Source organism: Microbacterium sp. F2E (assembly GCF_020905435.1).
Taxonomy (GTDB): domain Bacteria; phylum Actinomycetota; class Actinomycetes; order Actinomycetales; family Microbacteriaceae; genus Microbacterium; species Microbacterium lacticum.
On sequence record NZ_JAJJIB010000007.1, the window covers coordinates 56,594 to 149,599 of the forward strand.

Annotated in this window: 79 protein-coding genes, 3 pseudogenes and 1 riboswitch; of the genes and pseudogenes, 44 read left to right on the plus strand and 38 right to left on the minus strand. The window is 71.4% G+C overall.

Going from position 1 to position 93,006, the window contains the following annotated elements; translation table 11 throughout:
• Positions 1-25: 25 nt before the first annotated feature.
• Positions 26-1,057: a class II fructose-bisphosphate aldolase gene (gene fbaA, locus LOK55_RS07240; RefSeq protein ID WP_229934838.1), complete on the minus strand. Its 1,032-nt coding sequence runs from the start codon at positions 1,055-1,057 to the stop codon at positions 26-28.
• Positions 1,058-1,264: 207 nt separating this feature from the next.
• Between fbaA and glpX the strand changes: the two genes are divergently transcribed.
• Together glpX and LOK55_RS07250 are read left to right on the plus strand one after the other, a co-directional pair.
• Complete coding sequence (glpX, locus tag LOK55_RS07245) at positions 1,265-2,254, plus strand: class II fructose-bisphosphatase (protein WP_141379633.1); 990 nt, start codon at positions 1,265-1,267, stop codon at positions 2,252-2,254.
• 120 nt (positions 2,255-2,374) lie between these two features.
• A complete protein-coding gene (locus tag LOK55_RS07250) occupies positions 2,375-2,566 on the plus strand; it encodes a UDP-N-acetylmuramyl pentapeptide phosphotransferase (protein WP_141379634.1) in 192 nt (63 codons plus the stop codon).
• Positions 2,567-2,606: 40 nt separating this feature from the next.
• On the opposite strand, the gene rmuC is transcribed toward LOK55_RS07250, so the two are convergent.
• From rmuC to adhP, 3 genes are all read right to left on the minus strand, one after another.
• Positions 2,607-3,896, minus strand: coding sequence for a DNA recombination protein RmuC (rmuC, locus tag LOK55_RS07255; protein WP_229934839.1), 1,290 nt, complete (start codon positions 3,894-3,896; stop codon positions 2,607-2,609).
• Positions 3,897-3,992: 96 nt separating this feature from the next.
• Positions 3,993-4,625 (minus strand): exonuclease domain-containing protein, encoded by a 633-nt coding sequence (locus LOK55_RS07260; RefSeq protein WP_141379636.1) that lies wholly within the window; start codon positions 4,623-4,625, stop codon positions 3,993-3,995.
• A gap of 476 nt (positions 4,626-5,101) precedes the next feature.
• Positions 5,102-6,169 carry an alcohol dehydrogenase AdhP gene (adhP, locus tag LOK55_RS07265; RefSeq protein WP_229934840.1) on the minus strand — a complete coding sequence of 356 codons (1,068 nt, stop codon included), beginning with the start codon at positions 6,167-6,169 and terminating at the stop codon, positions 5,102-5,104.
• 104 nt (positions 6,170-6,273) lie between these two features.
• On the opposite strand from adhP, the gene LOK55_RS07270 reads away from it, so the two are divergent.
• From LOK55_RS07270 to LOK55_RS07290, 5 genes are all read left to right on the plus strand, one after another.
• On the plus strand, positions 6,274-7,047 hold the full coding sequence (locus LOK55_RS07270; protein WP_229934841.1) for a class I SAM-dependent methyltransferase: 774 nt from the start codon (positions 6,274-6,276) through the stop codon (positions 7,045-7,047).
• Between the two features lie 27 nt (positions 7,048-7,074).
• A complete protein-coding gene (ychF, locus tag LOK55_RS07275; protein WP_229934842.1) occupies positions 7,075-8,145 on the plus strand; it encodes a redox-regulated ATPase YchF in 1,071 nt (356 codons plus the stop codon).
• Between the two features lie 31 nt (positions 8,146-8,176).
• Entirely contained in the window at positions 8,177-8,473 is a 297-nt protein-coding gene (locus tag LOK55_RS07280) for a hypothetical protein (RefSeq protein ID WP_229934843.1), read from the plus strand.
• An 84-nt stretch (positions 8,474-8,557) separates the two neighbouring features.
• Positions 8,558-9,037 (plus strand): hypothetical protein, encoded by a 480-nt coding sequence (locus LOK55_RS07285; RefSeq protein ID WP_229934844.1) that lies wholly within the window; start codon positions 8,558-8,560, stop codon positions 9,035-9,037.
• A gap of 220 nt (positions 9,038-9,257) precedes the next feature.
• Entirely contained in the window at positions 9,258-9,467 is a 210-nt protein-coding gene (locus LOK55_RS07290; RefSeq protein ID WP_229934845.1) for a hypothetical protein, read from the plus strand.
• A 61-nt stretch (positions 9,468-9,528) separates the two neighbouring features.
• Here LOK55_RS07290 and LOK55_RS07295 read toward each other — a convergent pair whose 3' ends face one another.
• The 3 genes and pseudogenes from LOK55_RS07295 to LOK55_RS07305 all read right to left on the minus strand — a co-directional run bounded on the left by LOK55_RS07295 (position 9,529) and on the right by LOK55_RS07305 (position 13,347).
• Positions 9,529-11,151, minus strand: coding sequence for a catalase (locus LOK55_RS07295; protein ID WP_229934846.1), 1,623 nt, complete (start codon positions 11,149-11,151; stop codon positions 9,529-9,531).
• Between the two features lie 292 nt (positions 11,152-11,443).
• Positions 11,444-11,746, minus strand: a pseudogene (locus LOK55_RS07300) (DJ-1/PfpI family protein); the annotation flags it as partial.
• Positions 11,747-11,862: 116 nt separating this feature from the next.
• A complete protein-coding gene (locus tag LOK55_RS07305; protein WP_229934847.1) occupies positions 11,863-13,347 on the minus strand; it encodes a DHA2 family efflux MFS transporter permease subunit in 1,485 nt (494 codons plus the stop codon).
• A 153-nt stretch (positions 13,348-13,500) separates the two neighbouring features.
• On the opposite strand from LOK55_RS07305, the gene LOK55_RS07310 reads away from it, so the two are divergent.
• Together LOK55_RS07310 and LOK55_RS07315 are read left to right on the plus strand one after the other, a co-directional pair.
• Positions 13,501-14,151, plus strand: a complete 651-nt coding sequence (locus LOK55_RS07310) for a DUF1345 domain-containing protein (RefSeq protein ID WP_229934848.1) — start codon at positions 13,501-13,503, stop codon at positions 14,149-14,151.
• 62 nt (positions 14,152-14,213) lie between these two features.
• The gene (locus LOK55_RS07315) at positions 14,214-16,241 is read left to right on the plus strand and encodes an ABC transporter ATP-binding protein (protein WP_229934899.1); all 2,028 of its coding nucleotides are present in this window, start codon (positions 14,214-14,216) and stop codon (positions 16,239-16,241) included.
• A 95-nt stretch (positions 16,242-16,336) separates the two neighbouring features.
• On the opposite strand, the gene LOK55_RS07320 is transcribed toward LOK55_RS07315, so the two are convergent.
• From LOK55_RS07320 to LOK55_RS07350, 7 genes and pseudogenes are all read right to left on the minus strand, one after another.
• Positions 16,337-16,543, minus strand: coding sequence for a hypothetical protein (locus tag LOK55_RS07320; protein WP_229934849.1), 207 nt, complete (start codon positions 16,541-16,543; stop codon positions 16,337-16,339).
• A gap of 42 nt (positions 16,544-16,585) precedes the next feature.
• Complete coding sequence (locus LOK55_RS07325) at positions 16,586-17,587, minus strand: glycosyltransferase family 2 protein (protein ID WP_374107629.1); 1,002 nt, start codon at positions 17,585-17,587, stop codon at positions 16,586-16,588.
• Positions 17,584-18,783: a cysteine desulfurase family protein gene (locus tag LOK55_RS07330; protein WP_229934850.1), complete on the minus strand. Its 1,200-nt coding sequence runs from the start codon at positions 18,781-18,783 to the stop codon at positions 17,584-17,586. The genes LOK55_RS07325 and LOK55_RS07330 overlap by 4 nt, the downstream gene beginning before the upstream one ends.
• A 5-nt stretch (positions 18,784-18,788) precedes the next feature.
• On the minus strand, positions 18,789-19,658 hold the full coding sequence (nadC, locus tag LOK55_RS07335; RefSeq protein WP_141380367.1) for a carboxylating nicotinate-nucleotide diphosphorylase: 870 nt from the start codon (positions 19,656-19,658) through the stop codon (positions 18,789-18,791).
• A 365-nt stretch (positions 19,659-20,023) separates the two neighbouring features.
• Positions 20,024-21,541, minus strand: a pseudogene (nadB, locus tag LOK55_RS07340) (L-aspartate oxidase); the annotation flags it as partial.
• A gap of 62 nt (positions 21,542-21,603) precedes the next feature.
• A complete protein-coding gene (gene nadA, locus LOK55_RS07345; RefSeq protein WP_229934851.1) occupies positions 21,604-22,911 on the minus strand; it encodes a quinolinate synthase NadA in 1,308 nt (435 codons plus the stop codon).
• A gap of 23 nt (positions 22,912-22,934) precedes the next feature.
• Positions 22,935-23,636, minus strand: a complete 702-nt coding sequence (locus tag LOK55_RS07350; protein WP_229934852.1) for an NUDIX domain-containing protein — start codon at positions 23,634-23,636, stop codon at positions 22,935-22,937.
• Positions 23,637-23,806: 170 nt separating this feature from the next.
• Positions 23,807-23,913: riboswitch (glycine riboswitch) on the plus strand.
• A 153-nt stretch (positions 23,914-24,066) separates the two neighbouring features.
• Between LOK55_RS07350 and gcvT the strand changes: the two genes are divergently transcribed.
• From gcvT to gcvP, 3 genes are read left to right on the plus strand one after another with little or no spacing between them, the layout of a single operon-like run.
• A complete protein-coding gene (gene gcvT, locus LOK55_RS07355; RefSeq protein WP_229934853.1) occupies positions 24,067-25,170 on the plus strand; it encodes a glycine cleavage system aminomethyltransferase GcvT in 1,104 nt (367 codons plus the stop codon).
• Complete coding sequence (gene gcvH / locus LOK55_RS07360; RefSeq protein WP_229934854.1) at positions 25,167-25,562, plus strand: glycine cleavage system protein GcvH; 396 nt, start codon at positions 25,167-25,169, stop codon at positions 25,560-25,562. Before gcvT ends, gcvH begins: the two co-directional genes overlap by 4 nt.
• A 56-nt stretch (positions 25,563-25,618) precedes the next feature.
• Positions 25,619-28,465, plus strand: a complete 2,847-nt coding sequence (gene gcvP / locus LOK55_RS07365) for an aminomethyl-transferring glycine dehydrogenase (protein ID WP_229934901.1) — start codon at positions 25,619-25,621, stop codon at positions 28,463-28,465.
• A gap of 113 nt (positions 28,466-28,578) precedes the next feature.
• On the opposite strand, the gene LOK55_RS07370 is transcribed toward gcvP, so the two are convergent.
• Positions 28,579-29,529 (minus strand): hypothetical protein, encoded by a 951-nt coding sequence (locus LOK55_RS07370; RefSeq protein WP_229934855.1) that lies wholly within the window; start codon positions 29,527-29,529, stop codon positions 28,579-28,581.
• A 222-nt stretch (positions 29,530-29,751) separates the two neighbouring features.
• Positions 29,752-30,570, minus strand: a complete 819-nt coding sequence (locus tag LOK55_RS07375; protein ID WP_229934856.1) for a CPBP family intramembrane glutamic endopeptidase — start codon at positions 30,568-30,570, stop codon at positions 29,752-29,754.
• 143 nt (positions 30,571-30,713) lie between these two features.
• On the opposite strand from LOK55_RS07375, the gene LOK55_RS07380 reads away from it, so the two are divergent.
• The 10 genes from LOK55_RS07380 to typA all read left to right on the plus strand — a co-directional run bounded on the left by LOK55_RS07380 (position 30,714) and on the right by typA (position 44,727).
• A complete protein-coding gene (locus LOK55_RS07380; protein WP_229934857.1) occupies positions 30,714-32,333 on the plus strand; it encodes an ABC transporter substrate-binding protein in 1,620 nt (539 codons plus the stop codon).
• Between the two features lie 161 nt (positions 32,334-32,494).
• Entirely contained in the window at positions 32,495-33,424 is a 930-nt protein-coding gene (locus LOK55_RS07385; RefSeq protein WP_229934858.1) for an ABC transporter permease, read from the plus strand.
• Positions 33,414-34,370, plus strand: a complete 957-nt coding sequence (locus LOK55_RS07390) for an ABC transporter permease (protein ID WP_196383755.1) — start codon at positions 33,414-33,416, stop codon at positions 34,368-34,370. Before LOK55_RS07385 ends, LOK55_RS07390 begins: the two co-directional genes overlap by 11 nt.
• The gene (locus LOK55_RS07395) at positions 34,367-36,049 is read left to right on the plus strand and encodes an ABC transporter ATP-binding protein (protein WP_229934859.1); all 1,683 of its coding nucleotides are present in this window, start codon (positions 34,367-34,369) and stop codon (positions 36,047-36,049) included. Before LOK55_RS07390 ends, LOK55_RS07395 begins: the two co-directional genes overlap by 4 nt.
• 101 nt (positions 36,050-36,150) lie before the next feature.
• Positions 36,151-36,705, plus strand: a complete 555-nt coding sequence (locus LOK55_RS07400) for a PH domain-containing protein (RefSeq protein ID WP_229934860.1) — start codon at positions 36,151-36,153, stop codon at positions 36,703-36,705.
• Between the two features lie 238 nt (positions 36,706-36,943).
• Positions 36,944-37,927 carry an ABC transporter permease gene (locus tag LOK55_RS07405; RefSeq protein ID WP_229934861.1) on the plus strand — a complete coding sequence of 328 codons (984 nt, stop codon included), beginning with the start codon at positions 36,944-36,946 and terminating at the stop codon, positions 37,925-37,927.
• A 10-nt stretch (positions 37,928-37,937) separates the two neighbouring features.
• Complete coding sequence (locus LOK55_RS07410) at positions 37,938-38,855, plus strand: ABC transporter permease (protein ID WP_229934902.1); 918 nt, start codon at positions 37,938-37,940, stop codon at positions 38,853-38,855.
• The gene (locus LOK55_RS07415; RefSeq protein ID WP_229934862.1) at positions 38,848-40,983 is read left to right on the plus strand and encodes an ABC transporter ATP-binding protein; all 2,136 of its coding nucleotides are present in this window, start codon (positions 38,848-38,850) and stop codon (positions 40,981-40,983) included. Before LOK55_RS07410 ends, LOK55_RS07415 begins: the two co-directional genes overlap by 8 nt.
• A gap of 63 nt (positions 40,984-41,046) precedes the next feature.
• Positions 41,047-42,729, plus strand: coding sequence for an ABC transporter family substrate-binding protein (locus tag LOK55_RS07420; protein ID WP_229934863.1), 1,683 nt, complete (start codon positions 41,047-41,049; stop codon positions 42,727-42,729).
• Positions 42,730-42,813: 84 nt separating this feature from the next.
• Positions 42,814-44,727: a translational GTPase TypA gene (gene typA, locus LOK55_RS07425; protein WP_229934864.1), complete on the plus strand. Its 1,914-nt coding sequence runs from the start codon at positions 42,814-42,816 to the stop codon at positions 44,725-44,727.
• A gap of 14 nt (positions 44,728-44,741) precedes the next feature.
• On the opposite strand, the gene LOK55_RS07430 is transcribed toward typA, so the two are convergent.
• Positions 44,742-45,092 carry a DUF2200 domain-containing protein gene (locus LOK55_RS07430; RefSeq protein ID WP_229934865.1) on the minus strand — a complete coding sequence of 117 codons (351 nt, stop codon included), beginning with the start codon at positions 45,090-45,092 and terminating at the stop codon, positions 44,742-44,744.
• A 169-nt stretch (positions 45,093-45,261) separates the two neighbouring features.
• Here LOK55_RS07430 and LOK55_RS07435 point away from each other — a divergent pair, with 169 nt between their 5' ends.
• The 8 genes from LOK55_RS07435 (at position 45,262) to LOK55_RS07470 (ending at position 52,511) form a co-directional block, all read left to right on the plus strand.
• Positions 45,262-46,029 (plus strand): AzlC family ABC transporter permease, encoded by a 768-nt coding sequence (locus LOK55_RS07435; RefSeq protein ID WP_229934866.1) that lies wholly within the window; start codon positions 45,262-45,264, stop codon positions 46,027-46,029.
• The gene (locus LOK55_RS07440) at positions 46,026-46,340 is read left to right on the plus strand and encodes an AzlD domain-containing protein (RefSeq protein ID WP_196323678.1); all 315 of its coding nucleotides are present in this window, start codon (positions 46,026-46,028) and stop codon (positions 46,338-46,340) included. The genes LOK55_RS07435 and LOK55_RS07440 overlap by 4 nt, the downstream gene beginning before the upstream one ends.
• Positions 46,341-46,398: 58 nt before the next feature.
• The gene (locus LOK55_RS07445) at positions 46,399-46,797 is read left to right on the plus strand and encodes a histidinol dehydrogenase (RefSeq protein ID WP_229934867.1); all 399 of its coding nucleotides are present in this window, start codon (positions 46,399-46,401) and stop codon (positions 46,795-46,797) included.
• A gap of 55 nt (positions 46,798-46,852) precedes the next feature.
• Positions 46,853-47,173, plus strand: coding sequence for a ferredoxin (gene fdxA, locus LOK55_RS07450; RefSeq protein WP_229934868.1), 321 nt, complete (start codon positions 46,853-46,855; stop codon positions 47,171-47,173).
• Positions 47,174-47,179: 6 nt separating this feature from the next.
• Complete coding sequence (gene dapC, locus LOK55_RS07455) at positions 47,180-48,304, plus strand: succinyldiaminopimelate transaminase (protein WP_229934869.1); 1,125 nt, start codon at positions 47,180-47,182, stop codon at positions 48,302-48,304.
• A gap of 100 nt (positions 48,305-48,404) precedes the next feature.
• A complete protein-coding gene (locus tag LOK55_RS07460; protein WP_229934870.1) occupies positions 48,405-49,697 on the plus strand; it encodes a citrate synthase in 1,293 nt (430 codons plus the stop codon).
• A 95-nt stretch (positions 49,698-49,792) separates the two neighbouring features.
• Positions 49,793-51,397, plus strand: coding sequence for an L-lactate permease (locus LOK55_RS07465; RefSeq protein WP_141380390.1), 1,605 nt, complete (start codon positions 49,793-49,795; stop codon positions 51,395-51,397).
• Positions 51,398-51,410: 13 nt separating this feature from the next.
• A complete protein-coding gene (locus LOK55_RS07470) occupies positions 51,411-52,511 on the plus strand; it encodes a hypothetical protein (protein WP_229934871.1) in 1,101 nt (366 codons plus the stop codon).
• Here LOK55_RS07470 and ppk2 read toward each other — a convergent pair.
• Positions 52,489-53,286: a polyphosphate kinase 2 gene (ppk2, locus tag LOK55_RS07475; protein WP_374107631.1), complete on the minus strand. Its 798-nt coding sequence runs from the start codon at positions 53,284-53,286 to the stop codon at positions 52,489-52,491. The two genes, LOK55_RS07470 and ppk2, sit on opposite strands and share 23 nt — an antisense overlap.
• Before the next feature lie 31 nt (positions 53,287-53,317).
• A complete protein-coding gene (gene dapD, locus LOK55_RS07480; RefSeq protein ID WP_229934873.1) occupies positions 53,318-54,262 on the minus strand; it encodes a 2,3,4,5-tetrahydropyridine-2,6-dicarboxylate N-succinyltransferase in 945 nt (314 codons plus the stop codon).
• Positions 54,263-54,307: 45 nt separating this feature from the next.
• On the opposite strand from dapD, the gene dapE reads away from it, so the two are divergent.
• The 3 genes from dapE (at position 54,308) to LOK55_RS07495 (ending at position 56,869) form a co-directional block, all read left to right on the plus strand.
• The gene (gene dapE, locus LOK55_RS07485; RefSeq protein WP_229934874.1) at positions 54,308-55,384 is read left to right on the plus strand and encodes a succinyl-diaminopimelate desuccinylase; all 1,077 of its coding nucleotides are present in this window, start codon (positions 54,308-54,310) and stop codon (positions 55,382-55,384) included.
• On the plus strand, positions 55,366-56,589 hold the full coding sequence (locus LOK55_RS07490) for a hypothetical protein (RefSeq protein ID WP_374107632.1): 1,224 nt from the start codon (positions 55,366-55,368) through the stop codon (positions 56,587-56,589). The genes dapE and LOK55_RS07490 overlap by 19 nt, the downstream gene beginning before the upstream one ends.
• Positions 56,590-56,695: 106 nt before the next feature.
• On the plus strand, positions 56,696-56,869 hold the full coding sequence (locus LOK55_RS07495; protein WP_141379163.1) for a DUF3117 domain-containing protein: 174 nt from the start codon (positions 56,696-56,698) through the stop codon (positions 56,867-56,869).
• Between the two features lie 86 nt (positions 56,870-56,955).
• Here the strand turns inward: LOK55_RS07495 and LOK55_RS07500 are convergent, their stop codons facing one another.
• The gene (locus LOK55_RS07500; RefSeq protein WP_141379165.1) at positions 56,956-57,594 is read right to left on the minus strand and encodes an O-methyltransferase; all 639 of its coding nucleotides are present in this window, start codon (positions 57,592-57,594) and stop codon (positions 56,956-56,958) included.
• A gap of 75 nt (positions 57,595-57,669) precedes the next feature.
• On the opposite strand from LOK55_RS07500, the gene LOK55_RS07505 reads away from it, so the two are divergent.
• Positions 57,670-58,056, plus strand: a complete 387-nt coding sequence (locus LOK55_RS07505; RefSeq protein WP_141379167.1) for a Sec-independent protein translocase TatB — start codon at positions 57,670-57,672, stop codon at positions 58,054-58,056.
• Between the two features lie 48 nt (positions 58,057-58,104).
• On the opposite strand, the gene LOK55_RS07510 is transcribed toward LOK55_RS07505, so the two are convergent.
• From LOK55_RS07510 to LOK55_RS07520, 3 genes are read right to left on the minus strand one after another with little or no spacing between them, the layout of a single operon-like run.
• Entirely contained in the window at positions 58,105-59,265 is a 1,161-nt protein-coding gene (locus tag LOK55_RS07510) for a P-loop NTPase (RefSeq protein ID WP_229934876.1), read from the minus strand.
• Positions 59,262-59,834 (minus strand): DUF1003 domain-containing protein, encoded by a 573-nt coding sequence (locus LOK55_RS07515; RefSeq protein ID WP_141379171.1) that lies wholly within the window; start codon positions 59,832-59,834, stop codon positions 59,262-59,264. The genes LOK55_RS07510 and LOK55_RS07515 overlap by 4 nt, the downstream gene beginning before the upstream one ends.
• Positions 59,834-61,108: a magnesium transporter MgtE N-terminal domain-containing protein gene (locus LOK55_RS07520; RefSeq protein ID WP_229934877.1), complete on the minus strand. Its 1,275-nt coding sequence runs from the start codon at positions 61,106-61,108 to the stop codon at positions 59,834-59,836. Before LOK55_RS07520 ends, LOK55_RS07515 begins: the two co-directional genes overlap by 1 nt.
• 94 nt (positions 61,109-61,202) lie before the next feature.
• Here LOK55_RS07520 and LOK55_RS07525 point away from each other — a divergent pair, with 94 nt between their 5' ends.
• On the plus strand, positions 61,203-61,979 hold the full coding sequence (locus LOK55_RS07525) for a general stress protein (RefSeq protein WP_229934903.1): 777 nt from the start codon (positions 61,203-61,205) through the stop codon (positions 61,977-61,979).
• The gene (locus LOK55_RS07530) at positions 61,976-62,647 is read left to right on the plus strand and encodes an alpha/beta family hydrolase (RefSeq protein ID WP_229934878.1); all 672 of its coding nucleotides are present in this window, start codon (positions 61,976-61,978) and stop codon (positions 62,645-62,647) included. The genes LOK55_RS07525 and LOK55_RS07530 overlap by 4 nt, the downstream gene beginning before the upstream one ends.
• Before the next feature lie 115 nt (positions 62,648-62,762).
• On the opposite strand, the gene LOK55_RS07535 is transcribed toward LOK55_RS07530, so the two are convergent.
• The gene (locus LOK55_RS07535; RefSeq protein ID WP_141379175.1) at positions 62,763-64,178 is read right to left on the minus strand and encodes an aminopeptidase P family protein; all 1,416 of its coding nucleotides are present in this window, start codon (positions 64,176-64,178) and stop codon (positions 62,763-62,765) included.
• Between the two features lie 68 nt (positions 64,179-64,246).
• Complete coding sequence (locus LOK55_RS07540; RefSeq protein WP_229934879.1) at positions 64,247-65,263, minus strand: endonuclease/exonuclease/phosphatase family protein; 1,017 nt, start codon at positions 65,261-65,263, stop codon at positions 64,247-64,249.
• Between the two features lie 100 nt (positions 65,264-65,363).
• Here LOK55_RS07540 and LOK55_RS07545 point away from each other — a divergent pair, with 100 nt between their 5' ends.
• Positions 65,364-66,221: a PHP domain-containing protein gene (locus LOK55_RS07545; protein ID WP_229934880.1), complete on the plus strand. Its 858-nt coding sequence runs from the start codon at positions 65,364-65,366 to the stop codon at positions 66,219-66,221.
• Between the two features lie 224 nt (positions 66,222-66,445).
• Here the strand turns inward: LOK55_RS07545 and LOK55_RS07550 are convergent, their stop codons facing one another.
• Positions 66,446-67,972: a DEAD/DEAH box helicase gene (locus tag LOK55_RS07550; RefSeq protein WP_229934881.1), complete on the minus strand. Its 1,527-nt coding sequence runs from the start codon at positions 67,970-67,972 to the stop codon at positions 66,446-66,448.
• A gap of 191 nt (positions 67,973-68,163) precedes the next feature.
• Here LOK55_RS07550 and LOK55_RS07555 point away from each other — a divergent pair, with 191 nt between their 5' ends.
• The gene (locus LOK55_RS07555; RefSeq protein ID WP_141379185.1) at positions 68,164-68,880 is read left to right on the plus strand and encodes a ferritin-like fold-containing protein; all 717 of its coding nucleotides are present in this window, start codon (positions 68,164-68,166) and stop codon (positions 68,878-68,880) included.
• 31 nt (positions 68,881-68,911) lie between these two features.
• Here the strand turns inward: LOK55_RS07555 and LOK55_RS07560 are convergent, their stop codons facing one another.
• Complete coding sequence (locus LOK55_RS07560; RefSeq protein ID WP_141379187.1) at positions 68,912-69,202, minus strand: hypothetical protein; 291 nt, start codon at positions 69,200-69,202, stop codon at positions 68,912-68,914.
• A gap of 17 nt (positions 69,203-69,219) precedes the next feature.
• The gene (locus tag LOK55_RS07565; RefSeq protein WP_141379188.1) at positions 69,220-69,444 is read right to left on the minus strand and encodes a DUF3107 domain-containing protein; all 225 of its coding nucleotides are present in this window, start codon (positions 69,442-69,444) and stop codon (positions 69,220-69,222) included.
• Positions 69,445-69,606: 162 nt separating this feature from the next.
• On the opposite strand from LOK55_RS07565, the gene LOK55_RS07570 reads away from it, so the two are divergent.
• Entirely contained in the window at positions 69,607-72,732 is a 3,126-nt protein-coding gene (locus tag LOK55_RS07570) for an ATP-dependent DNA helicase (protein ID WP_229934882.1), read from the plus strand.
• On the plus strand, positions 72,729-76,208 hold the full coding sequence (locus LOK55_RS07575) for an ATP-dependent DNA helicase (RefSeq protein ID WP_229934883.1): 3,480 nt from the start codon (positions 72,729-72,731) through the stop codon (positions 76,206-76,208). The genes LOK55_RS07570 and LOK55_RS07575 overlap by 4 nt, the downstream gene beginning before the upstream one ends.
• Positions 76,209-76,238: 30 nt before the next feature.
• On the opposite strand, the gene LOK55_RS07580 is transcribed toward LOK55_RS07575, so the two are convergent.
• Complete coding sequence (locus tag LOK55_RS07580; RefSeq protein ID WP_229934884.1) at positions 76,239-77,654, minus strand: phosphotransferase; 1,416 nt, start codon at positions 77,652-77,654, stop codon at positions 76,239-76,241.
• Between the two features lie 65 nt (positions 77,655-77,719).
• Here LOK55_RS07580 and nudC point away from each other — a divergent pair, with 65 nt between their 5' ends.
• On the plus strand, positions 77,720-78,742 hold the full coding sequence (gene nudC / locus LOK55_RS07585) for an NAD(+) diphosphatase (protein WP_229934885.1): 1,023 nt from the start codon (positions 77,720-77,722) through the stop codon (positions 78,740-78,742).
• The gene (locus LOK55_RS07590) at positions 78,739-80,484 is read left to right on the plus strand and encodes an ATP-dependent helicase (protein WP_229934886.1); all 1,746 of its coding nucleotides are present in this window, start codon (positions 78,739-78,741) and stop codon (positions 80,482-80,484) included. The genes nudC and LOK55_RS07590 overlap by 4 nt, the downstream gene beginning before the upstream one ends.
• On the opposite strand, the pseudogene LOK55_RS14245 reads toward LOK55_RS07590, so the two are convergent.
• Positions 80,447-81,199: pseudogene (locus LOK55_RS14245) on the minus strand (hypothetical protein); the annotation flags it as partial. The gene LOK55_RS07590 and the pseudogene LOK55_RS14245 sit on opposite strands and share 38 nt — an antisense overlap.
• 114 nt (positions 81,200-81,313) lie before the next feature.
• Positions 81,314-82,810 (minus strand): zinc-dependent metalloprotease, encoded by a 1,497-nt coding sequence (locus LOK55_RS07600; RefSeq protein WP_229934887.1) that lies wholly within the window; start codon positions 82,808-82,810, stop codon positions 81,314-81,316.
• A 135-nt stretch (positions 82,811-82,945) separates the two neighbouring features.
• Between LOK55_RS07600 and LOK55_RS07605 the strand changes: the two genes are divergently transcribed.
• Complete coding sequence (locus LOK55_RS07605; RefSeq protein WP_229934888.1) at positions 82,946-84,064, plus strand: S16 family serine protease; 1,119 nt, start codon at positions 82,946-82,948, stop codon at positions 84,062-84,064.
• A 150-nt stretch (positions 84,065-84,214) separates the two neighbouring features.
• A complete protein-coding gene (locus tag LOK55_RS07610) occupies positions 84,215-87,121 on the plus strand; it encodes a UPF0182 family protein (RefSeq protein WP_229934889.1) in 2,907 nt (968 codons plus the stop codon).
• Between the two features lie 126 nt (positions 87,122-87,247).
• Here the strand turns inward: LOK55_RS07610 and LOK55_RS07615 are convergent, their stop codons facing one another.
• From LOK55_RS07615 to idi, 7 genes are read right to left on the minus strand one after another with little or no spacing between them, the layout of a single operon-like run.
• Entirely contained in the window at positions 87,248-88,117 is an 870-nt protein-coding gene (locus tag LOK55_RS07615) for a prenyltransferase (protein ID WP_141379205.1), read from the minus strand.
• Entirely contained in the window at positions 88,114-88,425 is a 312-nt protein-coding gene (locus LOK55_RS07620; RefSeq protein ID WP_206694260.1) for a lycopene cyclase domain-containing protein, read from the minus strand. Before LOK55_RS07620 ends, LOK55_RS07615 begins: the two co-directional genes overlap by 4 nt.
• Entirely contained in the window at positions 88,425-88,775 is a 351-nt protein-coding gene (locus LOK55_RS07625; protein ID WP_141379209.1) for a lycopene cyclase domain-containing protein, read from the minus strand. The genes LOK55_RS07620 and LOK55_RS07625 overlap by 1 nt, the downstream gene beginning before the upstream one ends.
• A 2-nt stretch (positions 88,776-88,777) precedes the next feature.
• Positions 88,778-90,340, minus strand: a complete 1,563-nt coding sequence (crtI, locus tag LOK55_RS07630; protein WP_229934890.1) for a phytoene desaturase family protein — start codon at positions 90,338-90,340, stop codon at positions 88,778-88,780.
• Entirely contained in the window at positions 90,337-91,188 is an 852-nt protein-coding gene (locus LOK55_RS07635) for a squalene/phytoene synthase family protein (protein WP_141379212.1), read from the minus strand. Before LOK55_RS07635 ends, crtI begins: the two co-directional genes overlap by 4 nt.
• Positions 91,185-92,327 carry a polyprenyl synthetase family protein gene (locus tag LOK55_RS07640; RefSeq protein ID WP_229934891.1) on the minus strand — a complete coding sequence of 381 codons (1,143 nt, stop codon included), beginning with the start codon at positions 92,325-92,327 and terminating at the stop codon, positions 91,185-91,187. The genes LOK55_RS07635 and LOK55_RS07640 overlap by 4 nt, the downstream gene beginning before the upstream one ends.
• Positions 92,327-92,896, minus strand: a complete 570-nt coding sequence (gene idi / locus LOK55_RS07645) for an isopentenyl-diphosphate Delta-isomerase (RefSeq protein WP_229934892.1) — start codon at positions 92,894-92,896, stop codon at positions 92,327-92,329. Before idi ends, LOK55_RS07640 begins: the two co-directional genes overlap by 1 nt.
• Positions 92,897-93,006: the final 110 nt, after the last annotated feature.

Here is a 93,006-nt window from a genome sequence, read left to right on the forward strand (position 1 = left end):
GCGGGGCGTGTCGCAGACGCGGTGATCAGGCGCTGATCGAGTGACCCGCAGAGCCCAGCTGCTGCGTGGCCCCGACGACGCGGGCGGCCATCCCCGATTCGGCGACCTTGCCCCACGCGCGCGGGTCGTAGAGCTTCTTGTTGCCGACCTCGCCGTCGATCTTCAGGACGCCGTCGTAGTTGCGGAACATGAAGCCCGCGACCGAGCGGGTGAAGGCGTACTGCGTGTCGGTGTCGATGTTCATCTTCACGACGCCGTTCGCGACGGCCGTCGCGATCTCCTCGGGGGTCGAGCCGCTGCCGCCGTGGAAGACGAGGTCGAGGGGCTTGGGGCCCGTGCCGAACTTCTCCGCGATACCGGCCTGGATCTCACCGAGCAGCTCGGGGCGCAGCTTCACGTTGCCCGGCTTGTAGACGCCGTGCACGTTGCCGAAAGTCAGCGCCGCGAGGTAGCGGCCGTTCTCGCCCAGACCCAGAGCCTCGACGAACTTCGACACGTCGGCGACCGTCGTGTAGAGCGCCTCGTTGGAGCCCTCGTGCTTGACACCGTCCTCCTCGCCGCCGACGACACCGATCTCGACCTCGAGGATCGCGTTGATGTTCTTCGTGCGGGGGAGCAGTTGCTTCGCGATCTCGATGTTCTCGTCCAGCGGCAGGGCCGAGCCGTCCCACATGTGCGACTGGAAGATCGGGTTGCGACCGGCCTTGACCTCTTCTTCGGATGCCGCGATCAACGGAAGCAGGAAGTCCTCGAGTGCCGGCTTGGGGCAGTGGTCGGTGTGCAGCGCGACCGTGATCGGGTAGTTCTTGGCGACCTCGGTGGCGAACTTGGCGAAGGCGATGGCGCCGGTCGCGCGGCCCTTGACGGTGTGGCCGGCGAAGTAGTCGGCGCCACCGGTGGTCACCTGGATGATGCCGTCGGAGCCGGCCTCGGTGAGTCCCTGCAGGATGGCGTTGATCGACTGCGAGCTGGAGGCGTTGATCGCGGGGAAGGCGTACCCGCCCGCCTTCGCCTTGTCCAGCATCTCTGCATACTGCTCGGGGGTTGCGACGGGCATTTCCACTCCTCAGGTCTGCGGATATCTCCACCGGTCACTCTAGCGAAGGGAGCGTTCGCGGCGCGGGGTGCTCACCGGGCAAAAGCGGCCCGCCGCCGCAGCGGTCGGCGGCGGCGAAACCGCGCGGCGCGAAAGAACCGCGATTCCTTCGTGCGGCGCAGCACCGAATCGGGCCCGCGCGGCGATCGATCGCCGTAGTCTCAGAGCATGGTGAGCCTGACCGCAGACATGAGTCCCCTCCACCCCGACCGGAACCTCGCGCTGGAGCTCGTGCGCGCGACCGAGGCTGCCGCGATCCGGTCCGTCCCGTTCATCGGACGCGGGCAGAAGGAGCTCGCCGACGGTGCCGCCGTCGACGCGATGCGCGCCTTCCTCACCACCGTGAACTTCGACGGGGTGATCGTCATCGGCGAGGGCGAGAAGGACAACGCGCCCATGCTCTTCAACGGGGAGCACGTCGGGACGGGCCGCGGCCCGCAGTGCGACATCGCCGTCGACCCGATCGATGGCACGTCTCTGACCGCCGAGGGGCGCAACAACGCGCTGTCGGTGCTGGCGGTCTCCGATCGCGGCACGATGCTGGATGCCTCGAGCGTGTTCTACATGGACAAGATCGTCACGGGCCCGGCAGGCGTCGGCGTCGTCGACATCCGGCTCCCTGTCGCGGAGAACATCCGACTGCTCGCCAAGGCGCTCGGAAAGCCCGTCGACGAGCTCGTGGTGTCGGTGCTGAACCGGCCGCGCCACGCGCGGCTCATCCAAGAGATCCGCGACGCGGGCGCCGGCACGCGCCTGATGAGCGACGGCGACGTGGCCGGCGGCATCAATGCCGCGCGCTACAACGCGCGCACCGACATGTGCATCGGCATCGGCGGCAGCCCGGAGGGCGTGGCGACGGCGTGCGCGATCAAGGCGCTCGGCGGGCACATCCAGGGCCGGCTGTGGCCGCGGGACGACGACGAGAAGCAGCGCGGCATCGACGCGGGGCTCAAGGTCGACGACACGGTATACGAGGCCGATGACCTGGTGAAGGGCAAGAACACGATCTTCGTCGCCACCGGCGTCACCAACGGTGAGCTCGTCGCGGGGGTCCGCCGTGATGGCGACTTCGTGCTGACCGAGAGCGTCGTGCTGCGCGGCGCGTCGGGCACCCTCCGCCGGATCAGCTCGGAGCATCTGACGTCGAAGTGGCTGTGACCTTCGCCGCTCGCGGCGAAAGTCCCGGCCCGCTTCCACCCATCGAGCGGTGCACTCTGGCAGAATGAGGGCGGGTCACCGGAGACCTGCACGTCGTCCACGTCATCACCGGGGGTTCACATGTCCACCGCAGCCAGTAGTCCGAGGACCGGGCAGATCCCGATCCCCGTCGACACGGCCCGTCGACCCGATGTCCTCCTCCGCAAGCGCATGCCCGAGGGGCACCAGGTCAGCGCCTGGTGGATGATCGGCGCCTTCGTCGGCGTCTCGGTCGGCGTCGTCGCGCTGCTCGGATTCTTCCCTGGCGGCTGACCCCGCGCCCGCGCGAACGGGGGGCCTCCCCGGTTGGGGCTCACAGTCGTCCCCTGAGGTCGCCCACGTCGGCGCCCACCCGCCCGGCGTCGGGCTCTTCGTCACCCAGATGCTCGATGAGCTCCGGCGCCGTCAGCTTGCGGGGGCTCTTCTCGATTGCCATCGGCGTCGCCGTCGCATCGAGCCGCGTGTCGTCGATGCCGGGGAAACGCCGTGCGCTCACGAGCACCCGCGACTCGAGCGAGCCGACGAACCGGTTGTAGCTGTCGACGGTGCGCTCGATCGCACGCCGCAGCTCGTCGGTGTGCGTGGCGAGACCGCCGAGGCGCTGGTACAGCTCGTTGCCGAGGTCGAAGAGCCGCCGCGCCTCCGTCGAGACGTCCTGCTGCGTCCACGTGTACGCGACGGTCTTGAGCACCGCCCAGAGGTTCACCGGAGAGGCCAGCGCAACGCGCCGCGAGAACGCGTAGTCGAGCAGGGCCGGGTCTTCTTCGAGCGCAGCCGCGAGCAGCGATTCGGTCGGCAGGAAGCACACGACGAACTCGGGGCTCGACTGCAGGCCGGTCCAATACCGCTTGCCCGCGAGCGCGTCGACGTGCGCACGCACCGCCTTGACGTGCTTCTGCAGCAGTCGGGCCCGCTGCGCGGCCTGCTCGCCCTGCGCGGTCAGCGGGATCGCGGATGCCTCGAGGTAGGCGTCGAGCGGCACTTTCGCATCGATCGCGAGCGCCTTCTCGCCGGGCAGCCGCACGATCATGTCGGGCCGCCCGGCGCCGACATCGGCGGTGACCGAGGACTGCGTATCGAAGTCGACATAACGAGTGAGGCCCGCCGACTCGACCACCCGGCGCAGCTGCGTCTCGCCCCACACGCCGCGCGTCGCGTTGGAGCGGAGCGCGCCCGCGAGCGACTCGGTCGTGGCGCGGAGCGCCTCGTCGGACTCATGCGCGCGGCGCAGCTGCTCGGCGATCGAGCCGTACTGCGCCTGCCGCTCGCGCTCGAGCTCGTCGACCTTGTGCTGCATCGTCTGGAGCGTCTCCTGCACGGGCGCGAGGGCCCGCAGCACCACCTGCTCGCGGCGTTCGCGCTCGTGCTGCGCCGCCTGGTCGGCGCGCGTCTGCGCGCCGAGATCGCGGGTGAGCGATCGCTGCTGCTCGAGCTGGTCGGTGAGGGAGCGCTGCGCGCCTTCGGCGGCGACCGCGCGAGCGGTCAGGCCGGCCAGGGCCTCCGAGGAGCGCTCCGCGGCCCGCGCCGTGGCGGCGAACCAGCCCGCCAGCAGACCGGCGAGCAGACTGACCAGCACGAGGGCGGTGACGAGGGTGGCATCCATGATCACAGCGTGGCGCAGGCCTCCGACATCGCCGGATCGACGCGCAGACAACGGCCCGCGGCGGGCCGCCCGGGTGCCCGGGTGCAGTCGACGGTGTTACCGCGCGGGGGAGGCCATCCGGCGTGCCGAACCAGCGGCCACCTCGGGCGGCTCGACGGATGCGCCCGGAATCTGCGGCACGCGCAGTCCGAGGAGCATCGCGAGCTCGACGATGTCGTCGGCGCCGACGCGGCGTGCGGCATCGATCATGATGTGCGCGCAGGCGAGGGCGTCGGCGGTGGCGTCGTGGTGCGCAAAGTCGAGGAATCCCGCGGCGGCGGCGACGTTCGGCAGCCGATACGAGTCGAGCCGGTACGTCTTGCGCGACGCCTGCAGGCTGCACACGTACCGGTACGGCGGGCACGGGGCATCCGTCGCCTCGCAGGCGGTGCGGAGCACCCGCACGTCGAATCCGGCGTTGTGCGCGACGAGCACGTCGTCGCCGACGAAGTCGGTCAGGGCGCCGAGCTGATCGGTCCAGGTCGGTGCGGCGGCGACGTGGTCGGGCCGGATCCCGTGGATGCCGATGTTCACCTCGAAGAACTGATCGTGCCCGGCGGGCGGTTTGATGAGCCAGCCCGCAGTCTCGATCACGTGCCCGTCCCGCACCCGGGCGAGGCCCACGGCACAGGCCGATGCGCTCGAGGAGTTCGCGGTCTCGAAGTCGATCGCGGTGAAATCCAAGGGCACCTCCCCACCCTCGCCCCGCCGACCGCCGCCGCCGCGGAGGCGCCCCGGCGCGCCGTCAGGCCGGCGCCCGCGTCGTCACCCCGACAGGATGCGCGCGCCGCTCGGTGACGATTGCAGGAGATTCGTGTGCGACCCACCGCGACACGCCGGATCTCCCGCCGCATCGCGCGCCATCCCCTGCAATCGTCACGGCGCCGCCCCCGAACGGCATCGGGAGGGACGGCCATACTGCGGCCACCTCACACCCCCGCACTCTGGCGCCCCCGCCGCCCGGACGCGGTCCTGCGCGCGCCGCGCGGTGACGATCGCAGGAGTTCGGTGCGCTCCACACCCCGCTAGGCCGGATTTCCCGCCGCATCGCGCGCCATCTCCTGCAATCGTCACGGTGCCGCGCCGCGCGGCGCCGCCACCGCCCCCGGAACACACCGGGAGGGGCGACCCTGCTGCGGCCGCCCCTCCCGGATCCTCTCGCTTCGTCAGTACTTCATCACGATGCGGCCCTCGATCGCGCCGCGCTGCATGCGGTCGAAGATGTCGTTGATGTCGTCGAGAGTCTCGACCTGCACTCTCGGGTGGATCTGGCCGCGGGCATAGAAGTCGAGCGCCTCGATCATGTCCTGCCGGGTGCCGACGATCGAGCCGCGTACCGTGATCGCGCGCAGCACGATGTCGAAGATGTCGGCGTCGAAGGTGCCCGGCGGCAGCCCGTTGAAGACGACCGTGCCGCCGCGGCGCACCGCGCCGAGCGCCTGGCCGAACGCGCGCGGGTGCACGGCCGTGACGAGCACGCCGTGCGCGCCGCCGATCGCCTCCTGCACGGCGGCGCCGGGATCGTCGTGCGCGGCGTTCACGACGACCTCCGCGCCGTGCGTGCGCGCGAGCGCGAGCTTGGCGTCGTCGACGTCGACCGCGACCACGCGCATGCCCATCGCACGTGCGTACTGCACGGCGATGTGGCCGAGCCCGCCGATGCCCGAGATCACGACCCACTGGCCGGGGCGCACCCCGGTCATCTTGAGTCCCTTGTAGACGGTGACCCCGGCGCACAGGATCGGCGCGACCTCGACCGGGTCGGCGCCTTCGGGAATGCGGGCGGCGAAGCGCTCGTCGACGAGCATGTACTCGCCGAAGCTGCCGTCGACGGAGTATCCGCCGTTCTGCTGCTCGGGGCACAGGGTCTCCCAGCCGGTGCGGCAGTACTCGCACACGCCGCACGCCGACCAGAGCCACGCGTTGCCGACCTTCTGGCCGACCTCGAGCGTCGTCACCTGGTCGCCGATCGCGACGACCTCGCCGTAGCCCTCGTGGCCCGGGATGAGGTCGGCTTTCGGAGCGACCGGCCAGTCGCCGTGGGCGGCGTGCAGGTCGGTGTGGCAGACGCCGGTCGTGATCACCTTCACGAGCGCCTGGCGCGGGCCCGGCGTGGGCAGGGGGACTTCCGCCACCACGAGGGGTTCGCCCGAGGTCTTCACGACCGCGGCGCGCATCGTGGTGGGCGTCGCCGAGGCGGCGGCGCGGGTGGGGGTGTCGGTCAGAGTCGTCATTGACATCACTTCCTCTCGGCGGAGCCGTTCCGCCCGATGGCGACGACGGTAGAACGCGCAACGTTGCATGATGTTGCGTCGGTGGCGGGCGGTATGGTCGCACCATGGCGACACGCGACGAGATGGCGAACAGTTTCGGAGCCGAAGCGGCGGCGTATGAGGAGGGTCGGCCGGGCTACCCGGCGGAGGCCGTCGCGTGGCTGCTCGAACCGGCCGGCGCCCACCCGCGGGTCGTCGACATCGGCGCCGGAACCGGCAAGCTCACCCGCGTCGTCGCGGAGATCACCGCCGAGCACGGCACGGATGTGATCGCGGTGGAACCCGACGCGGCGATGCTCGATGCGCTGCGGAACGCGCTCCAGGGCATCCAGACGCTCGTGGGCACCGCGGAGCACCTCACGCTGCCCGACGAGAGCGCGGACGCGGCCGTGCTCGGGCAGGCCTGGCACTGGGTCGACCCGGTCGCGGCGTCGGCGGAGATCGGTCGTGTGCTCCGCCCGGGCGGAGTGCTCGGCCTCGTCTGGAACATCCGCGACGAGTCCGTGCCGTGGGTCGCGCGGCTGACCGAGATCACGAAGGGCAGCCACGCCGAGCAGCTGCTGGCGGACGGCGGGCCCGAGGTGGCGGCGCCCTTCGGCGAGCTCGCATCCCGCACCTGGCACTGGGCGCGCCCGATCACGCGCGCCGCGCTCATGGCGATGGTGCACTCGCGCAGCTACGTCATCACGGCGACGCCGGAGGAGCGCGCGCGGATCGACCGTGAGCTGGAGGTGCTGTTCGACGAGATCGGTGCGACGGGGGATGCCACGGTGTCGCTGCCGTACGTGACGTACGCGTTCCGCGCTGTGAAGCCCGAGGCCGGCGGCGCCGCGCGCTGACGGGTCCGGCATCTAGACTGGTCTCCCGTGGCTCTTACCATCGGAATCGTCGGTCTCCCCAACGTCGGCAAGTCGACCCTGTTCAACGCTCTGACCAAGAACGACGTGCTCGCCGCGAACTATCCGTTCGCGACGATCGAGCCGAACGTCGGCGTGGTGAACCTGCCCGATCCGCGGCTCGAGAAGCTCGCCGAGGTGTTCGGTTCGGAGCGGATCCTTCCCGCCGCGGTCTCGTTCGTCGACATCGCCGGCATCGTGCGCGGCGCCAGCGAGGGTGAGGGGCTCGGCAACAAGTTCCTCGCGAACATCCGCGAGGCCGACGCGATCGCCCAGGTCGTCCGTGGCTTCGCCGACGACGACGTCGTGCACGTCGACGGTGCGGTGAATCCGCGCGGCGACATGGAGACGATCAACGCCGAGCTGCAGCTGGCCGACCTCGAGACGCTCGAGAAGGCGATCACGCGCTACGAGAAGGAGGTGCGTGGGAAGAAGCTCGACCCGTCCGTGCTCGAGGCGGCGATCGCCGCGCGCGACGCTCTGCAGCGCGGGGAACTTCTGTCCGCGTCGAACCTCGACCTCGCACCCATCCGCGAGCTGGGCCTGCTCACCGCGAAGCCGTTCATCTTCGTCTTCAACGTCGACGAGCAGGTGCTGACGGATGCCGCGCGCAAGGCCGAGCTCGAAGCGCTCGTCGCCCCCGCGAAGGCCGTCTTCCTCGACGCGAAGATCGAGTCGGAGCTGATCGACCTCGACCCCGCGGACGCGGCGGAGCTGCTGGCATCCACCGGTCAGGAGGAGTCGGGACTCGACCAGCTCGCCCGCATCGGCTTCGACACCCTGGGGCTGCAGACTTACCTCACCGCCGGCCCGAAGGAAGCCCGCGCGTGGACGATCGGCAAGGGCTGGAAGGCGCCGCAGGCGGCGGGGGTCATCCACACCGACTTCGAGAAGGGCTTCATCAAGGCCGAGGTGATCTCGTTCGACGACCTCGTCGCGCTCGGCTCGGTCGCCGAGGCTCGCGCCAAGGGCAAGGCGCGCCTCGAGGGCAAGGACTACGTCATGCAGGACGGCGACGTGGTGGAGTTCCGTCACAGTTAGGCATCTGGTTCGTGAAAGGAAGGGAGGGACGATGAGCGGTAAGGCTCGCGCGCGTCGCGTGATCCGTCTCTTCCCCGAGTACGGCCGAAACTGGCCTCTGTGGGAGAACTCGACTCCCGCGTGGGACGTCGGCTACACGACCACACCGGAGATGTACGGACTGTCAGAGGACCTGACACGAGATATGGCCGACTGGAATGCGCTGTGGGAGGCGAACTTCGACCCGTTCGACGGTTGGAAGAGCGATGCGGCGCGCGAACGGTGGCGCGAGAGGGCGTGCGTGTTGCGACACGCCTTCGTGCTGAAGTCGCTGACTTCGCTGATGTGAAGTACGATCCGTGGCCGCTCGGTCGCAGGGACGAGTAGTGGTGGAGTTCCGCTTCAGTTAGCGGTATGGATTGGGATTGAGCGCGTGAGCATGATCTGGCGGCGTTATCGGTCAACCCTCGGGTTGGCGATTGTTGCATCAGCGATGCTCGGGCTCTTTTGCGGGCTTGCACTGTACCTCACCGGGAACGCGGACTACCGCGCACAGGCTGGCTGGGGAGGCTTATTTTATTGGATCGCTCTGGGCGCGGGTTTCGGTATCGGGACGGGCCTGACAGCATGCGCGGGCGGGGTGACCGCGATCTGGTTGCGTGACCGGCAACTCGGACGACCGAGCGCGTCGCGCGTCCTCATCGGGACCGTCGGCGCAAGTGTCGGGGCGGCGGTGCTGTGGCTCGCCTTCGGAGTTGTGGCTGCCGTGACCGGTGGTGCTGGCTACTTGTACATGTTCATCGGCATCGCGGTGATGGCGGGCTTGACCGGTGCTGTTCTTGCGCGGACGATGCTCAGCCGTGCTGAACGGCGGCGGGACGGCGACGTGGTGGAGTTCCGTTTCAACGTCTAGCGATATCGACGCGTCGAGCGGTGACCACGTGGAGCGACGCTGCGATCGCCGCCGCGAGGCGCGCCGGATCGTTGGTATAGGCGGACCACCCGACGGAGGCTTCGAGCCCGACGAGCTCCTCGCGGCGGTGATGCCGGAACCGCCGCGCGGTGTCAACCCCTTCGCGCGCTGACGTCGCCCGGTCTAGCGTGGAGACACGATTATCGAAGGGTGGACATCCATGTCCGGATTCAAGTTCTGGCTCACTGTCGGAGTCGTCGGGGTCGGCGCGTACATCCTCGGCGCACGCGCCGGTCGCGCTCGCTACCGCGAGATCAGCAAGGCCGCCAAGCACCTCTGGGACGACCCGTCGCTGCGGAAGGCGCGCGCGCAGTCGCGGAAGGTCGTAGACAAGGCTGCCAAGAAGGCCGCGAAGAAGCTCGGCGTCTGAGCGCCGGCATCCGTCAGAGGATGCCCGGCGCTCAGACGCGACGCGCGAACGCCGTCACCGCTCAGGTGGCGGCGTTCGTGTTCGGCTCGACGATCGGGTCCGAAGCATTCTCTTTGGCCGCGTCGTCTTGCGCGCCCGGCGCACCGAGGTCCGCGTCGGCGCGGACGAGCCGCTCGATCTCGGCCCCCGTCGCCTCGTCGACGTGCCGCCAGTACGAGAAGGCGCGCTCGAGGACGTCGCCCGTCACGCCGCCCAGCAGGTGCCCCGCGACCGTCTTCACGAAGGCGGCGCGCTGCTCGTCGTTCCAGACGTCGCGCACGAGCGCCCCGGCCTGCGAGAAGTCGTCGTCGTCCGGGCGCAGCGTGTAGGCCTCGCGCACCATCGGTCCGTCGGTCTCCCACCCCGGGTCGACCTCGCCGACGTTGTCGGCGTACCCGCGGCCGAACGAGTTCGGCGCGTACACGGGGGCGTCTCCCGTGTGCTCATACGCCATCGGGCCGTCCTTGGTGTAGGTGTTCACCTCGACGTGCGGGCGGTTGACGGGCAGCTGCAGATAGTTCGCGCCGATGCGGTGCCGGTGCGTGTCGGCGTAGGCGAACGCCCTCCCGAGCAACATCTTGTCGGGCGAGAACCCGATGCCGGGCACGAGCGCCGACGGCTCGAACGCCGCCTGCTCGATCTCGGCGAAGAAGTTCTCGGGATTGCGGTCGAGCGTCATCGTGCCGACCTTGCGCAACGGAATATCCGCGTGCGGCCACACCTTGGTGAGGTCGAACGGGTTCAGGTGATAGTCGCGGGCCTGCTCGTACGGCATGACCTGCACCGACAGGGTCCACGAGGGGAACTCGCCCCGGTCGATCGCCTCGTACAGGTCTCGGCGGTGGAAGTCGGCGTCCTCTCCCGCGATGCGCGTCGCGTCCTCATCCGTAAGGCCTTCCACCCCCTGATCGCTGTGGAAGTGGTACTTGACCCAGAACCGATCGCCGGCCGCGTTGACCCACATGTACGTGTGCGACCCGTAGCCGTTCATGGTGCGATAGGAGCGCGGGATGCCGCGGTCGCCCATGAGATACGTGACCTGATGAGCGGACTCCGGGTTCAGCGTCCAGAAATCCCACTGCATGTTGTTGTCGCGAAGGCCGTTGCCGCCGCGGCGCTTCTGCGAGCGGATGAAGTGCGGGAACTTCATCGCATCGCGGATGAAGAAGATTGGCGTGTTGTTGCCGACGAGGTCGTAGTTGCCCTCATCGGTGTAGAACTTCAGCGCGAACCCGCGCGGGTCGCGCCAGGTGTCGGGAGAGCCCTGCTCGCCGGCGACGGTCGAGAAGCGCGCCAGCATGTCGGTGACGGCGCCGGGCTGGAACAGGCCCGCCTTCGTGAACGCGCTCACGTCCTCGGTGGTCTCGAAGTGACCGAACGCACCCGAGCCCTTGGCGTGGACGTTCCGCTCGGGCACGCGCTCACGGTTGAAGTGAGCCATCTGGTTCACGAAGTGCACGTCGTGCAGCAGGATCGGCCCGTCCGCGCCGACGGTGAGGGCATTGCGGTCGCTGGGAGCGGGTGCGCCCGTGTCGGTGGTGGAGCCGAGGGATGCCTCGGCGGAGGGGGCGGTGCGGATGGACTCGCCGACGGGCGAACCCTCGGACGTGGCGACGCCGGAATCGGCGACGGGAAGATCAGGCATGGGGTCCTCGCTCTCGACTCGCGTCGACGGCCGTCGACGGCTTCGTAGACCCAGGCTAATCCGATCCGCCGCCGACCTACACGGGGGTTGACAGGTTCTTCGCCTCCGCCGTCCGGCGCGGCGTTAGAATCGTGCCATGGCCACGTCGAACCTCCCCACTCCCACGCTTCAGCCCGTGCCCGAGGAGCTGAACCTGCTCGCCGGCGCCGACGAGGGCGCCTCGTGCTGCGGCGGCGGGTGCTGCAGCACGAACTGACGCCCCCGTCGAGGGCTCAGCCGGCGCGGAGCGCGGTCAGGCCGTCTGGCCGGCGTGCTCGCCCTCGGCACACTCTTCGATGAGCTTCGCGTTGAAGGCGGGCAGGTCATCCGGAGTGCGGCTCGTGACGAGCCCGTCGTCGACCGCCACCTCTTCATCCACCCACGTCGCGCCGGCGTTGCGCAGATCGGTCTGCAGACTCGGATAGCTCGTCAGCGTCCGGCCTCGCACGACGTCGCCCTCGACAAGGGTCCACGCGGCGTGGCAGATCGCGCCGACGGGCTTGTGCGCCGCGAAGAACGCCGTGGCGAAGGCCACGGAGTCCTCGTCCACGCGCATAGCCGTCGGTCGCGATGAACACGATCTTCTTTCCGTTGAGCGTGTCCATGCCGCAACGCTACGGCGCCGCCCGTCGCCGGGCGCCGGGGGTTGACACGCGACCGGCCGAATCCCGCTCAGTGCGCTGCTCGCGCGCCTTCGCCGATCGAGTCGGCGGGCTTGCGGATGAGGACGGCGCTGACCAGCAACGGCGTCGCGATGATCGCCGCCAGCAGGAACGCCGCCCGCGCCCCCGCGGCGCCGGAGGCGGCAGCGGACGCGCCCGGTGCGGTGGCGCCCGCCGACACCGACGACATGACGGTGATGAGCAGGGCGATCCCGGCGGCCCCGGCGACCTGCTGCACGGTGGAGACGGTGGCGCTTCCGTAGGAGTAGTACCTCGGCTCGAGGGAGCCGAGCGACGCCGTGAACAGCGGTGTGAACGACATCGCGAGGCCCACCGAGAGCACTGTCTGGGTCACGACGAGCAGCCACACCGGAGTCGTCTCGGTGAGCAGGGTGAAGCTCCACAGGATCGCGAGCACGACGATCGTGCCCGGCACGAGCAGCACCGTGGTGCCCCAGCGGTCGTAGATGCGCCCGATCACCGGGCCGAGCAGGCCCATCGCGACGGCGCCCGGCAGCACGACGAGGCCGGACTCGGTCGCCGACAGCCCGAGCGTCCCCTGCAGGTACAGGGGCAGCGCCGTGATCGTGCCGAAGAAGGCGAGCGACATCACCGCGAAGTGCGCGACCGACAGCGAGAAGTTGCGCGAGCGGAAGATCCGGAGGTCGAGCAGCGCGTCGTCGACCTTCTGCAGCGAGATCTGGCGCCAGATGAAGAGAGCGAGCGCGACGACGCCGACGGCGAGCGAGACGACGAGCGTCGTCGTGGCGCCCGCGGCCGTCGCCCCGCCGTGGCCGGCGCCGCCGATCTGGCTGAGTCCGAAGACCAGCCCGCCGAAGCCGAACGCGGAGAGGATGACCGACACGACATCGAGCGGCGCGTGGGTGCGCTCACCGATGTTGGGGATCCAGCGCACGCCCACGACCAGCGCGATGAGCGCGATCGGCAGCACGATCGCGAAGATCCACCGCCAGCTGAGCGTGTCGAGGATGACGCCGGCCATCGTCGGGCCGATCGCGGGGGCGAGCGACATCACGATGCTGACGCGGCCCATCATCCGTCCGCGCAGGTGCGGCGGGACGACCGTCATGAGGGTCGTCATGAGCAGCGGCATCATGATGGCGGTGCCGGATGCCTGGATGACCCGCGCCACGAGCAGCACCTCGTACCCGGGCGCGACGAGCGCGACGAACGTGCCCGCCGAGAAGAGGCCCATCGCCGTCGCGAACATCGCCCGCGTCGAGAAGCGGTTGAGCAGGAACCCGGTCGTCGGGATCACGACCGCCATGGTCAGCATGAACGCGGTGGTCAGCCACTGGGCATCCACGGCCGTGATGCCGAGGTCGCCGATCAGGTGCGGGATCGCGACGCCCATCGTGGTCTCATTGAGGATCGCGACGAACGCGGCCGCCAGCAGCAGCCAGATGACGCGGTTCTCCTTCGCGCCCACCGTCGCCGGCGCGGTGTGGGCGGTGTCGGTGTCGACGTGTGCCATGGGAACTCCTGAAGGTCATCGGGGGCGGGGAGGCGCTGACGCGATGCCTGCGGCAGGGGCTGCGACCGCGCGAGACGGCGTGGCCGGTGGAAACCTCAAAGCTAACCGGGGGGCCTGACATCGTATTCCCGTGCGGGGTGAGACGATTCGCCCATGGCATCCCACCACCTGAATTCGCGCCTCGCCGTCCGCGGCCCCGTCTCCGTCGCGGTGGGCGTCGCCGCCGCCGCGATCGCGATCCCCCTCCTCGACTGGGTGGCGGGCCTCCTCGTCGGCTGGACGGCGGTCGCCTTCGTCAACGTGGTGTGGCTGCTGGTGGCGCTGTGGCCGATGGATGCCGAGAGCACGCGCTCGCACGCGACGGCGGAGGATCCGGGGCGCACCGTCGCGCGGGCGATCTCGCTGATCGGGAGCGTCGCGAGCCTCGGCGCGGTCATCGCCGTGCTCGTGCGCAGCCATAGCGACCCGGCGACGGCGTTCGCGATCGCCGCGGTCGCGATCGCCGCGGTCACCTTCTCGTGGGCGCTGATCCAGGTCGATTACATGCTGCGCTACGCGCACCGCTACTACTCGCGGGTCGAGGACGGCGCGCGCGGCGGCATCGACTTCAATCAGGACGAACCGCCCATGTACTCCGACTTCGGCTACTTCTCGGTCGGGCTCGGGATGACCTATCAGGTCGCCGACACCGATGTCACGACGAACGAGATCCGCCGGATCGTCATCGCGCAGACACTCATCGCCTACCTGTTCGGCGCGGTCATCCTCGCCACCGTGATCAACCTGGTCTCCGGCCTCGGCTGAGCCGGCTTCTGCCCGGCATCCGCCCCGGTGTCCCCGCCGCTGGCTAAAGTTGCCGGATGAGCATGGCGGGCGGTCCGGGCGGCCGCGGAGGCGGTTTCCGCGGGGTGGATGCGGAGGCGCAGCGCAAACTCAACGCGCAGGCGCCGAAGATCCCGAACCTGGGCGCGCGGGTGCGGGAGATGTTCCGCCCCTACCGCGGACGGCTGCTCCTGACTGCGCTGCTGGTGATCGCCGGTGCCGCGATCGGGGTCATCCCGCCGCTGATCGTGCAGCAGATCTTCGACCAGGCGCTCTTCCCCACCGACGGCTCCGGGGTCGACATCGCGCTGCTGTGGCGTCTGGTCGCGGCGATGATCGGGCTGTTCCTCCTCTCCGCGGCACTCGGCATCGCGCAGACCTGGCTCACCTCGACGGTCGGCAACGCGGTCACCGGCGACCTGCGGGTGCGCCTGTTCGACCATCTGCAGGCGATGGAGCTGGGGTTCTTCACGCGCACGAAGACAGGCGTGATCCAGTCGCGTCTGCAGAACGACGTCGGCGGCGTGTCGGGAGTGCTCACGAATACCGTCACGAGCATCCTCGGCAACGTCGTGACCGTGATCTCGGCGCTCGTCGCGATGATCCTGATCGACTGGCGCCTCACCCTCATCGCCGTCTTCCTCATGCCGATCCTGATCTTCGTGCAGCGGCGCGTCGGTCAGGTGCGCGCCCGGATCGCCGGGCAGACGCAGGAATCGCTGTCGGAGCTCACGACGATCACGCAGGAGACACTGTCCGTGTCGGGCATCCTGCTGTCGAAGTCGTTCAACCGCCAGCGCACCGAGTCGACGCGCTACCGCGAGGAGAACGCCAACCAGGTGCGCCTGCAGGTGCAGCGGGCGATGAGCGGGCAGGGGTTCTTGGCGGTCGTGCAGGTGCTCATGGCATCCGTCCCCGCGGTGATCTACCTCGTCGCAGGCTATCTGCTGACGGGCAGCGCGGGCGGCGCGACGATCACGGCCGGCACCGTCGTCGCGTTCACGACGGTGCAGGCGCGGCTGCTGCAGCCGCTCATGGGCCTCATGCGGGTCGCGCTCGACCTGCAGACCTCCCGCGCGCTGTTCGCGCGCATCTTCGAGTACCTCGACCTCGTGCCCGCCATCCAGGACGCGCCCGGCGCGATCACGGTCGCAGACGCGCCCGGGCCGGTCGGCCGGATCGAGTTCCGCGACGTGGTGTTCCGCTACCCCGACGCGGCGCCGGACGCCCGCCCGACCCTCGGCGGTGTCTCGTTCGTCGCCGAGCACGGTCAGCATGTAGCCTTCGTCGGGCCGTCGGGCGCCGGCAAGACCACGGTGCTCTACCTCGCGCCGCGGTTCTACGAGGCGAGCGCGGGGGAGGTGCTCTTCTCCGGGGCGGACGTGCGCGGCCTCATGCAGGAGTCGATCATCGACCACATCGGCATCGTCACGCAGGAGACCTACCTCTTCCACGCGACGATCCGCGAGAACCTGCGCTACGCGAAGCCTGACGCGACCGACGCCGAGATCGAGGCCGCGTGCCGTGCCGCCAACATCCACCACATCATCGAGAGCTTCGAGGACGGCTACGACACCATCGTCGGCGAGCGCGGCTACCGCCTGTCCGGCGGCGAGAAGCAGCGCATCGCGATCGCCCGGGTGCTGCTGAAGGACCCACCGGTGCTGCTGCTCGATGAGGCGACGAGCGCGCTCGATACCGTCTCGGAGCGGGTCGTGCAGGAGGCGCTCGAGGCGGCCTCATCCGGGCGCACCACCCTGTCGATCGCACACCGGCTGTCGACGGTGGTCGGCGCCGATGTCATCCACGTCGTCGACGCCGGTCGGATCGTCGAGTCGGGCACGCACGCCGAGCTGCTCGCCCGCGGCGGTCTCTACGCCGAGCTCGCGGCGGAGCAGATGGCCGCCGCGACGATCGCCGGGATGGATGCCGCGGCGCCGGGCCGCGCCGCGCTGCCTGAGCGCCGGGCCGACAAGGCACCCGACGGTGCGGCGGGCACCGATGCGGCACGACTGCTGGCCGATCCGCCCGCGCAGAGCGCTCCGGAACCGGCCTGGCAGTTCGTGGAGTGAGGCGCGGCGGGGCCGTCCGTCAGCGAGCGGGGTCGCGGTCAGTGCGCGGCTTTGGGTCGGTGCGCGCGGCCGTGGTCAGTGCGCGGGGGTCGTGGTCAGTGCGCGGGCTTCGCGTCGTCCTCGTCGGCCGAGCCGATGGCGTCGGTCGGTACCGGCGTGGGCTCGTCCTCTTCGACGGCGGTCGGAACGGGGCTGATGAGCTCCTCGGCGGGCGTCTTCTTCAGCTCGTCGATCTCGTCGCGCAGCGCGCCCAGGTCGGGGCCGTCGGGCGTCTCGGGGAGGTTCTCGGGGGTGCCGGTCATGCCGTTCACCCTAGCCGCAACGGGCGACCCCGCGGGAGCGGGTCACCACAGCACGGCGGCCGAGCGCAGCGCCGCCGTCTGCGGATCGAGCTCGAGCGCCTCGAGGTCGGCGCGTGCGGTGAGCTCGCGCACGAACTCCCCGAGGAGTCGGCGGTACGTGGCATCCGGGTGCCCCTCGGCGATGCGCACGAGCGGCGGCGTGTCCATCTCGAGGATCAGGCGCACGCGGGCGCGCGCCGCCGCGCGGTGGCCCGCGCTGTCGAGGATCGCGATGCCGTCGCGCATGCCCGTGAGGTAGTCGCTGAGCACGGCGACGGCCGCCTTGCGCTGGGTGAGCGAGGAGCCGTCGGCGCGCTCGCGCCAGTGCACGACGACGTCGGGGATGACATCGATCGCGCGCGCGTGCACGTAGAGCAGCTGCACGACGACCTGGTCCTCGTAGAGGGCGCCCTCGGGGAAGCGGAGGGTGTTCCGGCGCCACAGCTCCACGCGGCTGAGCTTCGACCAGGCGACGACGTTCCCCGAGATCTCCGGATGCTCGGCGAGGGTCGTGCCGCGGCGCTCCGGGTCGTTCGCGGCGCGCACCCACGGCTGCACCTCGCCCGTGACGTACCCGCCGTCGACGTCCGGCCGCAGCCGCACGTACGCGCCGACGGCGACGTCGCTGCCGGAGGCCGAGAGGGTCGCGACCAGACGCTCGAGCGCGGTCGGGGTCATGACGTCGTCGGCGTCGAGGAACGCGACGTACGGCGTCTCGACGAGGTCGAGCCCGACGTTGCGCGCCGCGCCGAGTCCGCGCGGGCGCTCCAGACGCACGAGCCGGAACCGCGGGTCGGATGCGGCGGCGCGCGCGAACAGCTCGGCCGTCGCGTCGCGCGATGCGTCGTCGACGAGGATCGCCCGCCAGCGGGTGAGGGTCTGTGCGCGGAGCGAGGAGAGGGCCTCGGCGACGTAGTCGGCGACGTCGCGACCGGGCATGATCACGGTCACCAGGGCGTCCGGCGCGGCGGGGGCGTCCGGAGTTGGATCTGCGGCGATGCTCACGCGCCCGATCGTACCGCCGCGACGGCCGCCGCGACCGCGTCCGCGACCGGATCGAGGTCGGCGGTGTGCCCGTGCGCGAAGGTGAAGCGCACGGCGGTCTGCGCCGTGGCGGGATCGATCCCGCACGCGAGCAGCACGTGCGAGGGCTCGTCGCTGCCCGCCGCGCACGCCGAGCCGCTCGAGGTGACGACCCCGCGCCGCTCGAGTTCGAGCAGCACGGCCTCGCCGCTCGTGCCCGCGAAGGTGAAGCTCGCCGTGCCGGGCAGGCGTCGGGTCGGATGCCCGGTGAGCCGGGCGGTCGGCACGAGCGAGAGCACCCGCCGGGCGAACCGGTCGCGGAGCGCGCCGACCCGGGCGGATGCCTCGGCGCGCTCGGCCTCGGCACGCTCGAGCGCCACGGCGAGGCCGACGGCGCCGGCGACGTTCTCGGTGCCGCTGCGGCGGTCGCGTTCCTGACCGCCGCCGTGGAGCACCGGTTCGAGGGGGAGCCGCGACCCCACCGCGAGCACGCCGATCCCGGCGGGCGCGCCGAGCTTGTGGCCCGCGATCGAGAGAGCGTCGGCGCCGGTGCCGCGCAGCGGCAGCCAGCCCGCCGCCTGCACCGCGTCGAGGTGCAGCGGCACGCGCGCGGCGGCGGTGACCGCCGACAGTGCCGCCACGTCCTGCACCGTGCCGACCTCGTTGTTGGCGTAGCCGATGCTCACGACCGCCGTCTCGGGGCGGATCGCCGCGGCGAGATTGTCCGGTGACACGGTGCCCGTGGCATCCACCGCCAGTCGTGTCACGGCCATGCCGTGCACGCGCTCGAGGTAGTCGCACGAGGCGAGGACCGCCTCGTGCTCGATCGCGGTCGTGATCACGTGCACCGGCGGTTCGGCCATGCCGGCCGTGCTGGATGTGTTCAGCGTGCCGAGCGCGCGGCGCGGATCGCGGCGGCGGAGCAGCGCCCCGATCGCGAGACCTTTGATCGCGAGGTTGTCGGCCTCGGTGCCCCCCGAGGTGAACACGACGTCGGACGCCCGCACGCCGAGCACGTCCGCCACCCGCGCTCGCGCGTCGGCGAGGGCGGAGGCGGCGGCCTCGCCGACCGTGTGATGGCTGGAGGGGTTGCCGAACCGGTCCGTGAGGTAGGGGAGCATCGCCTCGAGCACCTCGGGGCGCACCGGCGTAGTGGCGGCGTGGTCGAGGTAGAGCACCGGCGTCAGCCTTCGACGCGCGCGTCGAGCCCGAGGTCGAGCGCGCGGGCGGAGTGCGTGAGCGCGCCGACCGAGATGACGTCGACGCCGGTTTCCGCGATCGCGGCGACGGTGTCGAGCGCGACGCCGCCGGATGCCTCCACGATCGTCCGCCCGCCGATGCGGGCGACGCCGGTGCGGAGGTCGTCGATGCTGAAGTTGTCGAGCATGATCGTGCCGACGCCCGCGGGGCCCGTGCCGGCGGCGAGCACGGCGTCGAGCTGGTCGAGGCGGTCGATCTCGACCTCGAGGTGGGCGGTGTGCGGGAGCGCCGCGCGCGCGGCGCGGAGCGCCTCGGTCACCGACCCGTGCCGGGCGGTGAGCACGGCGAGGTGGTTGTCCTTGGCCATCACCGCGTCGGAGAGGCTGAAGCGGTGATTCCGGCCGCCGCCGCTGCGCACCGCGTGCCGCTCGAACCGTCGGAGCCCCGGCGTCGTCTTGCGGGTGTCGACGATGCGCGCGGTCGTATGCGCGACGGCGGCGACGTACGCGGCGGTCAGGGTCGCGATGCCCGACATGCGCTGCGCGAAGTTCAGCCCGATCCGCTCCGCCGTGAGCACGCCGCGGGCGGGACCGGTGACCCGGGCGAGCACGTCGCCGGCGCCGAACGCGTCGCCGTCGCGGCGCAGCAGATCGACCTCGATGCGCGGATCGGTCAGGGCGAACGCGGCGGCGAACACCTCCCCGCCGCTGAAGACGCCGTCCTCCCGCGCCCGCAGGTCGGCCGTCGCCGTCGCATCCGCGGGGATCAGGGTCTCGCTCGTGAGGTCGCCCCACGGGGCATCTTCGTCGAGCGTGGCGCGCACGACGGCCTCGATGTGGCTCCGCGTCAGCATGCCGTGACCTCCGCCCGGTCGCCCCGAACCCGATCAGGCGTCGCCCCGTCGGGGTCGCGTGACGATTGCAGGAGAACTGACTCCGGAGGGGCGGTTTCGGGGCCGAAATCGGCGGTTCCGGCGGGAATCTCCTGCATACCTCCCGCCGGCGCGTCGCGCCCGGCCGGTTCGGGCGCCGCCACCAGTGGCTCGGGCGCCGCCACCAGCGGCTCGGGCGCCGTCGGCACCAGCTCGGCGGCGGGAGGCGCTGCGGCGTCATCTCGGGCGGGGCCGTGTGACGATTGCAGGAGAACTGACCCTGATGGGGCGGTTTCGGGGCCGAGATCGGCGGCTCCGGTGCGGATCTCCTGCATACGTCCCGCCAGCGCGTCGCGCCGCGTGTGCGCGCCGACCGATTCGGGGCGGGCGAGCGCGGCCGCGACGAGGGCGGCGGCCACCTGCAGCAGGTTCGCGTCCTCGTGGTCGGCCTCGGTGACCGGCGTCGCGAGAGCCCGCCCGCGCCAGCCGGCGATGACGGATGCCGCGTGCGCGAGCCCGGGCGCATCGCGCACGAGTCCGGCGTCGCGCCACATCAGCTCCTGCAGGGCGGCCCGGCTGAACGGGACCCCCACGGCACCCGATTCGGCCGGCGGCGGGGGAGCGGCGGCGCCCCGGGCGAAGCCCGCGGGGTCCGGCCACGCTCCCGAGCGGACGTCGGCGGCCACCGCGTCGCCGGCGCGCGCGCCGAACACGGCGCCCTCGAGCAGCGAGTTCGACGCGAGCCGGTTGGCGCCGTGCACGCCCGTGCGGGCGACCTCGCCCACGGCGTAGAGGTCCGGCACGCTCGTGCGTCCGGACAGGTCGGTCGTCACCCCGCCCATCAGGTAGTGCGCCGCGGGCGTCACCGCGATCGGCTCGCGCGCCCAGTCGTCGCCGCGCTCCCGCACCGCCGCATCGATCGTCGGAAAGCGCGCCGCGAGGAACGCCGTCGTCTGCTTGCGCGTGGGGCGGAGCCCGGTCGCGTCGAGCAGCACGGGCCGGCCGTCCTGCGCCGCCATCACCTCGGCGATCGTCCGCGCCACGACATCGCGCGGGGCGAGCTCCGCATCGGGGTGCACCTCGAGCATGAACCGGCGCCCCTGCTCGTCGCGGAGAACCGCGCCCTCGCCACGGACCGCCTCCGACACGAGGAACGGCGCCTCCGCCGCGCTCCCTGGAAGCACCGTCGGGTGGAACTGGACGAACTCCAGATCGACCACCGCGGCGCCCGCGCGGAGGGCCGCGGCGATGCCGTCGCCGGTCGCCACGGGCGGGTTCGTCGTGTGCGCGTAGAGCTGCCCAGCCCCGCCGGTCGCGAGGATCACCGCGTCGGCCGCGATCCGCTCGCGCACCGGCGCCGACCCGTCGCCCACGAGCAGATCGACCCCGACGATGCGACCTGCCTCGACGACGAGGTCGCGCAGGAACGCCTGCTCGACGATCCGCACCGCGGCGGCCCGCACGCGCGCGACGAGCGCCCGCTCGATCGCGCTCCCCGTGGCATCCCCGCCGGCGTGCAGCACCCGCGGGTAGGAGTGGGCCGCCTCGAGGCCCTTCACGAACCCGCCGGCGGGCTCGCGGTCGAACGCGACGCCCCACGCGATCAGCTCGCGGATGCGCGCCGGGCCCTCGTCGACCAGCACGCGCGCCGCCTCGGGGTCGGACAGCCCCGCGCCGGCGACGAGGGTGTCGCGCAGGTGCGCCGCCGCGCTGTCGTCGTCGAACATCACGCCGGCGATCCCGCCCTGCGCGAAGCGGGTGTTCGCGTGCTCGAGCGCGTCTTTCGTCACGAGGGTGACGCGGCATCCGGATGCCACGGCGTGCAGCGCCGCCGTCAGTCCGGCGATGCCCGAGCCGACGACCACGACCGCGGCGCCGTCGGCGGCCCGGTCGCCGGCACCAGCCGGCGCCCCACCGGAGAAGCCGCTCACGGCTTCGCCGCCAGCATGCGATCGAGCGCGACGCGCGCGGGGTCGGCGACGTCGCCCGGCACCGTGATGCGGTTGACGACCCGCCCCGCGACGAGCTCCTCGAGCACCCAGGCGAGGTAGCCGGGGTGGATGCGGTACATCGTCGAGCAGGGACAGACGACGGGGTCGAGGCAGAAGATCTCGTGCTGCGGATACTGTGCGGCGAGGCGCTGCACGAGGTTGATCTCGGTGCCGATCGCGAACGTCGTCGGTTCGGTCGCGGCGGCGATGGCCTTCCGGATGTAGTCCGTCGAACCGGCCTCGTCCGCGGCATCCACGACCGCCATCGGGCACTCGGGGTGCACGATCACCCGCACGCCGGGGTGCTCCGCGCGCGCCGCCGCGATCTGGTCGACCGTGAAGCGTCGGTGCACCGAGCAGAACCCGTGCCAGAGGATGACCCGGGCATCGCCGAGCTCGGCCTCGGCGGAGCCGCCGAGGGGGCGGCGCGGGTTCCACATCGGCATCTGCTCGAGCGGCACCCCCATGGCCTTCGCGGTGTTGCGACCGAGGTGCTGGTCGGGGAAGAACAGCACCCTGCGCCCGCGCGCGAACGCCCACTCGAGCACCGTGCGGGCGTTCGACGAGGTGCAGACGATGCCGCCGTGCCGGCCCACGAAGCCCTTGAGCGCCGCCGACGAGTTCATGTAGGTGACCGGGATGACCGGCACGAGGCCGTCCGCATCCGCGGCATCCAGCGGCCCGTAGATCTCGGCGAGCTGCTCCCAGCAGTCCTCGACCTCGTCGATCGAGGCCATGTCGGCCATCGAGCAGCCGGCGGCGAGGTTCGGCAGGATCACCGCCTGGTCGGGCCGGGAGAGCAGGTCGGCGGTCTCGGCCATGAAGTGCACGCCGCAGAAGACGATCGCCTCGGCCTGCGGCTGAGTGAGCGCGGCGTTCGCGAGCTGGAACGAGTCGCCCACGTAGTCGGCGTGGGTCACCACCTCTTCGCGCTGGTAGAAGTGCCCGAGCACGACCACGCGGTCGCCGAGCGTCGTCTTCGCCGCGGTGATGCGGGCGTGGAGCTCCGTCTCGGATGCCTCGCGGTACCCCGCGGGCAGCTCGCCCTGCCGGGGCGCGCCGGTCGGGATCACGTCCCCCATCGATGAGCCCGGACCGTAGCCAGGGCGCGCGTCGAAGTCCCAGGGTCCGGCGGCGAGGTCGGTGTTGCACGTCTCAGTGGTCGAGATGCCCGCCACGATCGCCTGGATGCCGTGGTCGACGCTCGCGTCCGGCTGACGCGGGTGGATCTGCAGGAGGGTCATGTCGATGCCTTTCGGGAGGGCGATCACTCGGGGAGCGGTCCGCGCTCGGCGAGTTCCACGTCGTGGTCGTAGCGGTACAGCCGCGCCGGGCGGTGGCTGCCGGTGCGGAATCCATCGGTGGGGATGAGGGTGCCGGACGTGTCGACCTGTCGGCGGAAGTTCGCCGGGTCGAGGCGGCGGTCGAGGATCGCCTCGTAGACCTCGCGGAGGTCGGCGAGGGTGAACAGCTCCGGCAGCAGACCGTGCGCGATGCGGCTGTAGCCGACCTTGTTGCGCAGGCGCCACAGCGCGTACTCGACGATCTGGTTGTGGTCGAAGGCGAGCGCGGGCAGCGACGTCGCGTCGAACCAGGCGACGTTCTCGGGTGCGGGGCGTGCGGACACGTCTTCGCGCACGAGCGCCCAGTAGACGATCGAGACGACGCGGGTGGGGGAGCGGTCGACCGCGCCGAACGCGTAGAGCTGCTCGAGGAAGCTCGGCGCGAGCCCCGTCGTCTCGCGGAGCGTGCGCGACGCCGCCATCTCGAGATCCTCGTCGGCTCCGAGCCAGCCGCCGGGGAGGGCCCATTGACCTTCGTGCGGTGCGCGCGTGCGGCGGACGAGGGGGATGACGACGCTCGGTCGCTCCCGGCCGGGCTCGCGGCGCAGGCTGAAGATCACCGTCGACACGGCGACGCGGATGTCGGCGTGGGCGGTAGCGGGTGACGTGGAGGTGGTTGTGGTCATAGTGACTCTAACTCGGTGGTCCGATCTTAGAGTCATCCGCACCTGAACGCAAACGATCGACGCGACGGCCGCCCGCTGAGCTCCCACCCGCGCGACGCACCCGATCTCGCGCGGGCGGTGACAGAACACCCGCACCGGCTATGCTGGGCGCACAACAGAACATCGGCCGCATGACGTGTGCGGGAGAGCCCCGGCATCCTCTTCTCGAAGGGGCGCCGGGCACCGAAGGAGCAAGCCTCCCCGCCAATCTCTCAGGTCCGCGTACCGCTCTCGTCCGGCCGCTCTGGAAAGAGATCCCCGCAGTGAGGGGGATCCGCCGACGGTGAAAGCCCCGCGCACGGCGCCGGGGCGAAACTCTCAGGCCCATGACAGAGGGGGAGTTCACGTCTGCCGAACACGGCAGGCGCCCGCCCGCCATCCGGGAGAACTCGTGCCAGACCTCCGTACCACTCCGCTCCACGATCGCCACGCCGCACTGGGTGCCTCGTTCACCGACTTCGGCGGCTGGTCGATGCCGGTCCGCTACACCTCCGACCTCGCCGAGCATCACGCCGTGCGCCAGGCCGCGGGCCTGTTCGACATCTCGCACATGGCCGAGTTCACGGTGCGCGGCGTCGGCGCCGGGGCCGTGCTCGACCACCTGCTGGCCGGCCGCATCTCGACCATGCGCGTCGGCAAGGCGAAGTACTCCCTGCTGCTCGACGAGAACGGCGGCGTCATCGACGACGTCATCGTGTACCGCCGGGGCGAGGATGACTTCCTCGTCATCTCGAACGCCGGGAACCGCGCGCTGGTGGCGGCCGAGTTCGACCGGCTCGTCGGCGACATCGAGATCGCCGACATCTCCGACGACCACGCGCTCATCGCCGTGCAGGGCCCGCGCGCCCGGGAGATCGTCGAGGCGACGGCCGGGATCGACGACGTCACGCCGTCGCTCGCGGACCTCGGCTACTACGCGTGGTCGGGCGGGACGTTCCGCGGCGACGACCTCTTCATCGCCCGCACGGGCTACACCGGCGAGGACGGATTCGAGCTGCTCGTCGCCAATGCGCTCGCGCCCGCGCTGTGGGACGCGCTGCTCGCGTCGGGGGAGCCGCTCGGCCTCGTCCCCGCGGGACTCGCGGCGCGCGACACGCTGCGCCTCGAGGCCGGCATGCCGCTGCACGGGCACGAGCTGTCGACCGACATCCTGCCCGCGCAGGCCGGGCTCGGCCGCGTCGTCGCCATGGACAAGGACGACTTCGTCGGCAAGGACGCGCTCGCCGCGGCCTCCGACGACCTGCCCGTGCTCGTGGGGCTCACCGCAGAGGGGCGCCGCGCGGGCCGCGCCGGCTACGCCGTGCTGGATGCCGAGGGCGCGCCCGTCGGCGAGATCACGAGCGGCGCGCTCAGCCCGACGCTCGGGCACACCATCGCGCTCGCCTTCGTCGCCCCGGCCTCCGCCGCCGTCGGCACCGACCTGCTCATCGACGTGCGGGGCACCCGCATTCCCGCCACCGTGACCGCCCTGCCCTTCTACCGGAGGAACGCATGACCGAAGACAACACGGCCGACCTGGCCGCTCTCAAGTACACCGAGGAGCACGAGTGGATCGCCCTGTCGGGCGACGTCGCCACCGTCGGGATCACCGACTACGCCGCCGACCAGCTCGGCGACATCGTCTACGTCGACCTGCCCGCCGTCGGCGCGACCGTCACGGCCGGCGAGGTCTGCGGCGAGATCGAGTCCACGAAGTCGGTCGGCGAGCTCTACGCGCCGCTGACCGGTGAGGTCGTCGAGGTCAACGCCGACGTCGTCGACGACCCCGCCCTGGTCAACGGCGACGCGTTCGGTGCGTGGCTCGTGAAGATCCAGGTCGACCCGGCCGACGCCGACGCGCTGCTCGACCGCGACGCCTACGTCGCGCTCACGGGCGGCGAGGAGTGAGCTCCGCCGCCTTCCGGGACCGCCACATCGGCACGGATGCCGAGGCGCAGGCGATCATGCTCGGCGCGCTCGGCTACGAGAGCGTCGATGCGCTCGTGGAACGCGCGGTCCCGGCATCCATCCACGCCGCGCCGATCGCCGACAGCGCGATCCCGTTCGCCGCGACCGAGGCCGAGGCTCTCGCCGAGCTGCGCTCGCTCGCCGCGATGAACCGCCCCGCACGATCGATGATCGGGCTCGGCTATTACGACACGCTCACGCCGTCGGTGATCGCCCGGAACGTCTTCGAGAACCCGTCCTGGTACACGGCGTACACGCCCTACCAGCCCGAGATCTCGCAGGGGCGCCTCGAGGCCCTCATCAACTTCCAGACGATGGTCACCGACCTCACGGGGCTCGCGACGGCCAACGCCTCGATGCTCGACGAGTCGACCGCCGTCGTCGAGGGCATGCTCGTCGCGCGGCGCGCCTCGAAGTCGACCTCGAACGTGTTCCTGGTCGACGCCGACGCGCTGCCCCAGACGAAGGCGCTGCTCGCGCACCGCGCGGCGGCGCTCGGCATCGAGATCGTCGAGGTGCCAGTCGGCCCGTGGGAGGGCTCCGGCGCGGGCTTCGAGGCGGACGTCGCCACCGAAGCAGCCGGGATCGACGCGTTCGGCGCCTTCTTCCAGTACCCGGGCGCGAGTGGTCGCGTGTGGGATCCGTCGGGTCCGATCGCCGCCGTCCAGGCCCAGGGCGGCCTCGCGGTCGTCGCCGCCGACCTGCTCGCCCTCACCCTGCTGCGCTCGCCCGGATCACTCGGCGCCGACATCGCCGTCGGCACGACGCAGCGTTTCGGTGTGCCGCTCGGCTTCGGGGGACCGCATGCCGGCTACATGGCGGTGCGCGCGGGGCTCGAGCGGCAGCTCCCCGGGCGTCTCGTCGGTGTGTCGGTGGATGCCTCGGGCGCGCCCGCGTACCGGCTGTCGCTGCAGACCCGCGAACAGCACATCCGGCGCGAGAAGGCCACGTCGAACATCTGCACCGCCCAGGTGCTGCTGGCCGTCATGGCATCCATGTACGCCGTCTACCACGGGCCGAACGGGCTGCGCGCGATCGCCGCGGAGGTCGCCGCCAAGGCCCTGACGCTGCGCGACTGGATCGTGGATGCCGGGAGCGAGGTGCTCCACGAGCACTTCTTCGACACGATCGTCGTGTTGGTGCCCGGACGCGCGGGCGAGATCGTCGAGGCGGCGCGCGAGCGCGGGTTCCAGCTGTGGTTCCGCGACACCGACTCGGTGGGCATCTCGGTGGACGAGACCACGACGGTCGCCGAACTCCACGCCCTCGCCCAGGTGTTCGGCGGCCCGGAGCAGCGCGCCTTCGGGTTCGTGATCGGTCCGGTGCCGGCCTCTCTGCCCGAGTCGCTGCGCCGCGAGGACGAGTTCCTGACGCACCCCGTCTTCCACGTGCACCACTCCGAGACGGCGATGATGCGCTACCTGAAGCAGCTCGCAGACCGCGACTACGCGCTCGATCGCGGCATGATCCCGCTCGGCTCGTGCACGATGAAGCTCAACGCGGCGACCGAGATGGCGGCCGTGTCGTGGCCGGAGTTCTCCCGGGTGCACCCGTTCGCACCGGCGGAGGACGTCGCGGGCTACCTCGTGCTCATCGAGCAGCTCGAGTCGTGGCTCGCGGAGATCACCGGGTACGACGCGGTCTCGCTGCAGCCGAACGCCGGTTCGCAGGGCGAGCTCGCGGGACTTCTCGCGATCCGCGGATACCACCACGACCGCGGCGAGGTGCAGCGCGATGTGTGCCTCATCCCGTCGTCGGCGCACGGCACGAATGCAGCGTCGGCCGTGCTCGCGGGCATGCGCGTCGTCGTCGTGGCCTGCGACGAGGCGGGGAACGTCGACCTCGGCGACCTGCGCGCCAAGATCGCGGCCCACGCCGACACGCTCGCGGCGCTCATGATCACCTACCCGTCGACGCACGGCGTCTACGAGCAGGACGTCGTCGACCTGTGCGCGGCCGTGCACGAGGCCGGCGGCCAGGTCTACGTAGACGGCGCCAACATGAACGCGCTCGTCGGGTTCGCCCGCTTCGGCGACTTCGGCGGCGACGTGTCGCACCTGAACCTGCACAAGACGTTCGCGATCCCGCACGGCGGCGGCGGACCGGGCGTCGGCCCGGTCGCGGCGAAGGCGCACCTCGCCCCCTACCTGCCCTCGCACCCGCTCGCGCAGCGGGCCGAGCACGCGGGCGGCTTCGTCTTCGACGGGGGTCCGATCTCGGCGGCGCCCTACGGCTCGGCATCCATTCTGCCGATCTCGTGGGCGTACATCAGGATGATGGGGGCCGCGGGCCTCCGAAAGGCGACCGGTGCCGCGGTGCTGTCGGCGAACTACATCGCCGCGCGCCTCGGTGAGCACTATCCCGTGCTCTACGCCGGGGAGGGCGGGCTCGTCGCGCACGAGTGCATCCTCGACCTGCGCCCGCTCAAGGAGGAGACCGGAGTCACCGTCGACGATGTGGCCAAGCGCCTGATCGACTACGGGTTCCACGCGCCGACGATGTCGTTCCCCGTCGCGGGCACGCTCATGGTCGAGCCGACCGAGTCGGAGGATCTCGGCGAGATCGAGCGCTTCATCGCGGCGATGATCGCGATCCGCGCCGAGGCTGCGCGGCTGCAGGCGGGGGAGTGGGAGGCATCCGACAACCCGCTCGTGAACGCCCCGCACACCGCGTCGTCGGTGATCGAGGGCTCGTGGGAGCACCCGTATTCGCGAGAGCTCGCGGTGTACCCCGTGCACACGCTGGTGCGCACGAAGTACTGGCCGCCCGTCCGCCGCATCGACAACGCCTACGGCGACCGCAACCTCGTGTGCGCCTGCCCTCCCGTCGAGGCCTTCGCGTAGCCGCCCGCCCTCGCGCTGCGCTTCTCCTCGACGAGACACCGCCTGTGCGCCGAGACACCACCGATGGACCGGTGTCTCGGCGCACGAGCGGTGTCTCGTCGCCGCGCGCCCGGTCAATGGCCGCGTACGGCGGTCGGGAGCGTCGCGAGGAAGGTCGGCTGGGGCGCCCGGACGATGGGGATGCCCGCACTGAGAAGAGCCGTCCGCAGCGGAGCGGCGTCGATCGCATCGGCCCATGACCAGTGCGGTACGGCGGCGACGCCGCGGGCGATCAGTCGACCGTCGCGTGTGCGTCGTGCGCGCAGCGCCTCACGGGCATCGCCCATGGCCCCGCTGTACTTGACGTCGCCGTCGGCTTCGCCGGCGACGTTCCACCGCCGCCAGAACAGATCGATGCGGTCATCACCGATCCACACTTGCGATTCTGCAGCCGGGAAACCGAGCCACTCGATCACGGCGATGCTCACGCTCTCGAGCGGTGATTCCGGTGTTCCGGTCGCCCTCGCGCACACCCACCGCGCGCGCGACCGACCTCGTGACGAGGGGTGGGTCTCCGCGAGGTCACCGATGTCGGCGACCGTGAGAGTCCCGTCGGCTCGGAGTGCACTGTCAGCGATCGCGAGCGCGACCGCCGGGTGCGACAGGCGCGCCGCGTCGGCCGCGACTTCACCCGCCGTGGCGACGTTGAAGCTGCCGAGCCGCTCGAACCGCGGCATCCGTTCTGCGGCGTGAAAGCGCGTCGTGCCTCTGATGCGGGTGCGTCCCGCGTCCTGCGCGACGGCGTGGACGTCGCGCGGCTCGCCGAAGACCGCGATGCCCCGGAGCGCGGCTGCGGACTCGCGCACGAAGATGGCGTCCGGATGCCTGAGCGCGACAGCGTGCACGCGCGCGAGGTAACGGTCCCACGGGGCGAGCGCGTCCCACAGCGTCTTCGGCGCGTACACCCCGCGGTCGACGCGCGCGAGATCGCCGCGGGCGACGTCTCGGTCGATGTGCGTCGCAGCGGCGCGGGTGACGAACGGAACCGGACAGGCACGCGCATCGGACAGGAGTGGAAGCGACATCCACGCATCACACCGCATGTCGCCCACCACCGGGAGCGCCTCACCCCGGATTGTGCACAACTCCGTCGATCCCGCCCCTGTGGACAACGCGGCGCGCGCGAACGCGCCCCCGGACGAGACACCGTCTCCGCGCCGAGACACCGGTCCATCGGCGGTGTCTCGGCGCACCAACGGTGTCTCGCGGGCGGAGGGGCCGGACCGGGGCCACGCGCCGCGCTGGGGTCAGAACAGGGCGGGCCACCAGGCGGCGGCGACGGGGTAGCCGACGAAGGCGATCACGTCGATCAGGGTGTGGGCGATCACGAGGGGCATCACCCGGCCCCAGCGCTGGTAGACCCAGCCGAAGACGATGCCCATCGCCATGTTGCCGATGATCGAGCCGAAGCCCTGGTAGGCGTGGTACGCACCGCGGAGCGCCGCCGTCGAGAGGATGATCGTCCACGGGCCCCACCCGAGCCGGCGGAGCCGGTCGAACAGGTACCCGATGAAGATGACCTCCTCGGTGAGCCCCGCGCGCAGCGCCGCGATCAGCAGCAGGGGGACCGTCCACCACGAGCCGTCGAGCGGCGCGGCATCCACCTGCACGGTCAGACCGAGCGCGCGTCCGGCCGCGTAGAGCCCGAGCCCCGGCACGCCGATGACGAGCACGAGCAGGATGCCTGCGCCGAGATCCCGTCCGAAGACGCGGAAGTCGAGGCCGATGCGGCGGAACGCGGAGCGCCCTGGCTCCCACAGCAGGTAGATCGCAAGCGCCACCGGCGCGAAACCGAAGAACGCCCCGACGAACTGGTAGAGCACGTCCCAGAACTGTTCGGCGTCCGCCCCCGGGTTGAGCGCGGTGGACTGGTCGCCGAGCGCCTGCTCCCTCGTGAGCGCCTGGATGAGCGCCAGCACCGAGTACACCGCCGACCGACCCACCGACAGGGCGAGCACGATCGCGATCTCCCACCAGAGCGAGGTGCGCAGTGAACGGGGGTGTGCCGGGGGTGCGGCAGGGCCGAATGGGCCACGATCGGCGATCACCTTGTCAGATTGCCACATCGCGGGTCGCTTGAGTTAAGGGTCTGTAACGTTTTCCCGGGTTGATTTGTCGAAGTCTGCTGCGTTACTTACAGTTTCCCTATTCCCGCCCCTGCGTTCACACAGCACGCCGTGGGCGATTCACCCTTGCACAGGAGGACAAGTTGAAGCGCAACAAGATCGCCCTCGCGGGCATCGCGCTGCTCGTCGCCGGAGGACTCGCCCTCACGGGCTGCTCCGGCAGCGGCGGCGGCACGCCGAGCGCATCGGGCGGCGGCGACAGCACCGCCATCATCAAGACCAATGGGTCTGAGCCCGAGAACCCGCTGATCCCGACCAACACCAACGAGGTCGGTGGCGGCAAGATCCTCGACGAGATCTTCGCCGGCCTGGTCTACTACGACGCCAAGGGCGCGCCGCAGAACGACATGGCCGAGTCGATCACCGTCGACGACGCGCAGAACCTCACGGTCAAGCTCAAGAAGGGCCAGAAGTTCACGGACGGCACCGAGGTGCAGGCCCACAACTTCATCGAGGCCTGGAACTACGGCGCGAAGCTGTCGAACAAGCAGCTCAACAGCTACTTCTTCGAGGACATCGAGGGCTTCAGCTACGACGCCGACACCGAGCTCACCGGTCTGAAGGAGGTCGACGACTACACCTTCACGATCGCGCTGAACAAGCCGGCGTCCGACTTCGCGCTGCGCCTCGGCTACTCCGCGTTCTACCCGCTGCCCGACGCGGCGTTCGAGGACATGGATGCCTTCGGTCAGAACCCGATCGGCAACGGCCCCTACAAGGTCGCCTCTGACGACGCGTGGCAGCACAACGTGCAGATCTCGCTCGTGAAGAACGACGACTACCAGGGTGGCCGTGCCGCGCATAACGCCGGCCTCGACATCGTCTTCTACGCGACGCAGGACGCGGCATACGCCGACCTGCTCTCGGGCGAGGTCGACGTCATCGACGGCGTTCCCTCGTCGGCGCTCGCGACCTTCGAGTCGGAGCTCGGCGACCGCGCGGTCAACCAGCCCGCCGCCGTGTTCCAGTCGTTCACCATCCCGGGCCGCCTCGCGCACTTCTCGGGTGAAGAGGGACAGCTCCGCCGCCAGGCGATCTCGATGTCGATCGACCGCGAAGAGATCACAAAGGTTGTCTTCAACGGCACGCGCACCCCCGCGAGCGACTTCACCTCGCCCGTCATCGACGGTTGGTCGGACAAGCTCGAAGGCTCCGAGGTGCTCGCGTACAACCCCGACGAGGCGAAGAAGCTGTGGGCCCAGGCCGACGCCATCGCGCCGTGGTCGGGCACGTTCCAGATCTCGTACAACGCTGACGGCGGCCACCAGACGTGGGTCGACGCGGTCGCGAACTCGATCAAGAACACCCTCGGCATCGAGGCGTCGGGCAACCCGTTCGCCGACTTCGCGTCGCTGCGCAAGGAGGTCACGGGTCGCACGATCCAGACGGCGTTCCGCACCGGCTGGCAGGCCGACTACCCGGGTCTGTACAACTTCCTCGGCCCGCTGTACGCGACCAACGCCGGCTCGAACGACGGTGACTACTCGAACCCCGAGTTCGACAAGCTCCTCTCCGACGGCATCTCGGCGACCGACTCGGCCACGGCCAACGAGGACTTCCAGAAGGCGCAGTCGATCCTGCTGAAGGACCTCCCGGCGACCCCGCTGTGGTACTCGAACGTCACCGGCGGTTTCGCCGAGGGCGTGCAGAACGTCGAGTTCGGTTGGAACTCGGTGCCGCTGTACTACCTCATCACCAAGTAATCAGATCATCCCGGATCGTCCCGTGGGGCGGTGACACCTCGTCACCGCCCCGCGGTATGTCCATCTGGCTCTCGCGTCCGCGCTCCCCGCGCGGCACGATGTTTCTCGCGGGTGACTCAGGCCGTGCCCGACGCGCCGCACCCCACATCTGAAGGAGAGGGATGTTCGGTTACATCCTCAGACGCCTGTTGCAGGTGATCCCCGTATTCTTCGGGGCCACACTGCTCATCTATTTCATGGTCTTCGCGCTGCCCGGAGACCCGATCATCGCCCTGTTCGGCGACAAGACGCCGAACCCGGCCGTCGTCGAGCAGCTGCGCGCGGAGTACCACCTCGATCAGCCGTTCATCGTGCAGTACTTCTACTACATCACCGGCATCTTCCAGGGGGACCTCGGCTCGACCTTCTCGGGCCAGTCGGTCAACGACGTGCTCGCCCGCACCCTCCCGGTCACGGCGCGCCTCGCCGTCATGGCCATCGCGATCGAGTTCACGCTGGCGATCATCATCGGCACGATCTCGGCGCTGCGCAAGGGCAAGTTTTTCGACAACACGATGCTCGTGATCGCGCTGATCTTCGTCGCGCTGCCGATCTTCGTGCTGAGCTTTCTCGCCCAGTACTTCCTCGCGATCCAATGGGGCTGGTTCAAACCTACCGTCGGCGCCCAGAACGACTGGGGCGACCTGTGGTTGCCGGCCATCGTGCTCGGCCTGAGCCTCTACGCGACGAGCATGCGCCTCATGCGGTCGTCGGTCATCGACACGCTCAACCAGGACTGGGTGCGCACCGCGTACAGCAAGGGGCTCACTCGCTCGCGCGTCGTGCCGGTGCACGTGCTGCGCAACTCGCTCATCCCTGTCATCACCAACTCCGCCACGAACTTCGGCGTGCTGCTGGTGGGTGCGACCGTGACCGAGGGCATCTTCAACGTGCCCGGCGTCGGCAACACCCTCTTCCACGCCGTGCAGAAGCACGAGGGGCCCACGGTCGTCTCGTTCGTCACGGTGTTCGTGATCATCTATGTGCTCGTCAACCTGGTCGTAGACCTGCTCTACGGCCTGCTCGATCCGAGGATCCGCTATGTCAAGTGATCTCAACGACCCCACGGGGGTGAACCACTACGTCGCTCCCGCCCCGACCACGACCCTCGTCGTCGATGCCGTCCGCGTCGACGAGAAGCCGAGCAACCTCTGGAGCGACGCGTGGCGCGACCTGCGCCGCCGCCCCGTGTTCTGGCTGAGCCTGCTGGTGGTGGCCATCGTCCTGCTCATGGCCATCTGGCCGACCCTGTTCACGCAGGTGCCGCCGAACAACGACTGCCAGCTGGCAAACAGCAACGGCGGCCCGACCGACGGGCATCCGCTCGGCTTCACGTTCCTCGGCTGCGACGTGTGGGCGCGCATGGTCTGGGGTGCGCGCACCTCGCTGACCGTCGGCCTGCTCGCGACGATCATCGGCACGGTCATCGGCCTCATCATGGGCGCGTTCGCCGGCTTCTACGGCGGCTGGCTCGACTCGCTGCTCTCGCGCATCGGCGACATCTTCTTCTCGATCCCGTACATCCTCGCGGCGATCGTCGTCATGAGCGTCTTCTCCACGAACCGCAACGTGTTCACGCTGGCGTTCGCGATCGGTGGCTTCGCCTGGGCATCCACGGCCCGTGTCGTGCGCGCCGAAGTGCTGCGCGTGCGTCAGGCCGACTTCGTCACCGCCTCCCGGGCGCTCGGCAAGTCGCGCTTCGGCACGCTCGTCAGCCACGTCGTGCCGAACGCGATCGCGCCGCTGCTGGTCATCACGACGATCTCGCTGGCCGCGGCGATCGTCGCCGAGGCGACGCTCGCGTTCCTCGGTGTCGGCCTCGGCAGCAACGTCATGTCCTGGGGCAACGACATCAGTGCCGCACAGCAGTCGCTGCGCGTCGCGCCGATGGCGCTCATCTACCCGTCGATCATCCTGACGGTGACGGTGCTGGCCTTCATCCTTCTGGGCGAGCTCATCCGCGACGCCCTCGACCCGAGAGCGAGGGCCCGCCGATGAACGCGACCTCACGCGAGCCGCTGCTGAGCGTGCGCGACCTGCACGTCGCGTTCGAGTCGCAGTCGGGCAGCCGCGAAGTGCTGCACAGCGTCACGTTCGACATCTTCCCGGGCGAGACCATCGCCATCGTGGGCGAGTCGGGGTCGGGCAAGTCGACGACCGCGTCGGCGATCATCCAGCTGCTTCCGGGCACCGGGCACGTGACGTCGGGCAGCATCATGCTCGGCGACGACGACCTGACGCTGTACAACCAGGCGCAGATGGCGAACATCCGGGGCCGTGAGATCGGCTACGTGCCGCAGGACCCGATGTCGAACCTCAACCCGGTGTGGTCGATCGGCTTCCAGGTGAAGGAGGCGGTGCGCGCCAACGGCATCGCGAGCGGCAAGAAGGAGATCGAGGCCCGCGCGGTAGAGGTGCTGAAGCAGGCGGGTCTGGCGGATGCCGAGAAGCGCATGCACCAGTACCCGCACCAGTTCTCGGGCGGCATGCGTCAGCGTGCGCTCATCGGCATCGGCCTCGCGGCCGACCCGAAGCTGCTGATCGCCGACGAGCCGACCTCGGCGCTCGACGTCACCGTGCAGCGCGTGATCCTCGACCACATGGCGAAGCTGACGCGCGAGAAGGGCACGTCGGTGCTCCTCATCACGCACGACCTGGGACTCGCCGCAGAGCGCGCCGAGCGGATCATCGTCATGAAGGACGGTGAGATCGTCGAGTCCGGCCCGAGTCGGCTCATCCTCGAGAACCCGCAGCACCCCTACACGCAGCGGCTCGTCGCGGCGGCACCCTCGATCGCCTCGCAGCGCATTCAAGCGGTCGTGGAGGATCGCGGCGTCACGACGGCCGCCGACATCGTCGACGCGACGCCGACCCTCCGCGTGCGCGAGCTGACCAAGGACTACAAGATCCGTCAGGGCAGCTTCCGCAGCGAGCCGTTCCGTGCCGTGGATGCCGTGTCGTTCGACATCCCGCGCGGCAAGACCCTCGCCCTCGTGGGCGAGTCGGGGTCGGGCAAGTCCACGGTCGCGAAGATGGTGCTGAAGCTCGAGGAGCCGACGTCGGGTGCGATCGAGATAGATGGCGTCGACGTTGCGGGGCTCTCGCGCAAAGAGACCTTCGCCCTGCGCCGTCGCATGCAGCCGGTGTTCCAGGACCCGTACGGCTCGCTCGACCCGATGCGCAACATCGGCAACACGATCGCCGAGCCGCTCGAGATCCACAAGGTCGGCGACGCCGCGTCGCGCCGCGCACGGGTGAAGGAGCTGCTCGACCAGGTGTCGCTGCCGCAGTCGCTCGCCGCGCGGTATGCGAACGAGCTGTCCGGTGGTCAGCGTCAGCGCGTCGCCATCGCGCGTGCGCTCGCGCTGAAGCCCGACATCGTCGTGCTCGACGAAGCCGTCTCGGCGCTCGACGTGCTGGTGCAGGACCAGATCCTGAAGCTGCTCGCCGACCTGCAGTCGGAGCTCGGGCTCACCTACCTGTTCATCACCCACGACCTCGCGGTCGTGCGGGTGGCGGCGGACCTCGTGTGCGTCATGGAGCGCGGCAAGATCGTCGAGCAGGGCACGGTCGACGAGATCTTCGCGAACCCGACCGAGGAGTACACCAAGCGCCTCCTCGACGCAATCCCCGGGGCATCCATCCCGCTCGGCGGGGGAGCGGCGGCCGGGCTCTGAGCGGGCGACGCTTCTCCGGCGCGGCGGGTGTCACCCCGCCGCGCCGGACCCTCCGCGCGACGTCGGGCACCATCGCACTGATCTTCGCGGGCGCCGTCGCGGTGCTGCTGCTCGGCGACGCGCTCGTGCGGGCGGGTGTCGTCGAGATGCTGCGCCTGGTGCCCTGGGTGCTGCTCGCCGTATGGGCGGTGTACGTGCTGCTCTACGCCTCGCACATCACCTTCGACCGCGAGGGCGCCACCGTGCAGAACTATCTGCGTATCACCCGGGTGCCCTGGCCGCGCGTGCGCGACATCGCGATGCGCTGGCAGGTCGTGTTCGGCCTCGACGACGGCTCGTCGCTGCCCGCCTACGGCGGCCCGGTGGCGGGTCGGCCGGGGCGCGCACCCCGCACCGACCGGACGCGGTCGGCCGGCACGGGCCCCGCCGACCCGTCACCGGGGCGCGCGGTGCCCGCCGCGCTGCGCGACGTCGCCGAACTGCGTGACGCCTGGCAGGGCGTGGATGCCTGGCAGTCGGGCGACGCCGCCGGGGCCCCCGCCGGTCGGGATGCCGGCGACCTCGGCATCCAGCGATCGTGGGATGTTCCCGCCCTCGCGGCTCTCGCCGTCATCGTGGTCGGCGCAGTGATCTCTGCGCTCAGCACGACCGCCTGAAAGTATCAGGATTGCCTATGAACGCCACCACGCACTGGTCATTTTGCGAAGGCGTGACCCAATGTTACGGTCGTGCAAAGACTCCACAGCACCGACGGTCGCAGCGTCGCGCCGGGGTTAGGGTCGAAGGATCGGGAGCCTCCATGCGTTCCCCGCACACGCTGCATCCCCTGATCTGATTCGACGAAAGAACGACGATGTGCACGTCTGACCCCCGGCAGGCCGCGAGGCCGGCTCAATGACCATCTACATCTTTCGGCGGTTCCTGAACTACGCCATCCTGAGCCTCATCGCGACGTGCATGGCGTACATCCTCGCGAGCATCGCGCTCGACCCCGCCGCGCGCTTCTACGGAATGAACCCGAGGCCGCCGCAGTCCTCGATCGACGCGTCGCTGGATGCCATGGGCGTGAACCCCGACGTGCCGATCCTCGTGCGGCTGTGGCACTGGCTGACGAACCTGTTCACCCAGTTCTCGCTCGGCACGACCGTGGGCGGCGCTCAGGTCACGAGCGAGATCGCCGCCCGATCGGGTGCGAGCCTGCGCCTGCTGCTGATCGGCTCGATCATCGGGGCGATCCTCGGCGTGGTCCTGGGCGTCTGGGGGGCGGTGCGCCAGTACCGCACGAGCGACCAGATCGTCACCTACGCGTCGTACCTCGTGTTCGCGACGCCGACCTTCGTCATCGGCGTGCTGCTCATGATCCTCGCGACCCAGTTCAACAACATCGTCGGGTCGCAAGTCATCACCTTCACCGGCGAATACACCGCCGGCATCAGCGGCAGCTGGTGGGATCTCGCCTGGGACAGGGCTGTGCATCTGCTCCTGCCGACCCTCGCGCTCGTGTTGATCGGGGCGGCGTCCTTCTCGCGCTACCAGCGCAGCGTGATGCTCGACGTGCTCGGCGCCGACTACATCCGCACGGCGCGGTCGAAGGGCCTGCCGCGCACGAAGGCGCTCATCCGTCACGGCGTGCGTCTGGCCCTCATCCCGATGTCGACGTTCTTCGCATACAGCTTCGGCACGCTCATCGCGGGATCCGCGATGCTCGAGATCGTCTTCAGTTGGCGCGGCATGGGCCAGTTCCAGATCGAGGCGATCCAGAAGAACGACATCAACGCGGTCGCCGGCGCGGCCCTGTTCGTCGCGGTGCTCTACCTGATCGCATCGACGCTGTCCGAAGTGCTCTACGCCGCACTCGACCCGAGGGTGAGGAGCTGACGTGTCCGTGATGCAGGAGAAGGCGATCGAGGAACCGCTCGAGACCGTCAGCGAGGTCACGATGACTCGCAAGCCGCTCTCGCGGTCGGGCCTCGTCTGGTTGCGCCTGAAAAAGATGCCGCGCTTCTGGATCGGCATCGTGGTCGTCGTCGCGATCATCCTCTGGGCGTTCGTGGGGCCCCTCGTCTACCCGTGGTCGATCACCGACCGGGACCCGCTCAACATGGGCATGGGTCCGACGATGATCCACTGGTTCGGCACCAACTCGATCGGCCAGGACATCTACGCCCAGACCCTCGCGGGCCTGCAGAAGTCGCTCGTCATCGGTCTGGTCGCCGGACCGACGGCCACGATCATCGCGGCGCTCGTGGGTTCGACGGCCGGATACATCGGCGGCTGGGTCGACCGGGTGATCCAGTGGATCATCCTGCTGCTGCTCGTCATCCCCGCCTTCTTCCTGTTCATCTTGCTGAGCCCCCTCATCAAGGGCCTGTCGTGGGTCGTGCTGATGTTCTACATCGCCCTGTTCAGCTGGATGATCATGGCGCAGGTCGTGCGATCTCAGACGAGGTCCCTGCGAAACCGCGACTTCGTGCGTGCGGCCCGGTACATGGGCGAGCCGACGCGCACGATCCTCACGCGGCACATCATCCCGAACATGGCATCGATCTTGATCATCGACGCGACGCTCGGCGTCGTCTCGGCGATCATGGCCGAGACGTCCCTCAGCTACTTCGGCTTCGGCATCCAGAAGCCCGACGTCTCCCTCGGCACGCTCCTGTCCGACGGCACCGCCGCGGCGGTGACGCGCCCGTGGCTGTTCGTCTTCCCCGCCTTCGTCCTCATCATCCTGCTGTTCGCCATCAGCCTCGTCGGCGATGCGCTGCGCGACGCGATCGACCCCACCTCTGGAATGAACCGTGACTGAGCCCGCCACCTTCGCCACCGCAACGCGCGAGCGGACGGGGACACCGCTCCTGTCGGTGCGCGACCTCAGCGTGACCTTCCCGCAGCGCGACGGCGCGCCCGTGCATGCCGTGCGTGGCATCTCGTACGACGTCCACCCGGGGGAGTTCCTCGGCATCGTCGGCGAATCCGGATCGGGCAAGTCGGTCTCGTCGCTCGCGATCATGGGTCTGCTGCCCTCGACGGCCGAGATCACCGGATCGATCGAGTTCGAGGGGCGCCCGCTGATCGGCCTCGACGACGCCAAGCTCTCTCGCATCCGCGGCAAAGAGCTCGCCATGGTCTTCCAGGACCCGCTGTCGGCATTGACGCCGGTCTACACGGTGGGCGACCAGATCAGCGAGGCGCTGCGCCTGCACGACTCGAAGCTGTCGGCGCAGGCCGCGGCGGCCCGTTCGGTCGAGCTGCTCAAGATCGTGGGCATCCCCGATGCCGAGCGGCGCGCGCGTGCCTTCCCGCACGAGTACTCCGGCGGCATGCGCCAGCGCGCGATGATCGCGATGGCGATCGCCAACGATCCGAAGGTCATCCTCGCCGACGAACCGACGACCGCGCTCGATGTCACCATCCAGGCGCAGATCCTCGACGTCCTCGAGAAGGCGAAGGAGATCACCGGGGCATCCGTGGTGCTCATCACCCACGACCTCGGCGTCGTCGCCGGGCATGCCGATCGTGTCGGTGTGATGTACGCGGGCAAGATGGTCGAGCTCGGCACGACCGCCGAGGTGTTCGCGGCGCCGCAGATGCCGTACACGATCGGTCTGCTGCGATCGGTGCCCAACATGCTCACCGCCGGCACCCAGCGGCTCGTCCCGCTCGAGGGGCGCCCGCCGTCCCTCGCGAACCTGCCGAAGGGATGCCCCTTCGCCGCCCGCTGCCCGATCGCGGTCGACGCGTGCCGAGAGGTCGAGCCCTCGCTCGTCGCGCACGATCCGGCCTCGCCGACCCATGTCTCCGCGTGCATCCGCGCCGGAGAGATCGTGGACGGCGAGCTGGTGCGGGCGGAGGTGTTCCCCCGCCCCGAGCCGCTTCCGGCCGAAGAGCGCGCCGAGACCGATCAGCAGCCGGTGCTTGAGGTGTCCGACCTCACACGGCACTTCCCGTTGATGCGCGGTTCGGTGTTCCCGCGACGCGTCGGCACGGTGCGCGCCGTCGACGGGGTGTCGTTCACGCTTCGCCCCGGGCGCACGCTCGGCCTCGTGGGAGAGTCGGGGTGCGGCAAGACGACGACGATCCTCGAGGTGATGGAGATGACCGCCCCGCAGTCGGGGTCGATCCGCATCGAGGGCGTCGATGTCTCCGAGGCGTCGAAGAAGGAGATCAAGAACCTCCGGCGCGACGTGCAGATCGTCTTCCAGGACCCGATGGGCGCGATCGACCCGCGCCTCCCGGTCGGCGAGGTGATCACGGAGCCGCTGCGCGTGCAGGGCGTTTCGAAGTCCGAACGCGACGAGCGCGTCGCGGAGCTGCTCGACCTCGTGGGGCTCGACCCCGCGATGGCCGACCGGTATCCGCACGAGTTCTCCGGCGGCCAGCGCCAGCGCATCGGCATCGCCCGCGCCCTCTCGACCAACCCCGCCGTGCTGATCCTCGACGAACCCGTCTCGGCGCTCGACGTGTCGATCCAGGCGGGCGTCATCAACCTGCTCGAAGACCTGGGGGAGCGCCTCGGCCTGTCCTACCTCTTCGTCGCGCACGACCTCGCGGTCGTCCGGCAGATCGCCGACGACGTCGCCGTGATGTACCTCGGCGTGATCGTCGAGCAGGGGCCCGTCGCCGAGGTGTTCACGAATCCGCGACATCCCTACACGAAGGCGCTCATCTCGGCGGCGCCCATTCCCGATCCCGAGATCGAGCGTGGACGCACCCGGATCCTCCTCAACGGCGACCTGCCGAGCCCGACGCAGGAGATCAGCGGATGCCGATTCCGCACCCGCTGCCCGCTATACGCGCTGCTCGACGAGCCCGCGCAGGAGCTGTGCCGCGCATCCGACCCCCAGCTCACCCCGCACGGCCGATCGAAGGTGGCCTGCCACCACGCCGACCGGTCCGAGCTGGTGCGTGACGAGGCCCTGGCCGCCGCGTCGTGACAGACCCCCGGCGCGTGCACCACGTCGCCCGGGCCCCCAGAAGGTAACGAGAGGAAAGATCACATGAGGACACGGAGTGCAAAGGCACTCGGCGCCGTCGCGATGCTCAGCGCAGCCGCGATGCTGTTCGCCGGGTGTGCCGCAGGCAACACCGCGCCCAGCACGACCGACAGCCCGGCAGCGGCGCTGCCGACGGTCGACTGGGATGCCGCCGACGCCGGTGACGTCCAGGACGGGGGCGCGCTGAACCTCGCCGTCGGTTCCCTGCCCGTCAACTACAACAACTCGCAGATCGACGGCAACGACGTCGACACCAACACGCTGCTCTCGCCCACGCAGGGCGGCCCGCTGCGCATCACCACCGACGGTTCGAGCGAGGTCAACCCCGACTACGCGTCGTCGGTGGAGCTCGTGAGCGATGACCCCCAGGTCGTCGAGATCAAGCTGAACCCCAAGGCGGTCTGGGAAGACGGCACGCCGATCACCGTCGCCGACTACGAGGCCACCTGGAAGGCGCTCAACGGCAGCAACGAGGCCTACCAGGTCGTCTCGACGACCGGGTGGGACCAGATCGGCTCGGTCGAGCAGGGCTCGGACGAGTTCGACGTGAAGGTCACCTTCAGCTCGGTGTTCGCCGACTGGCAGAGCCTGTTCGGCGGCACGGTGCTGCCCGCTGCCATCGCGAACGACCCGACGGCCTTCAACACGGGGTACACCGCGAAGGCGATGCCGTCGTACGGCCCGTACGTGATCTCGAACATCGATCAGACCGGCCAGGTCGTCACCCTGACGCCCAACCCGGTGTGGTGGGGCGAGAAGCCGAAGCTCGACACGATCCTCTTCAAGGTGGTCAGCCAGGCCCAGCAGGGCTCGTCGTTCGCCAACAAGGAGATCGACGCGCTGTACATCTCGGCCAACGCCGACCTGTACGCCACCGCGCAGTCGCGTGAGGACGCCGAGATCCAGGCCACGAACGGCCTCACCTGGACCCACGTGACGATGAACGCCAAGGAGGGCCCGCTGTCGGACGTCAACGTCCGCAAGGCCGTGGCATCCGTCGTCAACCGCGAGCAGATCTCGTCGGCGGCGAACACCCCCGTCGGCGTTCCCGCCGTCACGCAGGGCGACTACATCTTCATGAACGGCCAGAAGGGCTACCAGGACAAGGCGCTGCCGCACGACACCGCCGCGGCCGAGGGCTTCATGAAGGACGCCGGCTACACGAAGGACGGCGACAGCTGGACGAAGGACGGCGAGGCGCTCAAGCTCACGATCACGGTTCCCGCCGACACCGCGACGAACATCCAGCGCTCCGAGCAGGTGCAGGCCGACCTCGGCGAGTTCGGCATCCCGGTCGAGCTGACGACGGTTCCGGCCGCGCAGTACTTCAGCGACTACGTGATCCCGGGCAACTTCGAGATGGTCTCCTTCTCGTGGCAGGGCACGCCCTTCCCGATCTCGTCCAAAGAGGCGTTGTTCTACCCGCTCGACTCGGGCCAGAACTTCACCGGCACGACCGACGAGAAGCTCGGCGACCTGTGGACGAAGGCGAACGCCGAACTCGACCCCGACAAGCGCATCGAGATCGCGAACGAGATCAACGACACCATCTGGTCGTACGTGCCGATGTTCCCGATCGCGCCGCTGCCGAACGTCTGGGCGGTCAAGCAGGGCCTCGTCAACTACGGTGCGGCGATGTTCGGCTACTTGCCGGTCGACTGGACGATCGTCGGCTGGAAGAAGTGAGGCCTGACCGTCATTGACGGTCACGCCTTGTAGAATGGGATGCGCTCCGCTCGGGGCGCATCCCATTCTTTCGTTAGGTCACCCATGGCGCACGCCCTCCGTCCGGATCTCCGCAACGTCGCGATCGTCGCGCACGTCGATCACGGCAAGACGACGCTCGTCGACGCCATGCTCCGTCAGACCGGCTCGTTCGGCTCGCACGAGCACATGGAAGAGCGTGCCATGGACTCGAACGACCTCGAGCGCGAAAAGGGCATCACGATCCTCGCCAAGAACACGGCGATCACCTACAACGGCGTCCACACCGACACCCCCGTGACGATCAACGTGATCGACACCCCCGGTCACGCCGACTTCGGCGGCGAGGTCGAGCGCGGCCTGTCGATGGTCGACGGCGTGGTGCTGCTCGTGGATGCCTCGGAGGGCCCGCTTCCGCAGACCCGCTTCGTGCTGCGCAAGGCGCTCGAGGCGAAGCTCCCGGTCATCCTGCTGGTCAACAAGACCGACCGCCCCGACGCGCGCATCGCCGAGGTCGAGGAGGAGGCGCACGACCTGCTGCTGGGCCTCGCCGGCGACCTCGTCGACGATGTGCCCGACCTCGACGTCGACGCGCTCCTCGACGTGCCGGTCGTCTACGCCTCCGGGCGCGCCGGCGCGGCATCCCGCACCCGTCCGGAGAACGGCACGCTGCCCGACAACGACGACCTCGAGCCGCTGTTCGAGGCGATCCTCGAGCACGTGCCCGCCCCGGCCTACGACGACGAGGCGCCGCTGCAGGCGTGGGTGACGAACCTCGACTCGTCGCCGTTCCTCGGGCGCCTGGCGCTGCTGCGCGTGTTCAACGGCACGCTGAAGAAGGGCCAGACCGTCGCCTGGGTGCGCCACGACGGCTCGCACTCCAACGCCCGCATCACCGAACTGCTGAAGACCCGCGCCCTCGACCGCTACCCGGCCGAGTCGGCGGGCCCCGGCGACATCGTCGCCATCGCCGGCATCGAAGACATCACGATCGGCGAGACCATCGCCGACCCCGAAGACGTGCGGGCGCTTCCCGCGATCACGGTCGACGACCCCGCGATCTCGATGACGATCGGCACGAACACCTCGCCCCTCATGGGCAAGGTGAAGGGACACAAGCTGACCGCGCGCATGGTGAAGGACCGCCTCGACCGCGAGCTCATCGGCAATGTGTCGCTCAAGGTCGTCGACATCGGACGTCCGGATGCCTGGGAGGTGCAGGGCCGCGGCGAGCTCGCGCTCGCGATCCTCGTCGAGAACATGCGCCGCGAAGGCTTCGAGCTGACCGTCGGCAAGCCCCAGGTGGTCACTCGCAAGGGTGAGGACGGCAAGGTCAAGGAGCCGTTCGAGCACCTGACGATCGACGCGCCCGAAGAGCACCTCGGTGCGATCACGCAGCTGATGGCGGCGCGCAAGGGCCGGATGGACACGATGACCAACCACGGCACCGGCTGGGTGCGCATGGAGTTCGTCGTCCCCTCGCGCGGCCTCATCGGCTTCCGCAGCGAGTTCCTCACGATCACGCGCGGAACCGGTATCGCCAACGCGATCTCGCACGGCTACGACGACTGGGCCGGTCAGATCACGACTCGCCAGAACGGCTCGATCGTCGCCGACCGCTCGGGTGTCGTGACGCCGTTCGCGATGATCGCGCTGCAGGAACGCATGTCGTTCTTCGTGCAGCCGACCGAAGAGGTCTACGAGGGCATGGTCATCGGCGAGAACTCGCGCGCCGACGACATGGACGTGAACATCACCAAGGAGAAGAAGCTCACGAACATGCGTTCGTCGACGTCCGACTCCTTCGAGTCGATGACGCCGCCGCGCGTGCTGACCCTCGAGGAGTCGCTCGAGTTCGCGCGCGACGACGAATGCGTCGAGGTCACGCCCGAGAAGGTGCGCATCCGCAAGGTCGTGCTGGATGCCACGGAGCGCGGCCGCGCCACGGCGCGCGCGAAGCGCCAGGACGCGAACGCCTGAGCGCGGGGCGCGCGTCAGGCGCGGAGGACCTCGTCCATCGCCTTGCCGCGCGCGACCTCGTCGACGAGCTTGTCGAGGTAGCGGATCCGCTGCATCAGGGGATCCTCGATCTCCTCGACGCGCACGCCGCAGATCCCACCCGTGATGAGGCGCGCGTTCGGGTTCAGATCGGCGTCCGCGAAGAAGTCGCGGAAGGTCGTGTCGGATGCCACGTGAGCGTCGATCTCGTCCTGCGTGAAGCCGGTCAGCCAGCGGATCGCGCCGTCGACCTCGGCCTTCGAGCGCCCCTTCCGCTCCACCTTCTGGATGTACAGCGGGTACACCTTCGCGAAAGGCATCCCGTAGAGGCGCTCGTTCCGGTCCATGCCCACCAGCGTACGCGCCGACGCCGTCTGGCCCCGGGCCCCGCGCCCCGGCGCAACTGCAAGGCCTCGACGCCGACACGCCGTGGTCCGAGCGCCCCGCGCGGCGTGTCGCGCCGAATCCCTTGCAGTTCGGGCGGGCGGGCTCTGCCAGGTCGGTAGGCTCAGGCAGGTGACCACTGACGCCGCCTCCCGCCGCGCGCGGCGGGAGGGGCTCGGGGTCGCGCTCGCCACGAGCGCCTACGGCATCTCGTTCGGTGCGTTGGCCGTGGTATCCGGGCTCGACATCTGGCAGACCTGCGTGCTCAGTCTCGTGATGTTCACCGGGGGGTCGCAGTTCGCCTTCATCGGCGTGATCGGCGCCGGGGGAGTGGCGGCCGCCCCCGCCGCGATCGCCTCGTCGGGCCTCCTGGGCGTGCGGAACGTCGCGTACGGCCTGCGGATGGCACCGGTGGTCGGCACGTCGCCGTGGCGCCGGATCGTCGCCCCGCACTTCACGATCGACGAGTCGACGGCGGTCGCGCTCGCACACGAAGAGCCGAAGGCGCGCCGGCTCGGATTCTGGGTGACCGGCGTCGGCATCTATCTCGGCTGGAACCTCACGACCCTCCTTGGCGCGCTCCTCGGCGACGTGCTCGGCGACCCGAAGCAGTACGGACTGGATGCCGCGGCGGCCGCGGCCTTCCTCGCGCTGCTGTGGCCGCGCCTGCGGCAGCGGCAGGCCATCGCCGTCGGCGTGGCGGCGGCTGTCGTCGCGACCGTGCTGACGCCGGTGCTCCTCCCCGGCATCCCCGTGCTGATCGCCGCGCTCGTCGCCGTCGTCGTCGGGTGGACGAACTGGTTCGCCCCGCGGCGCCCGCCGAGGCCGGCGGGTCAGCCGCGCACCGACGCGGGCGGTGACCCGCAGGGTCCCGGGGGAGAGCTGGAGGGACTGCCGTGACCCTCTGGACGGCCGTGCTCGTGGCATCCCTGCTCTGCTTCGCGCTCAAGGCGCTCGGGTATCTGATCCCGCCGCGGTGGTTCGCCGCGCCCGCACCGTCGCGCATCATCGACCTGCTGACCGTGGCGCTTCTCGCCGCCCTGGTCGCCGTGCAGACGCTCGGCGTCGGCCAGCAGATCGTCGTGGATGCCCGGGTGCCGGCGCTGCTCGTCGCCGCCGGGCTGCTCATGGTGCGGGCGCCGTTCCTCGTGGTCGTGGTCGCCGCGGCGGTCGTCGCCGCGTTGCTGCGGCTGTGGGGGCTCGCCGCGTAGCGCCGGGGGCCGCGCCGCGCGCGGGGCGGCGCGGATGCCTGTCGCCTAAGCTGGCCGCGTGGGATTCTCCTGGGCGCGCGTGGGCACGTGGATCGTCGCCGGCGTGATCGGCATCGTCTACGGCGTCGCCGGCACGATCGGTCAGGCCGCGACGTGGGGACCGGTGCCGCTCGGGCTCGTCATCGCCGTGATCGGCGTCGGCGCGCTGATGCTCGCCGTCCGCACCCTCACCGACGACCGCTGGGCGGCGCTCGCCTGCGGACTGGGCGTCATGCTCGCTACGCTCGTGTTCTCCGGCCGCGGGCCGGGCGGGTCGATCGTCGTGCCCGCGCCCGCTGAGGGGCAGTTCTCCACCGGCGTCGTCTGGACGATCGCCGTGCCGCTGCTCGCCGCGATCATCGTCGGCTGGCCGTCGCGCTCCGGCCGGCGGGACACGCCCGCGCCCCCCAGCGCGTAGACGCGCGACGCCGGACGCGGAACCCGCCGAGCGGACGACGAACTAGACTCGAGGGGTGACGTACGTGATCGCCCTGCCCTGCGTGGATGTGAAGGACCGTGCCTGCATCGACGAATGCCCTGTCGACTGCATCTACGAGGGCGAGCGCTCCCTTTACATCCACCCGGATGAGTGCGTCGACTGCGGCGCCTGCGAACCGGTCTGCCCCGTCGAGGCGATCTACTACGAGGACGACCTGCCCGAAGAGTGGCAGGACTACTACACGGCCAACGTGGAGTTTTTCGAGGACATCGGCTCGCCCGGCGGCGCCGCGAAGGTCGGCGTGATCGCGAAGGACCACCCCATCATCGCCGCGCTCCCGCCGCAGGGACACTGACCTCGGATGGCCGTCCGCGACCTCGACGAGTACCCGTGGGACGCCGTCGCTCCCTACGCGCGCCGCGCCGCGGAGCACCCCGGCGGCCTCGTCGACCTGTCGATCGGATCGCCGGTCGACCCGACGCCCGACGTCGTCGCCGACGCGCTCCGTGCCGCGACCGACGCGCACGCGTACCCGCAAACGGTCGGCACGCCGGCCCTGCGCGAGGCGATCGCCGCCTGGTATGCGCGCCGGCGGGGCGTGCCGGGGCTGGATGCCTCGGAGGTGCTCCCCACCGTCGGCTCGAAGGAGCTCGTCGCGCTGCTGCCGCTGCTGCTCGGACTCGCTGAGGGTGACATCGTCGTGCACCCCCGCGCGGCGTATCCGACCTACGCCGTCGGCGCGAAGCTCGTCGGCGCCACACCCGTCGCCGCAGACGACCCGGCGACCTGGCCGGAGGGGACGCGCCTCGTCTGGCTGAACACGCCCGGCAACCCCGACGGGCGGGTGCTCGACGTCGAGGCGCTCCGCGCCGCCGTCGGCCGGGCGCGCGAGCTCGGCGCGGTCATCGTCTCCGACGAGTGCTACGCGGAGCTCGGATGGGACGGTGCCTGGGCGAGCGAGCCCGTGCCGAGCATCCTCGACCCCCGCGTGACGGACGGCGATCGCCGAGGCATCCTGTCGGTGTATTCGCTCAGCAAGCAGTCGAACCTCGCAGGGTATCGCGCCGCGTTCCTCGCCGGCGACGCGACACTCGTCGCGAGCCTGCTCACGGTGCGGAAGCACCTCGGGCTCATGCTGCCGGCCCCTGTGCAGGCGGCGATGACGGCGGCGCTCGGCGACGACGCGCACGTCGCGGCGCAGCGGGAGCGCTACCGTGCCCGCCGCGAGGTGCTGAAGCTCGCGCTCGAGAACGCCGGATTCCGCATCGACCACTCCGAGGGCGGGCTGTACCTCTGGGCGACCGAGGGTCGGGATGCCTGGGACACGATGGGCGCGCTCGCGGAGCGCGGCATCCTGGCCGGCCCCGGGCACTTCTACGGCGAGCACTACCCGCAGCACGTGCGGTTCTCGCTCACCGCGACCGACGAGCGCATCGCGGAAGCCGCGCGGCGACTGTCGGCGGCGCAGGCTTCGCAGACTTCGTAGGTTTCCTCGGAGGCATCCGGCCGTCCTTTGGCGGAGATCTGAGTAGGCCGCGACGACTATTAGGCTGTAAAGGATCCCTCGACCACTGCAAGGAGGCTTCGTGAGCGACACGGGCACCCCCCAGACCGCGACCGTCACCGTCGGCGACAAGACCGCCGAGCTGCCGATCCTCGCCGGCACCGAGGGCGTTCCCAGCGTCGACTTCGCGACGTTCACGAGGCAGACGGGGCACACCGCGCTCGACTATGGCTTCGTGAACACCGCGGCCACGAAGTCGGCGATCACGTTCATCGACGGCGACCAGGGGATCCTCCGCTACCGCGGTTACCCGATCGAGCAGCTCGCGAAGAACAGCACCTACCTCGAGGTGGCCTGGCTGCTGCTCTACGGCGAACTGCCGACGACCGACCAGCTGGGCGAGTGGGACGACAAGATCCGCCACCACACGCTGCTGCACGAAGACCTGAAGCGCTTCTTCTCGTCGCTGCCGCACACGGCGCACCCGATGTCGGTGCTCTCGGCCGCGACCGCGGCGCTCTCGACCTATTACGAGGGCCAGTCCGACCCCGACAACCCCGAGCACGTCGAGCTGAACACGATCCGTCTGCTGGCGAAGCTGCCCGTGATCGCCGCGTATGCGCACAAGAAGTCGATCGGTCAGGCGTTCCTCTACCCGGACAACTCGCTGAGCTTCGTCGACAACTTCCTGAAGCTGAACTTCGGCAACCTGGCCGAGGTGTACGAGGTGAACCCGGTCACCTCGCGCGCGCTCGAGCGTCTGCTGATCCTGCACGAGGACCACGAGCAGAACGCGTCGACCTCGACGGTGCGCCTCGTCGGCTCGACGGGTGCCAACCAGTTCTCGTCGATCTCGGCGGGCATCAACGCGCTCTACGGCCCGCTGCACGGCGGCGCGAACGAAGCCGTGCTCGACATGCTGGCGCGCATCCGCGACTCGGGCGAGAGCGTGCAGCGCTTCGTCGAGCGCGTGAAGAACAAGGAAGACGGCGTGAAGCTGATGGGCTTCGGGCACCGCGTCTACAAGAATTACGACCCCCGCGCGAGGCTCGTCAAGGAGTCGGCCGACGAGATCCTCGCCGAGCTGGGCGTGCACGATCCGCTGCTCGACCTCGCGCAGGAGCTCGAGCAGGTCGCCCTCGAGGACGACTACTTCAAGGAGCGTCGGCTTTACCCGAACGTCGACTTCTACACCGGCGTCATCTACAAGGCGATGGGATTTCCCACCCGCATGTTCACGCCGCTGTTCGCGATCGGCCGCCTTCCCGGCTGGCTCGCGCACTGGACCGAGATGCAGAACGACCCGCAGACCAAGATCGGCCGCCCGCAGCAGCTCTACATCGGCGCGGGCGAGCGGACCTACCCCGGTCTCTGACCGGCGGGCGCGACCTCCGCACGCGCAGCGGTCGAGTGCTCTAGTCTGACCTCGCGCCCCGTCGCCTTCGGCGCGGCGCCAGAAGGGGGTCGGCCATGTGGACGCAGACCGTCGATCCGTTCGGGTCGCTGTGGCTCTCCGCGCTCGTCGCGGCGATCCCGATCGTCGTGTTCCTCGCCGGCCTCGTCGTCTTCAAGCTGAGCGGCATCACCGCCGCGCTCGTCGCCCTGGCGACCCAGATCGTCGTCGCGATGCTGCCGTTCCACATGCCCGCCACAGCCGTCGCGGGCGCGGGGCTGCTCGGTCTGCTGACCGCGATCTGGCCCATCGCCTACATCATCGTGATGGCGGTCTGGCTGTACAAACTCGCCGATGCGAGTGGTCGCTTCGACGTCATCCGAGCCTCCATCGGCGGGGTCTCGCCCGACCAGCGCGTCCAGGTGCTCCTCATCAGCTTCGCGTTCGGCGGGTTCCTCGAGGGTGCCGCGGGGTTCGGCGTGCCGATCGCGATCTGTGCGGCGCTTCTCGTCCAGCTCGGATTCCGGCCGGTGAAGGCCGCGATGATCTCACTCGTCGCGAATGCGGGCGCCGGGGCGTACGGCGCGATCGGCATCCCCGTCATCGTCGGGGCGCAGGTGAGCGGGCTCGACGTGCTGGAGCTCTCCCGCGCCATGGTGCTCATGCTCCAGCCGCTGACCCTCGTCATCCCCTTCGTCCTCGTGGCGATCCTCGATGGCCGGCGGGGCCTGCGCGAGACCTGGCCGATGGCGCTCGTGGTCACCCTGGTCTTCAGCGGTGTCCAGGCATCCGTCCTCTGGTTCCTCGGCCCGGAACTCGCCGACCTCGGTGCCGGGCTCGCCGCGATGGTCGCCATCTTCCTGTTCGGGCGCGTCTGGCAGCCCACGCGGACCTACCGCGAAGACGGGGGGACGGCGCCGGAGCCGGAGCGCCACTCGTTGCGCGAGATCGCGGCGGCGTGGAGTCCGTTCTACATCTTGACGGCGTTCATCCTCGTGTGGAGCCTGCCCGTCTTCAAAGATCTGTTCGCCGCGGGCGGCGCGCTGTCCGCAAGCGTCCTGTCGGTGCCCATCCCGGGGCTCACGGGCGAGGTCACGACCTCGTCGGGGAGCGTCGTCACAGCGACCTGGAGCTTCACCCCGCTGAATGCGACCGGCACCGCCATCCTCCTCGCGGTGCTCGTGACCTTCTTCACCACCGCGACGCTGCGCGCCTCCGATCTCTGGCGCGAGCTGCGCAACACCCTCACCGAGCTCTGGCGCGCGCTGGTGCTGATCGCGCTGATCCTCATGCTCGCGAACATCGCGAACTACGCGGGCGCCTCGACCGCGATGGGCTACGCGCTGGCGGCCGCCGGTCCGGTCTTCCCGCTCCTCGCCCCGATCATCGGGTGGATCGGCGTCTTCCTCACCGGGTCGGTCGTCAACAACAACACGCTCTTCGCGCCGCTGCAGGTCGCGACCGCCGACAAGCTGTCGGTCGACCCGTCGCTCTTCGTGGCCGCCAACACCGCCGGCGGCAACACGGCCAAGGTCATCTCGCCGCAGTCGATCGCGATCGCGGCGGGTGCGGTGGGTCTGTCCGGTCGAGAGAGCGAGATCCTCCGGGCATCCATCCTCTACAGCCTCGGCATGCTCGCGTTCGTGTGCGTGTGGAGCTTCGTGCTGTCGCTGGTGACGTGAGGTGGAGGAGGCGATGAGTTCCCGGCTGTGCGACGGCCCACGCGGACGGCGCGTCGTGATCGAGCTGGTTCGAGACCTTCTGCCGGAAGAGATGCGTCGCGGATTGTTCGAGCTCGCGTACCGGGCCGACGTGGCCGCGGGCGCGGCAGTGACGCGCTTGACCTTCCGTCGCGTGGGGGACGACGGTGGGCAGACGCCGTCCGTGCCGTCACCGGATCAGCTCGCCGACGCGATCCGGGCTCTCGGGTCGCTGCGTCCCGACGGGGAGGAGCTGGTGGAGTCGGTGCGGCGGTCGGTCGACACCGCCCGGTACTGGCAGGCGGCTGACGGCGACGATCTCGTGGCCGCCGATCCCGTCGTCACCTCGGCACTGGCCGATGTCGGCGCGGGCCTGGCCCGGCAGCCGGATGCCGCATGGTGGCAGCGCGACCGCAGCATCGAGCAGTGGGCGGTCGAGTTCGATCCGGACGGCGACGGAGCGCCGTTCGACCCCGCGCCGGGTGGCGTGCAGCGGTGGCGTGAACGCACCGAAGCCGGGGAGTCGCGCGCCCGCATCGACCGACCGGCCGACCCGACGGCCGGGTGGAGCGGGGATTGGTGGTCGCACCCGTGGGGTGCGCCGCACACGACCGGTGTTCTGAGCTCGGGCCTGCCCGCCGGCATCCCGTACGTCGAGGACGGATTCGGATGGACCCGCGCCGTGGCGATTCCGGTGCGGGGTGCCGGTCGGACGTACGAGATCCACGGCGCGGCGGACTGGGCGCACCTGTGCCGCACGTACCCGCTCGACGTGACGAACAGCCGCCGCCACGACTGGTACCGGGTCACGGGGCGGGGCGGCCGGTGGCTGCTGCCGGATTGGTCGCGCGTCGCGGACGACTGGGACGCCGTGCATCTCAGCGGCTGGGGCTATCTCACCGCCGCCACGCGCGAGATCGTGGTGGATGCCGAGTACTCGAGCGTCATCGGCGGGTGGGGTCCCGATGAAACCTACTGGCTGACCGGGAAGGTGCGCGAGATCGACGAGCCGCGCGTGCACTGGGACGCCGAGGAGCGAGGCGATCCGTGGCGGCGCGTCGACGGAGACGGGCTCAGCCGGCGCCCCGCGCGATGACCTCGGCGGCGTAGTCGGGCACGTAGTTCTGCAGCTCGCGCGGCGGCCGCTCGTACCCGCCCGAGGCGGGACGCTCGGGGATGTCGATGGGCTCGCGCTCCACCGGCTGGTAGGGGATCTGCGACAGCAGATGGTGGATCATGTTGATCCGGCCGCGGCGCTTGTCGTCGTTGTCGACCTCGAACCAGCGTGCTTCGGGGATGTCGGTGTGCACCACCATCGTGTCCTTCGCTCGCGAATAGTCCTCCCACTTGGTGATCGACAGGATGTCGTTGGGGGAGAGCTTCCAGCGCCGCATCGGATCTTCGTTGCGCGAGCGGAACCGCGCCTCCTGCTCGACGTCGGACACGCTGAACCAGTACTTCAGCAGCAGGATGCCGTCTTCGACGAGCATCCGCTCGAAGATCGGCGCCTGATGCAGGAACCGGTGGTACTCCATGTTCGTGCAGTAGCCCATGACGTGCTCGACCCCCGCGCGGTTGTACCAGGAGCGATCCATCAGCACGATCTCGCCCGCGGCCGGCAGATTCGCCACGTACCGCTGGAAGTACCACTGGGTCTTCTCGCGCTCGGTCGGGGTCGGCAGCGCCACGACGCGCGCGACGCGCGGGTTGAGGTACTGCGAGACGCGGCTGATGGTCGAGCCCTTGCCCGCGGCATCCCGCCCCTCGAAGATGACGACGACCCGCGCGCCGGTGGACTGCACCCACGCCTGCATATCGACGAGCCGGGCCTGCAAGGCCTTCAGCTCCTTCTCATACGCCTTCTTCGGCATCCGCTCGCTCATGTGTCGAGCGTAGCGGTGCTCAGGCGTGCAGGGCCTCGTTGAGCCTGACGCCCGTGCCCTCGCGGCGCACGGCCTCGACCGCCCCGGAGAGCGAGTTGCGGCGGAAGAGGATGCCGTTCTGACCCGACAGTTGCGCGCCCTTGACCACGGGGCGCGAGCCGTCGTGCAGGGGCGCCTCGTTCGGCAGCACGATCTTCGATCCGGCCGTGACGTACAGGCCCGCCTCGACGATGCAGTCGTCGCCGAGCGAGATGCCGATGCCGGCGTTCGCGCCGAGGAGGGTCCGAGCGCCGATGGAGACGCGATGCGTGCCGCCGCCCGAGAGGGTGCCCATGATGGATGCCCCGCCGCCGATGTCGGACCCGTCGCCGACCGTGACGCCCTGCGAGATGCGCCCCTCGACCATCGAGGCGCCGAGGGTGCCCGCGTTGAAGTTCACGAAGCCCTCGTGCATGACGGTCGTGCCGGGCGCGAGGTGGGCGCCGAGGCGCACGCGCGAGGCATCCGCGATGCGCACCCCCGCCGGCACGACATAGTCGGTGAGCCGCGGGAACTTGTCGAGCCCCTGCAGCTGGACGCCGGCGCGCTGCAGCCGCGGGCGCAGCCGCGCGAACGCGTCGGGGTGGACCGGTCCGGCGTTCGTCCAGGCGACGTTCGGGAGGTGCGCGAAGATGCCGGTGAGGTTCAGCTCGTTCGGGGCGACGAGCAGGTGCGACAGTGCGTGCAGGCGCAGGTAGGCGTCGCTCGTGGCCTGCGGCGGGGCATCCAGGTCGATCTCGACGACGACCGTCTCGACGGTGACATCGCGGCGCTCGTCGGGCCCTGCCTGCGCGTCGAGCGCGGCGGTGTCGGGCTCGGCGGGGGCGCGGCCGGTGGCGGGAGAGGGGAACCAGGTGTCGAGGACGGTGCCGTCACCGGCGATCGTGGCGAGGCCTGCCCCCCAGATCCAACGCTGTTCAGTCATGCCTCCCAGCGTATCGGCGACGCGGCGCTGGCTAGAATCGGGCCCATGCCCCGCCTGGACCTCACCGCCGGCTCCGTCGAGCTCACCCGTGCGATCTGCGACATCCCCAGCGTCTCGGGGGACGAGACCCCGCTCGCCGACGCGATCTTCGCCGCCGTCGACCCGCTCGACCACCTCGACGTCTACCGGGACGGCGACACGATCGTCGCCCGCACGCAGCTGGGTCGCGCGCAGCGCGTCGTGATCGCCGGACACATCGACACGGTGCCGATCAACGCCAACCTGCCCACGCGCGAGGTCGTCGAAGACGGCGAGCGCTACCTCTGGGGCCGCGGCACGGTCGACATGAAGGGCGGCACGGCGGTGCAGCTGAAGCTCGCCGCCGAGCTCGTCTCGCCCCGCGTCGACATCACCTGGATGTGGTACGACAACGAAGAGGTCGACTCCGACCTGAACGGCCTCACCCGGCTCGCGCGCACTCGCCCCGACCTGTTCGCCGGCGACTTCGCGATCCTCGGCGAGCCGTCGAACGGCGCCGTCGAGGGCGGCTGTAACGGCACGCTCCGCGCGATCGCGCGCACCCACGGCGCCCGCGCGCACAGCGCCCGGGCGTGGATGGGGGAGAACGCGATCCACGCCGCCGCGCCGATCCTCACTCGCCTCGCCGCCTACCAGCCGGCCGAGATCGACGTCGACGGCCTGGTCTACCGCGAGGGTCTGAACGCCGTCCGCATCACGGGCGGGGTCGCGGGCAACGTCATCCCCGACCTGTGCGAGGTCGAGGTGAACTTCCGCTTCGCGCCGAGCCGCACCGTCGGGGGCGCCGAAGCGCACGTGCGCGAGGTGCTCGCCGGCTTCGAGGTCGAGATCGTCGACGCCGCCGCGGGGGCGCGGCCGGGGCTCGACGCGCCGCTCGCGCAGGAGTTCCTCGCCGCCGTGGGCGGCGAGCCGCGCCCGAAGTACGGCTGGACCGACGTCGCCCGGTTCTCGGCGCTCGGCGTTCCGGCGGTGAACTACGGCCCCGGCGACCCGAGCCTCGCCCACCACGACCAGGAGCGCGTCCCCGTCGCCCAGATCGAAGACGTCGAGCGGGCCCTGCGCGCCTGGCTGACCGCCCCGTGACGGGCGAGCGCGTCGCCGCCGCGCCGCGGCGCCTGCTGCGCCCGGCGCTGAGCGTCGGTGCGATCTACCTCGCGGCGCGCGCGATCACGACGGTGTTCCTCCTCGTCGGCGCCGAGATCGCGAACCGCACGGGCGGCGGCGGGGCGACGCTCGGATCGCTCTCGATGCGCTGGGACGGCCAGTGGTACTGGGTGGTCGCGACCGCGGGATACCCGACGGAGCTGCCCCTGGATGCCTCGGGTGAGGTCACCCAAAACGCGTGGGCGTTCATGCCGCTCTATCCGGCCCTCGCGCGGGGACTCTCGTTCGTGATCGGCGGGCAGTACCCGATCGCGGCGATCCTCGTGTCGCTGGTCGCGGGGTACTTCGCGTGCCTCGCGCTCTTCCACCTGCTGTGCGAGCGCATCGACAGGACGGCCGCGCTCTGGGCCGTCGCGCTGTTCGCGGCAGGGCCGCTCGCGGCGCTCTTCCAGATGGGGTACGCCGAGAGCCTCTTCCTCCTGTGGCTCTTCCTCGCCCTCCTCGCGCTCGTGCGCCGCCGATTCGGGTGGCTCTACCTGCTCATCCCGCTGATGGGCTTCACGCGCCCGGGCGTGCTCGCCTTCGCCCTCCTGCTCGGCCTCTACGGCATCGTGCGGTGGTTCCGCCGCCGCACCGATCCGCTCCCCGCCGTCCAGATCGTGCACATCGTGGCGCTCGGTCTTCTCGCGGTCGTCGTCGGCTTCTCCTGGCAGCTGATCGCGGGACTCGTGACCGGCGACTCGTCGGCCTACATGCAGACCGAGCTGTCGTGGCGGCGCGGCTGGACCGGCGGCGACGGCGGGTTCGTGCCGTTCGAAGGGTTCGTCCAGGCATCCGCGATCTGGTTCCGCGTCTGGGGGCTGTCCGAGCCGCTCGGGTACGTCGCGCTCGGCGTGCTCGTCGTCGCGGTCGCGGCGCTGCTGCTGCTCGAGCCGCACGTGCGCCGGCTCGGCATCGAGATCCGGCTGTGGTCGGCGAGCTACGTGATCTACCTGCTGCTGGTCTTCTTCCCGCAGTCGAGCATCTTCCGCCTGCTGCTGCCGCTCGCGCCGCTCTACGGTGCGCTCGCGCTGCCCCGTCATCCCGCGTGGCGCTGGTCGGTGCTCGTCGTCGGCATCGCGCTGCAGTGGTGGTGGATCTCCGAGATGCTCGTGCTCGGCACGACGTTCACGCAGATCCCGTGACCTCGCGCGTGACACCGTGAGGCGTGCCGTGTCAACCGTGAGCGCGCGTGTCCCGGCGTACCGATAAACTCTCTGTTGTAGTCCGAAGACGAAAGGGAGCCCCCAAATGGCAGCCATGAAGCCGCGAACCGGAGACGGACCTATGGAGGCCGTGAAGGAAGGCCGCCTCATCATCGTGCGCGTTCCCCTTGAGGGCGGTGGCCGCCTGGTCGTCTCCGTCAATGATGACGAGGCGAAGGAACTGCACGGCGTGCTCGGTGAGGTCGTCGGCGCCGCCTGAGGCCCTCACGATCCGTGCGAACGGCCGGCACCTCTGCGGAGGCGACCGGCCGTTCGGCGTCTGCGGGGCGGGAGTGCGGTGCGCCGTCAGTGCTCGGCGGGCACCGTCGTCAGCTGCAGCAGGCCCTCGCCGACGATCGACAGGGCGCCGAGCACCGCGGGGGAAGCCTGCGTCTCCTCGATCAGCGACCGGAACGCCGTCGTGATCGGGTCGCGGCGCACCGGGTCGGCGACCGCCCCGCCGCGCAGCGCGCGCGGCACGAGCACGGTGCCGCCGGCGCGCACGAGCCGCAGCCCGTGCTCGACGTACTCGATGACGCCTTCCGCATCGGCGTCCACGAGGACAATGTCATAGGATGCCTCGTTCATGCGCGGCAGCACGTCGGCGGCGCGGCCGGTGATGAACCGCGACCGGGCCGGGGCGATCTTCGCCTCGGCGAACGCGGTGCGCGCGGCGGCGAGGTGCTCGGGCTCGTTGTCGATCGTGGTGAGGGTGGCGCGCGGCGATCCGTGCAGCAACCAGAGCCCCGAGACGCCGGCGCCCGTGCCGATCTCGACGATGCTGAGCGCCGCGGTCGCGGCGGTCACCACGGCGATCTGCGCGCCGACGGCGGCACTGATCGGGTCGGCGCCGATCTCGACGGCGCGGGCGCGGGCACGCTCGATCGCCTCGGGTTCGACGGCGGCCTCCAGGGCGTACCTGCGGATCGCATCTGACTCGGCCATGAATACCACTCCTTCTCCGCCAGAGTACGGTGCGAGAAGGCGGGAAGGCGGCAGGCGCACGGGTAACCTGGAGGCATGTTCTTCGGCTACGACATGGAGAAGTTCCTCCTGCTCCTCGTCGTGGCTGCGCTGCTCATCGGGCCCGAGCGTCTCCCGCGCTACGCGGAGGGGCTCGCCCGCTTCACCCAGCGCGCCCGCGAGTGGCTCGCCGGCGCGCGCTCGCGCGTGAAGGAGGAGATGGGCGACGACTTCGACGACGTCGAGTGGCGCAAGCTCGACCCCCGTCAGTACGACCCGCGGCGGATCATCCGTGACGCCCTGCTCGAAGACGCCCCCGTGCCCACGGTGCAGGCGGCCGCGGTCGGCACCGCCGCGGCGGCCACCGCGACGACTCCGCTCGCGCCCGTCTTCGACCCCGAGGCCGCCGCGGCCGGAGTGCCGTTCGACAACGAAGCGACCTGAGGCGGCGCCCCGCGAGCGCACCGCCCCGTGAGGCGGGCGGACGGGGCGTCAGCGCGGAGTGAACGGCAGGGGACGCCCGGCGAGGCCGCGGCCGGTGCGGGCGAGGGCATCGGCGACGGCCGAGATGGCGCGCGCCGCGGCATCCGTCGGGTCGCCGACGACGACGGGGACGCCGGTGTCTCCGCCGCGGCGGAGCGCGACACTCAGCGGCACCGATCCGAGGAGCGGCACCGGAGGCGCGTCCGGCGCGGAGGCGGACAGCGCCGCCGCGACGGCCGCCCCTCCGCCGGCGCCGAACAGGTCGAGCACCGACCCGTCGGGGAGAGTCATCGCGGCCATGTTCTCGACGACGCCGATGACGTGCTGGCCGGTCTGGCCGGCGACGAGGCCGCTGCGCACGGCGACGTCGGATGCCGCGGTCTGCGGCGTCGTGACGACGAGCACGTCGGCGTGCGGCAGCAGCTGGCCGACCGAGATCGCGACGTCGCCGGTGCCGGGCGGCATGTCGAGCAGCAGCACGTCGAGGTCGCCGAAGAACACGTCGGTGAGGAACTGCGACACGGTGCGGTGCAGCATCGGGCCTCGCCAGGCGACCGCCGCGGCGGGCTGGTCGCGGGGGAGGAACATGCCGATCGAGATCGTCTTCACGCCGTAGGCGACCGGCGGCAGCATCAGGTCGTTGATGCGGGTGGGCTGCGGCGGCAGGCCGTCGGGCTCGACGAGGCCGAGAAGCGGCGGGATCGAGAATCCGTGCACGTCGGCGTCGATGAGGCCGACCGCGAGGCCGCGCTCCGCGAGCGCGACGGCGAGGTTCGCGGTGAGCGTCGACTTGCCGACGCCGCCCTTGCCGCTCGTCACCGCGATCACGCGGGTGAGCGAATCGGGGCCGAACGGCATGGCGCGGGCCCTGCCGCCGCGGAGGCGCTCGGTGAGGGCCGACCGCTCCGCGGGGGTCATGACGCCGACCGCGAGATCGACGCCCGCGATCCCCGGAACGGATGCCGCGGCCGCGCGCACGTCCCGCTCGATGCGATCGGCGGCGGGGCATCCGACGATCGTCAACGCGATCTCGACGTGGGCGACGTCACCGTCCACCCGCACCGCGCGCACCATGTCGAGCTCGGCGAGCGGGCGGCGGATCTCGGGGTCGGTGACGGCGCCGACGGCGCGGGCGACGGCCTCGGCATCCGGTGCGGGTGCCGTCGTCATCGTGCGGGGGCGCCGGGGGCTGCGGGGGCGCCGGGCGCGTCAGCGGCGGATTCCGGCTCGGACGGTTGGGGCTCGGGCGTGAGCTCCTCGAGCAGGGCCTTGAACTCCTGCCGCAGCACGTCGCGCGTGAGCACCTGATCGGAGAGGTCCGTCAGCGCCATCCGCAGCGCCACGACCTCGCGGGCGAGGTACTCGGTGTCGGCCAGGTTCCGCTCGGCGCGCTGACGGTCCTGCTCGATCTGCACGCGGTCGCGGTCGTCCTGACGGTTCTGCGCGAGCAGGATCAGGGGCGCTGCGTACGACGCCTGCAGGGAGAGCACGAGCGTCAGCACCGTGAACCCGTAGACCTGCGAGTCGAAGCGCCAGTTCTCGGGGGCGAGGGTGTTCCACATGATCCAGCCGACGCAGAAGAGGCTCAGCAGGAGGAGGAACGCCGGGGTGCCCATCGCCCGGGCCACCCACTCGGTGAAGCGGCCGAAGCGGTCGCGCGAGGGCGCGGGGGTGCGGGTGAGCACACCCGTGCGGCGCCCGCGCGGGTCTTCGAGGCTCACCTTGGGAGCGCGCGCCATCACCGGCGGGCTCCGCCCGCGGCAGGCTTCGGCGTCTCGTCGCCGTCGTGCGAGCGCCAGTCTTCGGGCAGGAGGTAGTCGAGCACGTCGTCGACGCTCACCGCGCCGACGAGGCGATGCGCCTGGTCGACGACGGGGACGGAGACGAGGTTGTAGCTCGCGAGCATGCGCGCGACCTCCGCGGCCGACGCAGTGGCCGGCACGGCGTCGGCGGTCTCGTCGATGATCGCGCCGAGTCGCTCGTGCGGGGGATAGCGCAGCATCCGCTGGAAGTGCACCGTGCCGAGCAGGCGCCCGGTCGGGGTCTCGTACGGCGGCAGCGTCACGAAGACCGCGGCGGCGAGGGCGGGGTGCAGCTCGTGGCGCCGGATGAGGGCGAGGGCCTCGGCGACCGTGGAGTCGGCGGACAGCACGATCGGCTCGCTCGTCATGAGACCACCGGCGGTGTCGGGCCCGTACTTCAGCAGGGCACGGACGTCTTCGGCCTCTTCGGGCTCCATCAGCTCGAGGAGCTCTTCGCGCTGATCCTCGGGCAGCTGCGCGAGCACGTCGGCGGCGTCGTCGGGCTCCATCTGATCGAGGATGTCGGCCGCGCGCTCGTCGCCGAGCGCCTCGAGGATGTGCACCTGGTCGTCTTCGGGCATCTCCTCGAGGGCGTCGGCGAGTCGGCCGTCGCTGAGCTCCTCGGCCACCTCGAGGAGGCGCTCGTCGGGGAGGTCGAGGAGCGTGTTGGCGAGGTCGGCGGGCTTCAGCTCGGAGTACGTCGCGACGAGCTGCTCGGCCGACTGCGCCTCGCCGGGCGACTGCTGCTCGCGCACGTCCTGCCAGTCGGCGAAGGTCGTCGGACCCTTCGCGAACGGGGAGCCGGAGGTCTTGGGCTTGCGGAGGAAGAGCTGGCCGATGTCCCACATGCCGAGCCGGTCGCGCTCGATCGCGACGTCTTCGATCACGGCCTCGCCGGAACCGTCGGTGAAGTAGACCTTGCGGCCGAGCATCTCGGCCATGACCCGCACCTCGCCGCCGCGCTGCTGGAAGCGGCGCACGTTGATGAGGCCCGTGGTGATGACCTGACCGGCCCGGATCGAGGTGACCCGGCCGATCGAGAGGAAGACGTTGCGCCGGCCGGGGATCTCGACGACGAGCCCGACGACGCGCGGCGGATCGTCTTTTCGATAGATGACGACGACGTCGCGGACTTTGCCGAGCCGGTCGCCCGCGGGGTCGAACACGGCGCAGCCGACCAGCCGCGCGACGAAAACCCTCTGCGTACTCACCTCTCCAGCGTAGTCGGCCGCCTGCCCGCGGGCGGGGCGCACGGCGAGGGTGCGCGGCGGGGCGGGCGAAGCGCACGCATGCCAAGATGGACCGATGAGCATGATGGGCGGCGCTCCGCAGGAGCACGGTGAGAAGATCGCCGACTACGCGACGTATCCGGCCGCCCAGCAGGCGGTGTCGCAGCTGATCCAGGGCGACATCCCCGCCCGGGACATCGCGATCGTCGGGCACGGCCTGCGCTCGGTCGAGACGATCACGGGACGGCTGGGATATGCCGCCGCGGCGCGTTCGGGCGCGATCAACGGCGTGCTGCTGGGCCTGGCGTTCTCCGCGATCTTCGTGCTGGGCACGCCGAACGCGGCGATCCAGCTGTTCGCCGGCGTCATGCTCGTGGGCATCGCGATCGGGATGCTCCTCAGCATCCTCACCTACGCGCTGCTGCGCCGCCGGCGCGACTACACGTCGGTGACGCAGGTGCTCGGCGACCGCTACGAGGTGACGGTGCTGCCGCGCAGCATCCACCGCGCCCGGGAGATCGTCGGGCACGTCGTGGCGCCGACGGCCGCGGCTCCCGCTCCCGTCGACCTGACGACCCCGCCGCAGTACGGCGAGCGGATCGATCCGGCGCCGGCTCCCGCCCCGCGCCCGGCGCCCGGGCCGGATGCCCCGTCCACCGGCGCCCCGTCCACCGGCGCCTCGGGGACCGGCCCTTCGGGGACGACCGCACCCGCGCCGGGCCCTGACGCCCCCGCTCCCGGGATCGACACGCCGGGCACGCCGGGCACCTCGACGCCCGCGGGCGGCGACCCGGCACGCGGCCCGAACGCTCCCGCCGGCGGCGACCCGGCGCCCGGTCCCGACACCCCGTGACCGCGCTCACGGTCGTCCTCCCCGCGGGGGAGGTGACCGTGTCGACCCTGTTCGACGCGCCGGCGGACCCCGGCAGCACCTGGGCCGCGGTCGCCCTCGCGCACGGTGCAGGGGCCGGCATGGACCATCCGTTCCTCACCGGCTTCGCCGGCGCCCTGAACGACGCGGGCATCGCGACGCTGCGCTTCGTCTTCCCCTACCGGGAAGCGGAGCGACGGATGCCCGGACCGGCCGCGCACGCCGTGGCGACCTGGTCGGCTGTGATGCCCGAGCTCGCCCGGCTCGCCCCGGGCGTGCCGCAGGTCGCGGCGGGCAAGTCGTACGGCGGACGGATGGCGTCGGTCGCCGCGGCGGACGGGATGATCGCGCCCGATGCCCTCGTCTACCTCGGCTACCCGTTCCACGCCCCCGGCAAGCCCGAGGCTCCGCGTGGTGCGCACCTCGCGCACATCGCCGCACCGCAGCTGTTCGTCGAGGGCTCGGCCGATCCGTTCATCCAACCGGTCGACCAGTTCCGCGCAGCGGTCGACACATGCGCCGACTCAGAGATCGTCTGGATCGCCGGCGGGGCCCACTCGTTCGAGGTGCGGGGTGCCCGACGGACTCCGGCCGATGTGGGCGCCGGCCTCGCGGCATCCGTCGTCCCCTGGCTACGCGCCCGTCTCTGACGCGCCGTCCTCTGACGCGCCAGCGCGCGACGCGCCAGCGCGCGACGTGCCAGCGCGCGACGCGCCCGCGCGCGGCGCGCCGTGCCACGGAGCACGACGGGCCCGCGCCGCGGCGTCAGCGCGCGGAGCCGGCGATCCAGGCCTCGATCTCGTCGGCCGTGCGGGGGATCGCGGCCGAGAGGTTCTCGACGCCGTCCGCCGTGACGAGCACGTCGTCCTCGATGCGCACACCGATGCCGCGGAACTCCTCGGGCACGGTCAGATCGTCGATCTGGAAGTACAGGCCCGGCTCGATCGTGAAGACCATGCCCTCCTCGAGGATGCCGTCGTAGTACATCTCGCGACGGGCCTGCGCGCAGTCGTGCACGTCGATGCCGAGGTGGTGACTGGTGCCGTGCACCATGTAGCGGCGGTGCTGGCCGCCGGCGTCGGCGTCGAGCGCCTCCTCGGCCGTGACCGGCAGCAGCCCCCACTCGGCCGTGCGGCGGGCGATGACGGCCATCGCGGCCTCGTGCACCTGACGGAAGCGCACGCCGGGCTTCGCGACGGCGAACGCCGCGTCGGCGGCCTCGAGCACCGTGTCGTACACGCGGCGCTGCACGTCGGTGAAGGTCCCCGACACGGGGAGCGTGCGCGTGATGTCGGCGGTGTACAGGCTGTCGACCTCGACACCCGCGTCGACGAGGATCAGGTCGCCCGGCACGACGGCGCCGTCGTTCCGGGTCCAGTGCAGGTAGCAGGCGTGCGGGCCCGACGCGGCGATCGTGTCGTAGCCCTCACCGTTGCCCTCGATGCGGGCGCGCTGGTGGAAGATGCCCTCCACCGCCCGCTCGCCGCGGGGCGTGTCGATGATCCGGGGGAGGTCCGCGACGATGTCGTCGAAGCCGCGCGCGGTGACCGCGACGGCGAGCCGCAGCTGCTCGATCTCGTAGGCGTCCTTCACGAGCCGCAGCTCCGAGACGAAGCGCGTCAGGTCGGCGTCCTCCTCCAGCACGAGGTCGCCGGGGAGCGTGTCGAACGCATCGAGGTGCGCCGTCGCGAGGCCGAGGTCGGATGCCACGCCGCCGAGGGCCGGCCGGGGACCGATCCAGAACTCGCCGATCGTGGCGTCGCCGTAGAACTCCGCCGTCGTGCGGTCGGCCCGCTCGCGGAGGTACAGGGTCACGTCGTGGCCGGTCTCGCCGGTCGGTTCGAACACGAGCACCGAGTCGGGCACGGCGTCGCTCGCCCAGCCGGTGAGGTGCGCGAACGCGGAGTGTGCGCGGAACGGGTAGTCGGTGTCGTTCGAGCGCTGCTTGTAGGTGCCGGCGGGGAGGACGAGCCGCTTGCCGGGGAAGGCGGCGGACAGCGCGTCGCGGCGGGCGGCGGCGTGAGGCGCCTGCGCGCGCGGCGGGGGAGTCTGCTCGGGGCGGTCGGCCCAGCCCGTCGAGATCGTCTCGAGGAACCCGCGCGGGAAGGGCTGCTTGCGGTTGAGGTTCTCGGCGGCCGGCTGGGGCTCGGCAGTCGTCGTGTCGGTCTCGTTCGTGCTCATGCCTCCAGTCTCCCACTCCGGCGTGCGGCGGGCACGTCGGAGTGCACGCGCGACGGCCGCGCCGACGGTCAGCGGGCGGCGGGCTCGAGCTGCGCGACGAGCGGACGGTGATCGCTGCCGCTCTGATCGAGCGAGGTCAGCACGACGGCGCCGGTCGCGGTCCAGGCATCCGTCGCGAGCACATGGTCGATGGGCGTGCCGAGAAGGGACGGCCAGTCGGTCGACCAGGTGCCGACGGCTCCGGCTGCGGCCGCGACCGCCGCGTCGTGGCAGCGGCCGAGATCGCCGCCGTCGACGCCGAGCCGGTCCATGTGGTCGACCGTCGCGTTGAAGTCGCCCGCCATGATGACGTTCTCGCTCGCGCACTGGTCGCCGAGCCAGGTGAGGCTCTCCCGCCACTGGTCCATGTCGTCCTGCCGCGGCGCGACGGCGTGCGCCGCGACGATCGTCGGCCCCGACCCGTCGACCGGCATGGCCACCACGGTCGGGACGGTGGCGGTGTTCGTGGTGTCGCCCGAGGTCGACTCGACGACGGCGTAGTCGCCGAGATCCGGGGAGATCAGGAGCGTCGTGGAGTTCGCCGCCCAGCCCGGATACGCCTCGTGGTGCGCCCACATCGGCGACCCCATCTCGCGCATCGCAATGGCGACGGCCTCGCCCGCCTCGATCGTCGTCTCCGGCAGAGCGACGACGTCGGCCTGCATCGCGACGGCGGTCTTGGCGATCAGCTGCGGGTCGGTCGCGGCGCCCGCGGTGTTCCAGGTCATCACGCGGATCGCGTCGGCGGTCTTGGTGGGCAGCGGGTCGCCGCCGATGCCGCGCGCGAGGAGGATGCCTCCGCCGGCGGCGGCCGCCACGGCGGCGATGACCGCGATGGATGCCGCGAAGCCGCGGAGCGCCCGGACGGCGCAGAGCAGCAGCATGATGACGAACAGCGCGGCGAGCATGACCGTCAGCGGCCCCCGCAGCGACACGATCTGCGCGATCGGGAAGGTGCGCTCGAGGCGGAAGAACTGCGGCCACGTGACCACGGCGGCGGCGATCGCCGCGAGCACGGTGATCAGGATTCCGAGCAGGCGCAGCACGCGGACGACTCTACGTGCTGAGGCTGGGAGAAGCGTGCGTCGGAGGCGTGTCGACGCGTCGCCGGAACCGGGCGGCGTGGCATCCCGATACGCTCGCAGCATGGCGAGTCGCTTTCACGGTCCGAGCGACCTGCACCTGCACTCCGATCACTCCGACGGCACCGAACCGCCCGCAGGCGTTGTGGCCTCGGCGCACCGGGCGGGCCTCCGGACGATCGCCCTCACCGACCACGACACGACCTCGGGGTGGGCCGAGGCCGCCGAGGCCGTGGTCTCGCTCGGCATGACGCTCCTGCCGGGCATGGAGCTGTCGGCGCAGTACGAGTGGCGGAGCGTGCACGTGCTCGGCTACCTGTTCGACCCCGACGACGCGGAGCTGCGCGCCCTCAGCACGCGCATCCGATCGTCGCGGCTCACCCGCGCGCGGGAGATGGCCGACCGCATCGGCCGCGACTACGAGCTGACGTGGGACGACATCCTCGCGCAGACGGCGGCCGGGGCCACCGTGGGCAGGCCGCACCTCGCCGACGCCCTCGTGGCGAAGGGGTTCGTCGGCGACCGGGGCGAGGCGTTCGCCGGCATCCTGCACCCCGGCAGCGACTACTACGTCTCGCTTTACGCTCCCGACCCCGTCACGGCGGTGGCCGCGATCGCCGGAGCCGGCGGCGTGCCCGTCATCGCCCACCCGGCAGGACGGGCGGGACTGCTGCCCGATGCCCTCGTGGAGCGGATGCTCGACGCGGGCCTGGCCGGCTTCGAACTCGGCCACCGCGAGAACGTCGAACCCGCCCTCGGGCGCCTGCGCGTGCTCACGGCCGCGCGGGATCTCATCGTGACCGGATCGAGCGACTACCACGGGCTGGGAAAGCCCAACCAGCCCGGTGAGCACACCACCAGCGACGACATGGTCGCGCGGATCATCGACCGCGGAACCGGCAGCGCCCCGGTCTACGCGTAGTCCGCGCAGACCGGGGCGCCGCGGCGAGGCCGGCTCTCAGGCGAGCGCCTTGGCCTTCAGGTCGCTCGCTGCTCACTGCAGCGATCCGACGTCACGCGGCGCGTCGTAGGACATGCCGCGTGACACCGAGTTCCCGTGGGTCGCCGCGATGTGCGTCGGAGAGCGACGGACGTCGGAGAGCGACGGACGTCGGAGAGCGACGTCCGTCAGAGGGCGGTCGCCGGTCAGGCGCCGGCCGCGGGAGCGGCGCCACCGCCACCGGCGCCGCGACGACGACGCCGACGGCGGGCCGGGGCGGGCTTGCCGTCGTGGTGCTCCTTGCCCTCGCCGTCGTGCGTGCCCGCGCCCTCGGCGGCGCGCTCGGCCGTGAGAGTGCCCGGAGCCGAGGCATCCACGGCCCCTTCGGCGCCCTCGGTGAATGTCGACCCGACGCTCTGCGCGCCGGAGCGGCGGCGGCGACGGCGACGCGTGCCGCCCTCGGTCGTGCCCTCGGCGGCGACGTCGGCCGCGCGCTCGGGCCGCGGCGTGCGGGCCGGCGCGGTGCGGACGGTGCCGGTGCGCGGCGCCTTCGCGATGCGACCCTTCGTGCCGGCGGGGATGTCGAGGTCTTCGTAGAGGTGCGGGCTCGACGAGTACGTCTCGACCGGGTCGGGCTGGCCGAACTCGAGCGCCCGGTTGATGAGGGCCCACTTGTGCAGGTCCTCCCAGTCGACGAAGGTGACCGCAATGCCGGTCTTGCCGGCGCGGCCGGTGCGGCCGACGCGGTGCAGGTAGGTCTTCTCGTCGTCGGGGATCGTGTGGTTGATCACGTGCGTGACGTCGTCGACGTCGATGCCGCGGGCGGCGACGTCGGTCGCGATGAGGATGTCCTTCTTGCCGGCCTTGAACGCGGCCATCGAGCGCTCGCGCGCCTCCTGGCTCATGTCGCCGTGCACGGCGCCCGCGTTGAACCCGCGGTCGTTCAGCTCGTCGACGAGGCGCTGGGCGGCGCGTTTGGTGCGCGTGAACACGACCGTCTTGCCGCGGCCCTCGGCCTGCAGGATGCGAGCGATGACCTCGTCCTTGTCGAGCGAGTGCGCGCGGTAGACGAGGTGGCGGATGTTCGCCTGCGTGAGGCCCTCGTCGGGGTCGGAGGCCCGGATGTGGATCGGGTTCGACATGAAGCGGCGGGCGAGGGCGACGATCGGCCCCGGCATGGTCGCGGAGTACAGCATCGTGTGCCGGACCGGCGCGACCTTCGCGAAGATCTTCTCGATGTCGGGGAGGAAGCCGAGGTCGAGCATCTTGTCGGCCTCGTCGAGCACGACCTCGGTCGCGTTCGACAGGTCGAGGAGGCGCTGGTTGTTCAGGTCGATGAGGCGGCCGGGCGTGCCGACGACGATCTGCGCCCCGGCCTTCAGCTGGTCGATCTGCCCCTCGTAGGCCTTGCCGCCGTAGATCGCGACGACGCTCGTCGAGCGGTTCGAGGTCAGCATGTCCATGTCCTCGTAGACCTGGACGGCGAGCTCGCGCGTCGGGACGACGATGAGCGCCTTCACGCCGGGGGCCGGGTCGAGGCCGAGGCGCTGCACGACGGGGATGCCGAAGCCGAAGGTCTTGCCCGTGCCGGTCTTGGCCTGACCGATGATGTCCTGGCCGGGAAGGCCGAGGGGGATCGTCTGCTCCTGGATCGGGAAGGCATCCACGATGCCCTTGGATGCCAGGGCCTCGACGATGTCGGCGTCGACACCCATGTCTGCGAAAGTCGTCACGATACGTACCTGTCTGGCGGTGAGATGCCGCCGGGTGAGAAGGTCCACGCCCTTCACTCAGCCACAGGCGCGGTGGCCCCGATCCATCGCCGGGACACCGCCAGCCTACCGGAGGGCGCCCGGGAGCCCGCCACGCGGCACGCGGCGACGCCCGAGCCTCGCCCCGGGCACCCCTCATCTAGGCTGGTGCCGTGGTGACCTGGCCCTGGCAGCGCGAGCGCAGACCCGTGCGTACCCTGCGGGTGCGCTCCCGCGGTGATTTCGGCGACGTGCGCCGCGTCGACTTCGAAGAGCTCGCCCCCGACATCGACACCTACCTCGGTCAGGCGGCGTACCTGCAGCTCGGCTATTTCGAGACGCTGAGCCAGCTGATCGCGCCGACGCCGGAGCTCTCGCACAAGGAGTCGCTGTCGCGGGCGGCGGGCGCGGCGCTCCTGAAGCACCGCGAGCTCGTCGAGGTGATCCGCTCGCGCGGCGACGATCCGCTCGACATCATGCTGCCCTTCCGCGAGCCGCTCGACGCGTTCCGGCGCGCCACGCACGGCGCGCGCCCGCTCGAGACGATGCTCTCGGTGCACATCACGGCGGGCATGCTCGACGACTTCTACCTGGCGCTGTCGGCGAGCTACGGCGCGACGGGCAACCGGGTCGCGCAGATCCTCACCGCCGACGACGACCGTCAGGCGCTCGTGAAGATCATCACCGACGCGATCGCCGCCGACGAGGAATGGCGCGACCTCCTGAGCCTGTGGGGGCGCCGGCTCGTGGGCGACACGCTGCTGATCGCGCGCGGCGCGCTCCGCCCGCAGACGCTCGACGCGGCCGAGGAGAAGCGCGTCGAGCCGGTGTTCACCGACCTGCTGGCGGGGCACTCGCGCCGCATGGCGGCCATCGGGCTCGACGCCTGAGCCCGGCAGGGCGCGCGGGTTGCGCGGCGCGTCAGGAGATCTTGAGGCGCAGCCGCTCGTTCGCGTCGTGGGTCGCCCGCGTGCGGGTGAGGACGATGAGCACGATCGGCACGACCACGATCGGCGCGCCCAGGGCGGCGACCCACAGCCAGGCGTTGTCGGCGGTGACGCCCGCCCACGTCAGCACGACGTAGACGAGGCCGGCGACGACGGCGCCCAGCATCGGCGCGAGCACCGCGCCGCGCGAGGCGCGCCCGGGCATGAGGAAGTGCAGCACGCCGCCATAGACGGCGCCGAAGATCAGCGCGAGGAGGATCTGCATCGACGGATGCCGGTGGCTCAGGCCACGAAGCCGACGCGACGGGACTCCTCGGTCCCGACCTCGACGAACGCGATCCCCGCGGTGGGGACGATGTAGGTGTTGCCCTTCACGTCGGTGAACGTGACGGCCGGCTGTCCGGATTCGAGCGCCGATGCGACGGCCGCGGCGACGGCCTCCGCCGACTGGCCGGACTCGAAATTGAGTTCGCGGGCGGTGTTGGTGATTCCGATGCGGATCTCCACGATGACTGCCTTTCTGGCCGGGATGTCGGGCGCATATCGACTCTACGACACCCGTCGGCGGCGGGGATGCGCGGCCGGGCGGACCGGTGCTCGCTGTGCGCGAACGCGCCGTGCGCCCCGGCGGGTGCGGTCGTGTCCGACGGGGCGGATAGCGTGGATGCCATGCCCCTTGATCCTGCTCAGCGCGCCGTCGTCGAGCTCGCGCCGCAGGCATCCGGTGTCGTCGTCGGTACACCGGGATCGGGCAAGACCACGGCCGTCGTCGCCCGTGTGCGCGCGCTGCTCGCGGCGGGTCTCGCGCCCGAGGAGGTGCTCGTGCTCACGCCCACCCGGCAGGCGGCGACGGCGCTGCGCGACCGCCTCGCGATCGCGGTGGGCGTCGCGACGCCGGGCCCGCTCGCGCGCTCGGTGGCGGCCTTCGCCTATCAGCTGGTGCGCGCGCACGCGGTGCACGCCGGTCTCGACCAGCCGCAGCTGCTCACCGGACCCGACGAGGACCGGATCGTGCAGGACCTCCTCGACGGCGACGCCGAGGACGAGGCGGAGGGCGCGCGGCGCTGGCCCACGTGGCTCGGCGCCGAGATCCGCGCCACCCGCGGGTTCCGTACGGAGCTGCGCGCGTTCCTCGCCGAGTGCACGACGCTCGGCATCACGCCGGCAGCCCTCGCCGCCCGAGGCGAGGGTTCTGATCGCGAGGTATGGGTGTCCCTGGCATCCTTCGCGGTCGACTACCAGGCGGTGCTCGCGCGGCTGCGCGGGGCGCACCGCGACGCTGCGGGTCTCGTGCGCGAGGCGGTGGGCCTCGCCCGCACGCTGGCGCCCGGCTCGCCGGCGTTGGGCGCGACGGGGCGCGTGCGCGCGATCCTCGTCGACGACGCGCAGGAGCTCACCCTCGGCGGCGTCGAACTGCTCGAGGCGTTCCGCAGCGCCGGCGCCGCGGTGCTCGCCTTCGGCGACCCGGACGTCGGATCGGGCACGTTCCGCGGCGCGCGGCCGGAGAACTTCGCGCGGCTCGCCACCGGCGTGCCGCTGCACATCCTGCGCGGCGCGCATCGCGGCACCCGCGCGCTGCAGCGACTCACGGCCGAGGTCACGATGCGGATCGGCGCCGTGGGCGTCGTCGCGCACCGGCGCGTTCCGGGCGCTCCGCCGGTGGGGGATGAGCCGGGCGCCGGTGGGTCAGTCGGCGGCGCGGAGGCGGACAGCTCGGTGCGGGCGTACGCCCTGCGCTCACCCGGCGAGCAGTACGACACGATCGCGCGGCTGCTGCGCGAGCGCCACATCCACGACCAGGTGCCCTGGAGCTCGTGCGCCGTCATCGCCCACGACAGCCGGCAGGTCGCCGCCCTCGAGGCCGAGCTCGCCGCGCGCGACGTGCCCACGGCGAGCGGTCAGGGGCGCACGCTCGGCGAGACGCGGGCGGTGCGCGACCTGCTGACCCTCGTCGACCTCGCCGCGCGCGACGAGTGGACCGCCGATGAGCCGGTCGAGGCGCTCCGCGCCGGGGGACTGGACGCCGTGGATGCGCGGCGACTGCGCACGACGCTCCGTCAGCACGCGGTGCGGGCCGCCGTGGACGGCGAGCCGGTGCCGAGCGCGCGCGAGCTCGTGGCATCCGGTCTGCGGCATCCGCTCGAGTTCGAACTCATCGACACGCGCGAGGGCCGACGGGCCGCGCGCATCGGCCAGACGCTCGGGCGGCTCCGCGAACAGCTGGCCGCCGGCGCGACCGCGCACGAGCTGCTCTGGACCGCCTGGGAGCGGTCGGGCTGGGAGCGCACGTGGCGCGAGGCCGCGGCCGGCTACGGATCGCTCGCCGACCAGGCGCGGCGCGACCTCGACGCCGTGGTCGCGCTCTTCCAGGCCGCCAAGCGTCACGGCGAACGCGCCGACGGCACGGGCCCGATCGCGTTCGTGCGCGGCGTGCTCGACTCCGACGTCGCCGAAGACCGGCTGAGCTCTCCCGAGCCGGTCGGCGTCGTGCGGGTGCTGACCCCCGCCGCGACCCTCGGCACCGAGTTCGACACCGTCGTGATCGCGGGCGTGCAGGACGGCGTCTGGCCGAACCTCCGCACCCGCGGCGGGCTGTTCGACACGTGGCGGCTCGCGCAGACCGAGGGCGACGGTCAGGCGGCGGATGCCCTCGACCTCCGTCGCGGCGTGCTGCACGACGAGCTGCGGCTGTTCGTCCGCGCCGTCTCGCGCGCGGCGGAGCGGCTGATCGTCACGGCCGTCGCCGACGACGACACCGGGCCGAGCGTGCTGTTCGAGTTCCTGCCGCCCGCCGAGCCCGCGCCGCGCAGCGCCGAGCATCCGCTGTCGCTGCGGGGCCTCGTCGCCCTCTACCGGCGCGCCCTCACCGACCCGCGCGCGAGCGCCGCCGCGCGCCGCGACGCCGCCGGACAGCTCGCTCTCCTGGCTGCGGCGGGCGTCGCGGGCGCCGACCCCGACGAGTGGTACGGGGTGGCGCCGCCATCGAGCGCGGGACCGCTGTACGACCTCGCCTCCGAGCCGGCGCGGGTCTCGCCGTCGAAGCTCGAGGCGATCGACGAGTGTCAGCTGAACTGGGTGATCGGAGACCTCGGCGGCGACGCCGGCAGCGTCGGCGCGGGTCTCGGCACGCTGCTGCACGCGGCGCTCGAGCACGCCGACGGCGCCGACGAAGACGCGCTCTGGGCGAGTGTGGAGGCGCGCTGGGGGGAGCTCTCCTTCGAGGCCGCGTGGATCGAACGCACCGAGCGCACCCGCGCGCGCGACCTCATCGCCCGGCTCAGCCGCTACCTGCGCGACGCCGAGGCCGAGGGCACGACGCTGCTCGGCGCCGAACCGCACTTCGAGCTCGAGGTGCCCGTGACGGGAGCGGAGCTTCCCGCCGTGATCAGCGGCACCATCGACCGGGTCGAGCTCACCGGGGAGGGCACCGTCGTGATCGTCGACCTGAAGACGGGGCGCACGCAGGCGACCGGGCCCGCCGCCGCCATCGGCAACCCGCAGCTGAGCGCCTACCAGCTCGCGTTCGAACAGGGCGCGATCCCGGCGGCGGCCGGCAGACCCGCCGGCGGGGCGAAGCTGCTCGTGCTCAAGCCGACCCGTGGCGCGCCGTATGCGACGCCCGCCCAGCCGCCCTTCGACGACGAGACCCGCGCCGCGTTCCTGCACCGCATCGACGACGCCGTGCACGTGATGGGCGGCGCGACGTTCCTCGCCCCGTACGAGGCGCACTGCCGCGACGACCACACCCACGGCCTCTGCCGCATCCACACGATCGGCCCGGTGAGCAGCTCATGAGCGGAACCTCTCTGACCGAGACGTCGGCCGGCGCCGCCGGGCCGTCGGGTTCTCCCGAGGGTGCGAGGGGCGCGGCACTGATCTCACCCGAGGCGATCGCCGCCGCGCTCGGACAGTTCCCGCCCACCCCCGAGCAGGCGGCCGTGATCGCCGCGCCGCTCACTCCCGCCCTCGTCGTCGCGGGGGCCGGCAGCGGCAAGACCGAGACGATGGCGGGGCGCGTCGTCTGGCTCGTCGCGAACGGCCTCGTCCGCCGCGACGAGGTGCTCGGGCTGACCTTCACCCGCAAGGCCGCCGGCGAGCTCGCCGAGCGCATCCAGCGGCGCCTCTCCCGCCTCGACGAGTACGAGCGGCGCGGACTGCTGCCGCATCTCGAAGGCCTCTACCGGACGGGAGCGCTCGACGCGTTCGCGCGGATCGAGCACGGCGAAGGCGGCGTCCACGCCGCCGAGGCGGCGCGTCGCGCGGCCCTCGACGCGCTGGAGGCGACGGTGGCGGCGTCGTCGTCGAGAGATGCCACGGCGGCGGATGCCCCGTCGAGGGATGCCACGGCGGCGGGTGCCCCGTCGACAGGCGCACCTCGGGGCGATGGGGCGGCCGCGGGCGAGGCCGGCGCCGCGGCATCCGATGCTCTGCTGCACCGCCCGACGGTCGCGACCTACAACAGCTTCGCCGACCAGCTCGTGCGGGAGAACGCCGTGCGGATCGGGCGCGACCCCGAATCGGTCGTGCTCAGCGAGTCGGCCGCCTGGCTGCTGATGCGCAGCGTCGTGCACGCCTCCGACGACCCGGCCCTTGAAGAGGTCGCGCGCCGCCCGTCGACGATCATCGACGCCGCCCTCGGCCTCGCCCGCGACGCCGTCGACAACCTGGCCGACCTCGCCGCCGTCGCGGCCTTCGCGGACGACCTCGGCGAGGTGCTCGAGCGCCCATCGCGACGCGGGACAGGGCCGCTGGCTCGGGTGCGCGATGCCGTCGCGCCCGTCTCCTGGCTGCCGCCGCTCACCCGGCTCGCTCACGAGTACGACGCGCAGAAGCGCCGGCGTGGACTGATCGACTTCTCCGATCAGGTCGCCGGCGCGCTCCAGATCGTCCGCGCGCATCCGTCGGTCGCGGCGGAGCTGCGCGGGCGCTACCGGGTCGTGCTGCTCGACGAGTACCAGGACACGTCGGTCGTGCAGAGCGACCTGCTCGCAGCGCTGTTCGCGGACACCGCGGTGATGGCGGTCGGCGATCCGCACCAGTCGATCTACGGCTGGCGCGGCGCGAGCGCCGGCAACCTCGGCGGGTTCGCCGCGGCGTTCGCCCCCGCCGGCGCGGCGCAGCACTTCTCACTCCTGACGAGCTGGCGCAACAGCGAGCACGTGCTGGCGGCGGCGAACGCCGTGCTCGCGCCCCTCACCGCCCGAACGCCCGTGCCGGTCGGTGCGCTCACCGCGCGCCCGGCCGCCCCCGCCGGCGTCGTCGAGGTCGCCTACGAGAGCGACGTCGACGCCGAGGCCGATCGCGTCGCCGAATGGTTCGGCCGCGTCCGCGACGAGCGTCGCGCGGCGGGGGAGCAGACCACCGGGGCGGTGCTGTTCCGCGCGAAGAAGCACATGGTCCGCTTCGCCGATGCGCTCGGGCGCCGGGGCATCCCGCATCGCATCCTCGGCCTCGGCGGACTCCTGTCGACGCCCGAGGTGGTCGACGTCGTCGCGGCCATCCGCGTGATCAGCGACCCGCACGCCGGCTCGTCGCTGATCCGCCTCCTGAGCGGGCCGCGATGGTCGATCGGGCTGCCCGATCTGCGCTCCCTGGCGGCGCTCGCACGGCGGATCTCCCGCTCCGACGCCTCGCTGCAGCAGCTCGACGCCGACCTCGCGAAACGGCTGCGCGCCGCCGGCGACGAGGGCGCGTCGCTCACCGACGCCCTCGACTTCATCGGCCGGCAGGCCGACGACCACGGCTGGCTCGGCGGGTTCACCGCGGTGGGCCGCGCACGCCTGCGCGAGGCGTCGGCCGTGTTCGCCGGCCTCCGCCGCGCGGCCGGTCTCCCCGTGCCCGAACTCGTCCGGCTCATCGAGGTCGAACTGCGCCTCGACATCGAGCTCGCCGCCAACGAGGCGCGCGGACCCGCACGGGTGGCCGGCGACCAGCTGCGCGCGTTCATCGACGAGCTGCAGGGCTTCCTCGCCGCCGATGACAGCGGGTCGCTGCCGGCGCTGCTCGCCTGGCTCGACCGCGCCGAGCGCGCCGACGAGTTCGCCCCGCGCACCGAGCCGCCCGAAGACGACGTGGTGCAGCTGCTCACGATCCACGGGTCGAAGGGCCTCGAGTGGGATGCCGTCGCCGTCGTGCGCGCGGTCGCCGACGAGCTGCCCGCCAAGCCCCGCGACGGCCTCGGCTGGCTCCGATTCGGCGTACTGCCCTACCCCTTCCGCGGCGACCGCGCCTGGCTGCCGCGCCTCGCGTGGAACCCCGACGAGGCCCCCACCCAGCACGACCTCCGTGATGCGCTGGATGCCTTCGGACAGGCTCTCGCGGACCGTCAGCTCGACGAGGAGCGCCGCCTCGCCTACGTCGCGGTCACCCGCGCCCGCGACCGGCTGCTCGTGACCGGGTCCGCATGGTCGGGGACGAAGACGGCCCGCCGGCCCGGGGTGTTCCAGACGGAGATCGCCGAGGCGGTCGAGCTCCCGCTCCCGGTGCCCGACGACCTGGGCGAGAACCCGTACCTCGACGAGAACCGGCTGCTGTCGTGGCCGATCGACCCGCTCGGCGCGCGGCGCACGGCGGTCTCCGCTGCGGCGGGCGAGGTGCGCGGCGCCCAGTCGAGGGAGCCGGCCGCGCCGTCGCGCGATGTCGCGCTCCTCCTCGCCGAGCGGGCCGAGCGCGCGGCCGGAACGGCGGCGGTTGCCCCGACGCGCATCCCTGCGTCGCGGTACAAGGACTTCGTCGCCGACTACGCCGCGGCGGCGGCCGCCCATGCGCTGCCGATGCCCGAGCGGCCCTACCGGCAGACGCGCCTGGGTACCCTGTTCCACGCGTGGGTGGAGCAGCGGTCGGGGCTCGTCGGAGCGGGGCCCTCACCCGACGACGCGCTGTGGGAAGGCGACACCGACATCGATGATCTCTCGGCCGCCGACGCGGACGCCCTCGACGGGCTCCGCGCGCGCTTCCTCGCGTCGGAGTGGGCCGACCTGCAGCCCGTCGAGGTGGAGGTCGAGATCGACGTGGCGCTCGACGACCTGCTGCCCGACGGGCGACCGCACATCGCGATCTGCAAGCTCGACGCCGTGTACCGGCGCGGCGACCGCGTCGAGATCGTCGACTGGAAGACGGGCCGGCCGCCGCGCACCGCCGCCGAGCGGGAGGAGCGCCTCGCGCAGCTGCGGCTCTACCGCCGGGCGTACCAGGCGCGGTCCGGCGTGCCCGCCGAGCTCATCGACGTCGTGCTGTACTACGTCGCCGACGACCTCGTCATTCGCGACTGACGTGGCGCGGTGTCGCGCCGCGGGCGCGGCTCAGACGGTGCCGGTCCAGCGGCGCATGGCGTTGCGCGCCGCGGTGTCGAGGTCGTCGTCGCGGTCCGAGGCATCCGCGCCGTCTGTGCTCGCCGCGCGCCGCACGTCACCCGTCTCGTCGCCTGACGAGGATTCCTCGCGGTCGACGGCGGGTGTCTCGCCCGCCACCGCCTCGCCGCTCCCCGCCGCGCCGGGTGCGGCGACGGGAGCGCCGCCGTCGCCGAAGGTGAGCCCGGACCACTCCGAGAGGTCGATCGGCACCGTCGCGTCGGGGCCGGTCTCGCGACCTTCGGCCCGTGCCTCCTCGTCGGCGAGGAAGCCGGCGAGGGTCTCGGGATCGAAGGTGTCGGTGTGCATCGATGTGTCAATGCCGCGGGCCGCGCCGAGCGCGCCGGTGCCGAACCCGGCGGCGCCGAGCGCACCCGTGCCGAGCGGCAGGCGCTCGCTCGCGGCGATCGCGTCGTCGGCGGTCGTCGTGTCGTGCACGACGGCGGGCTGGTCGCGCATCGTGTCGTCGAGGGAGGAGAGGAGGGCGATCGCGTCGGCGATGATCTCCTCCGAGCCGACGGTCTGGCCGTGCACGAGCCACCGGGCGAACTCGAGTTCGGCGTGCAGGCGCGCGCGCTCGGCGATCTGCGCGTCGGGGGCTCGATGCGAGGCGCGCGCATACGTGTCGAAGACGTCGTCGCGCGCGGCGGGCGCCGAGGCCGTCCAGCGCAGGTCGATCGCCGGGTCGCCGACGCCGAGCCCGCCCCAGGTGAGGAGCCCCGTCACCTGCGGGACGCCGTCCGCGTCGTCCTCGAAGACGAACGAGGCCGGGTCGACACCGCCGAGCACGACGGTCGTCTCGAAGCGCCAGAGCGGGTCGGAGCCGATGGCGGTGCTCCAGCGGCGGAGCAGTCCGAAGGGCAGGAGACCCGTGGCCTCGGCGGCGTCGAGCAGACGCTCGGCGTCGGCGCGCACCTCCTCTGCGGTCAGCATCGGCAGGCCGGCATCGCGGACGACGGTCACCGGCAGGTCGTGCACCTGCGCGGTGGCGGTCGCGAGCGCCGTCGCGATGCCGCGGCCGGCGGGCACGTGCGCCGCGTCGACGCGGTAGCCGGGCAGCAGCGTCTGCACGAGCGTCAGGCGGCCGTCGACGCGGGTCTCGCCGAGCACGTCGGGAGCACCGAAGGGCAGCACGCCGCGCACGCCCGCGGTCAGAGAGCGCAGCGCGCGCGCCTCGGCGCCGAGGTCGGCGTCGGCCGCGTCGTCCACCGGCACGCGCACGACGACCCGCCGCCCGTCGTCGAGCTCGGCGATCGCGCTGTCGTAACGGCCCGAGGTCCCTTCGCTCAGCGAGCCGACGCCGGTCACCACGACGCGGGGCAGGGCCGAGGTCACCGACGCGGCTAGAGTGAGGGGTGAGCGTGCCATGCCCCCAGGTTAGGTCTGCCGTGCCCCGTCAGGCCGCGCGCCACGCCCGGCAAGGAAGGTCTCGGATGCCCCAGTCCCGCGCCCCTCAGCCCCCGCCGCTCGCGCGCGCCGGCATCGACCGGGCCGCCGCGGAGCGCGACACGCCGGATCTCGTCGACCGGCTGCGGCAGCAGGCGGACACGCGGGTAGTCGCCGTCCACGGGGATCGCGGACTCGTCGAGCCATCCGGCACCCGGCTTCACCTCGTGGCGCCGACGGCGATCGCCGGCGCGGCGGAGTGGGCGTTCCTCGGCCGGGACGCGTCGGGCGCCGCCGTGCTGCTCGCGGCGACGGCAGCGGACGCCCCGGAGCCCGTCGTGAGGGATGCCTCGGACAGCGCGACCGCCCCGGATTCGCCGCAGTGGCGGGCGCTCCGCGCCGCGGGCGGCGAACTCGACGCCGTCGATGCGGGTCTCCTCGTGGAGGCGGTCTCGCTCGGCCGCTGGCTGCTCGACGCCCCGTTCTGCTCCACCTGCGGCACGCGCACCGTCGTGCGCGCGGCCGGCTGGGCGCGGCGCTGCCCGGTCTCCGAGGGCGGATGCGGGCGCGAGCACTTCCCCCGCACCGACCCGGCCGTGATCGTCGCCGTGCAGTCGACCGACGGCGAGCGGCTGCTGCTCGGCAAGAACGCGATCTGGGCGAGCCGCAACATGTATTCGACGTTCGCCGGGTTCGTGGAGGCGGGGGAGTCGCTCGAGTCGACGGTCGCCCGCGAAGTGCTCGAGGAGGCCGGCGTCGCCGTCGACGATCTGCGCTACCGCGGGTCGCAGTCGTGGCCCTACCCGCGCTCGCTCATGCTCGGGTTCCACGCGACGGCGGCTGCCGGGGCGGTTGCCCGCGCGGACGGCGAGGAGATCGTCGACGTGCGCTGGTTCTCCCGCGACGAGCTCGCCGAGGCGCTCGGGGCGCAGGCGCGCGAGGCGCAGGCGCGCGCGTCAGTGGCATCTGAGTCAGGGGCATCCGTCACCGGCGCCACCGCGCCGTTCACGCTCCCCGGCACCGCCTCGATCGCCCACCGTCTGATCGTCGACTGGGTGGAGCGCGCGTGAGCGAGGGCGCCCTCGCCGCCCTCGACGACGAGCAGCGGGTCGCGGCCTCGCTGCTGCGCGGCCCGGTGTGCGTGCTCGCCGGCGCCGGCACCGGCAAGACGCGCGTCATCACGCACCGCATCGCGCACGGCGTCGACACCGGCGCGTACTCGCCCGGCCGGGTGATGGCGGTCACCTTCACGGCGAAGGCGGCCGGCGAGATGCGCGGACGGCTCCGGGCGCTCGGCGTCGAGGGGGTCGCCGCGCGCACCTTCCACGCCACCGCGCTCGCGCAGCTGAACTTCTTCTGGCCGCAGCTCGCGAACGACACCGCTCCGTCGATCGTCGACAAGAAGGTGCGCGTGCTCGGGCAGGCCGCCGACCTGCTGCGGCTGCACCTCGACGCGGCGACGCTCCGCGACGTCGCGAGCCGCATCGAATGGCGCAAGGTCGCGATGCGCACGATCGACCAGGATGCCGCGGCGCACCCCACGGGACTCGGGAGCCTCGACGCGGGCGCCCTCGCCGACCTGATGCGCGCCTACGAGAAGGTGAAGGACGAGCGGCGCCAGCTCGACTTCGAGGACGTGCTGCTCGCCTGCGCCGGGATGCTCGAGTCGGAGCCGCGGGTCGCTGCGGCCGTGCACGAGCAGTACCGGCACCTCACCGTCGACGAGTTCCAGGACGTCTCGCCCGTGCAGCACCGCCTGCTCGAGCTGTGGCTCGGCGACCGGCACGACATCTGCGTCGTCGGCGACCCGAGCCAGACGATCTACTCGTTCGCGGGCGCCGACCCGCGCTACCTGCTCGACTTCGCCGACCGGCACGAAGACGCCCAGGTGGTGCGTCTCGAGCGCAACTATCGGTCGGACCCCGGCATCCTCACCGTCGCGAACGCGCTGATGCACGGGCGCCCGGGGGCGCTGACGCTCTCGAGCGCCGCCGCGCCGGATGCCACGTCGGGCGGCGTCGCGCCGGTCGCGACCGCCTATCCCGACGATGCGGCCGAGGCGGACGGGGTGGCCGGAACGGTGGCCGCGCAGATCGCCGCCGGCGTCTCGCCCGACGACATCGCCGTGCTCTACCGCGCGAACGCGCAGTCGGCGCCCCTTCTCGCCGCCCTCGCGGCGCGCGGCATCGCGGCGAGTGTGCTCGGCGGACGGCGCTTCTTCGACCTGCCCGAGGTGCGCCAGGCCGTGATGGCCCTCCGCGGCGCGTCCGTCGCGCCGGTGGAGACGACGTTCCTCGCCGCCGTCCGCGACGTACTGCGCTCGCTCGGGCTCAGCGACGACCCGCCACCGGCGGGCGGCGCCCTCCGCGACGCGTGGGAGGCGCGCGCCGCCGTGCTGCGCCTCGCTGAAGAGGCCCCGGAAGGGACCACCCTGCGCGGTTTCACCGACGAGCTGATGGCGCGGGGCCGCGACCAGCACGAGCCGGCCTTGCGCACCGTGACTCTCGCGACCCTCCACGCCGCCAAGGGTCTGGAATGGGACCATGTGCACCTCGTCGGGCTGTCGGAGGGCCTGCTGCCGATCTCGTACGCGAGCACTCCCGCCGAGATCGACGAGGAGCGCCGTCTCGTTTACGTCGGCGTCACGCGGGCCGGGCGAACGCTGTCGCTGTCGTGGTCGGAGCAGGTCGGCTCGCCGGGTCACGGAGCGCCCCGTCCTCGGCAGCGGTCGCGGTTCGTTCAGGAGATCGGCACAGGCAATCTGCGTGCGGGCGGTGCGCGTGCCACACGCGCCGCACGTCCGCGCAGCTGAGGGTCACTGACAGCGCCGTCGCCGACACGGGGCCGGTGGATGCCGCGCGGAGCAGTCGCGCCGCGAGCACCGCCGCCTCGAGCACGAGCCCCGCATCGGTCGGCACGCGTTCGCGTCCGAGCAGCTGCGCGGCCACGAGCGGCCAGCGCGGATCGGCGTCGGTGCGCCGGGCGTGCAGGCAGGCGAGGCAGGCCGTGACGCCGGGCACCACGAGCGGCCCGACGACGACGCGGTCTCCAGCGAGCACGATCGGCAGGTGCGGGATGTCGGCGGCCAGGAGCGCGCCCGCACGGCGGGGCTCGATCAGGTGATCCGCGACGACGATCATCGGCAGCGCCGGATCGGGCGCGTCCCGCCGCCAGCGGGTCGTCTGCACGGCGTCGAGTCCACCGGCCTGCCAGCCGTGCGCCAGGGCGTCGGCCTCGGCGAAGCTCACGTCGGCGGGCAGCTCCGCCTGCACGGCGAGCGGTGCGGCCGGCCCGGGGGCGAGCGCGCCGCCGATGCCGGCGACGAACCGCTCTGCCGCCTCGGCGCTCGCGCCGAACGTGCGCGCGAGGGGCAGCAGCATCGCGTCGGGGATGCCTTCGGTCAGCGCGTCGAGCAGCTGCTCCTGCCAGGGCGCGACGTCGTCGAGCCGCACCGCCCCGTCGGGCCCGAGCTGCATGCTGGAAGCGGTGCGCCAGAGCGGCGGGTGCGAGGGGGCAAGTCGGAGCATGCCCCGATCATGCCGACCGGCGGCAGGCCCCGCGCCCGCTGTCCACAGGAATCAGCTGAACAGGTCCGTTCCGCCGGCCTGTGGAGGAGGCGATGGACAGCGGTGGGCGACCGATCAGACCGGGCGCGGGTCGTCCGTTCCGGGCTCGTCGGTGCCGGACTCGCTGTCCGCGTCATCGGCCGGTTCGCCGCCCGATCCGTCGCCGCCGTCCGCGTCGCTCGGAGAGTCACCGCCCTCGCCGCCCGCGCCGGCCTCCTGCGCCAGCAGGGCGTCGAGCGCATCGTCCATGGCGTCGCGCGGCGGCGCCTCGCCGGAGGCGCGGGCGCGCAACCGCACGATCAGCCCCTCCGGGTCGTCGATGTCGCCGGGTCCGGGCATGAGGTCGGGGTAGTCCCACAGGCTGTCGCGCTCGGCCGCGCCGACCGCATCGGTCACCGCACGCCACATCGCCGAGGCCTCGCGCAGGCGACGCGGGCGCAGTTCGAGGCCCACGAGCGAGGCCATCGCCTGCTCGGCCGGCCCGCCCACGGCGCGGCGGCGTCGCACGGCCTCGGCGATCTTCGGCGCCTCGGGGAGGCGCGCCGTGGCATCCGCCGTCACGATGTCGACCCAGCCCTCGATCGTCGCGAGGAGGTTCTCGAGGCGCGTGAGTGCCGCTTCCTGCACGGGCGTGCGCTGGGGGAGGAGGGCCCCCGATTCCAGCAGCGCGCGCAGCTCATCGGGTTGCGACGGGTCGAAGCGCGACGCGAGGTCTTCGAGCGCCGACGTGTCGACGTGGATGCCCCGGGCGAAATCGGTCACCTGCGAGATCACGTGCAGCCGCAGCCACTTCGCGTGCCGGAAGAGCCGCGCGTGGGCGAGTTCGCGGGTCGCGAGGTAGAGGGCGAGCTGGTCGTCGGTGACGTCGAGGTCGCGGCCGAAGTCGGCGAAGTTCTGCGGCAGGATCGCCGCGACCCCGTCGGGCATCACCGGGATCCCGACGTCGCCGCCGGAGACGACCTCGAGCGAGAGGCGGCCGATCACGCCGCCGAGCTGCGCGGCGAACATCGACCCGCCGATGCGGCGCATGAACGCGCCCGCGCCCGCGACGAGCTGCTTCATCTCCTCGGGCGTCTGCTCGTCGAGCACCGAGGTGAGAGCGCCGGCGATCGAGTCGGCGACCGGCTCGGCGAGCTCCTGCCACACCGGCAGCGTCTGCTCGACCCACTGGCCGCGGGTGATCGCGAGCGGGGGTGCGGCGAGCTCGGAGATCGTCGTCGCCTCGCTCAGCCACAGAGTCGCCAGGGCGAATGCCTGATCGAACTCGGTGCGGTCGCCGGTGGTGATGCCGATCCCGTCGCGATTGGCGAGGTGCAGCGCCTGCGTCTTCGCCGAGCTCCAGTCGATGCCGTCCCCGGCGCCGCCCGCACTCTGGCTCTGCGCGAAGGCGGCCTGCATCTGCCCCATGATCTGCTGCAGCATCGCGGGGTCGATGCCCATGCGGGAGAGTCCCTCGAGCTGCGCCGGGTCGATTCCCGCGCCGCCGGCACCTCCCGCGCCCCCGAGCAGGTTCCGCAGGAGCTCCTGGAATTCGTCCTCGCCGAAGCGGTCGTCGTTGTCGTCGTCAGCCATGTCAGGCGCCTTTCAGCAGGCGGAAGTCGTCGCGCTCTACGCTAGTCGCACGGTCTCCGCCGCGGCGCGTCTCGCGCTCTCGGTGAGGGGGTCGTGTGTACGCCGATCGCGAACGACCGGCCGGAAGGGTCTGCCGTGGCACTGTTCGACGAGGGCACGACGATCGTCCCCGCGCCCCGCCGCCGCATGTCGCGCCGCACCACGGTGGGGGTCTGGGCCCTCACCGTCGCGCTGTTCGCGCTGCTCGCGCTCACGGTGCTGCCCACGTCGTTCGTCATCCAGCGCCCGGGGCCCGTGTTCAACACGCTGGGCTCGGTGCAGAACTCCGACGGCGACGAGGTGCCGCTCATCTCGGTCGAGGGCGCGCAGACCTACCCGACCGCGGGGGCGCTCGACCTCCTCACGGTGCAGGTCGTCGGCTCGCGCGAGCGCACGCCGTCGTGGTTCGAGCTCGCCCTCGCGTGGTTCGACCCGTCGAAGGCGGTGCTGCCGGTCGACCAGGTGTTCCCCGCCGGGCAGACGACCGAGCAGCGCAATCAGGAGAGCGCCGTCATGATGGTCGACTCGCAGAAGGAGGCGACCGCCGCGGCGCTGACCGAGCTCGGCTACGACGTGAAGCCGATGGTGCGCGTCTACTCGCTGACCGACGACTCCGCCGCGCAGGGCATCCTGCAGGAGGGCGATGTCATCCGCGCCGCGAACGGCACCCCGATCACCGACACGCCGGCCCTCCGCGAGATCATCAACGCGGGCGACGGCGCGCCGGTCGATCTCACGGTCGAGCGCGACGGTCAGACGCTCTACGAGACGATCACGCCCCAGGCATCCACTACCGACGGCGAGACGGTGTGGCTGATCGGCGTCTCGACGATGCACGACTACGACTTCCCGATCCAGGTGACCATTCAGCTCGACAACGTCGGCGGGCCCTCGGCGGGCATGATGTTCGCCCTCGGGATCATCGACACGCTCACGGACGGCGAGCTGAACGGCGGCGAGCAGGTCGCCGGCACCGGCACGATCGACGCCGCCGGCACGGTTGGCCCGATCGGCGGCATCCGTCAGAAGATGTTCGGCGCCGTGGATGCCGGGGACACCTGGTTCCTCGCGCCCGCCGACAACTGCGACGAGGTCGTCGGCCACATCCCCGACGGACTCCGTGTCTTCAAGGTCTCGACGCTCGACGACGCACTCGGGGTGCTCTCCGCGATCCGCGACGGCGGCGACCTCGGCGCGCTGCCGACCTGCTCCTGAGTCGCCGGCCGCGCCCGACCGGTCTCTGAGCGGCCTCCGAGCGGGCGGCGCGCAACGCCTTCGTCACGTTCTGCTGGGAATATGCCCCAACCGGTACCTCGCCGTACAGGCACACGAGCCGGGCGGCGGGGCCGCGCCTAGGATGGTGGGGTGACCACGACCTCCGCGCCGAACCAGGCCACGCCGAATCCCGTCCGCAAGGCCATCGCCATCACGCTCGTCGTGATCGCCGTGATCGTCGTCGGCTTCTTCCTCTTCGCGAGCCTCTACGCCGACTGGCTGTGGTTCGACCAGCTGGGCTTCACCGGCGTGCTGTGGACCCAGTGGACGGCGCGGATCGTCATGTTCATCGTGGGCTTCCTCGCGATGGCCGTCCCCGTGTTCGTCGCGATCCAGCTCGCCTACCGGCTCCGACCCGTCTACGCGCGGCTCAGTTCGCAGCTGGACCACTACCAGGAGGTCGTCGAGCCGCTCCGCCGCCTCGCGATGTGGGGCATCCCGGTCTTTTTCGGGTTCTTCGCCGGCTTCGCCGCCGCCGCGCAGTGGGAGACGGTGTGGCTGTGGGCCAATCGGGTCGACACGGGAACCACCGACCCGCAGTTCCAGATGGACGTCGGGTTCTACCTGTTCTCGGTGCCGTTCCTCTCCGCCGTGCTCGGCTTCGCCTCCGCGGTGCTCCTCGTCTGCCTCGGCGTGACGGTGCTCGTCGCCTACCTCTACGGCTCGGTGCGGATCGGCCAGCGCGAGCTGCGCATCTCGAAGGCGGCACGCATCCAGCTCGCGATTATCGCGGGCCTCTTCCTGCTCGTCCAGGGCGCGAGCCTGTGGCTCGACCGGTACAAGACGCTCACCGAGACGAGTGACCGCATCACGGGTGCGAGCTACGTCGACGTGCACGCCGTCATCCCGGGGCTCACCATCCTCTCGATCGCCGCCGCGATCGTCGCCGTGCTGTTCTTCATCACCGCGGTGATCGGACGCTGGCGCTTCCCCCTCATCGGAACGGCCCTGCTCATCGTGTCGTCCCTGGTCGTCACGGTCGCCTACCCGTTCCTCGTGAACCAGTTCCAGGTCGTGCCCAACCAGGAGACCCTGGAAAGCCCCTTCTACCAGCGCAACATCGACGCGACGAAGGCCGCCTACGGCATCGACGGCCTCGAGAAGAGCGACTTCAAGGCAGCGACCGACGCCGAGCCGGGGCAGCTGCGCGAGGACGCCGACACGACGGCATCCATCCGCATCATGGACCCGGCCATCATTCCGCCGACGGTCCGCCAGCTCGAGCAGTACCGTCCGTACTACAAGTTCTCCGACCCGCTCGATGTCGACCGCTACCAGATCGACGGGAAAAGCCAGGATGCCGTGGTCTCGGTCCGCGAGCTCAACCTCGACCAGCTCGGGGCAGCGGCGACCTGGTACAACACGACGCTCGTCTATACGCACGGCTACGGAATGGTCGCCGCGAAGGGCAACGACCGCGCGGCCGACGGCAACCCCGTGTTCCTGGAGCGGGGCATCCCGACCGCGGGCGCGCTCACGGATGAGACCGCCTACGAGCCGCGCGTCTACTTCGGCGAGTCCTCGCCGCCGTACTCGATCGTCGGCGGACCCGAGGGTGGCACGGACATCGAGCTCGACTATCCGCGCGGTGCCGACGGGGCAGCGCAGACGAAGACGACGTTCACGGGCGACGGCGGCCCCCAGATCGGCAACCTCTTCAACCGCCTGATCTACGCGCTGAAGTTCCAGTCGACCGACATCCTGCTCTCCGACGCGATCAACGACAAGTCGCAGATCCTCTACGACCGCGATCCGGTGACCCGGGTGCAGAAGGTCGCGCCGTACCTCGAGCTCGACAACGATCCGTATCCGTCGATCGTCGACGGCAAGATCGTGTGGATCGTCGACGGCTACACCTTGAGCGCGAACTACCCCTACTCGTCGATCGTGAGCCTCCGCGACGCGATCAGCGACACGACGAACACGACGCCGCGTGTCGCGCTCGACGACGTCAACTACATCCGCAACTCGGTCAAGGCGACCGTCGACGCCTACTCGGGCGAAGTGACCCTCTACGCGTGGGACGACACCGACCCGATGCTGCAGGCGTGGCAGAAGGTCTATCCGTCGACGCTCAAGCCGGTCTCGGACATGTCCGCCGACCTGATGAGCCACGTGCGCTACCCGACCGACCTCTTCAAGGTGCAGCGCGCGATGCTCGGCACGTACCACGTCGACGACGCGGCCTCGTTCTATGCGCGCGACAACGCGTGGAAGACCCCGAACGACCCCGTCTCCCAGGCGGACGTACTGCAGCCGCCGTACTACCTGTCGATGAAGATGCCGGGCCAAGAGGCGCCGACGTTCTCGATGTTCACCTCGTTCATCCCGGCCGCGGAGGGCGACGGCGCGCGGAACGTCCTGATGGGATATCTGGCGGTGGACTCCGACGCGGGCGCAGTGGCCGGCCAGAGGGCGGCCGACTACGGAAAGCTGCGCATGCTGCAGATCTCCGCCGACGTGAGCGTCCCTGGCCCCGGGCAGGTGCAGAACACCTTCAACTCGAACGAGACGATCTCGCAGCAGCTGAACCTGCTCAAGCAGGGGCAGTCCGAGGTGCTCAACGGCAACCTGCTGACGCTCCCGGTCGGCGGCGGCTTCCTTTATGTGCAGCCGGTGTTCGTCCAGGCATCCAGCGGCACGAAACTGCCGACGCTGCGGAAGATCCTCGTCGCATTCGGCGACAAGGTCGCGTTCGAGGACACGCTGCAGGATGCCTTGGACTCGCTGTTCGGCGGCGATTCGGGCGCCTCCACGGGTGACAACAACGTCACCCCGTCGCCGAACCCCAGCGAGTCGGGCGAGCCCGGCACGGGCGGCGAGACCGGCGGCACCGGTACCGACGTGCAGTTCCAGGCGGCGCTGAAGGAGGCGCAGGCGGCGATGACCGCTCGTGACGCCGCGCTCAAGGCGGGAGACCTCACGGCCTTCGCCGCCGCGGACGCGCAGCTGACCGCCGCCGTGCAGAAGCTGTTGACGCTGAGCGGCGGCAACTGAGCGGCGACGGGTCCTGCGCAGAATCGGAGATCCGCAACAGAATCGGATGCCAGCCACCGCGGCATCCGATTCTGTTCGTGTTCTCCGATTGCGTGCGGGTGCGCGGGCGGCTGCAGCGGCGCCCGCTCAGCGGCTCAGGGCGTACCAGATCAGGAGCAGCGTCACCGCGAAGCCGGTGAACTGGTTCAGCCAGAGGAAGCGGTCCCACCCGCGCGTGGCGGCGGTGGCCTCGGCATCCGGCACGGAGCGGTAGGGCCACACGGTCGCGAGGTACGGCACGGCGAGCAGCGCCGCGAGCGGCCCCGGCCAGGAGGTTCCGAGCATGACGAGCCCGGCGAGGGCGTAGGCGACGAGCGCGAACCGCACGGTGCGGGCCGCGCCGAACGCGGTGGCGATCGACGAGATGCCGGCCTCCCGGTCGGCGACGACGTCCTGCACCGCGCCGAACGCGTGCGAGGCGATGCCCCACAGTGCGAAGGCGACGATGATCGCGACGAGCGGCCAGGTCCAGGTCGCGCCCGCGAGCACGAGGCCGTAGACCGCGGGGGAGAAGAAGTGGATGCTGCTCGTGATCGAATCGGCGACCGGGCGTTCCTTGAGGCGCAGCGGCGGCGAGGAGTAGAAGACCACGAAGAAGAGGCTGAGGGCCAGCACGACCCATGACGCGGGTGAGCCGACCGCGACGAGGAACACGACGAACGGCAGGCAGCTGAGCGCGGCCGCCGAGAGCGTCGTGCGGTGCAGCCTGCGGTCGAGCACCGCGCCGTGCGCGCCGCCCTTGCGCGGATTGCGGAGGTCCGACTCGTAGTCGAACACGTCGTTGATGCCGTACATCGCGAGGTTGTACGGGACGAGGAAGAACACCGTGCCGACGATGAGCACGAGATCCACCTGGCGCGTGGTGAGGAGGTACGCCGCCGCGAACGGATAGGCGGTGTTGATCCAGCTGACCGGTCGTGACGAGATCACCAATTGCCGCGCGACGCCCGCGCTCATGCCTCCTCCTCGGCCCGTCGCGGCGTGCAGAGGCAGCGGATCGCCGGCACGAGGAACGCCGCGGCGAGCGGATAGGAGAAGTCCTCGATCGGGGCGAGGCCGATCCGGATGCCGCTGATGAGGTGCTCCGGATAAGTGAAGAGGTCGAGGGCGATCATCACGTTGTCGAAGATCGCGGTCAGGATGATCAGCACGAGGGCGGTCCATGCCGACGCGCGCATACGCGCCGCGAAGCCCGGTCGACGTGCCGTCGCGACGGTGACGATGGCGGTGAGCACGAGGAACGGGATCGTGAGCAGGGCGTACATCACCGTGCCTCCCCATCGCTGGTTCGGCGCGCGGCACGACGCCGCTGCGCCAGTCGAAGCGCCGCGGCGTGCGTCACGAGCGCGAGATGGCAGAGGAACGCGAGGAACACCGGCTCCTCCACCGGCATGTGCGGGAACAGCTCGACCCCGAGCAGCAGCGGGCTGCCGCCGCGCACGAAGACGCCCGCGGCGATGCACGTGGCATCCCACGCGACGAAGAACACCGTGCCGAGGAGGATCGCGAGGCCCGACGGCACGGGCGCCGCCCAGAGGGCGAGCCGGTAACGCGCGTCGAGGGTGAGCATGCCGGCGAAGGAGACCAGCAGGGCGAGGAGATAGAGGCCGGGCATGCTCAGGCGCCGGATGCCGCGGGTTCGGGCAGGCGGGCGGCGCTCTTGTCGCCGCGCAGCCGCTTGGCGACGAGCTCGGCGGAGATGAGGCACATCGGCAGCCCGATGCCGGGGAGCACCGACGTACCGGCGTAGAGGAGGCCGTCGACGCGGCGCGAGGCGTTGCGCGGCCGGAACACCGCGCTCTGCCGCAGGGTGTGCGCGAGGCCCAGCGCGCCGCCGCGCCAGGCGCCGAGGTCGCTCTCGAAGTCGGCGGGCGAGATCGTGCGCCGCACGCGAATCCGATCAGCCAGATCGGGCGTGCCGGTCCAGTCGGCGATCTGCGCGATCACCCGGTCGGCGGCCGCCTCGATCGCCGGGTCCCCGTCGCCATCTTCGCCACCGTGCCCGAGTGACGGATCGGCGGGCATCGGAACGAGGACGAAGAGGTTCTCGCTCCCGGCCGGCGCGACACCGGGATCGGTTGCGGACGGACGGCAGATGTAGATGGATGCCGGATCGGGAATACGGGTGTCGGCACCGAAGATGTCGTCGAAGTTCTCCGTCCAGTCGGCGGCGAACAGCAGCGTGTGATGCGCGAGCTGCGGCAGCTCGCCGTCGACGCCGAGGAGGAGCAGGAGCGCCCCGGGTCCGGGGTTGCGCTTCTCCCACCAGCGGTCCGGATAGGTCCGCTCCGCCGGGGCGAGCAGCTCCGTCTCGGTGCGGTGGAGGTCGGCGGTCGAGACGACGATGTCGGCGTGGTGCACGGTGCCGTCGGCGAGGCGCACGCCCCGCGCGGCGCCGCCCGTGACGAGGATGCGCTCGACCGGGGCATCCGTCCGCAGCGTCGCCCCGGCGCTCTCGGCGAGGCGTGCGATGGCGGCGATGAGCGCGGTGAATCCGCCCTGCGGGTACAGCACGCCCTCGTCGAGGTCGAGACGGCTCATCAGGTGGTAGAGCGCGGGCGCGGTCGCCGGCGACGCGCCGAGGAACACCGCGGGATACCCGAGGATCTGGCGCAGCACGGGATCGTCGAACCGCTGCGCGACGTGGCGCTCGAGCGAGCGGGCGAGAAGCGGCGCGAGCTGCGGCAGCCGCCGCACGACGGCCGGATCGCGGAGGCCCGCGGTGCCCTGGTAGGTGTCGTAGAGGAACTTCGAGACGGCCAGGTCGTAGGCCTCGCCGGCCGAGTCGAGGTAGGCGTCGAGCCGCGGCCCCGAGCCGGGCTCGCGCTCCTCGAACAGCGCCCGCGCCGCGTCACGGCCGGAGACGACGTCGACCGGAGCAGACGGCGCATCGCCCTCGGGCTCGGGGTACACGCGGTAGGCGGGGGTCAGCGGCACGAGGTCGAGTTCGGTCTCGGCCGTCGTGCCCATGAGCCGGAAGAAGTGGTCGAACACCTCAGGCATGAGATACCAGCTCGGCCCCGTGTCGAAGCGGAAGCCGTCGCGCTCCCACGATCCGGCGCGGCCGCCCAGCTCGGGGCGCGCCTCGAAGAGTGTCACCTCCCACCCGTCGCGTGCGAGGAGCGCGGCCGTGGCGAGCCCCGCGATGCCGCCGCCGACGACGGCCGCCGACCCGCTCACGCGTCGGTCCGTCGCGGGGGGAGACCGGCGATCGCCTTCGCCGCGATGGTCGCCTTGACCGCCGTCGGCACCGACACGCGCACGTCGTCGCGGTCGTCGTCGTGGAGTCGGTGCGCGAGCTCGGCGAACAGTCCGTGCGCGGTCGTCACTGCGCGGCGGCAGTCGGCCGGCAGCGCCGGTATCGCGAGCGCGGCGACGTCGAGGTCGTGGTCGATGCGCGCGAGCACGGCGGCGCGGGATGCCTCGCCGTCGATCCCCAGGTAGTCGCGACCGAGCCGCCCCCGGTCGTCGGCGCGATCGCGGAGGAAGTTGACGTCCTGGAACGCCGCGCCGAGCCGTCGGGCGCCCTCGACGAGCTCGGGCGACGGTGTCTCGGGCACGGCGCGCCCGGCGTTGACGAACACCTGCAGGCACATGAGCCCGACGACCTCGGCCGACCCGTACACGTACGCGTCGTGCGACTGCGCGTCGTGCTCGGTGCGGGTGAGGTCGGTGCGCATCGACGCGAAGAACGGGCGGACGAGCTCGCCGTCGATGCCGCACTCGCGCGCGGCGAGCGCGAAGGCGTGCACGATGAGGTTCGTGCTGAACCCGCGGGCGATCGCGGTGAGCGTCTCGGCCTCGAACTCGTCGAGCAGCAGCCGCTGCGTCGGGGCGGGGACGAGAGCCTCGTCGGCCGCGCCGTCGACGATCTCGTCGGCGACCCGCACGAGCGCGTAGACGCTCCGCACGTGCGTGCGCACCCGCGGGCCGAGGAGACGCGACGCGAGCGCGAAGGAGGTCGAATAGGCGACGATGACGGATGCCGCGGCATCCTGCGCACACCGGTCGTAGAGGCTCGTCGTCACGGGATGCGCTCCTCGATCGCCGTCGCGATATCCGCGAGGAGGGCGACGGCGGGGGCGGGGAGGGCGGGCGAGGCCGCGCGGCTGCGGGCGCGCTGCAGGGCGTCGCCGACGAGCACGACGACCTCGTCGCGGGCGCCGCTCGCCTCGAGCTCACGCTGCGCGCGGCGGACGGCGATCGGGCCGGTGTGGGCGAGCGCGAGCGCGGAGCGCACCTGCGGCCAGGCGTTGCCGCCCCGCGCGAAGCCGATGAGCGGCGTGCGCTTGGCCTCCCGCAGGTCGGCGCCGGGGGCGCGACCCGCCTGGCGCCGCGTGCCGAACGTGCCGATGAGGTCGTCGACGAGCTGGAACGCGAGCCCCAGATCGGCCGCGGCGGCGGCGAGGGCGGCGCGGGCCTCGCTCGACGCCCCCGCGAGAGCGGCGCCCGCGAGCAGCGGCGCCTCGAAGGAGTAGGCGGCGGTCTTGTCGTGGGCGACGCCGAGGAGTGCCGCCGTGTCGGGCACGTCAGTGCGCGCCGCGTTCTCGACGTCGGCGAGCTCGCCAGCCGCCGAGACGAGGATCGCGTCGTCGAAGACCTGCAGCAGTGCGCCGCGCGCGGCGGCATCGACGTCCACGGTCGCGACCAGGCGCGCCGCCTCGAACAGCAGCAGATCGCCGGCGAGCACGGCCGCGGCGTCACCGACGAGGGCGGCATCGTCGGCGGACGCGCCGTACTGGGCGGCGCGAGCGCGGAAGCGTCCGGCGACGTTCGGCACCCCGCGCCGCTCGAGGTCGCGGTCGATGAGGTCGTCGTGCACGACGAAGGCGGTGTGCAGCAGCTCGAAGGCGGCGGCGGTCTGCCACAGCGCCGCCTCGGCGGACTCCTCGTCCTCCCGGTCGCCGGCACCCGCGGCGCCGCCTGACGCGCAGGCGCCCGCGGCGCCGACTGCGGCGCACACGCTGGCAGGGGCGCACAGCGCCCGGTAGGCGGCCACCACGAGCGCGGGTCGCACGCGTTTGCCGTCGCTCGCCGCAGCCGCGACGGCGGATGCCAGGGAGCTCGCACCCTCGCCGAGGGCGGCCGCGCGACCGGTCAGGCGCGCGAGGGAGGCCGAGATCGCGGCATTTACGCCGTCGCGGTCGGCGCGGGAGAGCGCGATCATCAGGATGCTCCGGGCGGGCGGCCGGGGACGGCCTCGTCGAACACGTGCATCTGCTCGGCCTGCAGCACGAGCCACGGGCTGAAGGCCCACGGCGTGGCGCGGAGCGAGACGGCGAGGTCGGCGGGCTCGACCCAGCGGCCCTCGACGACCTCGTCGGGGTTCAGGTGCGGCTCGTCGTCGACGACGGCCGTGTAGACGGGGCACACCTCGTGCTCGACCATTCCGTTCGCATCGACCGCGCGATAGCGGAACAGCGGCAGCACCAGCCGGATGTCGCGGAGGGTCAGCCCCAGTTCGTGCTGCGCGTGCCGGCGCACCGCATCGATGACGGGCTCGGCCGGGCGCGGGTGACCGCAGAACGAGTTGGTCCACACGGCCGGCCAGGTCTTCTTGCCGAGGGCGCGACGGGTGACCAGGGTCTCACCGCGTTCGTTGTAGACATGACACGAGAAGGCCAGGTGCAGCGCCGTGTCGCTGCCGTGCACGCTCGATTTGGGAGCGACGCCGATTTCGCTCCCGTCTTCGTCCAACAGCACGACGAAGTCGGTGGCGATATCGGTGGGGGACACGAGTTTCTCCTTTCGCTAGTGTCGTACGCCAGTAATTCGTTGTCTATCTCTTAGAATGGGGTATGGCACGAGTTGGGCGTCCGAAAGCTGATCTGGTCCTGAGTGACGAG

Bases quoted from the DNA above. Each gene is read 5' to 3' on its own strand.
- LOK55_RS07545 (WP_229934880.1), top strand. From the start codon at position 65,364: ATGGCGAGTCGCTTTCACGGTCCGAGCGACCTGCACCTGCACTCCGAT.
- LOK55_RS07505 (WP_141379167.1), top strand. From the start codon at position 57,670: ATGTTCTTCGGCTACGACATGGAGAAGTTCCTCCTGCTCCTCGTCGTG.
- LOK55_RS07305 (WP_229934847.1), bottom strand. From the start codon at position 13,347: ATGGCACACGTCGACACCGACACCGCCCACACCGCGCCGGCGACGGTG.
- LOK55_RS07290 (WP_229934845.1), top strand. From the start codon at position 9,258: ATGTCCGGATTCAAGTTCTGGCTCACTGTCGGAGTCGTCGGGGTCGGC.
- rmuC (WP_229934839.1), bottom strand. From the start codon at position 3,896: ATGGATGCCACCCTCGTCACCGCCCTCGTGCTGGTCAGTCTGCTCGCC.
- LOK55_RS07280 (WP_229934843.1), top strand. From the start codon at position 8,177: ATGAGCGGTAAGGCTCGCGCGCGTCGCGTGATCCGTCTCTTCCCCGAG.
- LOK55_RS07270 (WP_229934841.1), top strand. From the start codon at position 6,274: ATGGCGACACGCGACGAGATGGCGAACAGTTTCGGAGCCGAAGCGGCG.
- LOK55_RS07420 (WP_229934863.1), top strand. From the start codon at position 41,047: ATGAGGACACGGAGTGCAAAGGCACTCGGCGCCGTCGCGATGCTCAGC.
- LOK55_RS07465 (WP_141380390.1), top strand. From the start codon at position 49,793: ATGTGGACGCAGACCGTCGATCCGTTCGGGTCGCTGTGGCTCTCCGCG.
- LOK55_RS07320 (WP_229934849.1), bottom strand. From the start codon at position 16,543: ATGACCGGCACCCCCGAGAACCTCCCCGAGACGCCCGACGGCCCCGAC.
- LOK55_RS07370 (WP_229934855.1), bottom strand. From the start codon at position 29,529: ATGTCGCTTCCACTCCTGTCCGATGCGCGTGCCTGTCCGGTTCCGTTC.
- dapC (WP_229934869.1), top strand. From the start codon at position 47,180: ATGGCCGTCCGCGACCTCGACGAGTACCCGTGGGACGCCGTCGCTCCC.
- LOK55_RS07620 (WP_206694260.1), bottom strand. From the start codon at position 88,425: ATGTACGCCCTGCTCACGATCCCGTTCCTCGTGCTCACCGCCATCGTC.
- LOK55_RS07625 (WP_141379209.1), bottom strand. From the start codon at position 88,775: ATGCCCGGCCTCTATCTCCTCGCCCTGCTGGTCTCCTTCGCCGGCATG.
- adhP (WP_229934840.1), bottom strand. From the start codon at position 6,169: ATGACGACTCTGACCGACACCCCCACCCGCGCCGCCGCCTCGGCGACG.
- dapD (WP_229934873.1), bottom strand. From the start codon at position 54,262: ATGACTGAACAGCGTTGGATCTGGGGGGCAGGCCTCGCCACGATCGCC.
- LOK55_RS07515 (WP_141379171.1), bottom strand. From the start codon at position 59,834: ATGGCGCGCGCTCCCAAGGTGAGCCTCGAAGACCCGCGCGGGCGCCGC.
- LOK55_RS07250 (WP_141379634.1), top strand. From the start codon at position 2,375: ATGTCCACCGCAGCCAGTAGTCCGAGGACCGGGCAGATCCCGATCCCC.
- LOK55_RS07570 (WP_229934882.1), top strand. From the start codon at position 69,607: ATGCCCCTTGATCCTGCTCAGCGCGCCGTCGTCGAGCTCGCGCCGCAG.
- gcvH (WP_229934854.1), top strand. From the start codon at position 25,167: ATGACCGAAGACAACACGGCCGACCTGGCCGCTCTCAAGTACACCGAG.
- LOK55_RS07390 (WP_196383755.1), top strand. From the start codon at position 33,414: ATGTCAAGTGATCTCAACGACCCCACGGGGGTGAACCACTACGTCGCT.
- fbaA (WP_229934838.1), bottom strand. From the start codon at position 1,057: ATGCCCGTCGCAACCCCCGAGCAGTATGCAGAGATGCTGGACAAGGCG.
- LOK55_RS07640 (WP_229934891.1), bottom strand. From the start codon at position 92,327: ATGATCGCGCTCTCCCGCGCCGACCGCGACGGCGTAAATGCCGCGATC.
- LOK55_RS07430 (WP_229934865.1), bottom strand. From the start codon at position 45,092: ATGGACCGGAACGAGCGCCTCTACGGGATGCCTTTCGCGAAGGTGTAC.
- LOK55_RS07410 (WP_229934902.1), top strand. From the start codon at position 37,938: ATGCAGGAGAAGGCGATCGAGGAACCGCTCGAGACCGTCAGCGAGGTC.
- LOK55_RS07575 (WP_229934883.1), top strand. From the start codon at position 72,729: ATGAGCGGAACCTCTCTGACCGAGACGTCGGCCGGCGCCGCCGGGCCG.
- glpX (WP_141379633.1), top strand. From the start codon at position 1,265: ATGGTGAGCCTGACCGCAGACATGAGTCCCCTCCACCCCGACCGGAAC.
- dapE (WP_229934874.1), top strand. From the start codon at position 54,308: ATGCCCCGCCTGGACCTCACCGCCGGCTCCGTCGAGCTCACCCGTGCG.
- LOK55_RS07560 (WP_141379187.1), bottom strand. From the start codon at position 69,202: ATGCAGATCCTCCTCGCGCTGATCTTCGGCGCCGTCTATGGCGGCGTG.
- LOK55_RS07310 (WP_229934848.1), top strand. From the start codon at position 13,501: ATGGCATCCCACCACCTGAATTCGCGCCTCGCCGTCCGCGGCCCCGTC.
- LOK55_RS07315 (WP_229934899.1), top strand. From the start codon at position 14,214: ATGGCGGGCGGTCCGGGCGGCCGCGGAGGCGGTTTCCGCGGGGTGGAT.
- LOK55_RS07375 (WP_229934856.1), bottom strand. From the start codon at position 30,570: ATGTGGCAATCTGACAAGGTGATCGCCGATCGTGGCCCATTCGGCCCT.
- gcvP (WP_229934901.1), top strand. From the start codon at position 25,619: ATGCTCGGCGCGCTCGGCTACGAGAGCGTCGATGCGCTCGTGGAACGC.
- LOK55_RS07295 (WP_229934846.1), bottom strand. From the start codon at position 11,151: ATGCCTGATCTTCCCGTCGCCGATTCCGGCGTCGCCACGTCCGAGGGT.
- typA (WP_229934864.1), top strand. From the start codon at position 42,814: ATGGCGCACGCCCTCCGTCCGGATCTCCGCAACGTCGCGATCGTCGCG.
- LOK55_RS07470 (WP_229934871.1), top strand. From the start codon at position 51,411: ATGAGTTCCCGGCTGTGCGACGGCCCACGCGGACGGCGCGTCGTGATC.
- LOK55_RS07615 (WP_141379205.1), bottom strand. From the start codon at position 88,117: ATGAGCGCGGGCGTCGCGCGGCAATTGGTGATCTCGTCACGACCGGTC.
- LOK55_RS07350 (WP_229934852.1), bottom strand. From the start codon at position 23,636: ATGACCACAACCACCTCCACGTCACCCGCTACCGCCCACGCCGACATC.
- LOK55_RS07495 (WP_141379163.1), top strand. From the start codon at position 56,696: ATGGCAGCCATGAAGCCGCGAACCGGAGACGGACCTATGGAGGCCGTG.
- LOK55_RS07580 (WP_229934884.1), bottom strand. From the start codon at position 77,654: ATGGCACGCTCACCCCTCACTCTAGCCGCGTCGGTGACCTCGGCCCTG.
- ppk2 (WP_374107631.1), bottom strand. From the start codon at position 53,286: ATGCCGAAGAAGGCGTATGAGAAGGAGCTGAAGGCCTTGCAGGCCCGG.
- nudC (WP_229934885.1), top strand. From the start codon at position 77,720: ATGCCCCAGTCCCGCGCCCCTCAGCCCCCGCCGCTCGCGCGCGCCGGC.
- nadC (WP_141380367.1), bottom strand. From the start codon at position 19,658: ATGCTGACGCGGAGCCACATCGAGGCCGTCGTGCGCGCCACGCTCGAC.
- LOK55_RS07385 (WP_229934858.1), top strand. From the start codon at position 32,495: ATGTTCGGTTACATCCTCAGACGCCTGTTGCAGGTGATCCCCGTATTC.
- LOK55_RS07500 (WP_141379165.1), bottom strand. From the start codon at position 57,594: ATGGCCGAGTCAGATGCGATCCGCAGGTACGCCCTGGAGGCCGCCGTC.
- LOK55_RS07395 (WP_229934859.1), top strand. From the start codon at position 34,367: ATGAACGCGACCTCACGCGAGCCGCTGCTGAGCGTGCGCGACCTGCAC.
- LOK55_RS07600 (WP_229934887.1), bottom strand. From the start codon at position 82,810: ATGGCTGACGACGACAACGACGACCGCTTCGGCGAGGACGAATTCCAG.
- LOK55_RS07525 (WP_229934903.1), top strand. From the start codon at position 61,203: ATGAGCATGATGGGCGGCGCTCCGCAGGAGCACGGTGAGAAGATCGCC.
- LOK55_RS07405 (WP_229934861.1), top strand. From the start codon at position 36,944: ATGACCATCTACATCTTTCGGCGGTTCCTGAACTACGCCATCCTGAGC.
- nadA (WP_229934851.1), bottom strand. From the start codon at position 22,911: ATGACCCTCCTGCAGATCCACCCGCGTCAGCCGGACGCGAGCGTCGAC.
- LOK55_RS07510 (WP_229934876.1), bottom strand. From the start codon at position 59,265: ATGACGACGGCACCCGCACCGGATGCCGAGGCCGTCGCCCGCGCCGTC.
- LOK55_RS07535 (WP_141379175.1), bottom strand. From the start codon at position 64,178: ATGAGCACGAACGAGACCGACACGACGACTGCCGAGCCCCAGCCGGCC.